Raw genomic sequence first — 113858 nt, forward strand, 5'->3', positions numbered from 1 at the left:
GCGGGAGGCCTGCTGGTACTCGACGGTGGCCATGGTGTTCCTCGTGCTCTTTCAGGGGATCGGGCGGACGCTCACAGGTTGGGGGTGATGTCCCGGTCGACGACCTTCTGCGTCTCGTCCTGCAGGTCCTGCATCACCGTGGCGACGTCCTCCTGCGCGATCGCGATCCGGTCCAGGCCCGCGCCGATGCGCTGGCCGCCGCCGGAGACGAACACGCGGGCGTAATCCTGCGGCGCCGTGTTCTCGTTCAGCTGGCGGATCGCGGTCATCGCGTTGGGGTTCTCCTCGAGGTACTTCGCCTCCTCGGGATCCTCCATCGCGGACTTCCGCACCGGCATATAGCCGGTGGCCTGGCTGAAGGTGATGGTGTTCTCGGTGTTCGTCAGGAAGTCGGCGAACTTCATGGCCGTCACCTTGCGCTCGTCGCTGATCCCGTCGGGGATCGCGATCCCGGCTCCACCGGTGCAAGCGCCGGGCGTGGGCCCGGGCAGGTAGGTGGTGTGGAAGTCGAAGTCCGCCGAGTCGTTGAGCCCGCCGAGCGAGCCGGTGGACTGCAGCAGGCCCGAGGCATTGCCGATGGCGAAGGTGTTGTTGGCATCCTGCTCGATCTGGATGTGACCGGCCGCGACCTGCTCCTGCAGGAAGGTCGCCGCATCGATCGACCCCTGGTCGGTGAACGTCGGGTTCCATTCGTCCGAGTAGGCGCCGCCGAAGGTCCAGATCATGCCCTGGAAGTACCAGTCGAGGTAGTTGGAGCCGTCGGGGACGACGAGGGCCGGGTCGCCGCCGCCCGCCTCCATGATCTTCGGAGCCCACTCGGCGAACTCGTCCCAGGTCTCCGGGCCGCGGTCGGTGGGCAGCCCGGCCTTCTTGAGAACCTCTGTGTTGAAGTACATCAGGGTCGTGGAGCGGGAGTACGGCATGCCGTAGTGCTTGCCGTCGAAGGCGTAGTCCTCGCGCAGGGTATCCACGATGTCCTCGGAATCGACACCGGCCTCCTCCCACAGGTCATCCATCGCCGTGGTCGCGCCGGTGAAGGCGAAGTTGAACCAGGTGACGTCCGAGGCCACGATCAGGTCCGGCAGGCCGCCGCCGGCCAGTGCCGCGTTGAACTTCTGCCCCAGCTCCTCGTAGTTGGCACCGCCGTCGATGAGCTTCGCCGGGGTGTCGGGATTCTCCTCGTTCCAGAGGTCGATGAGGGACTGCTCGAGATCCTTCGATTCGCCGGGGTGGTTGGACCAGAACTGGAGGGTGCCGTCACCCTCTTCACCAGCTCCACCGCCGGCGGAGGTGGAACCGCCGGCGCAGGCGCCGAGTGCTACCGCTGCCGAGCCGGCACCGGCCATACCGAGAAGTGAGCGTCGCGAGAATGCCATGTCGATCTCCAATTCGTGAGGTCCTGCGGGGAGGGGATGCGGCCGACGGGGTCGGTGCGGGATGGACGGGGAACGGGGACAGCAGGGCGGGATCGGGCGGTCAGCCCTTGACAGCCCCGGCGGTGAGGCCCTTGATCATCTGCTTCTGCAGGATCAGGAACACGATGAGCATGGGGACGGCGGTCAGGACGGTGCCGGCCATCACCGGGCCCCAGTTGGTCAGCCCCTCGTTGTCCTGCAGCTGGGTCAGGCCGATGGGCAGGGGCGCGACCTTGTCGGTGTCCGACATCAGGAACGGCCACAGGTACTGGTTCCACTCGTTGACCACGGTGATCAGCGTGAAGGCGATCAGGGTGGGCCAGGACATCGGCAGCACCACCCGGAACAGGGTCCGGAAGAAGCCCGTGCCGTCGAGCTCGGCGGCCTCCATGACCTCCTTCGGCAACGACAGGAAGTGGTTGCGCATCAGGAAGGTGCCGAAGGCGACGGCCGCCAGCGGCACGATGATGCCCTGAAAGGTGTTGCGCCAGCCCCAGCTCGCCACCAGCGCGTAGTTGGAGATCACGGTGACCTGGTTGGGCACCATCAGCGAGGCGATCACCAGCAGGAACAGCAGGTTCCGGCCCGGGAAGCGCAGGAACGAGAAGCCATAGGCGCACATCACTCCCAGGCTCACCTCGATCACGGTGAGGATCGAGGTGATGATGATCGAGTTGCGCAGGTAGCGGTCGAACCGCAGCTCGGAGAGCACGTAGGAGTAGTTCTCCGGCGCGAACGGGTTCGGGAACCAGCTGATGGGGTCGGAGTAGATGTCGCCGTGGGTCTTCAGCGATGTCATCGCGATGAAGTACAGCGGCACGAAGAACAGCAGCACGGCGGCCGCCATCCCGACATAGCCGAGCAGCTTCCCGCCCGTCCCGCCCTCGAAGGCCTGGTGCCGGGAGCCGGCTCGTCTCCTCTGCGCGGCGGTGAGCTCGGGCGCGCCCTCGGGGCTCGTCCCGGGCACGGGCGGGAGGACGGGCTTGGTGTCATCGGTCATGGTCATGGTGTCCTCCTCCCTTCTAGTCCTGTGTGTCCTGGAGCTTCACCTGGATCAGCGTGATGATCAGGATGACGAGGAACATGATCGTCGCGACCGCTGCGCCGTAGCCGGCCCGGTTGTTCACGAAGGTCTCCTGGTAGACCTGGTAGATCAGCGTCGAGGTGCCGGTGCCGAAGGGGCCGCCCTGGGTCATCACCTGGATGATGTCGAAGACCGTGAATGAGTTCAGCAGCACCGTGACGGACAGGAAGAACGTGGTGCCCTTGAGCTGCGGGAGGATGACCCGCCAGAACTTCCGCCAGGCGGAGGTGCCGTCGATCTCGGCCGCCTCATCGAGGTCCTTGCGTCGCCCCTGCAGCGCCGCCAGGTAGATCACGAAGGTGTAGCCGAGGTTCTTCCACACGTACGTGGTGGTGATCATGAACAGCGCCCAGCCGGAGTGCTGGTAGAAGTGCGGGGAGTCCACCCCGAAGAAGGCGAGCACGCCCTGGACCAGGCCGTAGCCGGGATCGAAGACGAACTGGAAGGCGACGCCGATCGCCGCACCGGCGATGACGTAGGGCGCGAACACGATGGTCCGCACCAGGCCACGACCCCGCAGGTGCTGATCCAGCAGCATCGCCAGCGCCAGCCCGATCGCCATCGAACCGAGCACGGCCACGACGGTGAAGATCGCGGTATTGCGGGCGATCTGCCAGCTGGTGTCATCGGTGAACCACTCGACGTAGTTGTCGAAGCCGATGAACGTCATGTTCGGGGAGGAGATGTTCCAGTTGAAGAACGAGATGCGGAAGTTGTCGATCAGCGGGCGGTAGGTGAACAGGCCCAGCAGGATCATGTTCGGCAGGATCAGGGCCGTGGCCAGGCCGATATGCCGCCAGTTGAGCGAGCGGGATCGCTTGACCGGGTCCTGGTCAGAGGCCGACTTCTCGAGGCCGGGAATCGCGGGGGACGTCACGAGGGTCACAGTACTGGCGGGGCGGCCGTGCCGTGCGAAGTCCGAGAGATCGGGGTCGATCTGTGACCTTCTCGGAATCCGTCCCGCGGCGGCCCCCGACGCTTGGGCATCACCCCAGGTCACAAGCGGGTGACGAGAGCGCGAGGCGCGGCCCGGGCGCTACCGGATCGGTCCTCCGTCCCCGGGCGGCCACCGGCGGGACCTCCGATGTTCACCCGCCCGCCCGGGCGGCGTCACCGAACAGCGATCCCGTCGTGACCCGCGCAGTGACCGTCGTCTCCACTGAGCGTCGCAGCCGGCCGTATGACCGGCGTCGTGGAGCGGATCAGCCGGCGGCGAGCGCGTCGACCGCGCGGACCAGCCCCAGGTGACTGAAGGCCTGCGGGAAGTTGCCCGCCATCCGCCCGGCGCCCCCATCGAACTCCTCCGCGAACAGGTCCAGATCATTGCCGCAGCCCAGCAGCTGATCCATCAGCGTCTCGGCATCCGCGCGACGGCCGGAGGCGGCGTACTGCTCGACCAGCCAGAAGCAGCACACCAGGAAGGGGTGCTCGTCGCCGGGCAGGCCGTCCTGTCCCTGCGTGCGATAGCGCAGGACGAGCCCGTCCGCGGTGCGCAGATCCTGCTCGATGCGGGCGACGGTGGCGAGCATGTGCGGGTCGTCGGCCGGCAGGAAGCCGGTGTGGGGGATCTGGAGCAGGGAGGCGTCGACCTCCGTGGAGCCGTAGGTCTGGGTGAACGCGCCGTCGGCTCCCACCCCGCGGGTCATGACCTCCTCGCGCACCTGGTCACGCAGCAGCTCCCAGCGGGAGACCTCCTCCTCGGTGGCGGACAGCCCGTGCTCGCGGACCGCCCGGACGGCGCGGTCGAAGGTCGCCCACACCATAACCCGGCCATGGGTGAAGTACGCCGGATCCCCGCGCATCTCCCAGATGCCCTGATCGGGCTGGTCGATGCGCTTCTCCGTGTAGCGCAGCAGCGCCTTCTGCAGCGGCCACGACCACTGCGTCTCCTCGACGCCGGCGTCACGCATCGCCGCCAGGGCGATCATCACCTCACCCACCACATCGGCCTGGTACTGGCCGGCCGCACCGTTCCCGACCCGCACCGGCAGTGATCCCGCATAGCCGGTCAGGTGCTCCACCTCCCGCTCGGGCAGATTCCGGTCGCCGGTGATCGAGTACATGATCTGCAACCGCTCGGGGTCCCCGGCGATCGCACGCAGCAGCCAGCGGCGCCAGGTCTGGGCGGCATCGAGGTGGCCGTGGGCGAGCAGCGCCTCGAGCGAGAGCGCGGCGTCGCGCAGCCAGCAGAAGCGATAGTCCCAGTTGCGCACCCCGCCGAAGTCCTCGGGGAGGCTGGTGGTCGGGGCGGCGACGATGCCGCCGGTGCGGCGGTGGGTGAGGGCCCGCAGCACCAGCAGCGAGCGGGTCACGGGCTCGGCGTACTCCTCATCGACCCTTACCTGCCCCAGCCAGCCGGACCATTCGGCCACGGTGGTGGCCAGCGAGACCTCGATGTCCGGCGTCGCCGGGACCGGCTGCCAGGACGGGAACCAGGTCAGTACCCAGGAGGCGCTCTCCCCGGCGGCCAGACGGTGGTGGCCGCGGTGGGCACGATCCTTCCCGCGCAGTGCGGGGCCGTGCAGAGCGACCCCGTCCCCGCCGGCGACTGCGATCAGCACCGGGTCCCCGGACTCGTCCTCGCCGCGGCGCACCCAGGGCATCGTCTGCCCGTAGTCGAAGCGGATCCTCAGCTCCTGGACCACCTCGACCTCGCCCTCGACGCACTCGACGCTGCGCACCAGGTCAGCGAGATCATCGACGTCTCCGGACAGGGATGCCGCGCTGCGGGAGCGAGCCCCGCCCGAGGCCGAGGAGATCGCGCCGCCGGTCGTGCCGGAATCCCCACCCGCTCCGCTGACCGGCATGAACTCGGTGACCGTGGCGGTCCCGGTGGGGGAGCGCCACACCGTCTCCAGCACCATCGTGCCCGGCAGATAGCGGCGGGAGAGCACCTCGCCGTCCGTGATCCGCAGCGACCAGTGACCGTTCTCCTCGGTCCCCAGCAGGGAGCAGAGCAGGGCGTCGGAATCGAAGCGGGGCAGGCACAGCCAGTCGACATCGCCCTCCCGGGTCACGAGCGCGGAGGCGCGCTGGTCCGACAGCAGGGCATGATCTTCGATGAGTGGGTTCGACATGGGGACAGTCCATCACGGACCGCCGGTGCTGGGGAGAGCGACGGGGGATCGGCGGCGCTCACGCCGCCGTGTCGGGCTCCGTCCCGGTGACGAATTCGCTGAGGTGCTGCGAGAGCGCGAGCCGGCTGGGCTCGTGGCAGTACATCATGTGCCCGGCCTCGTAGTACTCGATGCGGATCCGCTCGCTGTAGTCCTCGCGCGGGATCGCGAGCTGGGCGAGCACGTGCTCGCTGGCGTGGAACGGGGTCGCGGCGTCGTGGTAGCCGTGGGAGACCAGCACCTTGGTGTGCGGGGACTTCCGCAGCAGTCGAGCGAGGTCCGAGGCGACCTCCACCGAGCGGTTCTCGAAGTCCTTGTAGCTCCACGGGTGCACCCGGCCGGACATGATCTCGTAGACCACGTCGCTGGTGAACTCCAGCTCCCCGCGCAGGTACTGGTTGATCGTCGCCGTGTAGGCGGGGGCGAGCTGATCGATGGACGGGTCGGTCTCCATCTGCGGGGCGTTGCCATTCCCGGCCGGGGCGGTGAAGCGGCCGTCGATGCGGCCGGTCATCAGGCCCTCCTGTCGCAGCAGCTCGGCGAGGAACGCCATGTGCTCGATTCGCAGGTCGGCGCGCTCCACCCAGTCCGGATCCACCCCGATCAGGCCGCCGATGCGGGCGGCGGCCTCCTGCTTCTGCTCCGGCGCCAGCCGCAGACCGGCGGCGAGCAGCGCCGGGTACTCCTGCTCGGCGAAGGCCTCGGCCTCGTCGACCACGTCCTGCAGCATCCGGTCCTCATGCTTGCCGTGCGCGTGGGCGATCGCGGCGTAGGTGGGCAGGTAGTGCAGGTAGGGGCGGTCATTGCCGGGATGGAAGCGGATGGTGCCGAAGTCGAGCACCGGGGAGATCAGCGCGATCCCGGCGACGGCCACGTAGTAGCGGTCCATGAGGTGCGCGGCCACGGCGGAGGCCCGGGTGGTGCCATAGGACTCGCCGGCCAGGTAGAGCGGCGAGGTCCAGCGCTGGTGGCGGGTCAGCCAGTCGATGACGAAGGCGGTGATCAGATCACGATCCTCCGCCAGCCCGTGATGGCGGCTGGGCTTCTGGCCGGGGGCGGGGCGCGAGTAGCCCGTGGTCATCGCGTCCACGACCACCAGATCCGCGTCCTTGAGGATCGTCTCGTGGTTGTCCAGCAGCCGGTGCGGGGGAGCGGCCGGGGCTCCGGCATCGCCCGCGTCGACCCGGCGCGGACCCAGCAGCCCCAGATGCAGCCACACCGTCGAGGCACCAGGCCCGCCGTTGAAGGCGAACACCACCGGGCGCTCGGCCGCGTCGGTGCCCTGGGCTACGTAGGAGACGGAGAACAGCTCCGCATACGCCGCACCGCGCCCGTACTCCTCACCCTCGGGCTCCTCCTTCAGCACCACGGTGCCGGTGGTCGCCGTGTAGTCCAGCGCCCCGTCGGGCAGGGACAGGGAGTGCAGCGTGGTGACCAGGTGGTCCTCGGGCGGCGCGGGCGTCGAGGCCGCGGGCTTCTCGGCGGCCGACGGGTCGGCGGGCGCTCCTGCGGCGGTGGTGGCGGGGCGGGTCTGCTCGGTCACTCGTGCTCCTTCGGATCGGTGGCGTCGGCGTCGATGCTACGCGGACGGGGCCGTCGGACGACCGTCGCCGGTGGCGGTGGCGGTGGCGGTGGCGGTGCTGGTGGAGATGATGGCGCTCTCCGGAACCGGGTCGGGGCCGGGGCCGGGCCCTCGCCTCCGTGCGACACGCACAGGTGGACATGCGAATCCCCCGATCTGCCCCAAGGGTGGGGCAGACCGGGGGATTCGGTGACGGGCCTTCGGCGCGGCGAGCGTCAGCGGCGCGGGCGGCCGGAGCCAGGTCCCGACCGAGATCCGGGATCAGTCCAGCGCCGAGATGTCGCGGGGCTCCTCGGCACCGTCATCGTTGTCGCGGACGACCATCCGGATCGGATCCACCTTCGTCCAGACGACGAAGAGGATGCCGACCACCAGCATTCCCAGGCCCGCCCAGAGGTTGGCATTGAGCCCGTCGGTCTTCGCGGCCTCTTCGGCGCCGAAGGCGAAGATGCCTGCGCCGACCAGGATCAGGCCGAACAGGGCCAGCAGGGTGCCGATGAAGTTGCGGATGTCGAAGGCGCCGGCGGTCTGCACCGTCGCGTCCGCGGGGACGTCGGCTGCGGGATCGCTGCCGGTGCCCGGGTTCTGAGGCTTGTGTGCACTCATGAGTTTCCTCCTCGGTCCGCGCTCAGGCGAAGACGATGTTCAGGATGATGACCAGGACCAGTCCGATGCCGGCCATGGGGACGGGACGACGCCAGAACGGCATGTCCTTCTCCTCGGGATCGACCAGATCCGCCTTCGGGGTCTCCGAGTAGACCAGGCCCTTCAGCGCGTGGGCGGGCTTGGGGGTGGTGAACCGGGTGACCACGACGGACACCACGATGTCGACCACGAACGCGGTGGCGGCGCTGACGAAGGCCAGGCCCTGGCCGGGCAGGTCGAACACCCCGAAGAACGTTGAGGAGCTCCACAGCGCGACCGCGGCGAGGGTGCCGGAGACCAGACCCGTCCAGCCGGCCGCCGGAGTCATCCGCTTCCAGAACATGCCCAGGATGAAGGTCGCGAACAGCGGGGCGTTGAAGAACCCGAAGAGGGTCTGCAGGTAGTCCATCAGGTTCGAGAACTGCCCGGCGATGAGCGCGGTGAAGATCGCGATCACGCAGGCGGCCGCCGTCGCGATGCGGCCCACCTTCAGGTAGTGCCCGTCCGGGGCGTCCTTCTTCACGTACTGCTGGTACAGGTCGTAGCTGACCACGGTGTTGAAGGCGGAGATGTTCGCGGCCATGCCGGCCATGAACGCGGCCAGCAGGCCGGCGATCGCCACGCCCAGCAGACCGTTGGGCAGCACGTCGCGCATCAGCAGCAGCAGAGCGTCGTTGTAGGTGACGCCGGTGGCGGCCGCGGCGTCGGCGCTGCCGGCATGGTCGAGCTGCTTGTACTCGGCGAGCTCGCCGACCAGGACGGCAGCGATCATGCCCGGGATGATCACGATGAACGGGATGAACATCTTGGGGAACGCGCCGATGATCGGGGTCATCCGGGCGGAGGTGATGGACTTGCTGGCCATCGCGCGCTGGACCTCGACGAAGTTCGTCGTCCAGTAGCCGAAGGAGAGCACGAAGCCCAGGCCGAACACGATGCCGATCACGGACAGCACCGGGCTGTCGAAGCCGGACAGTGCCTGGCCGGGCCAGGTGTGCAGCTGCTCCGAGCCGAGCATGCCGTCGGAGGCGATGCGCTCCTTCATACCGCTCCAGCCGCCCACGCGGTGCAGGCCGATGAGGGTCAGCGGCAGCAGGGCCGCGACGATCACGAAGAACTGCAGCACCTCGTTGTAGATCGCGGCGGAGAGCCCGCCGACGGTGATGTAGAACAGCACGAACGCCGCGGCGACGATCAGGCCCACCCACTGGGGCCAGCCCAGCAGGCGGTGCACGATCATGGCCAGCAGGTACAGGTTCACACCGGCGATCAGCAGCTGGGCGACCGCGAAGCTGATCGCGTTGACCAGGTGCGCCCCGGTGCCGAAGCGCATGCGCATGAACTCCGGGACCGAGCGCACCTTCGAGCCGTAGTAGAAGGGCATCATCACCACGCCCAGGAACAGCATCGCCGGGACGGCGCCGACCCAGAAGTAGTGCATCGTGGGCATGCCGTACTCCGCGCCGGTGGCGGACATGCCCATGATCTCGACCGCGCCGAGGTTGGCGGAGATGAAGGCGAGGCCGGTGACCCAGGCGGGCAGCGAGCGGCCGGAGAGGAAGAACTCGATGGACGTGGAGACACCGCGCTTGGCGTACCAGCCCACACCGAGGACGAAGACGAAGTACAACGCGATGACCGCGTAGTCGATCCAGTGTGCGTCGAGGAGGAGGTCGACCATAGGAGACGTTCTCCTTGGGAGATGAGAAGGGCGCCTCGGAGCGCTCGCAGCGCCCACCAGGAGGCGGTGCGGCAACTGTACCGACGGTCGATCACGTTACCACCGGATGACACCGCCGGCGCGGGACCGGAGAGCCGTGCCGATGGGAGCGACCCGGGTGTGATAGAGCGTGCCGGACGCCGACCCCGTCCGGTCGTGCGGATCCGCGCCGCCGGTCATTCCGGGGCCCGGGTCTGGGCAGCGGACGGCGCATCGCGTAGCATCACGGGACGTGAACGTTCACGGCCGGATGTTGTGCCGCCGCGCAGAATCGGCGCCGGCACGCAGCACTCGACGACGAGGAAGGACGACGTACCAGCGATGAAGCCACGTCCCACCCGGCGCACCGCGTTGGCAGGAACCGGAGCAGGAATACTGGCAGGCCTCGCAGCCTGCGCACCCCCCAATCCGGGCGACGTCAATGCCGAAGCGGCCATCCCGCCCAGCGATGGGCCGGTGACACTAAGCTACTGGGCCTGGTTGAAAGACCTGCAGAAGGTCGCCGACATCTTCAACCAGAAGCAGGACCGGATCAAGGTCGAGACCACCTGGATCCCCGGCGGCAAAGACGGCGGCTACGCCAAGATCCTCTCCGCAGTCTCCGCCGGTGGCGGTCCGGACATCGCCCAGGTGGAGCTGCGGCAGGTCCCTGAGTTCGCCCTCGCCGGTGCCCTGACCGAGCTCGATCGCTACGGCTTCGACGAGCAGGTCGACGCCTTCGACCCCGGCGCCCTCAGCCAGGTGAAGGTCGGTGACTCCTACTGGGCCGTCCCCCAGGACACCGGCCCCGTGGCCACCTTCTATAACCGCGAGGTGCTCGAAGGGGAGCTCGGGCTGCAGCCCCCGGCCACGTGGGAGGAGTTCAGGGAGACTGCCGAGATCGTCTCCGAGGCCGGCAGGAACCTCATCACCCTTGACCCGTCGGACGGTTCGTACCTCATCTCCTGGATCATGCAGTCCGGCGCCGTGTGGTTCCGGACCGAGGGGGACACATGGGTGGTCGACATGACCGGTGCCGCCTCGATGCGGGTGGCCGAGTTCTGGGACGAGATCCTGGGCGCGAAGATCATCGGGACGGGATACGGCGCGTTCTCGACGCCGTGGATGGCCGCCGCCGGCGAGGGGAAAGTGCTCGCCACCATCGGTGGCTCCTGGGGTGATGCGCTCGTGAAGTCGGTGCCCGACGCGGAGGGGAAATGGGCGGCGGCCCCGATGCCCACGTGGGCCGATGGGAGCGGCTACGCCTCCGGCGCCCACGGCGGCTCGGCCGCCGCGGTGCTGTCCAACGCCCAGCACCCCGCGGAGGCGCTGGAGTTCCTCAACTGGATGTGCACGGATCCCGACGGGATCGACGCGATGATCGAGTTCTCCGGGATCGGCTGGTCGCCGTCCAAGGACTACATCGGCAAGACGCGACAGCAGCCCTCGGAGTTCTTCTCGGGACAGAACTACAACGAGGAGGTCATCCTGCCGATGGCCGAGGGGCAGAACCTCGAGTGGACCTGGGCCCCGCTCATGCAGCGTGTGCAGGCCATGATCGGCGACGGGATGAGCGCTGCGGTCACCGGTGAAGTCCCCTTGGTGGACATGTTCCCGCAGACCCAGGCGAAGATCGTCAAGATCATGCGGGACATGGGACTGAACGCGGAGGAGGCACGATGAGATCCAAGACAGCTCCCTGGGTGCTGCTGGCACCGTTCCTGGTCGTCTTCCTCGGCACCATGATCGTGCCGATCATCATGGCGATCGGGTACTCGTTCAGCTCCGTCGAGCGCCACGGCCTGCTCGGCGAGGACGGCATCACCAACAGCTTCGCCGGGTTCGAGAACTACCTCAAGGCCCTGTCGAACGCGAACTTCGTCGAGTCGATCGGACGCATGGTCCTGTTCGGCGTCGTCCAGGTGACCGTGATGATCGTGGCCGCAGTGATCCTGGCACTGCTGCTGGAGAGCGCGAGCGCCAAGTGGCCCGGGTTCTTCCGCGCCACCTACTTCCTGCCCTACGGGATCCCCGGCGTGATCGCCACGATCCTGTGGTCGTTCCTGTACATCCCCGGGCTGAGCCCGATCGTGGACGTGCTGGAGCTGGTGGGCCTGCCGATCGACTTCCTGGGCCCGAACATGGTGCTGTGGTCTATCGCGAACATCGTGACCTGGACCTACACCGGCTACAACATGCTCATCATCATCGCCCAGCTCAAGTCGATCCCCGGTGAGCTGTACGAGGCCGCGAAGATCGACGGCGCCGGCTCGATCCGGGTGGCCACCTCGATCCAGCTGCCGCTGATCCGCCCGGCCGTGATGCTCACGGTGATCTTCTCGATCATCGGCACCCTGCAGCTGTTCGCCGAGCCGCGGCTGATGCAGTCCATGAGCGCCGGGATCACCTCGGAGTACACCCCGAACATGTCCGCCTATGCCTTCGCGTTCCAGTACAACGACATCGGCATGGCGGCCGCCCAGGCCGTGATCATCGCGGTCTCCGCCTTCCTCCTCTCGGCGGTCGCGCTGGGAGTCTCCTCCTGGATGGAGAAGCGTCGATGAGCACCTCGCACCACACCCCCGACACCACCGCACCGACCGGGCGCCGCAGGGCCACGAAGCCCGCGAAGGGTTCGAAAGCCACGAAGAGCGCGGCGCACGAGAGCCGCACCGGCGCGCGAGACGCCGGCCGGAAGCCGACGACCACCATCCTGGTCACCGCGATCCTCGTGATCATCGCGCTGTACTTCCTGGTCCCCGTCTACTGGGTGCTCATCAATGCCACCAAGTCCACCGAGGACCTCTTCGGCACCAACGGCTTCTGGTTCGGCGAGAGCTTCCAGCTGTGGGAGAACCTCAAGGCCGTGCTCAGCGCCAACGGCGGGATCTTCCCGCGCTGGGGACTGAACTCCATCCTGTACGCGGGTCTGGGCTCCGTGCTCGCCACCTACTTCGCGACCGCTGCGGGGTATGCCCTGGCCAAGTACCGCTTCCCGGGCAGGCGCTTCATCTATGTGCTGGTCCTCGGCGGGGTGCTGGTGCCCGGCACCGCCGTCGCACTGCCGCTGTTCTTCCTGTTCAGCTCGATCGGGATCACCAACACCTACTGGTCCGTGCTGATCCCCTCGCTGGTGAGCCCCTTCGGGCTGTTCCTGGCCTCGATCTACGCGAGCGCCGCAGTGCCCGATGAGCTGCTCGAAGCCGGCCGGATCGACGGAGTGGGGGAGCTGGGACTGTTCCACCGCCTCGCGCTGCCGCAGCTGACCCCCGCGATCGTCACCATCCTGCTGTTCCAGTTCGTCGCGATCTGGAACAACTACATGCTCCCGCTGGTCATGCTGGCCGACGAGAAGCTCTACCCGATCACCCTGGGCCTGGACAACTGGCGGGCCCAGACCGACCGGCTGCCGGAGTTCTACCAGCTCACCACCGGCGGCGCGCTGCTGTCGGTGATCCCGCTGGCGATCCTCATCCTCGTCCTGCAGCGCTTCTGGCGCGGCGGGCTGACGGAGGGATCGGTCAAGGGGTGACCGCCCCGCGCCCGCCACAGAGCTCGAGAGGAGCATGACGATGGACGTCGACCATCCCCGCACCCCGCTGCGCCGCTCGGCGACTCCGGGACGTCGGGCGGTGCTGGCCGGCAGCGCATCCCTGCCGCTGGCGGCCCTCGGCCTCGCCGCCTGCGAAGGGACGGAGCAGGGCGGTGCCGCCCCGGACCTGTCGGCGGAGCTGCCGCGGGCGGAGCCGGGGCCCGCGACGGGTGCCGGCGCGTTCGTAGTGCCCTTCACCGCCCGGATGCTCGGTTCGCTCGAGCGGGCGGAGACCAATACCGTCTGCTCGCCGCTGTCCGCCCAGGTGGCGCTCACGATGGTCGGCATGGGCGCCGCGGGGGAGACGCTCGCCCAGATGGAGGCAGTCCTCGGAGCGCGCATGGACGAGCTGGCAGGGAGCGCGAACACGCTCTCGACAGTGCTCGCCGCCGTCGGTGCCCAGGAGCGCGAGGCGGAGGACGAGGACCGGCCCGCGCCGGCCCGCGCCTCGCTCGTGAACGGGACCTGGCTGCAGGAGGGGTTCGAGATCCAGCAGAGCTTCCTCGAGGATCTCGCCACCTGGTTCGGCAGCGGGGTCTTCGAGGCGGACTTCGCCGACCACGCCGAGCGGGAGGCGGCCCGCGAGGAGATCAACGACTGGGTCGCCGACTCCACCGACGACCTCATCGAGGAGCTGATCCCCACGGGCGCCCTGACGGCGGCCACCCGCCTGGTGCTGGTCAACGCTCTGCACCTGAAAGCCGCGTGGCAGCAGCCGCTGACCGTGGAGGGCGGGCGCTTCACCACCGCCGACGGCGAGGAGCGCAGCTGCGAGATGCTCCACGGCACCACCGCCACCTGGTACGAGGACGAGGTGTGCCGGGCGACCTCCCTGGACACCTACGGGGACGCCCTCGCCCTCGCCCTCGTCCAGCCCACCGGCGACCTCACAGAGGTGCTCGAGACCTGGTCGGCGGCGGCCGGGGAAGACGGCTCCGGTCTCGCCGCACTGCTGGACGGCCTCGAGGGCTCCGAGGTGAGCACCCAGCTGAGCGTCCCCGCCTTCGATATCAGCTGGGGGGCCTCGCTGAAGGACGTCCTGCAGGGGCTCGGCATGACCGATGCGTTCTCCGGTGCGGCCGATTTCTCCGGGATCACCGGATCGACGGACCTGGTGATCGACGAGGTGCTGCAGAAGGCGGTGATCACCGTCGACGAGAACGGGATGGAGGCCGCCGCCGCGACCGCCGTGGTGGCCGTCGAGACCTCGGCCCAGGTGCCCGAGCAGGAGCTGGTGCTGGACTCGCCGTTCCTGCTCGTCGCCTATGAGCGGACCACGCTCGCTCCGCTCGTCGTCGGCTGGATCGGCGATCCCACGCAGACCCGCTGACCGGCCGGGGAGCGGTGCCGCGCGAGACGCGGCCCGCTGGGCGCGCCCCGCGGTCGAACACCTGACACACTGTCGTAAGACGTTTTACACGAAAGGACATCCGACGATGACCGCCCTGCTCCGACCCACCCCTGACGGTTTCCTCCGCGACGGGGATCCGCACCTGGTGATCTCCGGTGCGCTCCACTACTTCCGGGTCCATCCCGAGCAGTGGCGCGACCGCCTGCGCCGCCTGGTCGCGATGGGCTGCAACACCGTGGAGACCTACGTGGCCTGGAACGTGCACCAGCCCGCGCAGGACGTCACCACCTTCGACGGCATCGCGGACCTCGGTCGCTTCCTCGACATCGCCGCCGAGGAGGGCCTCGACGCGATCGTGCGCCCGGGCCCCTACATCTGCGCCGAATGGGAGAACGGCGGCTTCCCCGGCTGGATCCTCGCCGACCGCAACCTGCGCCTGCGGAATCGCAACGCCCCATACCTGCAGCTGGTCGACGCCTGGTTCGACCAGTTGATCCCGGTGATCGCCGAGCGGCAGGCCGCCCGCGGCGGCAACGTGGTGATGGTGCAGGTCGAGAACGAGTACGGCAGCTTCGGTGATGACAAGGTCTACCTCGCCCACCTGCGCGACGGCCTGATCGCCCGCGGCATCGAGGAGCTGCTGGTGACCTCCGACGGCCCGGCACGGATGTGGCTGACCGGCGGCACCGTCGAGGGGACGCTGGGCACCGTGAACTTCGGCTCCCGCACCCTCGAGGTGCTCGCGATGGCCGAGCGGGAGCTGCCCGCCCAGCCGCAGATGTGCATGGAGTTCTGGAACGGCTGGTTCGACCACTGGGGCGAGCAGCACCACGAGCGCACCGGCGGCGATGCAGCGGGCGAGCTCGCCGACATGCTGAACAACGGCATGAGTGTGAACTTCTACATGGCCCACGGCGGCACCAACTTCGGCCTGCAGGCCGGCGCCAACCATGACGGCACGCTGCAGCCCACCACCACCAGCTACGACTACGACGCCCCGATCGCCGAGAACGGCGCGCTCACCGAGAAGTTCCGCGCCTTCCGCGAGGTCGTCGCGCAGCATCGTGACCTCCCGTCGTACGAGGAGCATCTCGCGCAGCTGGGCCTCTCCGAACTGCCGGCAACCCTCCCGGCGGGCGAGGTCGCGATCGAGAAGGTCACCTCCCTGCGCGGCACCGAGCGCTTCACCCGTCCCGCCGAGGTGCATCCGACCCCGCCCGCCTTCGAGGACCTCGGTCTCGAGCGCGGCCTGCTGCGCCTGTCCCGCGAGATCGAGATCGCTGCCGCCGAGCGCGAGGGCCGCACCGAGATCTCCCCGCTGAAGCTCTACGACCTGCATGACCGTGCCTGGGTGTACGTCGATGGGGTGTACGTCGGAGCCACCGGGCTGGACCCGGCACAGGCCGACGTCCCGCACGCGGAGCGCACCGACGCCACCGACCCGGCCGTCGTCGAGCTCACGCCCTTCGTCGACCGGCTGCTGCCGGACGGCGGTCACCGCACCGTGCGGGTGGAGATCCTGGTCGAGAACCTGGGGCGGGTGAACTTCGGCCCCCGCCTCGGAGAGCGCAAGGGCATCCTCGGCGGGGTCTGGCAGACCATCCGCTACCTCAACGACTGGGAGGCCGACGCCTGGCCGCTCGAGGAGATGGGCGAGGAACTGGCCGGACTGCTCGAGAACGCGCCCGCACTCGCCGCGGAGACCGACGCCGACACCAGCGCCGACAATGATGCGCTGCCGGTGCTGGTCGGGGCGGCCTTCGACGCGGAGGCACCGACGGACACCTTCCTCGACGTCTCCGCCGCCGGGCACGGCGTCGCCTATGTCAACGGCTTCTGCGTGGGCCGGTACTGGAACATCGGCCCCCAGCAGAGCCTGTACGTGCCGGCGCCGCTGGTCCGCCCGGGCCGCAACGAGGTGCTGCTGCTGGACCTCGAGAAGCGGCCGACCGCGCTCGCGCTGGTGACGGAGCACGTGTTCGCGACGCCGGGGGTCTGAGCCTCACCGGGTCGACCGCTCCGGCTCCGTCGCTATGACCGCAGGCCCGACGGGGAATCCGGCCGGGCCTGCGGAGATCGGAGGGAGTCAGATCACAGCGAACTGCTGGGGGTGACCGGGACATCGGCAGGCAGGACCTCGGCGTACTCCTCGAGGATCTTCAAACCGCCGCCTTCCTCCCACTCCTTGACCGCAGCGGTGAAGTCATCGAGGGTCTTGCGGCCCTGGATGACATCGTTGCGGACATCGCTGAGCCGACTGGAGAGCTGGGCCCCCTCGGACGAATTGGTGTCCGAGTACAGGCCGTTGGTGGGCCTACGCATCATCAGTTCGAGGAGCTCCTGCTCCTTGCCGTAGATGTATTCGGAGTCCGAGGGGATGGTGTTGTAGATGACGCCTTCCCCGGCGGTCATGATGTTCAGGGCACTGACCAGGCCCGGCACCTCGGCGGGAGCGTCACCGATCGGCACGTAGTTGCCGTCGCGGACCTCGTAGTCCTTGCCTTCGGTGCCGTAGTTCTTCTGCATGTACTCCACGGTCCCGAAGGGGGCGGACAGCCAGTTGATCAGGTCCAGCAGCTCGCGGATCTTCGCCTCGTCGTCGGTCTTCTTGAAGGGAGTGAAGCCCACGGTGCCGTAACCCATGTTGTACACCGGGCGGCGGCCCTCGACGGCGGAGAAGGGCACCATGATGTCTGCGAGCAGGTCGGGGTTGTACTGGCGGTATTCCGTCGCACCCCGCGGCCCGACGGAGACCAGCGCCGCGATCGAACCATTGGCGAAGTCCTGAGCGGTCTCCGCATGGTTGAGATCCGGGTAGAACGCTCCTGCCGCGAAGACCTTCTGTGCGTATTCGAGGGTCTCGAGGTACTCGTCCAACTGGTGGTTCGCCGTCAGCGTGCGGTCCTCATTCACCCGGTACTGATTGGGCACGCCGAACCACTGGCTGAACATGTGGAAGGCATTGGGCAGGAACGGCTCCAGCGCCCAGCGCTGGCCGGGGATCAGGATCTCCTTGCACTTCTCGAGGAATTCGTCGGCGCTGCTGGACTGGAAGCCGTCGACTTCCTCCCAGACGCCGGGGTTGCCCAGGTAGACCTGGCCGAAGGGGGTGGAAGGGATCGGAGCGCCCCAGATCTTCCCGTTGACCACGGCGGTGCGCCACGATCCCGGGGTCAGAGCAGCGAGATTCGGGTAGTCCAGCACTGCATCCCCGGAGAGGTATCCGGTGAGATCGGTGAACTGGGACTCCAGCATCGGTCCGACGTTCGGGATGCCCTGGTTCGGCGGAACCCACATCAGGTCGGGAAGGTCTCCGGAGGCGAGGATCGTTGCGAACTTCTCCGGGTAGGAGTCGATGGCGATGTCGAGGTTCAGGGTGCCGCCCAGCGCCTCGTTCAGTCGTCCCCACATGCCGTTGCTGTCCATCGGCGTGGGTGGCGTGGCGAAGGTCTGGGAGAGCGCGCTGATCTCGCCCGAGGTGATCGGCGCGGCATCAGTGGTCGCGAGAAGCTCCTCGGGGGCTCTGAGGAAGACATTGTGGAGCCCCTCCTCGTTCCCCGCCAGGTCCGGGGCAAGACCGTCGATCGGCTGATAGGTGGGCAGCGTGACGTCTGCGGAGGCTTCCGCGCCTCCGCTCCGTCCGCCTCCTCCTCCGCCGCAGGCAGTGGCGCTCGCTGCCACAGCGGTGGCACCCGTCAGGGCGAAGAGGTCGCGTCGTCGGATCTCGAATCGCATCAGGGATTCCTTTCTGGGGCACCGTGTGAGGTGCCCAGTGGGGGTGGGATCGGGCAGTCAGCCCTTGATGGCGCCAGTGATGACGCCCTTGGAGAAGTACTTCTGGAGGAAGGGGTAGACCAGCACGATGGGAGCGAGAGCCACCACGACGACGGCCATCTTTATCGACTGCGGGGGAGGGGCCTGCTGGACTCCGAGCTGGTCAGCGGTGAGCGAGGTGCCTTGGATGACGTAGCTGCGCAGGATCATCTGGATCGGCCACAGCGTCTGGTCGTTGATGTAGAGCATCGCGTTGAAGAACGCGTTCCAGAACCCGACTGCGTAGAACAGGCCGATGACGGCGATGACCGCTTTTGACAGCGGCAGCACCACTGTGCGCAGGATCCGGAAATCACTGGCCCCGTCGATGCGCGCGGCCTCGGTGAGTTCGGAGGGGATGCCCATGAAGAAGGAGCGCATGACGATGAAGTTGAAGCCGGCGAAAACGCCCGGCAGGATCAGTGACCAGATCGAGTTGAGCAGGCCCAACTGCTTGACCATCAGGAACATCGGGATCAGGCCGGGGCTGAAGAACAGCGTGAGGATGATGGCCATGAGCATGAACTTGCCACCGAGCACCGGTCGGCTGAGCGCGTAGGCCATGCAGATCGTCACGAACAATGCCAGCAGCGTGCCCACGACGGTGACGAAGATGCTGACCCCGAGGGAGCGGAAGACGAGCGGGCTGGCGAAGATCGTCTCGTACGCCTCGAGCGTCGGATCCGTGGGGAACAGGACGTAGCCGCCGGCTTCCGAGATCTGCTCGCCCGAGGCGAGAGAGGTGGAGACGACCACGAGCATCGGCACGATGATCGACAGGCTCACGGCGACGATGAGAAAGGTCTTCGCGATGGTCAGCGGCAGACTCGGCTTCTCCATCCACGTCGGTCGGATGCTCTCGCCGAAGGCGAAGGACCAGATTCGCTGATGGAGCGGTCGCGGCGTGCGCCGAGTGCCGGAGGGTGCGGGCACGGTGGGGGTCGGTGCGGTCACTGGGGCCTCCCGCGGTAGATGCCGTCCTCACCGAGCAGGTGGGCGACTTTGTTGGCCAGGATGATGAGGATCGTGCCGACGATGCCCTTGGCAAGCCCTGCCGCAGCGCCCATCGACCAATCGCCGCCTATCACCCCGGTGTAGTAGGAGTAGGTGTCCAGCACTTCGGCGGTGTCGGCGCCCACAGCGTCCCGCTGGAGGATGAACTGCTCGAACCCGACGGTGAGGATCGACCCGAGGTTCAGGATCAGCAGCAGCACGATGACGGGGCGCATGCCCGGCAGGGTGATGTGCCAGGTGCGACGAAGTCGGCCGGCGCCGTCGGAGGCGGCGGACTCGTACAGCGACTGGTCGATCGAGGCAAGAGCTGCGAGGAAGATGATCATGCCCCAGCCGGCGTCCTTCCAGGCCACCTCCGCGACGATCAGCAGAGCGAAGGTGTCCGAGTTGGTCATGAACGGGATGGGGTCCATGCCGGACTGCACCATTGCCTGGTTGATCAGGCCTGCGCCGCCGAGCATCTGCTGGAACAGCGCGATGACCAGCACCCAGGAGAGGAAGTGCGGCAGATACACGATGGATTGGAAGGCTTTGCGCAGGCGCTGACTCATCATCGAATCGACGACCAGTGCCAGCAGGATCGGTACCGGGAAGAACAGCGTGAGCTGGAACGCCGCGTAGATCAGAGTATTGCGGAGAGCAAGGCCGAAGCGATCGTCCTGAAGCAGTTCACCGAACTTCTCGAGGCCGACGAAGGGGGCTTCGGGGATCGTGTAATAGGGCTGATAGTCCTGGAAAGCGATGATGTTCCCGAGAATCGGGATGTAGAAGAACAGCAACAGCGCGAGGGCCCCGGGGACCATCAGCACCAGCATCTGCCAGTCCTTGCGCAACCTCGCGCGCAGCGGCTTCCTGGATCTCGCCGAGGTGGCGGTTGCTCGAGCGCCCTCTGGTCTCCTGCGGGCGCTCCGGGTTACGCCGTCGGTCTCGTCGGGGTCGTGCTGGATGCCGGCGTCCGGTCGCACGTCACCGGGTGGCGCGACGGACGGTGCGCTGCTTCGCGTCATCACGAGCTGGTCCTCTCGGTCTGCCCTGGCCGAGGAGAGCAGAGACTGCCGCTGCAGGTCTGCCTTGACAGGGTGATGAAGATCGTAAATGCTTTCACACAGTTTGTAAATCAGTTCACAGTCATTGGCCGCCGGCCCCGATCACGAAGCTGCAAGGTTGGGTCGTGTGGGCTCTGACACCACTCGAAAGCGGTCTCACTCTATGAACGACCTCAGGATCGGCGTCATCGGTTTCGGCGCCCGCCACTACCTCGCGCTCCACGCCCACCAGCCGGGAGAGGGGTCGGCGGTCACCGTCGTGGCCGATCCCGGCGAGCGCGGGAAGGCGAACGCCCGAGAGGCCTTCGGTGAGGGCATCCCGACCGTCGACACCGTCGAGGAGCTGCTGGCCCATCACGAGGTCGATGCGGTGATGATCCTGACCCCGGACTTCGCGCATGCCGCGGTCGCGCTGCAGACCCTCGAGGCCGGGATCCCCACCTTCTGCGAGAAGCCGATGGCGATCGGTGTCGAGGACACCGACGCGATGCTGGCGCTGGCGAAGGAGAAGCGGGCGCGGCTGTACATCGGTCACAACATGCGGCACATGCCGGTGGTGCGACAGATGAAGGCGATCGTCGACTCCGGCCGGATCGGCCGGGTGCGGGCGATCTGGTGCCGGCACTTCGTGGGCGCCGGCGGCGACTTCTACTTCAAGGACTGGCACGCCGAACGGGCGAAGTCGACGAGCCTGCTGCTGCAGAAGGGCGCCCACGACATCGACGTGATCCACTGGCTGGCCGGCGGCTACACCCGCCGTGTCTCCGGGATCGGCGACCTCGCCGTCTACGGAGACATCACCGACCGCCGCGACAACTCCGACCGCCAGATGCGCGACTGGTACGACGCGGACATCTGGCCGCCCACCGCGCAGAAGGAGTTGAACCCCGTCATCGACGTCGAGGACATCTCGATGATCAACATGACGCTGGACAACGGGGTGCTGGCCTCCTACCAGCAGTGCCACTTCACCCCGGACTACTTCCGCAACTACACGGTGATCGGGGACGCCGGCCGGATCGAGAACATGGGTGATGGCAGCGGGGACCAGATCCACATCTGGGAGTCCCGCCGCTCCGGCCCCGGCCGGCCCGACGACGTCGAGGTGATCGCCCGCGCCGACGGCGGACACGGCGGCGCAGACCCCAGCCTGGTCGCCGAGTTCCTGGCCTTCGTGCGCCATGGCGGCATCACCGATGTCTCTGCCGTCGCAGCCCGCGAGGCCGTGGCCACCGGGGTCTACGGCGCGGAGTCGATCCGCAACGGCGGGATGCCGTATGACGTCCCGGCCGTGCCGGAGGCAGTGCGCCGCTACTTCGACGAGGGCCAGCCGTGAACCGGTTGCCCCGTCATCGCCGGTCATAGGGTGGTCCGATGAGCCCCGCTTGCACCGACTCCTCCCCGCAGCCAGGGCGGCGCCCGAACCTTGTGCTGGTCTGTGTGGACCAGATGCGGTTCGACGCCATGGGCTGCGCGGGCAACGAGCACATCGACACCCCGTACCTCGATTCCCTGGCTCGGCGCGGCAACCGCTTCACCCGCGCCTACTCCTCGACGCCGACCTGCATCCCGGCGCGGGTGGGCATGTTCACCGGCACCGGCCCGGAGACCCACGGCCGCTACGGCTACCGGGAGGGGATCAATTTTCCCGACGCATACCCGACCACGCTGCCGGGCACCCTGCGCGAGCACGGGTACCAGACCTACGGTGTGGGCAAGATGCACGTGTTCCCCGAGCGGGCGCGCTGCGGCTTCGACGACGTGCAGCTGCACGACGGCTACCTGCACGTCAGCCGGGCTGAGCACCGCGGTGCCTCGGCCCGCGCCGACGACTACCTGCCCTGGCTGCGGGCGCAGACCGGCGACCCCGCCGCCGACTACCAGGACACCGGTCTGGGCTGCAATTCGATGGTGGCCCGGCCCTGGGAGCGACAGGAGCGGCTGCACCCCACCCGCTGGGTGGCCGATACCTCCTTCGAGTTCCTCGGCCGCCGGGATCCCACCCGTCCGTTCTTCCTGTACATGTCCTTCCACCGCCCGCACGCCCCTTCGACCCGCCTGCCTGGCTGTGGGACAAGTACTCCCGCCGCGACCAGCCGGAACGGCCGATGGGGGACTGGGTCCAGCAGTTCGACGAGTTCCGTCGCGACGGCGACGACGAGGCCGAGTTCGCCCACCGCTCCCGGTCGCGGCACGATGCCGTGAAGGCCGGGTACTACGGCAGCGTCGAGTTCATCGACTTCCAGATCAATCGCCTGATGGAGACCCTGCATGACCAGGGCGTCGCCGAGGACACCGCGATCCTGTTCGTCTCCGACCACGGTGAGATGCTCGGCGACCACGACCTGTACCGGAAGTCCGTGGCCTATGAGGGCTCCAGCCACATCCCCTTCCTGCTGCACCTGCCGCCGCGGCTGCGGAAGGACTGGGGCCCGGCAGGGGACGTCGAGGCGATCGTGGAGCTGCGCGATGTGATGCCCACGCTGCTGGATCTCGCCGGAGTGCCGATCCCCGGAACTGTCACCGGCACCAGTGTGCGCCGGCCGGTGGCGGAGGGCACCGCGGTGCGCGACCACCTGCAGGGCGAGCACCTGATCCATCAGCTCGGTCGGCACTCCATGCAGTGGATCCTCACCGAGCGCCACAAGTACGTGTGGTTCTCCGGCGACGGGCGCGAGCAGCTGTTCGACCTGCGTGAGGACCCCTATGAGTGCGTCGACCTGGTCGCGGCGGGCGGGCACACGGCCGAGCTCACCCGGCACCGGGAGCTGCTGATCGCCCATCTGAAGGACCGCGAGGAGGGCTTCGTGAGCGACGGGGCGCTGGTGCCCGGCAGGCCGCTGCGCAGCGAGGCCGAATGGGTCAGGGAGTTCGCGGCGGACTGAGAGACGGCCGCTCGGGATCGGCCGCTGCCGGTGTGCCGCGCTCGTATCGGAACCACTTGTCGGTGACGGCCAGCTCGGGGTCGATGCCCCTCTGGCGCGCGTAGACCAGGCACATGCCGAGCACATCGCCCAGCTCCTCCGCCACGACCCGTTCCTGCTCATCGGGGCTCAGGCCGCGGTGGCGGCTCTGCCCGGTGGAGGTCAGGTGCGCCTGGGCGAGCTCGCCGACCTCCTCGGTGAGCTTCAGCAGCGCCCAGCTCGCGGATCTCTCGATGCCGTAGACCTCCGCGTACTGCGCGGAGAGTGCCTCGATCCGGTCGGCGATATGGTTCAGCTCCATCCCTGCACCCTAGGGGAGCGGCGTTCCAGGGGGCTCAGGAATGTCGGGCCCCTGTCCGAGAATCCTGGAGATGGCCCGCCGACCGGAGCGGGTCCGGTGATGAAAGGGTGTGCCGGCGACCGCGGCCCCGGTGGGTGCACCTGCCTCTGCCTCAGGCCGTGGCGCGGTGGGGCGTGACGATCTTGTCCGCGTAGCGGCGGCGGAAGCGCTCCACGCGGCCGGCGGTGTCGACCACGCCGGAGCGGCCGGTCCAGAACGGGTGCGAGGCTGCGGAGACCTCCACGTCGATCACCGGATACTCGTAGCCGTCCTCCCAGGTCACCGTCCGCTCGGAGGACCGGGTCGAGTTGGTGAGGAAGGCGGTGCCGGCGCTGCGGTCACGGAAGATGACGGGCCGGTAGTCGGGATGGATGTTCTTCTGCATGAGGATCCCCTCCGTAGGTTGCTGAAAGATCAACTACAGGAGGGGTCCCAATATTCCCGCCGCGCCGGGAGGGCGTGCGGTCGGCTCAGCCGGTGACCGTGTACGCCGCCAGCGCCTCCCGCACGTCCTCGCTCGCTGTCGCGCCGGCGTGCAGCGGCCATGACGCGGCGACGAAGCCGTCGGGCCGCACCAGGTACAGGTGATCCGAGCGCAGGCGGCACCGTGGATCAGGGGAGAAGGCGAGCGGCCCCTGGATCCAGTGCGGTAGTCCGGCCGGCCGTATGGCGGCGGTCCCGTAGCCGTAACTGTGCAGCTGCCAGGTCATCGCCCGCAGCGCCTCGGCATTCTCAGCGGTCGGTGGCAGACGCAGGCCGACGGCAGGGTCCTGCGCCCAGCGCGGTGAGGGCTCGCCGTCGGCCACCGCGCGGTAGCGGATCCGGTACTGGCCGAGCAGCCCGCCGAGGTACGGCCCGAGCGCCGTGGCGAGCAGTCGCGGGGCCAGCACGGACAGGACGTCGCGGGCCCGTCGGCGAAGGAATGCCGTGCCGCGGCCCGGACGGGCGATGACGCCGAAGGCCCGGTCGGTGGCGTTGATCAGCGTCATCGCCACCGGCCGACGCTCGCGCTCGAAGCGGTCCAGAGCCGTCTCGGCCAGCCGGCCCGCGGCGACGTCGGCCAGCAGGTGCGCCAGATGGTGCCCGTCCTGCAGGCCCGTGTTCATGCCCTGCCCGCCCACGGGAGAGTGCACATGGGCGGCGTCCCCGGCGAGGAACACCGGGCCGCGGCGGAAGTGCGAGGCCACCCGGTGATGGACGCGGTAGGCGGAGTACCAGTCCACCCGCTCGTAGGTGATCCCGAGGTCCTCCCGCATCCCGGCGAGGGCCTCCCCCCGCACCGGGTCCTTCTCACCATGCAGCCACACCACCCGCACATGGCCGTCCGGGCCCATCGGGAAGGTGAGCGCGAAGCGCTGCTGTCCGAAGCGGGCCGTGAGGGAGGTCGCCGGGGCGCCGTCCACCCCGCGCAGGTCCGCCACGCAGAAGGTCGCATCATCGGTGACCCCCTCGAACGGCAGGTCCAGGGCGTGGCGCACCGGCGAGCTCGCGCCGTCGGCCCCGATCACCCAGCGGGCACGGATCCGCAGCGGACCCTCCGGCCCCTGGGCCCGCACCTCTATGGGGGAATCCGGGCCGGTGCTCGCTTCCAGCCCGGATCCCTCGGCAAGATCTGTGAAGCGGTGGCCCCAGCGCACGGGAGCCCCTTCGGCGGCAAGAGTCCGGGAGAGCAGCTCCTCGTTCCGGGACTGCTCGAAGACCTGCGCACCGGGGAACGAGGTCCAGCCCTCCTGCGCCCTCGCGAAATCGATCCCGGTCGCGGTGCTGCCCGGTCCGAACTGGATGCGCTGGGCCGGATTGGCCTCGGCCAGGACCTGCGCGGCGAGACCCAGCTGGTCATAGATCTCCATGCTGCGGGCCTGGACCACGAGCGCCCGGGACTCCCGGGTGGGTCCGCTCTTGCCATCGATCACGAGGGCGTCGATGCCGCGGCGGTGCAGGACCAGGCCGGCCATCAGCCCGGTGGGCCCGGCGCCGACCACCAGCACCTCGGTCTCCAGCAGTACAGGGGCGGTGGGCATGGCGGGCCTCTTCTCGACGCGACGACGGGTCGGTCCTGAGTCCACGGTAGACCCCCGCCGCGCCGAAGAGCATCCCCGCCGGCCGGCACGCACCGGGGGCCGGGTCATGCGGGCACAGCAGTGCCCCGCGGCATCTCCTGCGCATCGGCAGGGGAGACGCCACGGGGCATCGCTGCGCGCCGTCACGCGACGGGCGCGGTGTCAGCGGGCGAGCGCCCGCCCGGGTCAGGCCGTGGCGCCGGCCAGCTCGCGCCGACGGCGACTGCCGCTCACCCGCGCGAAGTGCGCGGCGGAGGACAGGTCCACCTCGACCACGGGGTAGACGTTGCCGTCCTCCCAGGTGGTGGTGTGCTCCGAGGTCCGCTCGGAGCGGGTGAGATAGCGCAGGCCCGCGCTCTGGTCGCGGAAGACGACGAGGGGAGCCTGAGAGGCCTGCGGACTGGAGGTTCGATGATCGGTGTACTGCAAGGTGCTTCTCCTTCAGGGCCGGCGCGGGGCCGACCGGATGTCTGGTGCCGGCAGGGTGCCGGGATGCGCTGTCTGCGCGGGAGGCGACCTGTCCGCTGGGGCGGACGATCGCCGGGCCGGACCCGCTGGGGCGGGAGGGCCCTCGGCGCGCACCAACCGCTGCTGCTCCACGGGAGGTCGCCTGGTCGGCGAGATGGAGGCGGCGCGGGGGCGCAAGCCGTGCGATCCGGGCTCTGATGCGCTGCCGTCGTGGCAATGCGCAGAACCGCGGGGTTCGCTGTGGTCGAGTGGGCGGTGTCTTCGCCCTGGTGGCGGGTCTCTCCGCCGGGGTGGCGACGAGGTCGCCTGTCCGAGTCGCGGGCTTCGACCACCCGGGACCGCGTCAGACGCTACCAGCATCAACCGCAAACCCCAAGGGTTTATTCCTGTGGCACCGCCGGGGTCACCTCGGCAGGGGTGTCCAGCGGTTCCTCGCCGTCAGGCCGTCGCGGGGACGGCGGGCAGATGGGACCGCACGAAGGCGCGATGCGTGAGGATCGTCAGGGTCAACAGTGCGGCGACGCTCACCAGCCCGATCAGCAGGTGGAGGATCCCGCTGGCGGTCGCGTCCCAGGCGGTGTGCAGCACGATCGCGCCGACGTAGGAGACGACCAGCGCCAGCACTCCGCGCCCCTTGTGCGAGGTCTCCACCAGATACCACAGCGCGGCGCAGATCGCGCCGGTCCAGGCCACGTGCCCGGCCGGCACCAGGATGCCGCGGAAGACGAGGGTCGCATCCAGAGCGCCCAGCCCGCCGTTCTTCGCCAGCAGGGCGTTGAATCCGTACCCCATCGTCTCCAGCACCGCGAAGCCCATGCCCGCGGCGATGCCGATCACGATGCCGCCACCACGGGTGCTGCGATGGGCGAGCGCCAGCACGATCAGCGGGACCACCAGCTTCGCGGTCTCCTCGATCACGCCGACCAGCAGGATCGACTCCTTGCCCAGCAGCAGTCCGGCGACAGTCTCCTCGAGACCGGCGGCGCAGATCCCGAACAGGCCTCCCAGCCCGACCGTCAGCAGCAGCGTCCCGGTGGGTACCAGCGGGCCGACGCGGCTGGACTGGGCGAACAGCAGCACCGACAGCGGGATCGTCACGGCGCCGACGAGCAGCACCGAGGGCACCATGGTGGGGTTCCTGGTCAGCAGCATGATCACGAAGGTGACCACGTAGGCGAGGATCCCGATGATCAGGGCGAGGATCCACGAGAAACGCAGGTACCAGGGGTAGTGGACGGTGGCTGCGGGCTGCTGGTTCATCGGAGGATCCTTCTAAGGGCGGGATCGTTCGAACCCGTCCACCCGAGGCGGGGCGTCGTCGATGCGGCGGCGTCTCCACAAGTATGCGCCGGGATTCCCGATTGTCGCCTGGAGGGCGGCTGAGGGGCAGCTGACCAGCAACTGGAGGGGCCAAGCCATGGAGGAGCGGTCGAGCCGCTCGACCGGTCCCTGCCCGGCCGAGTGTGACGCCGGGCTGTCAGTCCTGCCCGTCCTGCGCATGGCCGCGCCGCGCCGCAGGATCCACGATGAGCAGCACATCGACGGGGCCGCCCTCGGCACCGAAGGCATGGGGCAGCATCGTGTCGAATTCGGCGCACTGGTTCTCCGTGACCCGGTAGCGGCGCTCGCCGAGGAGCAGGGTGAGGGTGCCGGAGAGGACCACCAGCCATTCGTGCCCGGGATGGGCGCGCATCCGCTCGGGCGCCGGGGGCGGCCCGGTGACCCGGCGACGGAGGATCACGGTGTCGGGGGCGTGACGGATCCGCCAGCGCAGTGCGTCCATGCCGTGCTCGGTGATCGCGTTCGAGACGACCTCCTCGCCCTGGGTCTCCACGAGCTCGTCCAGACCTGTGTCCAGAGCGCGGGCGAGCACCACCAGCTGATCCAGGGCGAGGCGGCGCTGCCCGTTCTCGATCCGGGAGAGGGTGGAGGGGCTGAGGTGGGCGCGGGCGGCGAGATCCCCCAAAGAGAGGCCCTGGGCGAGACGCAGTGCACGCAGCCGTTGCCGGACCAGGCCATCCACACCCTCAGAAGTTTGCGCCATGCGCAAGATGCTATGCCTTGGCGGCAAGGCCTGTCTACGGTCGGAGCGTGCCTCCTGCCGGAGGCTCCCGACCGAGAGGACCACCATGACCACCATCGACCCGCAGGCCACCAGCGCCGACGCCACCACCGCGGACGCCGCCACCGCCGGCGCCGATGCGTCGCCCCTCACCTCTGATGCTCTCCCCACCGCCCTCGTCGACGCGGTCGTGATCGGCGGCGGCGCCGCCGGACTGAGCGGCGCCCTGATGCTCGCCCGGTCCCGCCGCAGCGTCGTCGTCATCGACTCCGGTGCGCCCCGCAATGCCCCCGCCGAAGGCATCCACGCCCTGCTCGGCAACGAGGGCACCCCGCCTGCGGAGTATCTCGCCCGCGGCCGCGCTGAGGTGCGGCAGTACGGCGGCCTGATCGTCGCCGGAGAGGTCGCCTCGGCCCGCGCCGCCGAGCCCTCGGCCGACGGGGACCTGCGCTTCACGCTCACCCTCGCCGACGGCCGTACCCTCACCGCCCGCCGCCTGCTGATCGCCACCGGGACCCGCGACGAGCTGCCTGAGATCCCGGGGCTGGCCGCGCACTGGGGCACCAGCCTCGTCCACTGCCCCTTCTGCCACGGCTGGGAGGTGCGCGACCAGGCCATCGGCGTGATCGCCACCCGTGCCATGTCCTTCCATCAGGTGCTCATGTTCCGCGCCCTGAGCGAGGACGTCATCGTGTTCGTGGCCGAGGGCCTCGAGGTGGACGAGGAGACCCGGGAGCGCTTCGCGGCGCTCGGGGTCACCGTCGTCGAGACCGGGATCGAAGAGGTCGTCGCGGATGCTGAGGGCGGCCTCGCCGGAGTGCGACTCGTGGGCGGGGAGCTGGTGCCCCGCACCGTGCTGACCACCGCGACCGTGATGCTTCCGCGACTGGACGGGCTCGAGGACCTCGGGCTCCGGCTCGAGGAGATGCCCGCCGGGATGGGGGCGAAGATCGCGACCGGGAACGCCGGCGCCACCGAGGTGCCCGGGGTGTGGGTCGCCGGCAACGCCGCGGACCCCGCCGCGCAGGTCGGGGCCGCAGCTGCCGGCGGTGCGCTCGCCGGCGCCCACCTCCACGGGATGCTCGTGATGGCCGATGCGGAGGCGGCCGTCGCCGCCCATCGCGTCCGCGCCGCAGCCTGAGCGGCGCCCCGAGAACGCGCGATCCCTCTCGCGCCTGGGCAACCCGCCCGCTTCCCACCCTCGGCCACCCCTGGTGCCACCAGATTCCTGTCGTTCTCACGGGTCAGAACGCGTCTGTGGGGTTCAGACCTCACCAGAGGCAGTTCTCTGGTGGCGGGACCAGGGCGCCGGGGCCAGGTTCAGAAGATGGGCCCAGGGGGCGGGGCCGGGGTCAGGAGGTGGGCCCAGACCCGCGCGCCACCGGCCCGGCTCTGCGAGGATCACCCCATGCGCATCGCACTGATCGGCGGCAAGGGCGGGGTCGGCAGCTCCCTCGTCGAGGCCTGGCGGGCCGAGCACGAGCTGACGGTCCTGGACCGCAGCACTGTCCCGCTGCCCGGCGTGCGGGAGGTGGTGGGGGAGGCGGATGACCCCGAAGCGCTGACCGCCGCTCTCGAGGGCGCCGAGGCCGTGGTGCATCTGGCCGCGCATCTCCCGCACGGCAGTGAGGCGGAGCAGCTGCCGGGCACCGCTGCCGCGATCGGGGTGAATGTCGGCTCGGTGCTGCTGGCTATGCGGCTCGCCCGGTGCCTCGGCGCGGGCTCCTTCGTGCACATCAGCTCGCTCGACGTCTTCGCCCGATATGGCGAGTCGCCGATCCCGGCCGGGGCCCTCCCGGATGCGACGGCCCTGTACGGCCTCTCGAAACGGTTGGCGGAGCAGGCGCTGCGGCTGTCCGTCGAGGGGCCCGCGCCCACGGCGGAGGAGGGACCGCTGACCATCACCTCGCTGCGCTTGGCCTTCCCCACCACCGCCGAGGCCTGGCCCCGCTGGGTCACCCCGCTGCGCGAGGAGCAGGCCGAGCCGGTGCTGCACACTCTCGAGGACGGCACCCCGATCAGCTCCCTGCACCCGGAGGACCTGGCCGCCGCGGTGCTGGCCGCTCTGCGACGGGAGCGCGGCGGGGCCTATGAGGCGATCGCCGTCACCGCCGCCGCCCACTCGATCGCCGATGACTCCGCGGCGCGGCTGCTGGACTGGCAACCCCGGAACGTGCTGGGGGAGTGAGGGTCGGCGGTGCGGACGCATCTGCGGGAGGGGCGGTCGGCCCGCGCATGTCCCGCGCGCCCGCCGCGCCAGCCCGCACCGTCAGCGTCGGCGATCGCGGGCGGTCTTCACCCAGCCGTCGATGATGTCCCAGATGCTGATCCCGACGATGCTGAGCACCAGGATGATCCCCAGGATGCGCATCGTCTCCGCGTCCACGCCGTGACTGCGGGCGGCCACCAGCAGCTCCGGATTCAGCAGCTGCTCCCGACCTAGCAGGGTCAGTGCCCAGCTCATGAAGCCCACCGCGAGCGCGGAGTTCGCCACTGCCGTCCCGATGCTCCAGCGGCCGCCCCGGAAGATCGCTACGGCGAGCGCGGCCTCCAGCAGTACCAGCACCACCAGCACCAGGATCCCGGCGGGCCAGAGGTCAGGGCTCAGGACCTCCAGCGCCTCGCCGTCCACGACCGCCAGGCCGCGCAGGTGGTCCCAGGTCACCGCGACGAGCGCCAGGGCCAGGAAGATCAGAGAGGCGAGGAGGTCCACCCAGCCGGTGCCGGTGCTCCGCTCCTTCGGCAGCTGATCCACGGTCCAGGTCAGGCCGGTCTCCGCGCCGCTGCGCTCGAGCACCGCGAACACCACGGTCACCCAGAACGCGATATGGACCGCGGTGGAGAGGCCGACGCCGATGACCTCGCCGATGACGTCGCCGATGCTGCCACCGGACAGGCCCTCGACCAGGCCGACGACGACTGCGACGACGGGCACGACGATCAGCAGCAGCAGCCGCAGCAGACGGATCCAGGTGAGGTAGTGGCGCGGCCCGATCAGCTGGAGCGGTCGATCGGCGTAGCCGGCTGCGAGCACGGCGGGATCCCCGAGCTCGGTGAGGACGGCGCGCTCCGCGACGAGGGGATCCTCGCCGCGGTGGAGGCGGGCCTCGACGGCGTCGGCGATGGAGGCGGAGAGCTCCTCGCGGACGTCCTCCTGGAGCTCGGCCGGCAGGGAGCGGGCGGTGGTGTCGATGTAGCGGGTGGTGAGTGTCGCGGGCATGTCAGTGCTCCTCGTCGGCGACGGGATCGGTGGCGGTGAGCGAGCGGATCGCGCCGGTCAGCGCGCTCCATTCGGCGGTGAGGGTGTCGGCGAGGAGCTCGCCCTCGCCGGCGGTGCGGTAGAACTTCCGGGGCCGGGCCTCGTCGGTGTTCCACTCACTGGTGAGGAACCCCTGCTTCTCCAGGCGTCGCAGGAGGGGGTACAGCGTGTTGGCATCGGTGGCGAAGCCGTGGCGGGCGAGGTCCTCGAGCAATCCGTAGCCGTACCCGGGGGAGCGCAGGAGCTGCAGGCACGCCAGCACGACGGTGCCGCGACGCAGCTCCTGCAGGTGGAGATCGAGACGGTCGCTCATGCCTCACACCATAGTGTGTGACGCACAGTGTTGTCCATCGTCCAGGGGTGGGCGGCGTCGTGCGGGGGTGCACCGACCGGTCGGGACCCTGGGGTTCCCTGCGGCCGACGAGTAGCGTCAGCGCGAGACAGCACTGTCCGATCGCACGACCCGACGATGGAGGACCCATGGCGACGAACGACACGCTCACCCAGCAGGACGTCGTGGAGAAGCTCCGCGACGCCGACCTGGTCATGCTCACCACGGCGCTCCCGGACGGGAAGCTCCTCTCGCATCCGATGACCATCCAGGGCGTCAGCGAGGACGCGGACATCTGGTTCTTCGTGGGCCTGCAGGGAGGTCAGGCCGAAGCGCTGCGCAGCGGGCCGCACGTGAACCTCGCCGTCGCCGAGGCGGGCTCCTGGCTCTCCGTGGCCGGGGACGCCGAATTCGTCGACGACCCGGCGCTCGTCGACCAGCTCTGGAACGACGAGGCGAAGGCGTACTTCCTTGGCGGCAAGGACGACCCCGACCTCGGTCTGCTGCGGGTCAGCGGTGACTCTGCCCAGTTCTGGGGGCTGCCCGGCGGCAAGGTTGCGGGCCTCGCACAGATCGTCAAGGCCAAGGCGACCGGTGACCGTGCCCCGGGCGGGACCGACACCACCGAGCTGTGAGCCCCTCGCCCCGGAAGGCCGCGCCCGGGCTGTGACGCCCGAGGCGAGCACGGCAGGATGGATCCCTGCACCCCGCGACGAAAAGGACGCCCCGTGCCCCGCACCCTCGCCCCCGGCCAGCGCTGCCGGATCCATGTGCTCGACGTCGACACCGGCGAGGATCGGATCCTCCACGAATCCTCGACCGTGCTGTACGAGGCGCCGAACTGGACGCTCGACGGGAGGACGCTGATCCTCAACGGGGACGGGCATCTGTTCGAGCTCGCCGTCGACGGCGGCCGGCCGCAGCGCCTCGATCTCGGTGCCATGGCCCCGCTGAACAACGACCATGTGCTCGATCCCGACGGCGAGCACGTGTACGTCTCGGCGGATGACGGCCAGGTCCACCGCGCCCCGCTCTCCGGCGGCACCGCCACCCGGATCACCGAGGACGACGGATACCTGCACTTCCTGCACGGGGTCAGCCCCGACGGCACGACCCTCGCCTGCACCGGGGTGCGGCGGCGTCCCGACGGGTCCTGGCTCGCGCCGGGCATCGTCACGATCCCCGCCGCCGGGGGCGAGGCGACGGCGCTGACCGACGACGAGTTCCCCGACGACGGTCCGGAGTACTCCCCGGACGGCAGCTGGCTGTACATCAACTCCGAGCGGGGCGGGACCGCGGCCGGCCACGCGCAGCTCTTCCGGATGCGCCCCGACGGCACCGGCAGGGAGCAGCTCACCCACGACGAGCGGGTGAACTGGTTCCCGCACCCCTCCCCGGACGGCGGACGGCTCGCCTACGTCAGCTTCCCACCCGGCACACAGGGGCACCCCGCCGACCGCGAGGTGCTCCTGCGGCTGTGCGCAGCCGACGGTTCCGAGGCCCGCGACCTGGTGCGGCTGCGCGGCGGGCAGGGCACGATGAATGTGAACAGCTGGGCCCCGGACTCGCGCCGCCTCGCCTACGTGGACTACCCCTGGACGGAGTGAGCGCCGGCGCCGTCGGCGCGGTGGGCGCGCGGTGAGGCCCGCCGGCCCCGGAACAGGAGCTGCGCGGTCCCGTCGGCGGCGATGCGGCGGTCCGCCGCCACCGCGTACATCTCTCCGACCAGCGCCTCCTCCAGCACCTCGGACGGCGGCCCGTCGGCGCGGACCCGTCCGCCTGCCAGCACCACCACCCGGTCGCAGTAGCGCGCGGCGAGGTTCAGATCGTGCAGCACCACGATCGTGGTCAGGCGCTGGGACCGCATCAGCTGGAGGGTGTGATGCTGGGCGCCGATGTCGAGATGGTTGGTCGGCTCGTCGAGCAGCAGCAGGCGCGGCTGCTGGGCGAGGGCCCGGGCGATCAGCACCCGCTGGCGCTCGCCGCCGGAGAGGGTGGTGAGGTCCTGGCGGGCCAGGTGCGCGGCGCCGGCCAGCTCCAGGGCCTCCGCGGCGATGCGCTCGTCCCGGCCGGTGGTGGCGCCGAAGAGGCCCCGGTGGGGCAGGCGGCCCAGCATCACCGCATCGGCCGCAGTGATCGGCAGCTCGCCCGGGCTCTCCTGCGCCATCACTGCGAGGCGGCGCGCCCGCTCACGTCCCGACAGCGACGCCAGATCCCGGCCCTCGAGCCGCACCTGCCCGGCATCGGGCACCAGATCCCGGTGCAGGATCCGCAGCGCGGTGGTCTTCCCGCTGCCGTTGGGGCCCACCAGCCCCACCACCTCGTGGCGATGGGCGACCAGGTCCACGCCGTGCAGCACCTCGAGGGCCCCGAAGCGGTGGGTGAGGCCGCGCGCCTCCAGCACCACCTCGCTCATCGCTCCTGCTCCCGCTCGCTCAGCCAGTCGCCGATCCGTTCGAGCCCGTCGACGATCAGCGGCGAGGCGGGCTCGGTGAAGTTGAACAGCAGCGGCAGCACCGCGCCGTCCCGTGCTGCGCGCAGCGAGGCGAGCCGGCCGTCGCCGAGGACCTCGCCCAGCAGCTCGTCCACCGGGACGGTGCCCTGGTGCAGCACGATGAGGAGATCGGGGTCGGAGGCGAGCAGCGGTTCGGTCCCGCTCTCGAAGACTCGTTGCGCGGTGTCGGCGAAGACGTTCTGGATCCCGAGCGCGTCCAGCTGCGCGGTCGCCATCGAGAGTGCGCCGTAGGCGTACAGCGGTCCACCGCCGACGCTCGGGTACAGCACCGCCGCGGTGCGCGCCGCAGGGGAGAGGGACGCGACCGTGTCGATGCGCTCCTGCAGCGTCCCGACCAGGACCTCTGCCCGGTCAGTGCGGTCGAACACGGCGCCGTGGGCGGTGATCTCCGCGAAGAGCATGGTGAAGGTCGCCCGCTGGTCGAGGCCGCCGCAGTACGAGCGCGGCATCAGCACCTCGGCGCCCGCCGCCCGCATCCCCTCGCGGGTGACGCCGTCGGGCAGGCCCAGCACCAGGTCCGGACGCTGCGCGATCACCACCTCCTGGCTGATCTGCAGGTGCCCGCTGGTGTCGATGTCCTCGGAGAGCACCGGGATCGCCTCGAGCCGGCCGGCGAGGTCCGCGTCGTAGTAGCCCTCGGGGAAGGAGCCGGCCCGGGCCACGACCCGGTCCAGCACCCCGAGCCCGTCGAGCGTGGTCACGGGCGCGCTGTCCAGGAGCACCACCCGCTCGGGCGCCGCCGGCAGGACCACCTCGGCGTCGCAGTCGGTGAGGGTCAGGGGGAAGCCCGCGGCGGCCTCTTCACCTCCGCCGGCCTCCGGCGCCCCGTCGTCGGACGCGGTGCACGCGGTCGCTGCGAGGCCGAGGGCCCCGACGAGGGAGACCATCATGGTGCGGCGGGTGGGGGAGGAGGTCATGGGTGGTCCCTTCGGGAGGCGGCGGACGGGAGCGGAGGGGAGCGGGCCGGGGGCGTCGGGGCGGCGGCCTGCGTGCTGCGGGCTGCGGACGACGTGCCGGGGGGAAGGGGGCGGGAGGAGGGACCGGGCTCACCCCTCCCGCGCCTGCATCCGGCGGATGAGGATCAGCAGGAACGGAGCGCCGACGGCTGCGGTGATCACCCCGATGGGCAGCTCCCGCGGCGCCATCACCAGCCGGGCGACGACGTCGGCCCACACCAGGAAACCGGCCCCCAGCAGCGCGCTCGCCGGGATCGTCACCCGGTGGCGGGAGCCCACCAGGCGCCGGGCCAGATGCGGGACCACCAGACCCACGAAACCGATCGCCCCGGCCCCGGCGACGGCCGCCGCGGTGCACAGTGAGACCACCACCAGCAGACCGATGCGCGCCCGGTCCGGGGAGATGCCCAGGCCGTGCGCGATGCCGTCCCCGGCGGCGAGGGCGTCCAGCAGCGGGGCGCGCGCGGTGAGCACCGCGGTGCCGAGCAGACCGGCTGCCAGCGCGATCAGCAGGAAGGCGTTCCACTGGCCCAGCGAGAGCGAGCCCAGCATCCAGAACATCACCGAGCGCGAGCCCTCCGCGGAGTCGGAGGAGAAGATCAGCAGACTGGTCGCCGCCGAGAGCGCGTAGCCGACCGCCACCCCGGACAGCAGCAGCCGCAGTGAGGTGACGCGCCCGTTGCTTCGCGCGATCACGAACACCAGCAGCGCCGCCGCGAGCGCCCCGACGAAGGCCAGCACCGACTGCGCGTACTCGCCCAGCGCCGCACCCACGCCGAAGAGGATCGCCGCCGCCGCGCCGGTCGAGGCGCCGCCGGAGACACCGAGGATGTACGGATCGGCCAGCAGGTTCCGCACCATCGCCTGCAGCGCCGCGCCGCTGATCGCGAGGCAGGCCCCGACCGCCGCGCCCATCAGCACCCGCGGCACCCGGACGGACCAGATGATCGCCTCGGCCGCCGGGTCGGCGGGCATGGCGACCGGCAGTCCGAGATGGTGAGCGATGACCTGCAGAGTGAGCGCGGGCGAGAGCGGCACCGGGCCGATGCCCACGCACAGCAGGAGGGTGAGGGCGAGGGCGCCGCCGAGCACGGTGAGGAGCAGATCGCTGCGGCGGGCGCGGGCGCGCAGACCGAGGGGATCGTGGGGTGCTGCGGCGGGCGGTGATATCGACGGCGCAGCAACCGACGGCGCAGCAGGCGTCGGCTCAGCAGCCGACGACTCAGCGGCCCCCGTCCCGGCAGCGGTCGACGGCGCGGAGGGGCTGTGCGTGGCGGCCACGGCCTCCTCCTCTCCGATCACTTGCACGAATGTACAAGTATCTCGGGAGTCGGGAGACGAGCGTGCCGGTGGTTGCCGGTGGCCGGCTCAGAGGGGAGCGGGTGGCGGGGCCGGCTCGTGCTCGCCCGGGTGATGGACCCCGGGCAGATGCGGGGATCCGAGATCGTGCAGCAGCTCGTGGATCGTCCCGTCGGCCAGCTCGTACCGGACTTCGCGGCCGGCTCTACGTGCCCGGATCCAGCCGGCCTCCCGCAGCAGCGCGAGGGCGTGCGAGGTGGTCGACTCGTGTGCATCGATCGCGCTGGCGAGGTCCGAGCTGCGCACCCCGGGGTGGGCGTGCAGGCAGAACAGGATCCGCAGGCGCCGCGGGTCCGAGAGCAGGGCCATGCGGTCTGCGAGCTCCTCCACCCCGTCGGCCTGCGCGAGCAGGTCCCGCAGCTCGGCCACCAGTGCCTGGTCGGTGACCTCCTCGGCGGAGGCGCGCACGTGCAGGGGCCGGTCTCGATCCATGGAATCACCGTAGCCGGGGAGCGCGGCTCATCGGCCCCCGCCGCTCATCTGTGCGGCTCTTCCCGCGCGCCGTCCCTAGACTGGCCCGCATGACATCGTCGTCTTCCTGATCCGCTATGAGGTGAGCGTGATGATCGACCTGCTCTGGGGCATCGGTGGGATGGCCGGGCTGCTGCTCATCGCCGTCGCGCTGTCCAGCGATCGCGGGGCGATCCGGCCGCGCACCGTGATCGGCGCGTTCGCGATCCAGCTCGGCCTGGGGGTGATCGTCCTGTACTGGGGACCGGGCCAGTGGGTGCTCGAGAAGGCCTCCGCCGGTTTCCAGGCCGTCATCGACACCTCGAGCGAGGGCATCTCCTTCCTGTTCGGGCCGCTGCTGCCGAAGGAGGGCGAGGGCAGCATCTTCGCGCTCCAGGTGCTGCCGGTCATCGTCTTCTTCGCCTCGCTGACCGCAGTGCTCTACCACTGGAAGATCCTGCCGAAGGTGGTCCAGTGGCTCGGCGGGGCGCTGGGCAAGGCCCTCGGCACCAGCTACGGCGAGTCCGTCAACGCCGCCGCGAACATCTTCGTGGGCCAGACCGAGGCGCCGCTGGTGATCCGCCCCTACGTCAAGGGCCTGTCCCGCTCCGGCCTGTTCGCGGTGATGGTGGGCGGCCTCTCCACCGTCGCCGGCTCCGTGCTGGTGGGCTACTCACTGCTGGGCGCACCGCTGGAGTACCTCATCGCCGCGAGCTTCATGGCGGCGCCGGGGGCGCTGCTGATGGCCAAGATCCTGGTGCCGGAGAACGACCCGGACGCCGTCGCGCGGGAGGCCGAGCTCGTCACGGCCCACAGCCGCGGACGCTCCGCGCGGTCGGCCGACGGGGCAGGGACCGGCGCCGCGACCGCCACCACCGCCGACGGGGAGAGCGCGCCGGAGAACCCCGCCCCGGACCGCGACGCCCCGGACCGCGACGCCCCGGACCGTGACACCCCGGACCGCGATGCCACGGACCGCGACACCCCGGACCGCGACGAGGAGGAGACGGACACCGGTTACGCGAACGTCATCGACGCCGCCGCCGGCGGTGCGGCCGACGGGCTCAGGCTGGCTCTGAACGTCGGCGCGATGCTGCTCGCCTTCATCTCGCTGATCGCTCTGATCAACCTGCTGATCGGGCTCGTCGGCGGCTGGTTCGGCGCCGGCGATCTGACCTTCGAGCAGATCCTGGGCTGGCTGTTCGCCCCGATCATGGCGATGATCGGGGTGCCCTGGGACGAGGCCGTCGCCGCCGGCAGCTTCGTGGGCCAGAAGGTGGTCGTCAACGAGTTCGTGGCCTTCTCCGACTTCGCCCCGCAGATCGACAGCTTCAGCCCGAAGACCGCCGCCATCACGAGCTTCGCGCTGACCGGCTTCGCGAACCTCAGCTCCCTGGGGATCCTGCTGGGCGGGCTCGGCGGCATCGCCCCGAGCGGCGTTCCGAGATCGCGCAGCTGGGGCTGAAGGCGATCCTCGCCGGCACCCTCGCGAACCTCATGAGCGCCACCATCGCCGGGATCATGATCGGCTGACCGCGGATGCCTGACCCGTCACGCAGGAAGGACTGAGGCCGCTGAGGCTGGAATCGCAGATCCGGGCGCGGCTGCTCGAGCGCGTCGGTCGCGGTAGGCAGGGTGCACGCGTACCGTCATCCCCCATGGGATCCGTCCTGCCGTCGACCCTGCCGAGCTGCTCCGTCGTCGTCCCGGTGCGGGACGACGCCCGCGAGCTCGAGGGCCTGCTGGCGGCCCTCAGGAGGCAGTCGCGGGCTCCGCTGGAGATCATCGTGGTCGACAACGGATCCCGGGACGACAGTGCGGAGGTGGCGCGGGCGGGAGGCTGCCGGGTCGTCGTGGAGGCGGAGCCCGGGATCCCGGCGGCCGCCGCGGCGGGATACGACGCCGCTCGGGGCGAGGTGATCCTGAGATGCGATGCGGACAGCCGACCCGCGCCCGGCTGGGTCGCCGCCCACCAGGACGCGCACGCCCGGCACGGCGCATCCAGTGTGATCGTCACGGGCCCGGCCCATTTCCGGATGCCCTGCCCGTTCGGGGCGGTGCTGGCGGCTCTCTATCTGGGCACGTACATGCTGACGATGAGTGCCGCCCTGGGGCATCTGCCCGCCTTCGGCACCACCATGTCCATGCGGAGGTCCTGGTGGTCCCGGGTGAGCGGGGGCGTCTCCCGCCGCTGCGACGTGCACGACGACATGGATCTGTCCTTCCAGGTCGGGCCCACCGAGCAGGTGCGGCTGTCCCTTGCGGCGCGGGTGGGGATGTCTCCGCGCGCTCTGCGGTTCCGTCGGGACGGCCGGTTGCGCTGGCAGCGGGCGATCAGCACCCTGCGGCGCAACTGGCGCCGACAGCGGCCCTGGGAGCGCTGGGCGGCGCGGCTCGCGCCGGCGACGGTCTCGCGACGGTGGCGGCGGGCGAACGGGGGCGCGGCGTGAGCGGTCCGGCGCCGCGTCGCGTCGTCCGGCTGCTCGCGCTGCTTCTGATGCGGTGGTCGGGGCTGGGCCTCGCCCTCGGGTTCGCCGCGTTCCAGATGTGGGTGGAGGTCGCGGTGGCGATGCTGGTCGCACTCGCCCAGGTGGTGGCCTGGCGCCACCGCCTGCCGATCTGCTGGGAGGCCGCGGTCTCGGCGGCCTGCATGATCGCCGCCGTGAGCTCGTTCCTCCTGCTCTTCGAGCGGTTCCCCTGGTGGGATATCCCGGTGCACGTCACCGTGACCGGGGTGCTGGCGGTCCTGGTCGCGCACGTGGTCCGCCGCGGGGTGCCCTCGCCCCGGGCCATCGTCGTGACCGGGGCCGTGCTGGCGGTGGTGTGGGAGCTGATGGAGTCCGCGGGGGCGCGCTGGGTGGACTCCTCCATCTATGTGGCACCGGCGGATACCGCGCTCGACATCGCCGCGGGCGTCACCGGCGCCGCGGCGGCGGCGCTGCTGTGGCATCGCACCGGTCGTGCCGAGCGACGACGCGCGCGGCCCGCCCGGTGAGCAGCTCCGCGCCTGCGCCCATCAGCGCATCAGCGCGATCACGATCAGCAGCTGGGTGAGCAGGAACCCCGTCACCAGGTTCAGCCACAGGAAGCGCCGCCAGCCGCGGTTCGCCTGTTCGGCCCGGTCGTCGCTGAGCGCGCGGAACGGCCAGATGCTCACGATGTAGGGCAGAGTCAGCAGCCCGGCGAGGGCGGCCGGCCACCCGGTCAGCAGCATCACCGCCCCGGCGGCGGCGTAGAGGACCAGCGACAGCCGCACCGTGCGCGCCGCACCGATCACCGTGGCGATCGAGCCGATTCCGGCGTCCCGGTCGGGCTGGACGTCCTGGACTGCGCCGAAGGCGTGCGAGGCCATCCCCCATAGGAAGAACGCCACCAGCGCCGCCGCTGCGGTCAGCCCCAGCGGGGCTCCGGCGAGGGCCAGCCCGAACGCGGCCGGGCCCATGAAGTGGGTGGAGGAGGTCACCGAGTCCAGCACCGGGCGCTCCTTGAGCCGCAGCCCCGGGGCGGAGTACCCGACCACGGCCGCGAGCACCACCAGCAGCACCAGTGCCGAGACCGCGCTGCCCATCGCCAGCAGCGCCACCGCGAAGGGCAGCGTCGTCAGCGCGGCCGACCACAGCGTGAGGCGGTGCATGCGCCGGTCCAGCACGATGCCCTCGACCCCGCCCTTGCGGGGATTGCGCAGATCGGATTCGTGGTCGAAGACGTCGTTGACCCCGTACATCAGCAGGTTGTACGGGACGAGGAAGAACAGCGTGCCCACCACCAGGGCGGCATCGACGCCGCCCCGGCCAGCAGGTAGGCGGCGGCGAAGGGATAGGCGGTGTTGACCCAGCTCAGCGGGCGCGAGGTGCCCAGCAGCTGGGCCGCCGCACGGGGTGCAGTGCTCACAGCGGTCATTCTTCCTCCTGCGGGGTCAGCAGCAGCCACAGCGAGGGCAGCAGCAGCCCGGCGGCCAGCGGCCAGGCCAGGTCCTCCAGCGGTGCCAGGCCGATCCTGATGCCCAGCAGGTCGCTCTCGGCGAAGCGGAACAGGTCCGCAGCGATCATCACCGTGTCGAACACGACGGTGAGCACCAGCAGCACCGCGATCGTCACCGCGGTGGTCAGCCACCAGCGGCGTCCGGGACGGCGCAGCACCGCGGCGAGCAGCAGCACCACGAGGGGCACCAGCAGGAACAGTCCGGCCAGGGCGGCGTAGCTCATCGTGCCTCCTCCCGGATGACGGAGCTCGTCCGGCGGCGGGCCCGCCTCAGCAGCAGGTCCACCAGCCCCCACAGCACCAGGGCGTGGTAGCTGAGGAAGGTGATGAACACCAGCTCCTCGAGGGGGAGCTCGCGGCCCAGCAGGATCCCGGTCATCCACGGGCTCGCCCCCATCCGGTAGTGGCCGGCGGCGATCGCGGCGAGGTCCCAGAGCAGGAACAGCCCGATCCCCGCCGCCAGCACGATCACCGCGCGCCGGGGCGCGCGCCACAGCACCAGGCGGAAGCGCCGATCCAGCAGGCCCATGCACACCAGCGGGATCAGCAGCGCGAGGAGGTACACCAGCGAGGTCATGCCTCCGCTCCGCTCTGGGCGGGGCGCGCCGATTCAGAGGCAGGCTCCGGCAGCGGGGAGGCGGAGTGGTCGCCGCGCAGTCGCTTGGCGACCAGCTCAGCGCTGATCAGACACATCGGCAGGCCGATCCCCGGGATCGTGCTGGAGCCCGCGTAGAGCAGGGAGTCGACCTTCCGCGAGGTGTTCCCGGCGCGCAGGAACGCGCTCTGGCGCAGGGTGTGCGCCGGGCCGAGCATGCCGCCCTTCCAGGTGCGCAGATCGGTGGCGAACTCCTCCGGGCCGACGGTGCGGCGCACCACCACTCGCTCGGCCAGGTCAGGGATCCCTGCCCAGGCGGCGATCTGTGCGAGGGCCTCGTCGGCGATCGCCTCGACCTCCGCCGATCCCGTCCCGTCGACCCCGCCGTGCCCCAGGCCGGGCTCGGCCGGCATCGGGACCAGCACGAACAGGTTCTCCTGCCCGGACGGGGCGACCGAGGGATCGGTCGCCGAGGGCCGGCACACGTAGAGCGAGGCCGGGGAGGGGACGCGCCCCTGGCGGATCGCCCCGAAGTTCTCGCCCCAGTCCCGGGTGAAGAACAGGCTGTGGTGGGCCAGCTGCGGCAGCGGCCCCTCCACCCCCAGCATGAGCAGCACGGCGCCCGGGCCGGAGGTGGCCCGCTCCCACCAGCGCTGCGGGTAGGTCTGCAGCGCCGGGGGCAGCATCGTGGTCTCCACGTGGTGGAGATCGGCGGTCGCGACGACCACGTCGGCGGGCAGCTCGTGCACGGTCCCGTCGGCCTCCTGGATCTCGACGCCGACCGCCCGGGGGCGGCGCCGGCCCGGCTGCGGGGTGGTGAGGATCCGCGTGGCGCGGGTGCCGGTGCGCAGGTGCACGCCCTCGCGCTCGGCGAGCCGGGCGATCACCTCGATCAGCCGGGCGAACCCGCCCTGGGGGTAGAGCACCCCACCGGTGAGGTCCATGGCGCTCATCAGGTGGTACATGCTCGGAGTGCGATCGGGGGAGGAGCCCAGGAACACGGCCGGGTAGCCGAGGATCTGGCGCAGCCGCGGGTCCTGGAACCGGCGGCCCACGAAGCGCTCGAGCGGCTCGAGGAGCAGCTGCAGCAGCTGCGGAGCCCGGGCGATCAGCGGCGCGGTCAGCAGCTCGCGGCGGCGGGTGAACGAGGAGTAGAGGAAGTGCTCCAGCGCCATCTCGTAGGTGTGCTGGGCGGAGTCGAGGTACTGGTCCAGGGCTCGCCCGGCGCCCGGCTCGATCGCCTCGAAGGCGGTCGCGTTCTTGGCCACGGAGGCGTGGACGTCCACCGGCTCCTGGTGGTCCTCGAAGAACACCCGGTAGCCGGGGTCCAGCCCCGCGAGGTCCAGCTGCTCGGCGGCGGAGGTGCCGAGCAGGCGGAAGAAGTGGTCGAACACCTCGGGCATCAGGTACCAGGAGGGGCCGGTGTCGAAGCGGAATCCGTCCTGCTCCCAGCTGCCGGCCCGGCCGCCGAGCTGCTCGCGCGCCTCGACCAGCTCCACCCGGCAGCCGTCGTGGGCCAGCAGCGCGGCGGTGGCGAGGCCGGAGATCCCGCCGCCGATCACCACGGCGGTCCGGACCGGGGCGCTCGAGCCCTGGGCCGTCGGGGTGGGGCGGGCGCTCATCGGCGGGCCCCGAGCACGGCACGGGCCATGATCACTGCTTTCTCGTGGTCGGGGACCCGCACCCGGGAGCGGCGGATCTGCTGGGCCGGGGTGGCGCGCAGCCGGCGCGAGAGAGCGCCGTAGAAGCCGTGGGCGGCGGCCACAGCGCGGCGGCTGGAGACGGGCAGGTGCGGTATCGCCGTCGCCGCATGGGCGAGGTCGGCATCGATGTCGTCGAGCAGGCGGTCGCGCTCGAGATCGCCGAAGTCCTCGACGTCCAGGCCCGGGAAGTAGGTGCGGCCCAGCTCGTCGTGGTCCTCGGCGAGGTCGCGCAGGAAGTTCACCTTCTGGAAGGCGGCGCCGAGGGCGCTCGCCGCCGGGGCGAGCCGCGCACAGGCGGCGTCGTCCCCGTCCAGGAAGACGCGCAGGCACATCAGCCCCACCACCTCGGCGGAGCCGTGCACGTACTCCGCCAGGCTCGCGTCGTCGTGCGCGGAGACGTCGAGGTCCGCGCGCATGGAGGCGAAGAAGGGGTCGATGAGGGCGGGGCCGATGCCGCAGCGTCGCGCGGTGAGGGCGAAGGCCTGCACCACGAGGTTGGTGGACCGGGCACCGGCGACGGCGCGCGCCGTCTCGGCGGCGAGGTCGTCCAGCAGCCGGGACCGCTCGGCGGCGGGGAACGTCGGGTCGGGGTCGTCGACCGTCTCGTCGGCGATGCGGACCAGGGCATAGATGCTGCGCACGTGGGTGCGCACCGGCTCGTCGAGCAGCCGGGTCGCCCAGCCGAAGGACGTGGAGTAGCCGGCGATCACGCAGCCGGCGCTGCGCTGGGCGACCCGGTCGTAGCGGGTGGTCGCGGCGTGTGCCGCGCTGCGCGCCGTCACCGGGCCCTCCCCGCCGTCGCCGGCGCCGTGCGCGTCGTGGCCGCGGCCCCGCGGCGGTGGGGCAGGACCCACTGCGCGGCGGCGGCGAGGGCGATCACGGCGGCGGCGACCCCGGCCGCGATCGCGACGGCAGGGGCGTGGGGCTCGTCCGTCGCGCGGCCGACGGCGATCCAGGCCAGCCCCCAGATCATCGCCAGCGGCGCGGCGACCGGGCGGCGACCGGCGACGGTCAGCGCGACACCGATCACCGCCACCACCGCGAGCACCGCTACGGCCAGCAGCGAGGGGACGCCGAAGCCCGAGAACCCGGCGCCCGTGAGTGCGGCGGCGATGTTCGCACAGGTCGCGACGCTGACCCAGCCGAGGTACAGCCCGAAGGTGCCGTCCACGACGATCCGCTCGAGCCCGCCGCCGGGCGGCACGGCCGTGAGGCGGCGGAAGAGATCCGCGAGAACCGCCAGCAGCAGCACGATCACCACCACGCTGAGCGCGACCCAGCCGGCCTGGATGGTGAGGATCCATGCGGCGTTCAGCAGCAGCGAGGCGATCGCCTGCGGGGCGATGCGGCGTGCATCGCGCCGGTCCCACCACTGCCACAGCGTGAAGGCACCGAGGCCGACATAGATGACCGACCAGATCATGAAGGCCGAACCGGCGGGGGCGAGGTGGGTGGCGTCGGCGGCGAGCAGACCACCGGCGGCCTCGTCGATCGGATCACCGCCGAAGGCGCCGACGCCGATCGCGGTGCCGACCATCGCCAGCAGGAAGCTCACGCTCACGGCGAGATGACGGACGAGGGGACGGGAGGAGCGGGTCATGCGGTCCCTCCGGGAGCATCGGGGTCGTCGGGCGAGCGGGAGACGCCGGACGTCGTGGCGGCGTCGTGGGGAGTCGGCCGGTCCCGGCCGTAGCCGGGCGCGGCGGTCTCCGCGGCGCGAGCGATGTTGCGCTGCATGCCGCCGAAGACGATCCCATGGAAGGGCCAGACGGCCCACCAGTAGAGGTCCCCGAGCAGCCCGCGGGGATGGTAGATCGCGCGCTGGTGGAGGATCGCGCGCCTGTCGTCGGTGGGTTCCACCGCCAGCTCGAGCCAGGCCTGTCCGGGCAGCCGCATCTCGGCGCGCAGGCGCAGCAGGCGACCGTCCTCGATGCGCTCGACCCGCCACCAGTCCAGCGCGTCGCCGACGACGAGCCGGTCGGGGTGGCGGCGGCCGCGCCGCAGCCCGGGCCCGCCGACGAAGCGGTCCATCAGCCCGCGCGCGATCCAGCCCAGGCGCCAGGAGTACCAGCCGCGCCGGCCGCCGATGCCCTCGATCACGTCCCACAGGGTCTCGGCGGAGGCGTCGACGCGGCGCTCGCGCTGGTCGCCGCGCACGATCCCGCCGGACCAGTCCGGATCCTCGGGCAGTGGGGCGGACGGCGCTCCGGCGGGTGTCGCGGAGTGCCAGGCGGTCGCGACGTCGAGCTCGCGGATGCGGGTCAGAGCCAGCTCGATCGCGCGATCCACCCCGGTCAGGCCTCCCTCGGGGGCGGGCACGAGATCGCGCAGATCGTGCTCTGCGGCCACGGACTCGTGGATGAGCGACTCGACCAGCGGGCGGGCGATCCCGGTGGGCACCGGGGTGACCAGACCGATCCAATGGCTGGCCAGGCGCGGGGTCAGCACCGGTACCGTCCGGATGGGCCGTCGGGGGAGGCCCGCGGCGCGGGCGTAGGCGTGCAGCAGCTCGGCGAAGGTCAGCACGTCCGGGCCGCCGACGTCGAAGGTGCGGTTCGGGGCGCCCTCGAGCCGGGCCGCCGCGACGAGATAGTGGAGCACGTCGCGCACGGCAGTCGGCTGGATCCGGTTGCGCACCCACTGCGGGGCGATCATCACCGGGAGCCGCTCGGCGAGGTGGCGCATGATCTCGAAGGAGGCGCTGCCGGAGCCGAGGATCACCGCCGCTCGCAGCACCACGGCAGGGACCGGGCCGGCCAGCATGATGTCCCCGACCTCCTTGCGGGAGGCCATGTGCGCCGAGAGCTCCACGCCCTCGGGGTGGATGCCGCCGAGGTAGACGATCCGCCGCACGTCGGCGCGCGCCGCGGCGTCGGCGAAGGACTGCGCGCCCTGCCGGTCGCGCTCGGCGAAGCTGCGGCCCCCGCCCATGGCGTGGATCAGGTAGTAGGCGACGTCGATCCCCTCGAGCGCGGCATCCAGGCTCGCCGGGTCTCCCACGTCGGCCTCGACCACCTCGACCTGGTCCCGCCAGGGACGGTCCTCGAGCCGGTCGGCGTGGCGCGCCATGGCGCGCACCCGCAGCCCGGCCTCCAGCAGGGCGGGGACCAGGCGGCCGCCGATGTAGCCGCTGGCACCGGTGACCAGGACCAGCGGGGCGTCGTCAGGGCGGGAAGCGGGACTGCTCATGCGGGGAGTCCTTGTTCTGAGCGGCGTTCTGCGCGGCGCCGGGCCGGCGCCGCGTCGGTGGGAACGGTCGTGGGCAGCGTGAGGTCCGCTGCACGGAGGATCTTCGCGGTCGCGAGGTCGAGCGAGACGGCGAGGTCCGGCGGCAGGTCGTGGCGCGCCGCCGCCTCCGCCGCGCTGGTCACGTGCCAGCGGGCGAGGTCCTCGACCCAGGCGCGCGAGCCGCCGGAGGTCAGCAGGTCCCTCGCCCGGCGGGCGTCCGCCTCGCCGAGGTCCTCGCGCCCCAGCAGCGGCTGCAGCGCGGACCAGGCATCGGTGGTCGAGGCGTGGGCGATGAGGGCGGTGCGCTTGCCCTCGCGCAGGTCGCCGAGTGCGCTCTTGCCGGTGCGGCTCTCGTCGCCGAACACGCCGAGCAGATCGTCGAACAGCTGGAAGCCGATGCCGAGCAGGCTGCCGATCTCGTCGAGGGCGGCGAGCACCTCGGGGGAGGCGTCGGCCAGGATCGCGCCGGCCCGCAGCGGCAGCTGGAAGGAGTACAGGGCGGTCTTCAGCTCGGCGACGGCGAGCGCCTCCCGCAGCACCACGGAGCCGTGCGCGGGCCCCAGCTGGAGGCGCACGTCGGCGAGCTCCCCGGCGGCTGTGGCGTGCAGGGTGCTCTCGAACAGGTCCAGCAGACGCTCGGTGACGGCGCTGGGGGCCTCGCAGCGGGCGATGGCCCGCATCGCCGCGATCAGCCCCAGGTCGCCGGCGAGGATGCCGGCCGCGTCGCCCAGCCGCTGCGCGTCGGCGGGGCCGGCGCCACGGCGTCGGGCGTCGGCGGCGATCCCTCCGGACAGGCTCGGCACACCGCGTCGGACCTGGTCGCCGTCGATCACGTCGTCCTGCACGACCAGGGCGGTGTGCAGCAGCTCGAGCGCCGCGGCCACCTGGACCGCGGCGGGCTCGCGAGTGCCTCCGAGCGCCCGGTGGGTGGACAGCAACAGGTTCGGGCGGAACCGCTTCCCGCCGTCGTTGGCCCGGGAGAAGGCCTCCCACAGATCGTGATGGTCGGGCAGGGGCAGGGCTCCGGGTCGGTGCGCACCGAGGGTCAGCAGACGCCGGATCTCGCCCTCGACGGCATGCAGGTGAGCGGCGGTCATGGAGTCCCCGCCGGGAACTGCTCGAGGACTCCGGTCAGCTGCGGGACCTGGGAGGCCGTCCATGGGCTGAGTATCCACGGTGAGAGCTCCACGAGCGAGGCCAGTTCGGCGGGGGAGACCCAGCGCAGGTCCATGACCTCCTCGGGGTTCGGCTCGGGCTCGCTCTCGGCAGCCGTGACGAAGACCGGGCAGATCTCGTTCTCGAGGATGCCGGAGGCGTCCACGGCGCGGTAGCGGAAATCGGGGAGCGCCTCCTGCGGGGCGGCCACGGCCATCCCCAGTTCGTGCCGGGCATGGCGGGTGATCGCCTCGGCGGACGTCTCGCCCTGCCGGGGGTGGCCGCAGAAGGAGTTGGTCCACACCCCGGGCCAGGTGCGCTTGGTCAGCGCGCGTCGGGTGAGCAGCACGCGACCGTCCTCACGCACCGCGTAGCAGGAGAAGGCCAGGTGGAGCGGGGTGTGTGGTGAGTGGACGGTGGAGCGCGGAGCCAGCCCGCGGGGGGACCCGTCGGCGTCCATGAGGATGACGTGGTCCTCCACGGCAGGCTGGGAAGGACGGGTGTCGGTCATGAGCACTCCTGGATGATCGTTAGCCTGTCTATGCAAATGGACTGTAGCATCCCGGCATGACCCAGCACACACGGCGTGAGGACGAGACCGAGGCGCAGCCGTACTGGTACGGCGATGCCGATTGCGCCGTCGAACTGCTCGCCGCGACCCGCCGCTTCCGCAGCGCGGACCACGAGATGCGCCGACGCATGAGCGCCGGCATGGACATGAACACGACGGACCTCGCGGCGCTGAGATGCGTCATCGCCCATGAGCTGGCCGACGACCCCATCACCCCGCTGCGGCTCGCTCAGCAGCTGGAGATCTCCGGCGCCTCCACGTCGAAGCTGCTCGACCGGCTCACGGCCTCCGGGCACCTCGAGCGAGCACCCCATCCCCATGACGGGCGCTCCCGGATCGTGGTGGCCACCGACCATGCGCACTCCCAGGTCAGGGAGCGGCTCAGCGGTATGCACGAGCAGATGCTCGAGATCGCCCGGGCTGTGCCCGCATCGGCCCGGCAAGCGGCGATCGACTTCCTGCTCGCGATGGCCGACCACCTCGAGACCGAGGCGCCGCCCCGGCAGCTCACCCCGCCCGAGGAATGAGGAGGGGCCCGCGGGAGCTGGGATACTGGAGCCCGCGGGCGAGAGCGTCCCGTCGTGAGCGGAGACCTCGGCGAGTGACCCCATCGCGACCCGAGGCGATCGTCGGGAAGAGACCCTGGAGGAGAACTCGATGGCGTTGATCCGCTGGGCCGAGCGCGGCACCGAGCACATCGCACGCTGGCACTCGGAGAACGGCGCCCCGCCGCCGACTCGGCTGGAGGCTGTGGGTGACGATCTCACCGCGGATACGGCACTGCGCCGTTTGCGCTCCGGGACCACGCTCCTGTGGCGGGGCGACTACCCAGGCGCCCGCCAGCTGCTGGCCGCCATCGGGCGCCGGATCGACCGACGCAGCCCGCCTCCCAGCAACGACATCGCGCAGCTCTTCAGGGACCATCGAGCGCAGCGGGCACAACGGGCCAGGCTGCTGGGCGGCGTCGTGGTGCTCCTCGACCCCGGTCACCACCTCGCCCTGCGCCGCGCTCCCGACGTCGCCGAGGCCTGCCGGGAGGCCTACGGGGACAGCCAGGAGCCGATGCTCGTCTCGCTCCCCGAGCTGCTCGGCGTGCTCAGCGCCCACCAGTGGCAGCTGAAGGGGGTGCCGATCCCTGCGCTCGGTGAACGCATCCATGCCCGATACGGGGTGTTCTCGCCGGTGCGCTCGGAATACGTGGACCTCGTCGCCGAGGCCCCGTTGCCGGAGGTGGACGGGGGTGCGGAGGTTTTCGATCTTGGCACCGGTACCGGCGTACTGGCCGCGGTCCTCGCCCGCCGCGGAGCGGCGCACGTGGCCGCCACGGACCTGAACCCCCGCGCCGTGGCGTGCGCGAGGGAGAACCTCCAGCGCCTGGGCCTGCAGGACCGGGTCACCGTCAACGAGGCCGACCTCTTCCCGCCCGGACGCGCCGACCTGGTGGTCTGCAACCCGCCCTGGCTGCCGGGCACGGCCACCTCGGCCCTGGAGCTGGGCGTCTACGACGAGTCCTCGAGCATGCTGCGCGGCCTCCTCGAAGGACTCGGAGACCATCTGCGCCCCGGTGGAGAGTGCTGGCTGATCCTCTCCGACCTCGCCGAGCATCTGCAGCTGCGCAGCCGGGACGAGCTGCGGCGCATGATCCGGGACGCCGGCCTCGAGGTCATCGACACCCTGTCCACAGCGCCCCGCCACCCCCGCGCGAAGGACCCTGCCGACCTCCTTCATGCCGCTCGGTCCCAGGAGGCGACCATGCTCTGGCGCCTGCGCCCGGCGGGCAGCCGGCCCTCCGCACGACGCTCCGGCGCCAGCGCGGCGACTACCGCCGAGTAGCCGTTGGCTGACCTCGACAGACGCCCGAAAAACACGGTGTGGTCGAGGCCACTCGCGAAAGGGGCGTTCTGGCTTGACGGGGGTGTGCGGGGCCCGTAATGTTTCTCCTCGTGCCCCGGACAACGGGAACGAGGAACGGCCAGCGAGCCGGACCGAGTTTCCTTCACTGGCCAGGCATGACTGGTCTTCCGAGAGGGGATCGCGGCGCGGATCACACCGCACGGATTTGACTCGGAGAACTGAGCCGCAGTAGGTTAGCGGAGTTGCCTCGGAGCGGATGGCCCGGAAGGGTCCGATGCACTGAGTGCGCGTGTTGCTTGATATCTCAATAGCGTGTCTGTTTATTGATGCCATTTAGTTTGAATGGCAATATTATACGGATGATACAGCAGTTTAATTTGCTGGTTGTTTGTTTATTTTGTCAGGATATTGTTTTTCATGTTTTTTCATGGAGAGTTTGATCCTGGCTCAGGACGAACGCTGGCGGCGTGCTTAACACATGCAAGTCGAACGATGATGACGGGGCTTGCCCTGTCTGATTAGTGGCGAACGGGTGAGTAACACGTGAGTAACCTGCCCTTCACTTCGGGATAACCTCGGGAAATCGTGGCTAATACCGGATATGAACTCTTGCCGCATGGTGGGGGTTGGAAAGATTTATCGGTGAAGGATGGACTCGCGGCCTATCAGTTTGTTGGTGAGGTAATGGCTCACCAAGGCGATGACGGGTAGCCGGCCTGAGAGGGCGACCGGCCACACTGGGACTGAGACACGGCCCAGACTCCTACGGGAGGCAGCAGTGGGGAATATTGCACAATGGGCGAAAGCCTGATGCAGCGACGCCGCGTGGGGGATGACGGCCTTCGGGTTGTAAACCCCTTTCAGTAGGGAAGAAGCGAAAGTGACGGTACCTGCAGAAGAAGCGCCGGCTAACTACGTGCCAGCAGCCGCGGTAATACGTAGGGCGCAAGCGTTGTCCGGAATTATTGGGCGTAAAGAGCTCGTAGGTGGCTTGTCGCGTCTGCCGTGAAACTCCGAGGCTCAACCTCGGGCGTGCGGTGGGTACGGGCAGGCTAGAGTGTGGTAGGGGAGACTGGAACTCCTGGTGTAGCGGTGAAATGCGCAGATATCAGGAAGAACACCGATGGCGAAGGCAGGTCTCTGGGCCATTACTGACACTGAGGAGCGAAAGCATGGGTAGCGAACAGGATTAGATACCCTGGTAGTCCATGCCGTAAACGTTGGGCACTAGATGTGGGGGACATTCCACGTTCTCCGCGTCGTAGCTAACGCATTAAGTGCCCCGCCTGGGGAGTACGGCCGCAAGGCTAAAACTCAAAGGAATTGACGGGGGCCCGCACAAGCGGCGGAGCATGCTGATTAATTCGATGCAACGCGAAGAACCTTACCAAGGCTTGACATGCACCGGACGATCCCAGAGATGGGGTTTTCTTCGGACTGGTGCACAGGTGGTGCATGGTTGTCGTCAGCTCGTGTCGTGAGATGTTGGGTTAAGTCCCGCAACGAGCGCAACCCTTGTTCTATGTTGCCAGCACGTGATGGTGGGGACTCATAGGAGACTGCCGGGGTCAACTCGGAGGAAGGTGGGGACGACGTCAAATCATCATGCCCCTTATGTCTTGGGCTTCAAGCATGCTACAATGGTCGGTACAATGGGTTGCGAAACTGTGAGGTGGAGCGAATCCCAAAAAGCCGGCCTCAGTTCGGATTGGGGTCTGCAACTCGACCCCATGAAGTCGGAGTCGCTAGTAATCGCAGATCAGCAACGCTGCGGTGAATACGTTCCCGGGCCTTGTACACACCGCCCGTCAAGTCACGAAAGTCGGTAACACCCGAAGCCAGTGGCCCATCCTTGTGAGGGAGCTGTCGAAGGTGGGATCGGTGATTGGGACTAAGTCGTAACAAGGTAGCCGTACCGGAAGGTGCGGCTGGATCACCTCCTTTCTAAGGAGCATCACCAATTATGGTGGCCATTTTCTCACCCGAGTGTGGTGGGGGTGGTTGCTCAAGGGTGGAACATCAATGAATGGGCACTTCGCTTGCCAGCGTTGTCTTCTAGTACGGCTCACTTCTGTGGGTGTGGAACGGGGATTGCTGGTGGGTTTGAGGTGGAGACACGCTATTGGGTTGTGAGGCTGCACGCAGCTCCCTTATCCTGGTCGCTTCTGGTGGCTGGGGTTTTGTGGGGTGTGTGGCTGGTCCTCCCTTGCATTGCTTCCTGTTTTTGGGGTGGTGTGGGTGTGGGGTTGTTTCTTGAGAACTGCATAGTGGACGCGAGCATCTTGTAAGCAATTTTTAATGCGCAAAGAGTCTTTGTGTTGCCGTAAGTTTTAAAGGGCGCACGGTGGATGCCTTGGCAAGAGGAGCCGACGAAGGACGTGGGAGTCTGCGTTAAGCCTCGGGGAGTTGACAACCAAACTGTGATCCGAGGATGTCCGAATGGGGAAACCCACCACGAGTCATGTCGTGGTACCCGCTGCTGAATGTATAGGCAGTGTGGAGGGAACGCGGGGAAGTGAAACATCTCAGTACCCGCAGGAAGAGAAAACAATAGTGATTCCGTAAGTAGTGGCGAGCGAAAGCGGAGGAGGCTAAACCTGGTCTGTGTGATACCCGGCAGGGGTTGCAGGTTGGGGGTTGTGGGACGTATCTGGATCGTCTGCCGGCGGTCCGACGTGTACGTGCAGTGGTAGTCGAAGTCGTGTTGAGTGCGACGGCGTAGAGGGTGTGACCCCCGTAGACGAAACTTCTGCATGGCGTGATGCTGTTCCCGAGTAGCACCGGGCCCGTGAAATCCGGTGTGAATCTGCCAGGACCACCTGGTAAGCCTGAATACTACCTCTTGACCGATAGCGGACAAGTACCGTGAGGGAAAGGTGAAAAGCACCCCGGGAGGGGAGTGAAATAGTACCTGAAACCGTGCGCTTACAATCCGTCGGAGCCTTTAGGGGTGACGGCGTGCCTTTTGAAGAATGAGCCTGCGAGTTAGTGGTCGGTGGCGAGGTTAACCCGTGTGGGGTAGCCGTAGCGAAAGCGAGTCTGAACGGGGCGTTCAGTCGCCGGCTCTAGACCCGAAGCGAAGTGATCTATCCATGGGCAGTGTGAAGCGCGGGTAAGACCGCGTGGAGGCGCGAACCCACTTCAGTTGAAAATGGAGGGGATGACCTGTGGATAGGGGTGAAAGGCCAATCAAACTTCGTGATAGCTGGTTCTCCCCGAAATGCATTTAGGTGCAGCGTTGCGTGTTTCGTACCGGAGGTAGAGCACTGGATAGGCGATGGGCCCCACCGGGTTACTGACCTTAGCCAAACTCCGAATGCCGGTACGTGAGAGCGCAGCAGTGAGACTGTGGGGGATAAGCTTCATAGTCGAGAGGGAAACAGCCCAGAACATCAGCTAAGGCCCCTAAGCGTGTGCTAAGTGGAAAAGGATGTGGAGTTGCTGAGACAACCAGGAGGTTGGCTTAGAAGCAGCCACCCTTGAAAGAGTGCGTAATAGCTCACTGGTCAAGTGATTCTGCGCCGACAATTTAGCGGGGCTCAAGCACACCGCCGAAGCTGTGTCACTCAGACCTTGTGTCTGGGTGGGTAGGGGAGCGTCGTACAGCCAGCGAAGCCGCGGGGGAACCCAGTGGTGGAGGCTGTACGAGTGAGAATGCAGGCATGAGTAGCGAAAGACGGGTGAGAAACCCGTCCGCCGATTGATCAAGGGTTCCAGGGCCAGGTTTATCCGCCCTGGGTTAGTCGGGACCTAAGGCGAGGCCGACAGGCGTAGTCGATGGACATCGGGTTGATATTCCCGAACCGATCGTAGGAGGACCCATACCGAGGCAGTCGATGCTAACCACCCGAGCTGTTCCCATACCCTTCGGGGTGTGGAGAGTGGTGAGGCTGGGAACCAAGGTTGTAGTAGGTCAGCGCGAGGGATGACGCAGAGAGGTAGCTTCCGCGGACTTAATGGAATAGTCCGTCTAAGCGTGCAGCCCGGCCCCGGGTAATGCTGGGGCCATGAGGGTGAGACGTGATGGGGATCCCGTATGGGCGTAGGTGAGTGATCCTGTACTGCCAAGAAAAGTTCCGGCGTGACGAATACGGTCGCCCGTACCCTAAACCGACTCAGGTGATCAGGTAGAGAATACCGAGGCGTTCGAGAGAATCGTGGTTAAGGAACTCGGCAAAATGCCCCCGTAACTTCGGGAGAAGGGGGGCCCGAACCGTGAGAGCGGTGAGGGCCGCAGAGACCAGGGAGAAGCGACTGTTTACTAAAAACACAGGTCCGTGCGAAGTCGTAAGACGCTGTATACGGACTGACGCCTGCCCGGTGCTGGAAGGTTAAGAGGACCGGTTAGAGCTCTTCGGAGTTCGAAGCTGAGAATTTAAGCCCCAGTAAACGGCGGTGGTAACTATAACCATCCTAAGGTAGCGAAATTCCTTGTCGGGTAAGTTCCGACCTGCACGAATGGCGTAACGACTTCTCCACTGTCTCAACCGCGAACTCGGCGAAATTGCATTACGAGTAAAGATGCTCGTTACGCGCAGCAGGACGGAAAGACCCCGGGACCTTTACTATAGTTTGATATTGGTGTTCGGGACGGCTTGTGTAGGATAGGTGGGAGACTGGGAAGCATTCACGCTAGTGGGTGTGGAGTCATTGTTGAAATACCACTCTGGTCGTTCTGGATTCCTAACCTCGGTCCGTGATCCGGATCAGGGACAGTGTCTGATGGGTAGTTTAACTGGGGCGGTTGCCTCCTAAAGAGTAACGGAGGCGCTCAAAGGTTCCCTCAGCCTGGTTGGCAATCAGGTGTTGAGTGTAAGTGCACAAGGGAGCTTGACTGCGAGACAGACATGTCGGGCAGGTGCGAAAGCAGGAACTAGTGATCCGGCACTCCATTGTGGAATGGGTGTCGCTCAACGGATAAAAGGTACCCCGGGGATAACAGGCTGATCTTGCCCAAGAGCTCATATCGACGGCATGGTTTGGCACCTCGATGTCGGCTCGTCGCATCCTGGGGCTGGAGTTGGTCCCAAGGGTTAGGCTGTTCGCCTATTAAAGCGGTACGCGAGCTGGGTTTAGAACGTCGTGAGACAGTTCGGTCCCTATCCGCTGCGCGCGTTGGATATTTGAGAAGTCCTGTCCCTAGTACGAGAGGACCGGGATGGACTGACCTCTGGTGTGCCAGTTGTTCTGCCAAGGGCATGGCTGGTTGGCTACGTCGGGAAGGGATAACCGCTGAAAGCATCTAAGCGGGAAGCCTGCTTCGAGATGAGATATCCATACACCCTTTGGGTGTGAGAGGCCCCCAGTAGATGACTGGGTTGATAGGCCAGGTGTGGAAGCACAGCAATGTGTGGAGCTGACTGGTACTAATGGCTGATGACTTACAACAACATTTCTTTGTGTTGGTTGTTTGCTGTGTGTGTTTGCGTCCACTGTGCGGTTCTCGGGGAACAACCCTGACAGTCCGGGCTTTGTTGCTCGGGGTGTGGGGTCTGGTTGTCTCATTGTGTTACGGCGGTCATAGCGTCGAGGAAACGCCCGGTTCCATTCCGAACCCGGAAGCTAAGCTCGATTGCGCCGATGGTACTGCACTCGGGAGGGTGTGGGAGAGTAGGTCGCCGCCGGACATCTTCATTGGGAGTGGAGGAGTGCTGGAACCCCTGTTTTGGGTGTTCGCCTCCTCCACTCCCTTTTTTCATGCCCGAAATCAGTCACGCCGGCCCGCCGGCGTCGCCGGCCTGCGGCGGTGTCGCAGCGGTCAGCCGGCTGCGGGTGAGCGCTATCGCCGGTGAGTCGCGTTCAGGCCTGCGCCACCCATTCCAGGAAGTCCTCCGCGGCGATCACGGGCTTGCCCCACTTGACCGCGTTCTTCGTCTTGTTCGACTGGGTGCCGCGTTCAGCCACGACCAGCACGTCGGTCTTCGTCTTGGTGACCGTGGCGACGGCTCGGAGCCCGTGCTCCTGGGCGAGGGTCTCCATGCGCTCCCGGCCCACGGCGCCGTGTGTCGGCGAGACCACCTCACCGGTGAAGCACACCCGCGCCCCGGGCACCAGCACCTCATCGAGGGTGCTCTGCTGCTCGAGCACGAAGTCTGTGGGGAGCACACTGATCCCGAAATGATGCTCCACCGCCCGCAGGCGGTCCACCACGGTCTTGTCCGGGTGCAGCACCCGCTGCCACGCCGTCTCCAGCTCTGCAGCGAGTGCCTGGGCAGCATCATCCTCAGCGGTGAGGTTCCCGCCGACCACGAAGCCGTCCGGGCTGTCGGTACCGGCGTCCCCGGTGCTCCGTGCCAGCAGGTAGCCACGCCCGCGCAGCAGCTGGGGGAACGCCGTCCCGGCGCTGTCGGGCATCATCTCCTGTGATCGCAGGTGCTGAACGGCCGTGGCCACGGTGCGGGCGCGCTCGAGCGCGCTCGCAGCGCGCAGGCCGGTGCGCTCGGCGGGGGAGAGGGTAGTGGTGGGCAGCTCGATCCCGAGCGGCATCTGCTCCACGATCCCGTTGCGCTTGAGCTCGAAGTCGATCCACGCCAGCTGCTGGTCGATCCGTACGCCGATCGGGACCCGCCCAGCCAGCAGCGGGGACAGTGCTCGCCAGGCCTCGGCCAGCAGCGGCGCCAGCTGCACGTCCCGGGTGGTGATCCCGAAGTCGGTGCGTGCGGTGAACAGGTCACTGGTGGGGTTGATGACGGTGGTCGCCTCATCCCCCTCATCGGTGACCACCGCGATCTCGACCGGTCGGGCGCGGTAGCGGTCCCCGTCATTGCCGACGGTGAGGGCGGCCAGGTACACCTCGCCGAGCTCGCCGGCCGGCGCGGCGTGAGCGGCGAGGAAGCGGCGCACTCGCGTATCGGATTTCAGATCCCGCGGCAGAACATCCCGCTTCAGCACCAGCCCCTCCAGGCTCGTGCAGCGCGACAGGGCCACGTACAGCTGACCGTTGGCGAAGGTGCCACCGGTGAGGTCCACGACCACCCGGTCCAGGGTCTGCCCCTGGGACTTGTGGATGGTGATCGCCCAGGCCAGCTTCATCGGCAGCTGGGTGAAGGTGCCGACCACCTCATGCACCAGGGAGCCGCCCTGCACCGCGGGACGGGTGATGTCCCAGGTGTGCTCCGGCACCTCGACCGTGCGGCCATCGCGCAGCTGGATCGTGACCAGCGGGCCGTCGGCCTTCGCGGTGTCCTCGGTGAGAGCGGTGATCCGCCCCAGGGTGCCGTTGACCCAACGGTCCGCGGGGTCGTTGGTCAGCAGCATGACCTGGGCGCCGACCGCCAGGCGCAGCGAGTCGTCGGTGGGGTGCTCGAAACCGTCGGTCTGCCCGCGGATCGTGGCGGTGAAGGACCGGGCAGGATCCGGCAGGCGCTCGAGCTGCTGCCGGTTGCGGGCACCGACGATCCGGTTCGTGGTCGCCAGCGTCAGCCAGAACTCCTCCAGCGGGGGGTCGAATTCCGGGTCCGTGCGCCGGTTCAGCTCATAGCGGGCATCCTCGAGCAGGGCGCCCTCCCGCACGGCGTTCAGCAGATCCACCAGACGGTCATCCCCCTGCTGGCGGAACACCGTGCTGAGCTCGACCACGGGGAAGGTGTCACGGTCGAAGGAACGGGCGGAGAAGAAGAACGGGGTGCCGAAGCGCTCCTCGATGAACCCGGCCTCCGCATCCGTGACCACCGGCGGCAGCTGGTAGAGGTCCCCGACCAGCACCAGCTGCACCCCGCCGAAGGGCGTGCCGGGCTTCGGGCCGAAGCGCTCCAGCGCCGCGGTCAGCGCATCGAAGAGATCCGCCCGCACCATCGAGGCCTCGTCGACGATCAGGGTGTCAAGCTCTGCGAGCGCTGTGGCGAAACGACCCGGGTAGTAGCCGCCCCCGCGCACCAGCTCCTCGCTGACCCCGAGCGGGAAGGAGAACAGGCGGTGGATCGTGTACCCGTCCACGTTCAGCGCTGCGATCCCGGTGGGGGCGACCGTGATCGCGGAACGCTCGGTGGTCTCCAAGAAGTGGCGGATCAGCGTGGACTTGCCGGTCCCCGCCCGGCCGGTGAGGAAGAGGTGGTCCCCGGCGTGCAGGTGGTCCAGGGCGTCCTGGAACTCGTCGGTGAGGGTCAGGGTGGGGGCCATGACGCCATTGTCCCGGATCGGCACCGGGCGAGAAGCCTGCGAGCCCGGTCTCCGGGATCCGAGGCGCACCGCCGGTCTGCGTCCTCACCCCGCCCGCACCCAGCCCATCGAATACACCCACGCCAGCACGCGCCGCAACGGCGAGCGCAGCAGCCCTCGCACCGCCAGGCTGCGCAGCATCGACGCTCTCGGCCCGGCTGGCCGGCCGAGCACGGTGTTCGCCCCGGCGACCGCCCCGGCGAGCCGGGCCCGGCGCCGGATCCGTCGCTCCGCCCGGCGCCAGGCGGGATCCGCGGACAGCGCACCGGTCCCCTCCCCGGTGGTGCCCCGCGCCAGCAGCGGGGCGAGGTCGAGGGCATCCAGCCAGGCCAGCGTGATGCCCTGCCCGCCGATCGGGCTGACCTCGTGTGCGGCATCGCCCAGCAGCACGCAGTGCCGGGACAGCAGGCGCCGCGCCGTGCGCCGGCGCACCGTGAAGGCGCTGAGCATGGTGATCGTCGCCGGGTCCAGGACGGTGCCGGTGCGTTCGCGGACCAGGGCGACCAGCCGGGCCGGCGAGGGATCGGCGCCGGTCCTCCCCGTGTGCACGACCCAGCGCCGCTGGTCGCCGGGCAGCGGGAAGGACTCCACGACCCCGCCAGGCTCGAGATGCACGACCGCCGCGCGCCCGCCGCCCGCCCCGGCGGGATCGGAGAGGTCGCCCATCAGGTAGGTATCGGGATAGTCCCGCCCGGCGGTGGTGATCCCGAGCAGTGCGCGCACCCGGGAGCGGGAGCCGTCGGCGCCGACGACCAGGCCCGCCCGCAGTTGGAGGGTGTCGCTGCCTCCGCCGCTGTCTCGCGCGGTCAGCGCGACCGTGCGCGCGGATTCCTGCAGGTCCGTCAGCTGCCAGCCCCGGCGCAGCGCCGAGGGGGCGAGCGCCGCGAGTCGCCGGGCCAGCAGATCCTCGGTGAGGGTCTGGGGCAGGGCGAGCACGTAGGGATGGCGCGGATCGGCCCGGGCGAAGTCCACCGAGCCCAGCTCCCGGTCCCGGCACCGCGCCCGGCCGACGCGGATCCGCTCGCCGAGGGCGACCGCCTCTCGCTCCAGGCCGATCTCGGCGAGGGCGCGCAGCGCCGGCGGGTGCAGGCCGATCGCGCGTGAGCTGACCGGGGCCTCGGTGCGTCGCTCCAGCACGCGCACCTCCACTCCGCGCCGGGCGAGCAGGCAGGCCAGCAGCAGACCCGTCGGCCCGGCCCCGACGATCAGCACGGCGCACTCGTCCTGCTCGACGGGGACCGTCATCGCCGCGCCGGGGCGAGTGCGTCGTGCAGGAGCAGCAGTCGGAAGCGTCCCGGCGTGCTCACCGTCCAGTCGGACGGGACCCGGGCGCGCAGCTCGGGTGCGATATAGCTGCGGCGGATCGAGGTGAGGCCGTCCTCGCGGATGAAGGTGCCGGGGAACAGCGGCCAGGTGGCCACGGAGAACAGGGCGTAGGCGAGCCGGCCGCGCCGGATGTCGCTGTGCACCACGGCTCGGTGGGCGAGGCGGGCGGAGTCCTCGAGCAGGCCGTCCAGCTGTTCCTGGCTGAGGTGATGGAGCAGATGGTTGGAGACCACCAGGTCGAACTGCTCGCCGCCGGTCACCAGCTCGCTGGACAGGGCCCGACGGAACTGCACCCCGGCGACGGGAGGCCGGCGCCGAGCCCAGTCATGGGCCCGCGGATCGGGATCGATGCCGGTCACGCGCAGGTCGTAGCCGTCCCGGCGCGCCCAGCGGGCCAGGGCCCGGGCCACGTCCCCACCGCCGCAGCCGACGTCCAGCAACGTCGTCGGCCCGTCGGCGCGCAGGTGTGGCCTCAGGTGACGGCGATAGGCGAGGCGCCAGCCGGCAACAGCCGCGTTGACCAGGCGGAAGGACGCGTAGGTGCGGGCGAGTCGGCGCGGATCGCAGTGTGGATCGTCCATCCGCTCCCGCGCGTGCTCGTCCCGCACCAGGAGGGAGGGCAGGGTCACGGCTCGGGTGTGCCGACGGCGGTCAGCAGCGCTGTCTCCACCGTCAGCCCCGGCCCGAAGGCCATCGCGCACACGCGCTCCCGTCGGCCCGCGGTCGCCGAGCGCAGGATCCGCTGGAGCACGAACATCACGGTCGCACTGGACATGTTGCCGAAGTCGCGCAGGGTCTCCCGGGCGGGGACGAGCTGGGACTCGGTGAGGTCGAGCTTGGCCTCGACCTTGTCCAGGATGCTGCGTCCGCCGGGATGGATCGCCCAGTGCTCGATGTCGCGGTGGGGCAGCTCCGTGAGCTCGGGCTCATGCGCGAACAGGGGAACGAGAGCACCGGTGATGTGCTCGTCGATGATGTGGGGGACGTAGGTGCCCAGCACCATCTCGAAGCCGTGGTCGCCGATGCGCCAAGCCATCGATTCCTCGCCCACGGGAGTCAGCACCGTCTCGAAATGGTCCAGCTCCAGCACCGGGGTGCTCGCGGGCAGGTCCTTCCCGGTGATGATCGCGGCGGCGCCGCCATCGGCGAACAGGGAGGAGCCGACGATGGTGTCGGGATCGTTCGAGGGGCGCACGTGCAGGGTGCAGAGCTCGACGGTGGCCATCAGCACCACGGCGTCCGGATCAGCACGACAGATCGTCTGGGCCTGGCGAAGGGCCGGCAGCGCCGCATAGCAGCCCATGAACCCCAGGTGGTACCGCTGCACGGAAGAGTTCAGCCCGAGGGCGCGGACGATCCGGTAGTCGGGACCGGGGGCGAAGAAACCCGTGCAGGAGACGGTGATGACGTGGGTGACGTCCGCGGCGGAGATCCCCTCGGCGGCCTCGAGCGCCGCGGCCGCGACCCGGGTGTACAGCGCGGTGGCCTCCCGCTCGTAGACCTGGTTGCGGGCACCGGTGGGCGGGTGCAGGAACCGTCCGGTCCCGGCCTCGAAGAACACGGGCTCCTCGCCGTCGGCCACCCCGTGCCATTCGGACAGAGCGCTGAAGCGGCGCTCGATGCCGGAGACGTTGAAGGACGTGCTGATCAGGCGCTTCCCGAGGCGGGTGAGGTCCGGCTGCGCGGCGAGCGCGTCACGCACCTCGGACTGGCGGAGCTCGGTGGCGGGGACAGCGGTCTCGAGCGATCGCATGGTGACGCTCATGGGTCCTCCTTCGCGTCGGCACGGTGCCGTGTTTCACAACGTACGCGGGCGGGGACCTCCCAGCAATGCGACGACCGGTCGGCCGCCCGCCCGTCCACGGGGTCCGGTGAGGCGGTGCGTCCCGCGGCGGGTTCAGTCCCGCACGCGGGCCACCAGGTCGATCTCCACCAGGATGCCGGCCAGCTGTGAGCCGACGGTGGTGCGCGCCGGGAACGGTGCGGAGAAGAACTCGCGGTAGGCCTCGTTGAACTCCTGGAAATCGGTGAGGTCGGCGAGATGCACGGTGGTCTTCAGCGCATCGTCGAGGGTGGCGCCGTGCTCGGCGAGCACCGCCTGGAGGTTCCGCAGCACCTGGCGGGTCTGTTCGGCCACGCTCGCGGGGATCTCACCGGTGGCCGGATCCTGCGGCCCGAAACCGGCGGTGAACAGCAGGTCGCCGCTCACGATCGCCTGGCTGTAGGGGCCAGCGGGCTGCGGGGCGCGGTCGGTGCGGAGGGCTTCCTTGGGGGTCATGGGTCTCCCTGATGTGGTGAGCGGTTCTGCAGGGCAGCAGGGTCGGGACCCTGCGGGGCCGACGGGGCGGAGCTGGCGCCGCCGTCGGGGTCTGGGACGGAGCCGGGATCCGGGGCGGCGGCGGGATCTGGGGCGGCGCCCTGGCCGGAGGGGGTCCAGGTACCGCCGCGAGTCGGGGCGGCGCGCAGACCACGGCCGGGCAGCTCGCCGGTGAGTCGGCCCCCTTCCAGCACGGGCCGACCGGCGACGAGCACGTCGTCGATGCCGACCGCGAGCGCCAACGGGTCCGCATAGGTGGCGCGGTCCCGCACGGCGTCGGGATCCACGAGCAGGAGATCGGCGATCCAGCCGGGGGCGACCCGGCCCCGCTCGCCGAGGTGGAAGCGTTCGGCCGCGCCGGCGGAGAGGTGCTGCGCTGCCCGGGCCCAGTCGAGGAAGCCGTGCTCGCGCACATAGGTGCCGAGATAGGAGGCGAAGGTACCGCGGGCCCGGGGATGCGGGTGGGCGCCGATGAAGATCCCGTCGGACCCTCCGAGATGGTGCGGGTGGGCGAGCAGACGGCCCAGGTCCTCCACCGGGCGCTGGTCGCGCACCGCCATCACCACGTTCACCTCGAGCGCGCAGGCGGCCAGCAGATCCAGCGCGGCCTCGATCGGATCGGTCCCGCGGCGCACGGCGACCTCGGCGAGGGTGAGGCCATGCGCCCAGGCCAGATCCGCGGCGGCGAGGTGGGCGAGGGTGATCAGCTCCGGCCACTCGGGGCCGAGGCTCGGGTGCTCATCCACCCCGGGGAACCAATCGCGGCGCAGCCGTTCACGCTGGTCGGGATCCTGCAGCAGGGCGACGGCCGCCGCCGGAGCCATCGCACTGAACGCCGGCGGCAGCAGCGTCATGCCCAGCAGCGAGCAGCCCCGCGTGTACGGGTAGGCGTCGAAGCTCGCGTCCACCTCCATCTCCGCGAGCCGGGTCATCAGCCGCTCGGCCTCCGCAGCGGGGGTATGGAAGTGGGAGATGTGGATCGGCACCCCGGCGGCGAGACCGATCCGGGCCGCCTCCTCGATCCCCACCTGTGAGTTGTCCTCGTAGCCGCCGCGCATATGCGTCACGTACGGCAAAGAGGTGGCGGCGAGCGGTTGGCACAGGGCCGCGATCTCGTCGGGGCCCGCGAACAGGCCCGGGGTGTAGTCCAGCCCGGTCGAGAGCCCCACCGCCCCGTCGGCCACCGCCTGTGCGACCAGCGCCGTCATCTCTTCCTGCTCGGCGGGGCCGGCCGCCCCGTCGGCGCCGCCCATCACCTGGTGGCGCACGGTGCCGGCCGGCACCAGGTAGGCGATGTTCACCGGCACTGCACCGTCATAGGTGGCCAGCAGATCCGCCACCGAGCCGCCGCGGAAGCGGGGATGGGGGCCGTTGATCGCCGCGAAGTACTCGCTCGCCCAGGCGCCGTCGCCGGGGGCGTAGGAGACCCCGTCCTGCCCACCGATCACGCTGGTCACGCCCTGGCGCAGGAGCGCCAGCTGCACCTCGGGCGCGAACACTGCACCCTCGGCGTGGGAGTGGGCGTCGATGAATCCGGGCATGACCAGGCGGCCCTCGGCCTCCAGCACCCGGGCGCCCCGGGCGCGGGAGGGATCGATCCGGCCGACGCCGGTGATCCGCTCATCCTCGATGAGCACGTCAGCGGGCTCGACGCCGCTGGATGCGACGACCCGGCCGCCGCGGATCAGCACTGTGCTCGTCGGCTGTGCGCTGCCCGGCTGTGCGCTCATCGGTGGGACCTCGCTCGCGCGCTCAGAAGAACGTCTCCACGGCCTCGCGCACCGTGCCGGTCGCGGGGTCGACCACCGGGATCAGCCGCCACTTGTCGAAGGCGGTGCATGGATGGGACAGCCCGAGCGTGACCACGTCCCCGATCACGAGCTCTGTCGCACCGGTGAAGTGGAGGAAGGCGTGCTGATCGTTCAGGGCCGTGATCTCCCCGTCCAGTGGGCGCTCGGGCCCGCCGAGAACGGTGGCGACGCCGAGCGGGATGGGCAGGCCCTCGTCGTAGGGCACATCCCGCTTGCCGGCGTCCAGCAGGGCGAGACCGGGCTCGGGCAGCGAGACCACCCGGGCGTGGGCGCGCATCCCCGGCAGCAGCGCCTCCTCCTCGGCGACGCCGCGGGCGGTGTCCAGTGGAGAGATTCCGCGGTAGAAGCCGGAGTCGTGGACGATGTACGCACCCGAGCGGAGGATCCTGCGAATGCCCACCAGCGGTGCGAAGGCCGCGGCCACCAGGTCGAAGTAGGCGCTGCCGCCCGCGCTCACCCAGGGGGTCCCCGCGATCAGCGGGCGCAGCGTCTCCGCGAGGGCGGCGAGGCGCTCGCAATAAGCGGAGACCGCGGTCAGGGACGCGGGGGAGCGGTCATGGGCCAGCGCCCCCTCATACCCGGCCGCGCCCACCAGGTGCAGCACCGTCGAGGCGGCGACGCGCTCGCCGATCTCGCGGGCCGTCGCCTCATCGCGCGCCCCGGTGCGGGCCCCATCGGCCCCGAGCTCCACCAGCACCCCGAGGGACGAACCGGCCGGCAGCTCCCGCTCGAGCAGCTCGACCGTGGCGAGGCTGTCCACCCAGCACACCAGCACCTGCTCGGGATGTGCGGCCAGGTGCGCGGCGAGCCGGCGCAGCAGCGCGGGATCGGTGCAGGTGTTGGCCAGCTGCACCGTCGCCACGCCCGCGCGCAGCGCGATATCCGCCTGCCACCCGGTGGCGACCGTGATCCCGGTGCAGCCCGCCGCCAGCTGCCGGGCCCACAGCGCCGGCGCCATGGTGGTCTTCCCATGCGGCATCAGCTCGAGACCCCGGTCCCGCGTCCAGCGTTCCATGACTCGCAGATTGTGCGCGATCGCCGACTCGTCGAGCACCAGCAGCGGGGTGGAGAAGGTGCTGAGCAGTGCCTCCAGCGCGGTGATCGGAGCACCGACCAGCTCGGCCGGGAAGGACTTGTCGTGCAGCTGGACGGTGCGCCCGACCGTGCGCTCGACGGCGGGCGGGACGTGCTCGGGCATCGATGGCCTCGCTCGGCTCGGGGAAGAGACGGCTGTCAGTCTCTGTGGCCTGGTGGAGAAGTTCAAGCCGCGTGCACATCGGGAGACGGGGAGGCCGCCTCTGGGGCGACCCGTCCCGGCGCCGGCCGGAGACGACTACCGGTCGGGGAGCGGCTCTGCGAACTCAGCGATGAGTTCAGTGACCTGGGCGGTCATCTCCCGGTCGCCGATGCGGGCGGTGCCGCCGCCGTTCTGCTCCCCGTAGTCGCCGAAGCTCGCGTGCGCGGCACCCTGGATCTCGACCAGCCGGGCGTCCTCCGGGAGCAGGTCACGGGCCTCGTCGATCTTCTCCGGGGTGGACAGGCCGTCCTCGCTGCCCGCGAGGCTGAGCACCGGGAGCTGTGTGGAGGAGAGATCGTTCGCGCAGTAGGAGGCGAACAGCACCAGAGCGTCGGCGTCCTCGGCGAGCTGGCAGGCTCGCACCCCGCCCAGGGAGTGCCCGCCCACCATCCACACCTGCACCTCGCCGGCGAGGGAGGTGAAGGTGTCCAGGTCGCGCCGGTCCAACAGCGCCAGATTCAGGTGCGGCTTCACGATCACCGCGGTGATCTCGTGCTCGGCGGTGAGGTCAGCCAGTCGGGCGACGTAGGCGGCCGGCTCGACCTTCGCGCCCGGATAGAACACGAGCCCCGTCCCTGAGGCCTCCGGGTTCTCGGGGCTCACCACGATCGCAGTCGCGTCCTCCTCCACCGTGACCCCGGGACGGGCTTGCACGGCGTCCAGCGGTGCCTGCTCCGCCGCCATCACCCCGATCTTCGCCCAGGCGACCACCCCGATCACGGCCACGAGCACGAGCGCCAGCATCACGAGCAGCAGGCGCATGCCCCAGTGGGAGACGGAGCGGGCGGAGATCATGCCGAGACCTTAGTCGGCGCAGGCGGCGTTCATCGGACTCATCGACCTGGTGGCGGATCTCGTCACCGCCGTCCCACCGCAGGACTGGGAGGTGGTGCGGGAGAAGGCACGGGCACGCAATGCCAGGCGGTTCCCACAAAGCGCCGTGTCCTGAGCCCAGCCCCGCAGCTCACCGCCCGCCGAAGTCCGGTGCCCGCTTCTCGAGGAACGCCGCAGTGCCCTCCGCCTTGTCCTCGGTCGTGAACAGCAGCGTCTGCGCCAGCTGCTCCAGCAGCAGCCCGGTGCGCTGGTCGGTGTCGTGGCCCGGGGCGATGACCATCTTGGCGAGCCGTATTGCGAGCGGGCCCTTGGCGAGGATGGTCGTCATGATCTCCGAGGCGGTGGGCAGCAGCTCCGCAGCAGACACCACCGAGGTGACCAGGCCGTACCTCTCGGCCTGCTCAGCACTCAGTGCTCTGCCGGTCAGGATCATCTCGAGCGCCCGGCCGGTGCCCACCAGGCGGGAGAGCCGCTGAGTGCCGCCGGCGCTGGGCAGCACTCCGAGCCCTACCTCGGGCAGGCCCATCGTCGCCTCGGCAGCGGCGATGCGGATGTCGCAGCTCATCGCCAGCTCGAGCCCGCCACCCATGGCGATGCCGTTCAGCGCGGCCAGGGTGGGCTTGGGGAAATCCTGGAGCCGGTCGTGCAGGCGCTGCATGGTGGAGGCGAGCCCCTCGGTCAGGCCCCAGGCCGCGACCTCGGCGATGTCGGCCCCGGCTGCGAAGGCCTTCTCACCGCTGCCGGTGATCACGATCCCCTGCACGGAATCGTCGGCCTCCCAGGCATCCAGCACGGCGGAGAGCTCCGCCAGCAGGGCCGCGTTCAGGGCGTTGCGCTGCTCCGGGCGATGCAGCGTGATCGTGCCGATCCGGTCGGTCACCTCGGTGCGGAGCGTGGTGAGTTGCGGGGGCTGCTGGTCCGTCATGGTCTGCTGCTCTCTGTTCGGGGACGAGCTCGGGGAGGGACTGTGCTCAGGCCATGGTGAGCCCGCCGGAGACGGACAGGGTCTGTCCGGTGATGTAGTGCGAGGCGGGGGAGGCGAGGAAGGCGACCGCATGGGCCAGATCCTCCGGCTGGGCGAGGCGGCGCAGCGGGATCGCGCGCTCGAGCGAGGCACGCAGCTTGGGGTTCTCCTCGGAGATGGTGGCGAACAGGGGGGTGTCGGCCGGACCGGGACAGACGGCGTTGGCGGTGATGCCGGCCCGGGCGCTCTCGCGGGCGAGCGTCTTGGTGAAGGCGACGATCCCGCCCTTGCACGCGGAGTACACCGCCTCCCCGCTGGATCCCACCCGGGCCGCGTCCGAGGCGATGTTCACGACGGTGCCGTGGCCCTGCTCCGTCATCACCCGCACCACCGACTGGCAGCAGTGCAGGGTGCCGTAGAGGTTGATCCCGATGATGCGGTCCCAGATCGCTGGATCCTGCTCCAGGAACGGGCCCACCTTGTCCCAGCCGGCGTTGTTGACCAGCACATCGATCCGGCCGAAGTGGTCTGTGACCTGTGCGGTCATCGCATCGACGCTCTCCCGGTCCGCGATGTCCACGTGTACGGCGAGGCTGTGGCCGCCGAGCTCTGCGGCGGTGCTGCGTGCCGCCTCCTCGTCGAGGTCGGCGACCACCACGGTGGCGCCCTCGGCGGTGAGCTTGGTGGCGATGCCCCGGCCGATGCCGCTGGCGGCGCCGGTGACCAGGCAGATGCGGCCGGTGAGGTCGTGGTCGTTGGTAGCGGGGATCGGGGTCTCGGCCATGGCGGTGCTCCTCGGGTCGGTTCTCGGTGCGGTCGTCGCGTCGTTTCCGGGATCGGGTGATGCGGTCACGGGGCAAGCTCGCGGTCCACGGTGTGGCGGGCGATGACGAGCTTCATGATCTGGGCGGTGCCGTCGCCGATCTGCAGCCCCAGCACGTCGCGCAGGCGCTGCTCGATCGGCCGGTCGGTGAGATAGCCGTACTGGCCGTGGCTGAGCAGGCACTGGTGGATGACGTCGTACGCCGTCTTCGGCGCCCACCACTTGCACATCGCGGCCTCCCTGGTGTGCGCCAGCCCGGAGTCCTTCAGCCAGAGGGTCTTCTGGCAGAGCAGCCGGGCGGCCGACAGCAGCGTCTCCGCCTCGGCCAGCGGGAAGGCGACACCCTGGAAGGAGCTCAGCGGCTGGTCGAAGGCGGTGCGGGTACCGGTGTACTGCCAGGTCTCGTCGAGGGTGACCTGGGCGGCGCCGATCACCTGCAGGCCGATCAGCGCGCGGGAGAAGTCGAACCCCTGCATCACCTGGGTGAACCCGGTGCCGAGGTCGCCCAGCAGGTTCTCCTCGGGGATCCAGGTATCGGTGAAGTCCACCATCCCGCGGCCGACGGCCCGGGTGCCCATATCCGGTGCCGCACGACGCTCGATCCCGTCGCGGTCCAGCTCGACCAGGAAGGCGCTGATGCCCTTGCCGCGGCGCCCCTGCTCGGTGCGGGCGAAGACGACGGCGGCGCTCGCGTGCATCGCGAACGACATGGATTTGGTGCCCTCGAGCACCCAGCCGTCGTGCTGGGGACGGGCCGTCATCGAGGGGCTGCCGGCGTCGGAGCCGGCACCGGGCTCCGAGAGCCCGATCGCCACCAGGTCCGCGCCGCTGGTGATCCGCGGGATCCAGCGCGAGGCCACCTCGGGGCGTGCGCTGCGGGCGAGGATCTGGCCCACCAGTGAGCCGATCACCTGCACATAGGCGACGGTGAGATCGCCGCGGGCGATCTGCTCGGCGATCATGCCGGAGGTCAGCGCCCGTTCGTCACGGCCGCCGAGCGCCGCCGGGAGCTCCGGGGCGATGAGACCCAGCCCGCCCATCTGCCGGCGCAGCTCCGGGTCGATCACCCGGTCCTGCTCCCGCTGCCGGGTCCCGGGCGCGATCTGGGCGGCGACCTCGACGGCCGCGTCGATGAAACCCTGCATCGCGTCGTCGATGACGAAATCCATGTGGCCTCCTGCATCAGTGGGTGGTGGCAGCGGTGGGTGTCGGATCTACGCGAGATCGCCGAGCAGATCGGGGTAGCGGCTGCGGTGCTCGGGGAGGATCGCGGTGGACAGCAACAGCGCGGTCTGGGAGTGCAGGAACTCCTGAAAGCTCATCCGCGGCGCGAAGTACCAGTGCTTCAGTGCCCAGGAATGGGCCACCGTCAGCAGGTCGTAGGCGAACAGCTCGGCATGGATCGGGCGCAGCAGACCCTGCTCCACAGCGGCGTCGACGGCGCTGCGCAAGGGTTCGACGGTGCGGATCTCGAGGTCCTTGACCACGCTGCGTCCCGCCTCGTCCAGCGTGTTGGACTCGCGATAGGTGAGCATCACGGCCTGGCGGTTGTCCCTGATCACGGTGCAGTAGGCGGTGAAGGCGCCGGCGATCTGGCGAACGGGATCCTCCTCCGGCTCCAGCGCCTCGGCCAGCAGTCGGGCCATATCGTCGAGCACGCCCTCGGTCACGGCCTGCACGAGCTCCTGCTTGCTCGCGAAGTACCGGTAGATCAGGCCGACGGAGACCTCGGCCTCGTCGGCGATCGCCTGCATGGACACCGCCGGGGAGCCGCTGCGCTCCATCAGCGGCACGGCCGCGCTCAGGATCTGTCGGCGCCGCGCATCGGAGCGCGCCGCACGGGCGGCCTCCTGCGGGGCGATCGCTGCATCGTCGCGGAGCATGCGCCCTCCTCCCGGTGCGTGAGCACCGCTGAGCCAGCAGTCATGAGAAGCCTGTTCAGCGGAACTGAATGACAATTCACAGCACAGTGTGGCGCGGGTCACCGTTCACGTCAAGGTTCACGTCGGTGGTGCGTCGTCGGCACTGTGCAGGTGGTCCCGGCCCGTCCGCCGGGCCCGCAGTCCGGTCCGCTGTGCGGTCGCTGGCGCGGCTCCATGGCCGGGCGGCATGGACGACCGTTCCTCCCCACCGGTCGTCCGTCCACCGCGGACGCGGGGTGCGTGGCGTCCGGCCCGGCCGCTCCGGCACGCTCTCGACATGACTATCCACGACGCGGCCAGCTCGAATCTCTTCCCCGTCGGCGAGGACCGGCCCGGCCTCACCCACCATCCCTTCGAGGAGCCCGCACGGTGCAGGCCCTGGTTCCTCGGCGACGCCCCGGCGCCGACCGACGAGCCTCCCGGCCCGGCCGGCCGGGCGCTGATGGCGGAGGAGCTCTCGCAGATCGCGTTCCTGCGCTGGGCCCACTGCCTGCTGGACTTCATCGGCGCGGGGTGTCGCCTGACGAAGCAGGGAGCGATGTTCGCGGTGGATCGCCGGGCGCTCGAGCAGCAGTGCACCGAGGCGTCCGAGGGATTCTTCAGGTCTCCCTACGGCACCAGCACGCGCTTCGACCTCGCCTGGGCGGTGCTCACCGAGCACGGCTGGCTCGTGCGGGAGGAGGGCTGGGTGCGACCGGCGGGCAGGACCCTGGTGAGGACGGCGAACGAGGTCCGCACCGAGGCGGATCTCGACGATGTCCGAGGACTGCTCGCCGCTGCCCTCGACGCCACCGGCAGGACCCGCGGGAACATCCTGTGGCAGGGGAGCGCCGACGAGGATGTCCTGGAGGCCCTGCTGGTGGCGTGTGGTCCGGACGGGCTGGTCCTGCCCGATCATCCAGTGGACGGTGTGCTGATCCACTGCGATGAGTCCACCCGCTTCCTGGCGGAGCTGGTCCAGCATCCGCACATCCGGGAGGTGCCGCGGGACCGGCGCAGCGGCCATGTCGCCGGCAGCGCCGTCGCGCAGCTGGCCCGGATCTCGCGCACCGTCGATCACCTGGTGGACTGCGGGCTGCTCCGCGTCGAGCACGGAGAGCGGGCGGAGTTCGATGCTCTCGATCTCTTCGACGATGACCTGCGGGGTCGGGGGCGGGTGCTGCGGGGTCCCCTGCTCCTGCGCGGCGCGGTCGCCCTCGTGCGCACGGCCCACGAGGCCGGGCCCGGCCATGCCTCCCTGCGCTGGTGATCCCCGTCCCGGCGCGCGGCAGGAGTCAGCAGGGCACCGACACCTCGGGCTCGACGCCCGTCCCGACCACGTCCCGGCGGAGCTGCCTGCGGTGGACGGTGAACGACCAGCCGGCGATCCCCAGCCCGAGCACGGCGAGCACCACTCCGGTCCAGGCCGGGGCGAGCAGTCCCCAGCCGGCAGCGAGCACGGCGGCTCCGAGCGCGGCGCCGAGCGAGTTGCCGATGTTCAGCGCCGAGTGGTGCAGGGCGGCGGCCAGCGACGGGGCGTCGGGGGAGGCATCCAGCAGGAACAGCTGCAGCGAGGGGCCCATCAGCTGGGAGGTGATCGCGATCGCCAGCAGCAGCACCATCCCGGCGATCGCCTGATGGGCGACCAGACCGAAGACGGCAAGACTGAGAGCCATGCCGATCAGGCCCAGGAAGATGGTGCCGTAGACGCTGCGATCCGCGAGGCGCCCGGCGATCAGGTTGCCAAGCGTCATGCCGAGGCCGAACACGAACAGCGCCAGCGGCACGGCCCGCTCGCCGAGGCCCATCACACCGGGCACGATCTCGCCGATGTAGCTGTACACGGCGAACATGCCGCCGAAGCCGATGGCACCGATCCCGAGCGCGAACCACACCTGCCCGCGCCGCAGGGCGCCGAGCTCCCCACGGATCGACCCGGTGGCGCCGGTGCCCTCGGGCTCGGGCACCAGGCGCCAGATCGCCAGCGTGGTCGCCGCGGCGATCACCACCACGATCACGTAGGCCGAGCGCCACCCCACGCTCTGACCGAGCGCGGTGGAGGCCGGGACCCCGATCATGGTGGCGATCGTCAGGCCCAGCATCACCAGCGACACCGAGCGGGCACGGCGCCCGGGCGGGGAGAGACGAGCGGCGACCAGCGACGCGACCCCGAAGTAGGCGCCATGGGGGAGCCCGGCGATGAAGCGGGCGCTGGCCAGCGTGGCGAAGTCCGGCGCGATCGCGGAGAGCAGGTTCCCGAGCCCGATCAGGCCGATCAGCAGCACCAGCAGCCGCGCACGCGGGATCCGCACCGCCGCGATGGTCACCAGCGGCGCACCGATCACCACGCCGAGCGCGTACAGGGTGATGAGCATTCCGGCCTGCGGGATGGACACCTCGAGGTCACGGGCGATCTGGGGCAACAGGCCCATGCTCGCGAACTCGGTGGTCCCGATCGCGAAGGCGCCCAGCGACATCGCGACGATGACCAGTCGCAGACGGCCGGGGGACAGCGGTGCGGACGGCGTCGGCGTATGCGACATCGGGGAGCCTCCAGCGCGGTTCGGGATGGACACGCTGCCGACGCTGGAAGCGGTGAGTTCCTCCCGATCCTAGGCCCGACGCCCCTTCTGCGGCCAGGCGTCGTGACCTTTTCCGTGCCCTTGCAGCCGGCTCATGAGTCTGCGCACCGGCGGGGAGCGTCGGCGAGGACCATCGCGCAGCGGTGCCGGCGGTGAACGGAGAGGCCGCTCACTCAGTCCCGTCCGGCCCCACTGCTGTGCCCTCCTCGGGGCGGCGTGCCCGCGACCACTCGCTGAGCTCCTGCTCGTGCGCTCGGTTGTAAGGCAGGAGGAGCAGCGGGACCAGACCCACCAGGGCGAAGAGGATCGGCACCCCGGCGGTGGCGAGCCGGATCGCCTCCTGGGTCTGCGGGGTCTGCACCTCGGCGGTGATGTCGTAGCCGCCGGCGGTGAGGATCGCCATGTACAGCACCATCTGCACCCCGGCGATCGGCGCGGTCAGCAGCGCCCGGACCGAGGCGATCGAGCCCGCCTTGCGCACCCCGGTGAGGCGCTCGTTGTCGTCGATCAGCGCAGCATCCAGTGCGGTGGTGGCGGTGGAGACCGTGTACCTGCCGCTCATGATCAGCAGATAGCACAGCAGCACGTTCCACCAGGTGTCGGCCCAGAGCAGCAGGAGCGTGAAACCGCCGAGATAGGGCAGCGCGGCGACCCACAACGCGGTGCGCGAGCCCAGGCGCTTGATGCCGCGCGCGATCAGTGGCAGCAGCACCAGCACGGCGAGCATCGAGCCGGTGTCCGCGAGGGTGGCCTGGGTGCCGGTGGAGCGCACGACATGATCCATGAAGTACAGGAACGCGGTGAAGTAGATCCCCATCGGTGCCATGAACAGCATGCCGTGGAAGAACAGCGCCCAGAACGCCCGCATCCGCACCACGGAGCGCAGGTCCCCCAGCAGGCGGGAGGCGGTCACCGGCGCGGCGCCGCCATCACCCTGCTCGTAGAGCTCCGGCGGGTCGCGCAGGGCCCAGGCCGCGAACGCGTAGACGGCGCCGTTGACCAGCACCACGCCCATCAGCATCACGTTCAGCGTGATCCGTTCGGTGATGGCATCACCCACCAGCATCTGGGTGGCGACCACGGTCGCGACCGCGGAGATGACGTTCCCGATCCAGGCCCGGGCGACCTCGACGTCGATCCGGTCCTCGCGGGTGGGGGCGGCGAGGTAGACGTAGCTGGTCGCAGAGATCAGGTACAGCGTCGAGGCGACATCGAACAGGAACAGCTCGACCAGGAACACGGTGAAGATCGCCGCCTGCGACCAGGACGACGGCGTCCACGCCATCAGCACCAGGCCCAGCAGGAGGAAGGGGATCGTCACCCGCATCACCAGCAGGAACTTGCCCTTGCCGGGGCGGTATCGCATCTTGTCCAGCAGTACGCCGAACACCGGATCGTTCAGCACGTTCCAGACGTTGAAGATCAGGTACACCCAGCCCACGTACCGCGGATCCATCCCCACCACATCGGTGTAGAACTTCACGTAGACGTTGTGGATGATCACCGAGGACATCCACGCCGCGGGCAGGGGCGTGGCCAGCAGCAGCCGCCGCTTCAGCGGCATCGCCATCTCAGGAACCCCCGGCTCGTCCCGCACTCGCGATCGGGCGGGCGGTCGAGGCGGTCACCTCAGCTCACCCGCAGCCGGTGCTCGCCGGCCCCGGGGGCCAGCAGCACCGTGGTGTGCTCCCGTCGCAGCTCCTGGCGACGGCCGTCGACGAGGTGCTCGACCTCCCGCTCCGGTGGGATCCAGAACTCGCTCGGCGCGTCGCAGTCCATGCCGGTCCAGGCGGCGCGCCAGCCCCCGCCCGCGGAGCTGCCCGCGCGCAGACCGCGGCCGGCCACGGCGCGGGGCCGTGGCCGACGCAGCCGCGTCGCTGCCTCGGTGGCCGCGAACCCGGGCTCCCAGCACCAGTAGAACCAGCTCCAGGCACGGGCATCGAACATCTCCAGCTGCGCGTCGGCGTGAGCCGTGATGCCCTCGTGCGCCCTGAACGCTCCCCATTCGCCGACGATCACCGGTACGTCCAGGCCCTCGCCGGTCTCCGCGGCGCGCTCGAAGATCGTGGTGACCCGGGTGTCGCTGGCCTGCGGCATCGCCGCGGTGTCCACCACCAGGTCGTAGCCGTGCGGGGAGTACACCCAGGCCCCGTCCTGCAGCGGGGGGATCGTGGCGGGGATGCCGATGTTGCCGAAGTAGTCGTGCTCGCGCAGGATCAGTCCGCGCGGATCCGCCTCCCGGATCGCCCGCACCACCTCGGCGTACAGCGCATGAACGGGGCCCTGCTCGAACTCGGCCAGCATCGGCGCGAGCTGGTCCCCGAGGGCGCGGTGCAGGGAGGTGTCCTCCAGATGGGCGAGCTGGGTGAGCTTGGCGGCGGGGTCGGTGAAATCGGCCATCACCTGCTCCGGGTCCTGGCCGGTGAGCTCGGCGAAGACGTGGATGATCGCCCCGAACAGCTGCGGTGCGGCGGATCCCGGGGTCGGTTCGTTCAGCACGTCGTACCCGATCACCGCCGGATGGCTGCCTAACCGCTCGGCGAGCATTCCCCACATCGCGGCGAAGCGGGTGCGGATCCCGACGCCGTCCGCGGCGGGGGCGTCGGCCCAGAACGCGTCAAAGGACTCGTGCACGGCGGGGGAGGAGAGGTAGGCGTCCGACCACAGCTCGGTGGCCTCGAAGCGCTGTGTCGTCAGGGTCGCCCAGGCCGGTGCGCCGTTGCCGAAGGACTGCGAGAACAGGTCCTGGTGCCCGTCGAGGATCACCGCGAACCCGGCGGCGTGCAGCAGGTCCAGCTGCTGGGCGAGCCAGTCCAGGTGCTCTGGGGAGTAGTCGCCGGGCCGGGGCTCGGTCGCCGACCAGTTCACTCCCAGGCGCACGCTGTCCAGTCCGATGTCCTGCAGCTGGGCGAGGTCCTCGCTGGTCCAGCTGCCCCGGAACGCGGAGGGATCGGTCACGCCGGGACTGCCCTTGGCGACCAGGTTGATGCCGTGCAGGAGGCGTTGGCGGCCGTGCTCGTCGACGAGCGTCGACCCCTCTGTGGAAAGCGACATGGTCCTGTCCCCTCGGCTCGATGAGCTCCGTCCATACTGTGCAGCGCTGCGCAGTGACCCCACGGTAGCCGCTCCCAGGAGGGGGCACGCGGGGATTCGGGGAATGGGTGCGGGCCCGCTCTGGAGAGTGCTCACCAGGCCTTTCGTGGCGAGCGAGGAGACGGGCAACCCGGAGGCCGGTGCCCGGGCTCCTCGAGGCCGTCGGCCCCGCCCCTGCGCGGCGTCTCTCCGAGCCCGTCCTCCGGGGCGGCGCCGCTCAGGGCAGCGGCGGAGGGGCGACGCTGCCGCGCAGGACGACGGCGGTGTGGTCGGCGAGGACGTTCTCCGGGCGCTGTCCGGCGATGACGGAGAGCAAGGTGGTCAGTGCCAGCTCCCCCGCTGCTGGTCGGCGGTGGCGACGGTGGTGAGGCCGGGGGAGAGGTGGGCGGAGAGCGCGTTGTCGTCGTAGCCGGTGAGTGAGAGCTCCTGCGGGACACGGATCCCGTGGCTGCTAGCGAGGGAGAGGCCCGCGATCGCCATCAGGTCGTTCGCGTACAGGATGCCGGTGGGCGGGTGGGGCAGGTCCAGCAGCTGCGCGGTGGCATCACGGCCGGATTCCGCGGTGAAGTCGCCCTCGATCACGAGCGAATCGTCCAGACCCCGCGCACGCATCGCCGCGCTGAAGGCCTCGCGGCGCACCCGGGCGTGGATGAATCGCGGAGGCCCGGCGACGTGCGCGATCCGGGTGTGACCCGCCTCGGCGAAGAGCTCGACGAGCTCTTCGACGGCGGGGGAGTCATCGGAGTAGATCGTGGGCAGCCCTGAGGTCTCCTCGAGGCCTGGGGCGCGAGCGCTGAGCACCACGGCGGGCAGGTCGAGCTCGGCGATCAGGGCGAAGCGGGGATCGCCCACCCGCACGTCCAGCAGGATCACGCCATCGGCCCGGCCCGCTGCCAGTTGCTCGTAGGCGGCGCGCTCCGTCTCCTCGCTGGAGGCGACATGCAGGAGCAGCCCCATGCCGTGCGCGGCGAGCACCCGCTCGCAGCCGGCGATGAACGCCGCGAAGAAGGCGTCGCCGGCGAGGATCTCGGGATCTCGGGCCACCACCAGGCCGATGGCGCCGGCGCGCGGGGACTGCGGCGACCGGGCGTCGCAGCGCGGAGTGGTCTGCGGCATCTCGGCGGCGGTGGCGTTCTGCGGCCGGGTGCTCTCGGCGGCGGCATCCTCAAGGCGGGCGGCGTCGCCGTCGAGGGCCTTGCGGGTGGCGCTCATGCGGGGTCTCCTCGAAGGTGAGGTCATCAGTGGGTCTGCGCTTCCAGGCGCCGTCACGGGTCGGCGCAGGCCACCCTCTCCTGAACCGGTTCGCTGAGTGGTAATGGAACCGGGTCGGCCAGCGGGTGTCAATTCTCGACGGGACGCTCCTGGGGAGCGGACCGGCGTGACGTGTCAGCGGGAGGCGTCGGCAGCGTCCCTGGACCGGGGGACCCGGCGGTGAGATGCTGGCCTCAGCAGCGCGAGCGCGTGCTCGCGCGCCCCGAACAGGAGGGGCTTCGATGGCGGCGGTACCCGACACCATGCAGGCCATGCGGCTGATGGGCCACGGCGGCCTAAACCAGCTCGTCCACACCCGGGAGGCGCGCACTCCCGCCCCGGCACCGGGGGAGGTGCTGATCGACGTCCACGCCTGCGGGATGAACAACACCGACATCTGGGTGCGCGAGGGCGCCTACGGGTCCGAGACCGACCCCTCGGAGGTCTCCAGCTGGCGGCGCGGCCGCTCCACCCTGGAGTTCCCCCGCATCCAGGGAGCGGACATCGTCGGCCGCATCGCCGAGGTCGGAGGCGGGGTGAGCCGGGACCGGATCGGTCAGCGAGTGATGGTCGACTTCAGCCTCTACCACCGCCCCGAGGGCGATGACTCCCTGGCGGACATCGACTACATCGGCCACGGCCGCGACGGCGGCTTCGCCGACTTCGTCACGGTGCCGGCCGCCAACGCCCATCAGATCGCCGCCGAGATCCCCGACGCGGGCCTGGCGACCTTCTGCTGCGCCTATCTCACCGCCGAGCAGATGCTGGACCGCGCCCGCCTCGCCGAGGGGGAGAACATCCTGATCACCGGTGCTTCGGGCGGGGTGGGATCGGCGCTGATCCAGCTCGCGCGGGTGCGCGGCGCGATCCCGTACGCGGTCACCAGCGCCGGCAAGGAGCAGGCGCTGCGGGACATCGGCGCCGAGGACGTCGTGCTGCGCGGCGGCGGCGATCTGGTCGCCGAGGTCGCCCGCACCGCCGACGGGCCGATCGACGTGGTCGCGGACCTCGTGGGCGGAGAGATGTTCAACGATCTGCTGCGGATCCTGCGGCCGGAGGGCCGGTACACGACCGCCGGCGCGATCGGCGGTCCGGTGGTCCAGCTGGACCTGCGCACCATCTACCTCAAGCACCTCGAGCTGCACGGCTCCTCCCAGGGCACCCGCACCGCGTTCCGCCGCCTGGTCGGCTATATCGAGACCGGGCAGATCCGGCCCCTGCTGGAGCGCACCTTCCGCCTCTCGGAGCTGCACGAGGCGCAGCGCACCTTCATGGGGAAGGCTTTTATCGGCAAGCTGGTGGTGGTCCCGGACCGCCACTGGGAGAGCATCGGAGCTCCCCATGCGCCGTGAACGCAGCATCACCCTGATCGATGCCCAGTCCGGCGGGGACGTGAGCCGCGTGGTCACCGCCGGCATCCGGGAACTGCCCGGCGCGAGCGTGCTCGAGCAGGCCCGCTGGCTGCAGCGCGAGGGGGACGGGCTGCGACGCCTGCTGCTCTCGGAGCCCTACGGCGACCCGGCGATGTCGGTGGACCTGATCGTCCCGCCCAGCCATCCCCAGGCCCAGGCCGGCTACATCATCATGGAGGCGATGGGCTACCCCCTGTACTCCGGCTCCAACACGCTCTGCGTCGCCACCGCCCTGCTGGAGAGCGGGATCATCGAGATGAGCGGCGGTGAGCAGCGGATCGTGCTGGAGTCCCCGGCGGGGCTGGCCCGCATCACCGCGACCACGGCCGACGGGCGGGTCGAGCAGGTCACCACCCAGGGCGAGCCGGCCTACGTCGCCGAGCGCGGCCTGCGGGTCGAGGTGCCCGAGCACGGACCGGTGCTGTTCGACCTGGTGTGGAGCGGTGCGTACTACGCGATGATCCGCGCGGCGGAGCACGGCTTCGAGCTCACGGCCGACGAGCAGATCGCGCTGGCCGCCTTCGGGGACGCCTTCGTGCGCACGGCCCGGCCCGGGCTGCGGCAGGAGCATCCCTCGCTGGGGGACGTGGGCCCGCTGCCGTTCGTCCACTTCATGGGAGGCCTGCGCCCCCGGGAGGACGGCAGCATCGAATCCCGCTCGGCGACCTATGTGCATCCGGGCGTGATCTGCCGCAGCCCGACGGGCACCGGCACCTCTGCCCGGCTGGCGCTGCTGGCCGGTGACGGCGAGCTGGGGCCCGGCGACACCCTGGAGACGATCTCGCCGCGCGGCAACCGCTTCGTCGGCACCGTGCTCGGGCCGAGCACTGTGGGCGACTACCCGGCCTGGGACTCGACCATCACCGGCACCGCCCGGCTGATGGCCCGCTCGAAGCTCACCGTGGACCTGGACGACCCACTGGTGGACGCCTCCGACCTCGAAGGGGTGCTGAGCGGCTGACGGCCACTGAGATGGGCCGAGGGCACACGGGACTGCAACTCGCCGCGCTCGTCCGTCCGACCCCAACACTAGAGTCGTTGCCGTTCCGCGATGAAGATGTCGGCCGAGAACGAGAGAGGGAAACCATGGGGACGAGGCGCCATGAAGGAGCAGCGACAGCGTGGGGCAGGACGATCCCTGGCAGGAGGGCCACGAGATACGGGATCATCAGACTTCCGTGGTGGACAGGGCCGACATATCTGCCGGAGCACGGTGCCGATCGCTGTCTCCCCGATATCCCTTCGTCGATGACGGCACGAGAACTCGTGAAGGCTGGATACGTGGAGTGCGTGTTCGAGGGCTGTGGACCGTACAACCACGTCCGCGGCGGAGCGAACCAGCATGCCACCTTCGTCCATGACGAGGGGAAGAGCTTCCAGGGGCACGCGGAGCGTCCTGAGACGGCTGATCATCTGCACTCCAAGGCCGCTCTGTTGGCCTGGGCACGGTCGGCCTATCCTGATGATGTGGTCCATTTCGATCTGGACACGGCGAACATCGCGATGCTCGCCGAAGGCGGAAAGCCGAGAGAGCAGCGACCGGACGCGTGGATCGCGCTCTCGTCCGGCGCCCAGATCGCCATCGAGTTCCAGCACTCGGTCGGCGATTTCGAGCGCGTCCGCGAGAAGACAAGACGGTACGAGCAGCAAGGCATCACCGTGTGGTGGGTCTTCTCCGGGAGATCCCCAGCCACGTGCAGGAATGTGCAGCACGCCAAGTTCTCGACCAAGTATGGCGAGCTGACTGCTGATCTGTCGCCCGCTCAGGTCACATTGGTCGGCCAAGCAGCACGGTTCTTCTGGTTCGACGTCGAACGCCGCCGCATCGCGACACCCATGGTGCCCACGAGGAGATCGTTCCGGCGCCTACCCGAAGAAGAATGGTCACAGGAGACGCAGGAGCCGATCACGACCAGGACCTACTGGGGCCCGCCGCTCAAGGGCTACTCGAGGTGGGCACGGATGTACGAGCACGACCTCGAGCAATGCCGGGTGGATCTCAAGACCGGCCGACTTGTCACGCCGGGGACGCAAGTATGGGATCGCGATCTCGAACGTGCCGAGGACGAGATCGCCACCCTACGACAGGCGGCGCATCAGCGGTATCTCGACTCTTGCGTGGAGAGCGAGGCCGAGGAGCTGTCGGTCTCCAGCGGGTGGATGAACGGTGGCCCGTCGGCGATCTCTTCGCAGTCCGAGAGTGCCGTGCGGGATGATGATCTGTCTGCGCCCGCCGCGCCATCTCCGTCGCCCGACAGCTCGGCACCGGTGCCTACGGGACCGGGCGAGGAGGCGACTGATCCGATCGCGGGAAACGCTCGAGCCCACGATGCCGAGCAGGGGGCCGAGTGGGGAGACCCGCCCGCGAGCCGCCGGGCCGTCTCGGGAGATCCTGTCCCACCACCCCATGATGATAGGCCGAGCTGGTGGCGCCGCGCCTGGCAATGGCTCGTCTCCTGACTGCCCGCTCGAGCTGAGGGCGATTACGGATCGAAGGGGAGGTCGAGTTGACTGATCTGCGGGCAACAGCCCGGTGATCGAGCAGTACCCGTCAGGGGGCGGTGCTATGATCGAACCATCACGATCAGCCCGTTGCCACATGGCGCGGGCTGATTTTCTGTGTGAAGGAGTCTCATGGTGGAGTACACGAAGGCGTGGCTTCCTCTGGAGAAGCAGGTCGAGCGGCTCGTTGCACGGGGGCTCGAGATCGATGATGAGGGTCGTGCTGTCGATCTCCTCCGATCTGTCGGGTACTACCGACTCACCGGCTACCTGTACCCGTTTCTTCGCTCGGAGGAGCGGGTCGAGGACGGCCGCACACGGAGGCGTGTGCTCAGCAGCTACCTGCCAGGAACCGCGCTCCACCACGCGGAGTGCATCATCGATTTCGACCGACGATTGCGCATGCTGGTCATGGAAGGAGCTGAACGCCTCGAAGTCGCTCTACGGATGAGGACCGGATACGTCCTCGGGGAGGCGTCGGCCTTCGCCCACGAGGACCCTGCGTGCTTCACCGAGGCGTTCACGGCCCCGCGTACGGACAGCCGAGATCCCCGTGCCAGTCCGCATGTGCTGTGGTTGCAGCGCGTCAAGGAGGTGCGGGACAAATCTGATGAACTGTTCGTAGAGCACTTCCGGGAGAAGTATGACGGGCGAATGCCGATCTGGGCGCTCACCGAGCTGCTTGAGATGGGCCAGCTCTCCCGCGTGTACCGAGGGATGCTCCAACCGGATGCGGAGAAGATCGCTTCTGCGTTCGGCGCGCCGACGAAGAAGATCATGACCAGTTGGCTGGCCAGTCTGAACTACGTGCGGAACGTGGCTGCTCATCACGCCAGACTCTTCAACCGGAAACTCCAGAACGCACCGTCACGCCCGGCCGTGGGGAAGGTTCCGCTCCTCGATCATCTCAGCGCCCCCGATTCGCCCAAGAGAGACTTCGGCACCTACAACGCTCTGGCCGTGATCGCCTACCTGCTGATGCACGTCGACACCGATTCTTCGTGGGCGCATAGTCTGGTGGAGTTGCTGCACGACTTCCCGACTTCACATGCGCTTTCGGTCAGATCGATCGGAGCGCCCGACGGATGGGAAGGGCTGCCGCTCTGGCAGATGTGAGTGGCCCCAGCTCCGCATCCGCTGTAACCCCAGCGACTACGTCTTGCGACGACTGGACACCCGGTTCGCCGCTCGACAGAAAGACGCGTGGGCTCACCGAGAAGCTCCTCGGGTTCGGGCCCTGCAGTCGAGCGGGACCACCGCTGAGCGGACCGTGGTGCCGGGGCGCCGGAGCCCGGCCCGCTCACCCTTTCGTCGCGCCGGCGGTGAGCCCGGAGACGATGTACTTCTGGCCGATCACGGCGATCACCACGATCGGGAGGGTCATCACGACGGTCGCCGCCATGATCGCGCCCCAGTCGATGCTCGCGTAGGAAACGAAGTCGAAAACGGCCACCGGCAGCGTCTTGGTGTTCGCGCCGGAGAGCACCAGGGCGAACATGAAGTTGTTCCAGGAGAAGATGAACGACAGGATTCCCGCCGTTGCGATCCCCGGGACCGACAGCGGCAGCAGGATGCGCAGGAACGCCCCGATCGGGGTGAGCCCGTCCACCAGTGCGGCCTCCTCCAGCTCGAGCGGCATCGAGTCGAAGAACGACATCATGATGTACACGCTGATCGGGATGAGGACGAACATGTGCGACAGGATCAGCACCCCGTAGCCGCCTACCAGGCCCAGGTTCGCGAACACGTAGTACCAGGGCACGAGCAGGCTGATGCCGGGGATGATGCGGGCCAGCAGCACCGTCAGGGCGGACTTCTGCATGTTGAAGCGGCTCATCGCGAATGCCGCTGGAACGCCGAGCAGCAGGGACAGCCCCGTGGCCCACAGCGCCACCCAGAAGCTGTTGAACACGAACTGTCCGTAGTTCGCGTTGCCGAAGACGTTCGTGTAGTTCGACAGCACCGGGTCGAAGATGAAGCTCTTGGAGGTGTCGTTGATGTCGACGTTCGTCTTGAACGAGGCCATCACCATCCAGGCCAGCGGCAGCACGAAGACCAGGATGACCAGGACGATCAGGATGCCGCGCACGACGGGGTAGACCTTGGTGCGCGCCGGCTTCTTCCGCGGCGCCAGCGGGGCGCGAGACCGGGTGGGCAGGGTGGTGGTCATAGCTTCGCCCCTCTCCGACGGAACGTCAGGAACCACATGATCACCAGGATCAGCAGGAAGAAGATGATCAGCGCTGCGGAGGCGAGTCCGTAGTCGTTGTATTTGAAGGTGCGGTCGTAGACGAAGATGTTCAACGTCTCGGCCTCGTGGAAGGAACCGCCGCCCTGCCCCTTGGTCACGTACAGCAGGTCGAAGGTCTTCAGAGCGTCGATCGCTCGCAGCAGCACCGCCACCAGCACGACGGGCTTCAGCAGGGGCAGGGTGATCGACCAGAAGCGCTGCCAGGCGTTCGCCCCATCGATCCGGGCGGCCTCCTCGACATCCTCCGAGATGGTGGTCAGCCCGGCCAGCAGGATCAGGGCGACCATCGGTGTGAATTCCCAGACGTCGACGAGGACCAGCGTGGGCAGGGTCGTGGTCGGATCCGAGAGCCAGGGCTGGGCAGGGATCCCGAACCAGCTCAGGAATCGATTGGCGAAGCCGATGTTCGGCTCGAAGATCAGCCGCCACATCATGGCGACAGCGACCGGCGTGGCGACGAAGGGCAGCAGGATGGCCGTCCGCGCCCATCGCTGGCCGCGGAACGGTCGCCACAGCAGCAGCGCGATCATCATGCCGAGGGCGAGCTCGAGCGCGAGCGCCCCGGCGGTGAAGGCCCCGGTGCGCAGCACCGCCGGCCAGAACCGGTTGAGATCACTGAGGATGCTGAGATAGTTCTCGATCCCGACGAAGCCCTTGGGACTGCGGACGGACCCCTTGGCGTCGGTGAGGCTCAGATAGAGGGTCCAACCGATCGGGAAGGCGATCAGCAGTGCGGTGAAGATCATCGCCGGAGCGGCGAAGAGCCATTTCCGGTGGGCGTTGAGCCATTGGGAGAAGCGCTCCCGTGTGCCGGGAGCGCCCTGGACAGTTGTGGCCATGCTGTGCCTCACCCGCTTGACGTGCACTGGCAGGTGCGGAAGCGTCCCAGGAGGGGGCGCCTCCGCACCTGCGACGGACGTATGTTGGTTCCTTCGTCGAGCCCGATTACTTCTCGCCGTCCAGGAGCTCCTGGAACTGCGCGTTCGCGTCGTCGGCGGCGGCATCGGAGTCCCCGCCGCTGATCCCCGCGACGATGGGGCCGCCCACGATCTCGCGGGCCTGGGCCACCCCGTTCACGCGCGGTCGGTCGTAGCCCACTCCGTTCTCGGCGTTCTTCGCGATAGCTTCAGCGAGCTCCTCGGGGTAGCTCTCGGTGCCGGCGGGGTCGTCCCAGACGGAGGTGCGGGCGCTGGGCACACCCTCCTTCTGGATCTCGAGCGTCATCTCGGGGCTGGTGGCCCACTGGATGAACTTCCAGGCGTTGTCCTGGTTGGGGGACTCGCCGTTGATGGCCAGAGCCCAGGCGGCGACGTTGTAGGGCTTGGAGCCGTCGGGACCGGCAGGGAAGGGGGTGAAGCCGACCTGATCGGCGATCTTGGACTTCTCCGGGTCGTAGACGTTCTGGTACAGGCTCGAGGCGTCGATCCAGAAACCGGCGTTGCCCTGGGCGAAGATCGCCGAGGCCTCGGGCCAGCTCATGTCGGTGCTCATCTGATCGGGCCCGTAGCTGTGCAGGAGGTTGCCGTAGAAGGCGTAGGCCTCCTTGGCCTCGGCACTGGCGATGGCGGAGTTGCCGCTGTCATCGATCCAGGTGCCGCCGAAGCTGTAGAGGAAGCCCGAGAACTGGGTGACCGCGGCGGAGGCCTGGCTGCGCATCACGATGCCTGCCGTGCCGGAGTTGTCCTCCTTGATCGTCTTGGCCGCGTTCTCCAGCTCCTCCATCGTGGTGGGCACGTCGAGACCGGAGGCCTTCAGGAGGTCCTTGCGGAAGTAGACCATCTCGCTCTCGGTGATGATCGGGACGCCGACGGTCTGGTCCTCATAGGTGGTCAGCTCGACGGGGCCCTTCTGGAAGTCGTCCCAGTTCCAGTCCCCGGCATCGCCGACCTTGTCGGAGATGTCCAGCAGATACCCGCTCTGCCCGAACAGCTTGCCGACCTGCAGGGGCCGGTACATCATCACGTCGATGTCTTTGGATCCCGCGTTGAGCTTGACCTTGTAGTTGTCGACCAGCTGATCCTCGCTCAGCTGGGTCACCGTCACGGTGATGCCCGTATCGTCCTCGAACTCCGAGATCTTCTTCGTGATGAGGTCGGTCCAGACATGGTTCGCCAGGGTGACGTTCAGCGTGGTCGAGTCGCCGCCGCCACCACCGCCGCCCCCGCAGGCGCTCAGAGCGCCCGCGCCCGCCACTGCGGCACTCGCCGCAATGAACGACCTTCGTGTGCCCGTCCACTTCGCCTGCGTCATCGGGGGCTCCTCTTCGTGCGACCGAACCTGCTCTGGTGATGGCTGCTCTCACGGTATACCCGATGTGACATATCCCTCTCTTTGGTGATGGGATCGTGATGCCGGCCTTGCCCGCGGCACTGCCGAGCCCGATCGCGGGGCCGTCATGGCCGCCGGCGTCCCATCGCGAGCCGCGCGAGGTCCGCGGTCGCCGAAGGTGCCTCGGGAGCGTCGGAATGGTCAGCCGATCCTGTATGGTCAGTGCATGCTGACCAGTGCCTCACGTCTCGACGTCATGAACCGGCTGGGCCGCGCGATGGCGGATCCCACCCGCTCCCGCATCCTGCTGTCCCTGCTCGAGAAGCCCGGCTACCCGGCCGTGCTCGCCACTGAGCTGGAGCTGACCCGCACGAACGTCTCGAACCATCTGGCGTGCCTGCGCGGCTGCGGGATCGTCGTCACCGTCCCGGAGGGTCGGCGCACCCGCTACGAGATTGCCGACGCGCACCTCACCACGGCACTCGGCGCCCTGGTGCAGACGGTGCTGGCGGTGGATGACGGGCTCCCCTGCACCGATGAGCACTGCACGGTCCCGCTGTGCTGCACCGCTCCGGCCGACATCGCGGAGGCAGTCCGATGAGCGACGAGTGCTGCGGCCCGGTGAAGACGGCCCCGCCGCCCGTCCCGGAGCCCACGGATTCCTGCTGCGACGCCGCTGCCCCTGCCGCCCCCGGCGAGGCGCTCGAGCTCGAGGACCGCACGCCCTGGTGGCGGGACCGCTCCCTGGCGCTGCCCCTCGCCGCCGGTGCGCTGTGGGTGGCCGGCCTGCTGCTGGCCTGGGCCGGCCTGGACCTCGCCGGGCTCGTCGTGCACGCCCTGGCGCTCGCCGCCGGTGCCTGGACCTTCGTGCCCGGCACCCTGACCCGCCTGGTGCAGGGCCGTGGCCTCACCCGGCTCGGTGTCGGGCTGCTGATGACCCTCGCAGCGCTGGGCGCGGTGCTGCTGGGTCACGTCGGGGAGGCGGCGGCCCTCGCCTTCCTGTTCTCCCTCGCCGAAGCGCTCGAGGACCGTTCGATGGACCGCGCGAAACAGGGGCTGCGCTCCCTGCTCGCGCTGATCCCCGAGACCGCCCGCATCTCCCGTCCCACCGGCCCCGAGATCGTCCCCGCCGCCGAGCTCCGCACCGGGGATCTGCTGCTGATCGGCGCCGGCGATCAGGTCGCCACCGACGGCGTGATCGTCGAAGGCCGCTCCTGGCTCGACACCTCGGCGATTACCGGCGAGTCGATCCCGGTCGAGGTGGGGCCGGGCGACGAGGTGCACGCCGGCTCCCTGAACGGCGCCGGCTCGCTGTCCCTGCGCGCCACCGCCGACGGCCGCGTTAACTCTCTGACCCAGATCGTGCGCCTGGTCGACCAGGCGCACGCCGCCAAGGGGGAGCGGGCGCGGCTCGCCGACCGGATCGCCCGGCCGCTGGTGCCCGTCGTGCTGGTGGTCTCGGCGCTGGTCGCGCTCGTCGGCCTGGTCACCGGTGAGCCCGCCACCTGGATCGAGCGGGCGCTGGTGGTGCTGGTCGCCGCCTCGCCCTGCGCGATGGCGATCGCAGTGCCGGTCACGGTGATCTCCTCGATCGGCGCGGCCAGCAGATACGGGGTGGTGATCAAGTCCGGGGCCGCCTTCGAGCAGCTCGGCACGATCCGGACCGTCGCCCTGGACAAGACCGGCACCCTCACCCGCAACGAGCCGCAGGTGGTGGAGGTCGCGACCGCCGAGGGCCGTCGCCGCGAGGAGATCCTCGCGCTCGCCGCCGCCCTGGAATCCAGCAGCTCCCACCCGCTGGCCGGTGCCGTCCTCGTCGCGGCCGACGCCACCGGGGAGGGTGCTGCGCAGGCCGCGGAGGTCCAGGAATCCCCGGGCCGCGGCGTCACCGGCCAGGTCGCCGGACGCGCGATCCGGGTGGGCAGTCCGCGCTGGATCGACCCGGGCGCGCTCACCACCCGCACCGAGGAGATGGCCGCCCGCGGGATGAGCCTCGTCGTCGTCGAGGAGGACGGCCGCGTGATCGGCGCGCTCGGGGTGCGCGATGAGCTGCGCCCCGAAGCGGCCGAGACGGTCGCCGCCCTGCATGCCCAGGGGATCCGCACCGTGATGCTCACCGGCGACCACGCCCTCACCGCCCGCGCGATCGCCGAGGAGGCAGGGATCGACGAGGTCCACGCCGAGCAGCTGCCGGCCGACAAGGCCGCCCACGTCCGCCGGCTCGCCGCCCAGGCGCCGACGGCGATGGTCGGCGACGGGATCAACGACGCCCCGGCCCTCGCCTCGGCGACCGTGGGGATCGCGATCGGTGTCACCGGCACGGCCGCCGCCGTGGAATCGGCCGATGTCGTCTTCACCGGCACCGAGCTGCAGCAGCTCCCCGGTGCGCTCGCCCACGCCCGCCGCGGCCGCCGGATCATGACCGGGAACATCGCCCTCGCGCTTGCGATCATCGTGGTGCTCTTCCCCCTGGCACTCCTCGGGGTGCTGGGCCTGGCCGCCGTGGTGCTGCTCCACGAGGCGGCCGAGGTGGTCGTCATCGCCAACGGCATGCGTGCGGCACGGGCCGGGGGCGGGGAGCGTGGCCGGCGTGAGGCCGGCGCCCGATCCGGGGACGCACAGCGGAGCGAGGTGCCCGTCGGGTAAGAGCTCGTGTGCTCACGGCATCGCGCGACCCATCGTCCCGTCCTCCGACGTCTTCGTGATCTCGGTGGTATTGCCGGTACTGTGCTGACCAGCCGGCCGCAGCAGCCCGGCACCCACGCGCTGCACTCCCGATCACGCGCGGGGGTTCTCGACCTGAGGAACGCACCATGGACCAGATCACCGTCGCCGGCCACCCCGACCCGATTCCCACCTCCCCCGTCGCCGCCGCGCTCCTTCGGCAGCGGCTCGAGGCCGCGCGCGAGACCCGCGGCGCCGCAGCCGCCGACAACCTGGAGCACCTGGTCGGCGTCCGGATCGGTGAGCTTCTCGAGGAGGGCATGCACAGCATCGATCTGGCGACCATGCGCTCCCTCGTCGATTTCGTGGAGACCCCGGCGGAGGAGGAGGACACCTCCAACCTCGGCCGCATGGTGCAGGGGATCCGCGACAAGGCCGCCCAGCGCGGCAAGCGCATGATGAGCTGAGCCCGCCCGGCGCCTCCTGGTCGAACAGATCCGAATACGCCACTGCCTCCGAGGCGCGGGGTCCGCCTCAGCATGCGGGCCGCCCCCACCTGGTGTCTCAGCTGCCGATGTCCTCCGGTCTCAGGATGCGGATCTCCTCGGTCGTCGCCTCCGGCAGCTCGACGACCCGCAGCGCCTGACGGCTCAGCGCAGCCTCGAAGGCGTTCCGTACGGCCCGACCGTTGCCGAAGCCGTTCGGGCGAGGGGTCGGCATGAGGGCCCGCACGGCGTCCTCGGTGCCCTCGGCGAGCTCGAGGCCTGCGCCGATGGCGATGCTGCGGAAGATCTCCACGAGCTGGTCGTCGTCATAGTCCGGGAAATCGAGGGTCGTGGGGAATCGGGAGGCGAGGCCGGGATTGGAATCGAGGAACTCCGCCATCAGGTGGCTGTAGCCGGCCACGATCACCACGAGATCCTGGCGATGATCTTCCATCAGCTTCAGCAGGGTATCGATCGCCTCCTTGCCGAAATCGGCCCCTCCTGAGGAGCCTTGGGCCAGCGTGTACGCCTCGTCGATGAACAGCACACCGCCGAGAGCCTCATGAACCTTGTCCATGGTCCTCGGGGCGGTGTGGCCCACGTACTGACCCACGAGATCCGCGCGGGAGACCTCCACCAGGTGACCGTGGTCCAGGATGCCGGCGCTCTGGTAGATGCGGGCAAGGATTCGCGCCACCGTCGTCTTCGCCGTGCCCGGGTTGCCGACGAACACCAGGTGCCGGGAGGGCTCCTGCACCTGCAGTCCCGCCCGACGGCGCAGCTCGCCGGCCTTGAGCTCGGCGGAGAGCATCCGCACCCGATGCTTGACGGGCTCGAGACCGGTGAGCTCCTCGAGCTCGGCGACGGGGTCACGGTCGCCCTGCTGGTGCTCGGCCGGCCCGCGCCGCTGTTTGCGGGGGAGGTCCTCGGCGATGAGGGTGCGGATCTCCTCATCGCTCGCGGTCTCGGGGTTGATGCGCACCGCCTGATGCCCGAGGGACGCCTCCAGCAGGTTGCGGACCCACCGCCCGTTGCCGAATCCCTCTGGTCGGGGCGAAGGGATCATCTCTGCGAATCGAGCGACGAAGTCCTCGGAGACGACCATGCCCATGTCGTCAGCGGATGCAGCAAGGATCTGCAGCAGCTCGGAATCCGAGTAGTCCGGGAAGTCGATGGTGAGCGGGAACCGGGAGGCCAGGCCGCTGTTCGCCCGCAGGAAGTCGTTCATCTCCTTGCGATACCCGGCAGCGATCACGACGAAGCGATCACGGTGGTCCTCCATGAGCTTCAGGAGGGTCGCGACCGCTTCCTTGCCGAAATCGTTGCCGGAGTCCTTCGGCGTCAGGGAGTACGCCTCGTCGATGAACAGCACGCCTCCGAAGGCCTCCTCGACCTTCGCCTTCACGAGTTGGGCGGTGCCGCCGATGTGCTCGGCCACCAGGTCATCGCGGGAGACCTCCACCAGATGGCCGGACTCGAGCACTCCGAGGTCGCGATAGATGCGGGAGATCAGGCGCGCGACAGTCGTCTTGGCGGTGCCGGGGCCTCCGAGGAACAGGGCGTGGCGGGTGGGGCTGCCCACGCGCACACCGGCGGCGCGCCGCCGCTCGGTCCAGCGGAGCTCGGCGACCAGTGCCTCGACCTGCTGCTTCACAGAGGAGAGGCCGATCAGTCGGGCGAGCTCGTCGTGGGGATCGCCGGTCTCCGGGCGCGCGTCGGCCGCATCGCCGTACGTTCCTCCGGCCAGGGCGGATCGCACCTGATCGAGGTCGGGGACCATCGGGAAGCTGCCTTCGGGCGCCCCCAGGGCACGTACCTGCCACCGGAAGGACGCCCCGACCCACCGGCGCAGCTCACCGGTCCGGCCGTCGGCGAGCAGGGAATCCACGAAACGCGTGACCCGATCACGGACCTCCTCCGCATCGGCGGGCGCCTCGTCGGCCTGCAGCCGGGCCTGCACGGTCTCTCCGACGAGGTCGATCACCTCGGCGGTGAGCGCGGACTGCTCATCGTCGGTGTTGAAGAAGGCGGCCAGCATCAGCAGGTCTTCCGGATCCGGTGCGTCCGGGGCGAGCTCTCCGAGGCGCTGGAGCTCGGCGTGCGCGCTGCGCAGAACCGTTTCGGGCCCCTGAAGATCGGGGAAAGCGATGGCCTCATCGGCGGTGACCGCATCACGCAGCACGCGATCGAGATCATCGGTGTCCTCCGCGGCGTCGAGGGCCTCGCGCAGGGTGTCATCGGTGTGGACTCGGCGCAGCACCGCGATCGTCGCGGAGAGCCGTCTCTGCAGCGGGGCGATGAAGGGCACCTGCTCCAGAGCGTCGGCGAGTGCCCGGGCGCGCAACGATGCCGAGGAGAGACCGTCGGAGCAGGTGATCGCGGATGTGAGCGGGGAGTGCTCCGTGGGCCACGTCGCCGAGTAGACCCCCTCGATGACTCCGTCGTCGTCCGGGGAGCGGAACGGTGCGAGCCAGTGCTGCGAGAAGTTCTCGGCGTCGACGATCGTCAGCCCACCGAGCTTGTGCAGCAGCAACACGGTGCTCTGGATGAAGGGGACCACGTCCTCGCGCAGAGTCACGTTGCGGAGGAAGGCGAATGCCGCAGGATGCCGGGCGAGGCCCCACATGCGGCGCTGGTACTCCTCGAGCCATCCCTCCGGGACCTCCCAGGGGTCGGAGACCCCGAAGAAGTCGACCCGCGGCCCGGGACCGGTTTCTCTACGTGCCTGCTGTCTCGCTTGCTGAGGGGTCATCGGTAGCTCCAGCCGCTCGCCAGCACTGAGCAGCGCGAGTCGAAGTCGGCGCTGTCCACACGCAGCGAAGGTCTGTCGGGTTCGTCGAACAGCGCGAGGCGCACCTGCTCGATGTCATCGCCGAGGGCGTCGAGGCCTGATCGGACGGAACCGGCGGGGAAGGTCCCCTGACGTGGCTCGCCCGCCGTGTCGACCTTCAGCATCCCGATCATGCCGGTGGCTGACCGGATCAGCACCCGGCCGGGGACGAAAGCGATGGTGACGTCCTCGGCGGGCGGGACCTCGGCGATCAGTGCGGTGAGCTCGCTCGTAGGGAGCATGCACCTGACCAGGTTGGGTCCCTCGATGAGCCGGAAGGGTGGTGAGCCGATCGGGTCACGCAGGAGCCGCAGGCGGTGACGGCCCGTGCTGTCGGCGAGGGAGAGCGTCGCCGTCCACTCCTCGTCGGCGCCGAGCGAGAGCTGCATGCTCCCGGCCGCGCCGGACAAGGCCTCGAGCTGATCGGTGCTGCTCAGCGCGTTCAGCGCGGGGCCGTCACCGATCGGGGACCATGCCACGGAGCGAGAGACGGCGATCCCGTGGACCTTCCCGCTGACCAGGAGGTGCTGCGTGCCGTTCCGAGCCGCGGCAACAAGGTGCAGGGGGAGCGCCGGCGCCTCCTGGTCCTCGCCGGAATGTTCGAGAAGATGCGCGGCGTGCAGTGCGTTCCCGACCTCGTGCAGCGCGGCACGGAGGTGGCCGGCGTCGACGGCTCCGAAGGGGACGATGTCATCGGCGGGCAGGGCGAGGTCCTTGACGACGATGTCGCTCCACCCCTCGGCCGTGTGCAGGCGATGACTCTCGCCATCGACGTCGACATACCAGTTCAGGCTCACGCGCGACCGCACTCCCAGCAGAAGGTCCACTCCGAGCCGAACGATGCGCCGCATTCCTCGCAGGTACGGGCCGGCGCGGCAGCGACAGCGGTCGCATGCTCCGGTGAGGTGCTCTGCGCGGTGGCCTGCGGTGCCGGTGCCACCGCATCTGCAGATGGGGCTGCGGGTGCCATGGAGGGGGCTGCGGCGGGAACACCGTTCCCGGGGCGGGGACGGCGCATCCCGGGGGCGTTCTTCCATGCCTCTCCGAGGCGCGGGGCAGAACCTGTCTCGTCCTTCACCAGCCAGCGGAAGACGCGCACGATGTGCTCGCTGTCGGCCGCGGTCGGTTCGAAGGCCGGCTCGGCAGAGAGCTCGGCGAGGGTCTCGTCGAGGTTCTCCGCCCGGATCTCTCCCGGCCAGCTCACCTCGGAATCGATGGTGCCGATCCCGTTGTCCGTCGGCATGAAGACGACCCGCGCCTTGACCTGGTGGCCCACTCCGAGTGCGCGGAACTTCTTCTGGACGCGATCGGCAGCGAGCTCCATGTTCCGGCTCATCGAACGGGCCTTCCCGATGTATCCCCCGGTGGGGTTGTCGATCAGGCGCAGGGAGTCGTCCTCCTGGATCCAGGTGACGTCGCCCTGCGTGTAGTTCTTCATGTCCAGCAGGAAGATCGAGCTGCCGGTGACGACGACGCAGTCGATGTCGGAGCTGTACGTGGTGCTCGCCCCGACGGTCTCGTCGGGCATGTGGACGGACCAGAATGTCGCGAAGCGGCTGAGCTGGTCGGTGTGCTGCAGTGCGCGTGCGAAGTTCAGCTCACCATCCTGCCCCTTCGTGATCTGGTCGGCACCGAATCCGGAACCGCTGAGACCGGCCCCGGGGGTCCCGAACAGATCGGGAAGCGTGGGGACCTCGACGGCGGCGAGCGCCGAGGGCTCCAGGCCCGTGAGGCGACCGGGGGCGGTGGGCTGCAGCTGACTGTTGGTCTCTCGCCGCATCTTGCGGTCGTACTCGATCTCCTGCAGACGGGCCTTCTCGATGGAGTCCTGCTCCGCCCGGCGGGCCTCCTCGCGGCGGAGCTCCTCCCTATGGTGGTGCAGCCTCTCCGAATCACGCCGAGCAGCTCCCGGGACGAGCTTGCGCAGGGTGAACCGTGCAGTGATCCCCACCGCCATGACCAAGGGCCACAGGGCATGCATGACCCACCAGGGGACGTAGAGGAACCACCGTTCGACGCCGCCGGAGCTCAGCAGCATCGAGCCGGCCACCCAGAGGACAGCCAAGATGGCGCCGAAGCCGATGACACGTCCCATCCGGGAAGCATGCGTCGCGCCCTTCCCGACCATCTTCCAGGTCAGCAGTACGAAGACCAGGGCCGGGAGGAGGCAGATCAGCCACACCGGAGGCAGGTCGCCCTTCGGCATCACCCACAGCACGGCGATCAGCAGCGTGTACAGGAACAGTCCAGTCCCGATGCGAGCACGGGCCTTCGCCAGACCGGGTGCCCGAACAGCTGTCGGATGAGTGCTGGTCATGGTTGAGAACCCCTTCGTCGTGCGCTGGGACGACCTGCACGACCGTTCCAGACCCCCTGCGCGCCTCCTGACGCCTCTGCGACCACCATCATGCCTTCTTACGAGGACAGGCGGCGACCCGAGCTGCGTTCCGAACTGTGTGGCACGGCAGATGTTCGCCCTCACGAAGGCACGGGCCGAAGTGCCCACTTGCAGTGCTCCCATGAGAGCCCTCACCACTCCCGCCGACCGCACCGCCGGCGTTCCGATTGACTCCCCGCAGGGCCTGGACGCTATCGCGCACGGCTCCCTCGAGCGGCTGCGGGAAGGGGCGAGCGACGTCGGCACCCAGACCCGCCAAGTGCTCGGAGCGCTGCGGGAGCTGCGTGCGGCGACCGTGGGCTGAGTTCTCGGCGGTGTGTGCCACCAGGTCTCTGTCACTGACGAGGTCGTCTCGGCCGCATGGGGGTCGCGAGCTCGCTGACGACCGCTCTCTGGTGGCGACGATGCGGACAGGTGCGGAAGTTCATCCGACGACACAGGGGTATTGCTTATGTCCCCCATAAGTTAACGTTCCGGGCATGATACTCACCGGATTGTTCCTCGGCGCCGTGCTCGGCTATGTCCTGCAGCGCTCCCGGTTCTGCGTCACCGGCGCGTTCCGGGATCTGTACATGGCCCGCTCGGCGCGCTACTTCGTCCCTTTCCTCCTCGCCATCGCGATCCAGGCCATCGGCGTCGCGGCGCTGACCGGCATGGGCGTGATCGCCCCGGAGCCGGCCAGTTTCGCGCCGTTGGCCGTGATCGGCGGCGGGCTGCTCTTCGGCGTCGGCATCATCATGGCCGGTGGCTGCGCGACCGGCACCTACTATCGCGCCGGTGAGGGGCTGATCGGCTCATGGGTGGCGCTGGTCTTCTACGCCCTGTTCGCCGCGGTCATGAAGTACGGCCCGCTGGGCGTTTTCACCGAGGCCGCTCGCGCCCGCACCACTGCCGACGCGACCCTCCAGGAGACCCTCGGCGTGAGCGTCTGGGTACCCACGATCCTCTTCTCCGCACTTGTCGCCGTGCTCGTGGTGCGCCAGGTGCGCAGGAGCGCCGCCCGACAGGCCGGCCGCAAGAGCGTGCGCCTGCCCGCCCGGCGCACCGGTCTCGGCCACTACCTCGCCGACATCCCCTGGAACCCCTGGGTGGGCGGCGTACTGCTGGGGATCCTCGCGATTGCCGCCTGGGTGCTCTCCACCGCCGCCGGCCGCAATGGCGGCCTGGGCATCACCACGCCCTCGGCCAAGATCGTCACCTTCCTCACCACCGGGGATGTGACCCTCGTGGACTGGTCCGTGATGCTCGTGCTCGGCATCCTGGTCGGCTCCTTCATCGCCGCGAAGCTCACCGGTGAGTTCCGCTGGCGGGTGCCGGATGTCAACACCATCCTGCGCAGCGCCGGAGGCGGCGTCGCCATGGGTGTGGGTGCCGCGCTCGCCGGCGGCTGCACCATCGGCAACTCCCTGGTGGAGACCAGTCTGTTCAGCTACCAGGGCTGGGTCTCCTTCGTCGCGATCATGCTCGGCACCTGGGGAGCCGCCTGGTTCTTCCTGGTGCGCCCGCAGAAGGCCGCCGCTGACAGCCGGCAGTCCCCCGTGCTCACCCCCGCCGCCTGATCTCACCGCCTGACCGGGCCTCCTGGCCCGTCCCTCCCGATCGACGACCTGCCCCACCGAAAGGACCCTCGTGCCTGCCTTCACCCTCCAGACCAACGGCGCCGTCTGCCCCTTCCCGCTGATCGACGCGAAGAACGCCATGCAGCAGCTGAACTCGGGTGATGACCTCATCATCGGCTTCGACTGCACCCAGGCCACCGATTCCCTGCCCCAGTGGGCGGCGGAGGACGGCCACGAAGTGGTCGCCTTCGACCGGGTGGGCGAAGCGGGGTGGACGATCACGGTGCGCAAGGGCGCATGAGCGCCGACCTCCTGAGCGGCTCCCGGCCCGGACCCCCACACGGGTCCGGGCCGTCGTGCGTCCGATTGTCAGGTTCTGATCCAGTTCCGTCCCCGGTCTGGATCGGAACCTGACGATCGGCGTCGGCGCCGCGGGCCCAGCCGTCGTCCCCAGCGGCTGAAACTTGCGACATGCGCGAAATGGCGTTCGGTATGACTTGCGATGATCGCAAGATCGGCGTACTGTCCGACAGCGGACCACGATGCGACGATCTGAACGAGAAGGAGTGGGGCACTCTTGAGACCACTGACCCAAGCAGGCGGAACGCCTGATCACAGGCGGCTGCCGGGCTCGGTGGGGCGCTCTGCGAACGTCACGGCGGGTACCGCGACTCGCCGTGGAGTCCTCGGGGGAGGGCTCGGGCTGGGACTGAGTGCCGTTCTCGCTGCATGCGGTGGGGCCGCAGCTCCCGCCCAGCAGTTCGATCTCGAGGGGCTGCCGGTCAAGGGTGGCTCGCTGCGGGTCGGCTTCGTCGGCGGCGGCGCCTCGGACACTCTGGACGGCGCGAATGCCACCAACCTCGGCGACATCGCCCGGGCCGTGAGCATGTACAACACGCTGCTGTACTTCGATGACGACTACGTGCTGCAGCCCATGCTCGCCACCTCCGTCACCCCGAACGACGACGCCACCGTCTGGACCGCCGAGCTGCGCGACGACATCACCTTCAGCGACGGGCGGCCGATCACGGTCGAGGACGTCATCTCCAGCTTCGAGCGGATCGTCGACCCCGAGGATCCGAAGTCCGGAGCCGCCTCGCTCAGCCATCTCCGGGACATGGTGAAGCTCGACGAGCGCACGCTCGAGTTCCGGCTCGACACCTCCGACACCGCACTGGACGAGACCTTCGGCCTCTACACCTCGATCATCGTCCCCACCGACTTCGACGTCGCGGCACCGGTGGGCTCCGGCCCCTTCATGCTCGAGAGCTTCACCGCCGCGCAGTCCACCGTGCTGCGCCGCAACCCGCACTACTGGGGCGAGGAGGGTCCCTACCTCGACGAGGTCAGCCTGCTGAACTTCAACGACACCGATGCGCTGATCAACTCGCTGCTGTCCAATCAGGTCGACGCCATCGCGCAGATCCCGCCGGCGCTCACCGAGGTCATCGCCTCGGACCAGCGGATCAAGATCCTCAACTCCGAGACCGGCATGTACCTGCCCTTCACCATGCGCGTGGACAAGGCGCCGTTCGACGACGAGCGCGTGCGCCAGGCCTTCCGCCTGGCCGCGCACCGCGAGGGGATGATCGAGCAGGTCCTCTCCGGCAAGGGCACCATCGCCAATGACATGTTCGCCGCCTTCGACCCGGCCTACCCCGGGGAGCTGCCCCAGCGCACCCAGGACATCGCCGAGGCGAAGCGGCTGCTGGCGGAGGCCGGACACCCCGACGGCCTCGAGGTGGAGCTGGTCACCGCCCCCATCCAGGCCGGCGTCGTCGAAGCCGCCCAGGTGTTCGCCGAGCAGGCGGCCGAGGCCGGCATCACCGTGACGATCAACCGCATGGACCTCACCGCCTACTGGACCGACTACCTCAACTACGACTTCTCGCAGTCGTTCTGGTACACCCGCAACTTCCTCGCGCAGTCGAACGCCGCGGTGATGCCGGGCGCCCCGTTCAACGAGACGCACTGGGAGGACGAGGAGTTCACCGCGCTGGTCGAGCAGGCCCGCGCCGAGGTCGACGACGCGGCCCGCGGTGAGCTCGTCGCCCAGGCCCAGGAGATCCTGTACGACCGCGGCGGCTACCTCATCTGGGGCTTCGCGAACCAGATCGACGCCTATCAGGGATATGTCGGCGGCTTCGTCGAGAACCGCACCGGGATCCCGCTGTCCGGGTTCCGGCTGGACCGCGTATGGATCGGAGAAGCCGCATGATCGCCAAGCTCATCATCCGTCGGCTGGCCATCAGCCTCGTCATCCTGCTGGCAGTCTCCCTGCTGGTCTTCGGTGCGACCCTGCTCCTGCCGGGCGACCCGGCCCGAGCGATCCTGGGCCAGCAGGCGACCCCCGAGCGGATCGCCGCCCTGCACCAGCAGATGCATCTCGATCAGCCCGCCTGGCAGCGCTACCTGTCCTGGCTCGGTGGCCTGTTCACCGGTGATCTGGGCACCTCGGCGGCCTCCGGCCAGCCGGTCATCGACCTGCTGGCCGACCGTGCCCGCGCCTCGGTGTTCCTCATGGTCGCCGCCGCGCTGATCAGCATCCCGGCCGGTCTCGCGCTGGGCATCTGGTCCGCACTGCGCCGCGGCCGGGCCGCGGACAGCGCCATCACGGGCATCTCGCTGGTGCTCGCGGCCCTGCCCGAGTTCGTGATCGGCATCGCCCTGGTGGCACTGTTCGCCACCACCGTGATGAGCATCCTGCCCGCGGTGACCATGTCCCCGCCGGGATCGCAGGTCTGGGACTTCCCGGCCCAGCTGATCCTGCCCACCGCGGTGCTGGTGCTGGTGGTGACCCCGTACATCGCCCGGATGATGCGCGCGACCATGCTCGAGGTGCTCGACTCCGGCTATGTGGAGATGGCCCGGCTCAAGGGCGTCCCCGAGCGCCGCGTGATCCTGCGCCACGCCCTGCCCCACGCGATCGGACCGGTCGCCCAGGTGGTCGCGATCCAGCTGGCGTGGATGGCCGGCGGCGTGGTCGTGGTCGAGTTCCTGTTCCGCTATCCCGGGCTCGGCCAGGCCCTCATCGAAGCGGTCGACTACCGCGATGTGCAGGTGGTGCAGGCGGTGACCATGATCGTCGCGGTCATCTACATCGTCGTGAACCTGCTGGCGGACGTCGTCGGCATCCTGGCCAACCCGAAGCTGCGCACCGGAGGTGGCAAGTGATGTCCCAGGCCATGAATGCAGGCTCCCCCGGAGCGGGGGCCGAGGACCCGACGGTCGCGAATCCCACCGCCACGGAACCCGCTCCCAGCGGGCCCGACGCCCCCACCACCGGGAGCACGCGCCGCAACTCGGTGCTCACCCGCTTCTGGGCGCAGCGTCAGGCGAAGGTCGGCGTGGCGCTGACGGCCCTGGTCGTCCTCGCCGCGTTCCTGGGACCGCTGCTGCTGCCGTGGGCGACCGGCTACTCCGCCACCGAGTTCGCCGACCGTCCCTTCCAGGAATCGGGGCCGTTCGGCACCGACAATCTCGGCCGTGACGTGCTCAGCCGGTTCCTGGCCGGCGGCACTTCGCTGATCCTCTACTCCGTGCTGGCCACGGCGCTGGGACTGTTCCTGGGCCTGCTGTTCGGGATGATCGCCGCCTATGCCGGCGGCCGGCTCGACTCGCTGCTCATGCGCGCCAACGACGTGCTGCTGGCGATCCCGCAGCTGGTGTTCGCGCTGCTGGCCATCACCGTGCTGGGCCCGGAGCCCTGGGTGCTGGTGGCTGTCATCGCCATCACCCATGCCCCCGCATCGCGCGGGTCACGAGGTCGGCCACGCTGGACGTCATCAACGAGGACTACATCCGGGCCGCCGAGATGTACGCGATGCCGCGGATGCGGATCCTGTTCCGCGAGATCCTGCCCAACATCACCGGTCCGCTGGCCGTCGAGGCCGGGCTGCGCCTGACCTATTCGATCGCGGCGATCGCCTCACTGTCCTTCCTCGGCCTGGGCATGCAGCCGCCGGCCGCGGACTGGGGCCTGATGATCAACGAGAACCGCATCGCACTGTCCCTGCAGCCCTGGGGCGTGATGCTGCCGGTCCTCGCGATCGCCGTCCTGACCATCGGGACCAACCTGATCGCCGATTCGATCGCGCGGGCCTCCGCGAGCACGAACGTAGGGGAGAAGTGATGTCGAGAGCACGCAGGGTCCAGGAGACCCTCACACCCACCGGCGCGCCCATGGTCGAGGGCTCGGCCTGGCACAGCACCGTCGAGAGCGGCGGCGACGTCCTCGAGATCGAGGACCTGAGGATCGTGACCACCTCGGGTGGCCGCCCGATCATCCAGGGAGTCGATCTGCGCCTGCGCCAGGGCGAGCTGCTCGCGCTGGTCGGGGAGTCCGGTTCCGGCAAGACCACGGTGGGACTGGCCGTGCTCGGCCGCTTCCGTCGCGGGCTGACCCATGTGGGCGGCACGGTCACGGTCCACCCCTCCAACGGCACCTCCGCTGCGGTGATGACCGACCTGGGCGAGGAGGCGCTGCGTCGCCTGCGAGGCTCACGCGTCTCCTACATCCCGCAGGATCCGGCACTGTCGCTGAATCCGGCCATGCGCGTCGGTGAGCAGATCAGCGAAGTGCTCAAGATCCACGAGTTCGGAGCCGACGACGCCGAGCGGACCGAGCGCGTGCGCGGCGTGCTGCGCGAGGTCGGGCTGCCGGATGACGACGCCTACCGGCGCCGCTGGCCCCATGAGCTCTCCGGCGGTCAGCAGCAGCGCATCGGCATCGCGATGGCCTTCGCGATGTACCCCGACGTGCTGGTGCTCGACGAGCCGACGACCGGGTTGGACGTGTCCACCCAGGCCGTGGTGCTCGAGACCATCCGCGAGATGACGGTCAAGAACAGCGTGGCCGGTCTCTACATCACCCACGACCTCGCGGTGGTCGCCGAGATCGCCGACCGCGTGGCGGTCATGCTCCAGGGCGAGCTGGTGGAGGAAGGTCCCACGGCCGACGTGCTCGGTGCCCCGCAGCACCGCTACACCCGCACCCTGCTCGCCGCAGTCCCCGACCTCGCCGGGAAGAACAACATCGGCGAGTTCGAGGCGCGCCGCAAGGCCGTCCAGGCCGCAGAGGCGGGAGAGGCCGAGCGGCCCGCGACCACCAGCACTCCTCGCGAGGCCGGCACGGCGGCGGCCCCGGCCACCGAGCCGGCCCCCGGTGATCCGCTGCTCGAGGTGCGCGACGTATCGCTGTCCTACGGCACGAAGCAGGTGCTCACCAGCGTCGACCTCACTCTGCGCACCGGCGAGTGCACCTTGCTGCTGGGGGAGTCCGGCTCGGGCAAGACCACCCTCTCGCGGTCGATCGCCGGTCTGCTGGACCACTGGTCCGGATCGGTCAGGTACCAGGAGAAGGAGCTGCCGCGGTCCACCCGCCGGCGCAGCCTCGCCCAGCGGCAGGACATCCAGTACGTCTTCCAGTCCCCGTTCTCCTCGCTGAACCCGCGCCGCACGCTGGGCCAGTCCCTCGCCGTGCCGCTGGAGATGTCCGGCGAGCTCAGCGCGCCCCAGCGCAGGGAACGGGTCCGCGAGGCGCTGGACTCGGTGCGGCTGGGGAGGTCCTTCTTCGACCGTCGGCCGGGAGACCTCTCCGGCGGTGAGCGTCAGCGCGCGGCCATCGCCCGGGCGCTGGTGAACATGCCGCGGGTGCTGGTGTGCGACGAGATCACCTCGGCGCTGGACGTCTCGGTGCAGGCCAGCATCATCGATCTGCTCAGCCATCTGCGGCAGGAGCGGGGGCTGTCGATGCTCTTCGTGACCCACAACATCGCCCTGGCCCGCCACGTGGCCGAGCGCGTCGCCGTGCTGGATCACGGCGTGATCGTCGACGATGGACCGACGGACCAGGTGCTCACCGCGCCGGACCACCGTTACACCGAGGAGCTGCTGCAGAACATCCCGACCCTCTGAGGGCGGGACGGGGAGGCCACGGCCCGCCCCAGCAGCCGACGACGCAGTGGGAGACGCCTTGTCGACATCACATCATCCGACGACCGACCCAGGAGACGACATGGCCGACGCCGTTTCCGTCCCGGCGACCACGCCGGCCGGAGCCGTGCCCTCGACCGGAGAGGCGGCGAGCTCCTCCGCGGAGGCCGTCCGCGGGCGGGTCCGTTCCTGCATCGAGGAGTCCGGTCTGGCCCAGCGCGAGTTCGCGCGCCGTATCGAGCTCGAGGAGACCAAGCTGTCCAAAGCGCTGAAGGGCACCCGCCGCTTCAGCCCGGCCGAGCTGGTACGGATCGCGACCGTCGGTGGCGTCACCGTGAACTGGCTGGTCTCCGGCTCGGACTCGGCCTCCGGACCGGCTGCGGTCCCCACTGCGGCGAGCCTGCCCCTTCGGGGGCGGGAGGCCCCGGAGCAGGGGCGCAGGCGGCAGACGATCGTCGAGACCGCCTGGGCGCTGTTCGCCTCCCGCGGCCTGCACGCGGTGAAGATCTCCGAGATCGCCGCCGAGGCCGGGGTCAGCACCGCTGCGGTCTACCACTACTTCTCCGGCAAGCGCGAGCTGTTCGAGGAGACGCTGCGCTACTCGGTCAAGCTCGCCTTCGACCGGCAGGTCGCCTCCCTGCACCTGATCTCCGGCCCGCGCGAGCGGCTCGAGCACCTCATCGGCCTGCAGCTGCCCGCAGGTGGCGCCCGTGCGCAGGAGTTCGCGATCTGGTTGCAGGCCTGGTCCGAGGTCGCCGTCGGCGCCGGCTCCCAGCAGAATCATGCCTTCGCCTACCAGCGGTGGTACCGCACGGTGCACGACGTGCTCCGTGAGGGACAGGAGTCGGGGGTGTTCACCGCCGAGCCGCTCGAGGACCTCACCACCCAGCTGACCAGCCTGATCGACGGGCTCGGCATCAAGGTGCTGGTCGGCACGATCAGCGTCGAGCAGATGGCCTCCCAGATCCATCGCTTCCTCGAACGCCTCGTCGTCGCCCGTCCCTGACCGCCCCGAGACCCAGCCCCAGACCCACCCGAGACCCGGACCCACCCCACGAAAGGGATCCACCATGAGCCGCAAGGTCATCCTCACCTGCGCCGTCACCGGCGCCGGCGACACCGCCGCCAAGAGCGAGCACGTACCCGTCACCCCCGAGCAGATCGCCGCCGACGCGATCGCCGCCGCCCGCGCCGGTGCCTCCGTCGTGCACATTCACGTGCGCGATATCGAGACCACGCAGGGCTCGCGCGACGTGGAGCTGTACAGCGAGGTGGTGCGCCTGATCGGCGAGAGCGACGTCGATCCCGTCATCAACCTCACCGCCGGCATGGGGGGTGACCTCACGGTCGACCCCAGCGATCCCACCCGGGAGCTGGGCAAGCTCAAGGGGACCGACCTGGTCAGCGGCCTGGACCGGCTGCCGCATGTCGAGAAGCTGCGCCCGGAGATCTGCACCCTGGACTGCGGTTCGCTGAACTTCGGCGAGGGCAGCCAGCTCTACGTCAGCACCCCGGACATGCTCCGCGAGGGCGCTGCCCGCATCAAGGAGCTCGGGGTCAAGCCGGAGATGGAGATCTTCGATACCGGGCAGCTGTGGTTCGCGAACGTCATGGTGGCCGAGGGCCTCATCGCCCCGCCGCCGATGTACCAGCTGTGCATGGGCATCCCCTACGGCGCCCCCGTCGACACCGGCCTGCTGGACGCCATGGTGCACATGCTGCCCGAGGGGGCGCAGTGGACATCCTTCGCCATCGGCCGCGACCAGCTGCGCTGGGTGGCGCAGTCGGTGCTGCTGGGCGGGCACGCCCGGGTGGGCCTGGAGGACAACCTCTACCTGCGCAAGGGCGTCAAGGCCACCAATGCTCAGCTCGTCGAGGAGGCCGGGAAGATCATCGACTCCCTCGGCGACCAGATCGCCACGCCCGACGAGGCCCGCGACATCCTCCAGCTCGACCGGAAGGCTCTCTCCGCATGACCACTGCATCCGCTGCTCCCACCCCCGACCCGCAGCCGCCCGAGGTCGCGGAGGTCACCACGATCGCCTGCGTCGGCATCGGCACCATCGGCGGCGGCTGGGCCGCCTACTTCCTCTCCCGCGGCTACCGGGTCCAGGCCTGGGACCCCTCGCCCGAGGCCGGGGACCGGGTCCGCGCGCTCATCGACGCTGCCTGGCCCGCACTGACCCAGCTGGGGTTGGCCGAGGGCGCCGATCCGCACGCCATCTCCATCCACACCGATCTGGCCGAGGCGCTCGACGGCGCCCAGTTCGTGCAGGAGAGCGCCCCCGAGGTTCTGGAGATGAAGCAGCAGCTGCTGGCGGACATCGATGCGCACGCCGCCCCGGGCGTCATCATCGCCTCCTCCACCTCCGGCTACTCGATGACGGAGATGGCGGTGGACGCGGCCACTCCCGAGCGGCTGGTCGTCGGCCACCCCTTCAATCCGCCCTACCTGATCCCGCTGGTCGAGGTGGTCGGTGGCGAGCAGACCTCGCCCGCGGCCGTCGACTGGGTCTCTGCCTGGTACGAGCACCTGGGCAAGTCCGTGATCACGATGGACCACGAGGTGCCCGGCTTCATCGCCAACCGGCTGCAGGAGGCGCTGTGGCGGGAGGCGCTGCACATGGTGGACAACGGCGAGGCGACGGTCGAGCAGATCGACCGCTCCATCACCGACGGTCCCGGCCTGCGCTGGCCCCTGCAGGGCCCCATGCTCACCTTCCACCTGGCCGGCGGGCCCGGCGGGATGGCCCACATGCTCGACCACTTCGGGCCCTCGCTGAAGTCCCCCTGGACTCGGCTGGAGGCCCCGGAGCTGACCGAGGAGCTGCGCGGCGCCGTGGTGGCAGGCTGCGATGACGAGGCCGACGGGCGCACCGTGCCCGAGCTCGTCGCCCAGCGCGACCAGGCCATCATCGCGGTGCGCCAGGTCATCGAGCAGCTGCGCCGAGGCTCCGCGGCATGAGTGCGCTGCCCGCCTTCCGCACCCCGGTGCGCCAGGAGTGGATCGACTACAACGGCCATCTCTCCGAGGCGTACTACGTGCTCGTGTTCGGCTTCGCCACCGACGCGGTGATGGAGCAGATCGGGCTGGGCGCCGCCGAGCGCGAGCAGGCCGGCTCCTCGCTGTACACCGTCGAGGCGCATGTGCGGTACCTGCAGGAGGTGCCCCGCGGTGCGGAGCTGGTGGTGACCACCGCGATCGCCGGTGCCGCGGCCAAGAAGCTGCACCTGGCGCACGAGATGCGGGTGGATGGGGAGCTGGTCGCGACCGAGGAGATCCTGGCGCTGCACGTGGCCGGGGACCCGGCCCGGTCCGCGCCCTTCCCCGAGCCGGTCGCGACCCGGATCGCCGGCATCGCGGCCGCGGGGCCTGCCGGGGCCGAGGGGATCCCAGCGGCCGACGGGGCCGCCGAGAGCCTCGGCGCCTCCGTCACCCCGCCCGACTGGGTGGGGCGCGCGATCCGTCTCTGAACCGCCTACACCCCACCGACCGAAGCCCCCAGGAGGAGTTCCCCGATGTCCACATCCACCGTTCCCTCAGGTGATCCGTCCGCGGTCACCGTCCGCGCCTGCGAGGGACTGCCCGGCGACATCGCTGAGCGTCTCGTCGAGATCTTCGGTCGCCACCTCGCCGCCTCCGAGGGTGGGATGGCGTTCTCCGTCCACCGCGCCGGGCAGCCGCTGCTGCAGCTGCACGGCGGGCAGGCAGCACCCGGCCGGCCATGGACCGCGGACACTATGGCGGTGCTGTTCTCCGGCACGAAGGGGCTCACGGCCACCCTCGCCGCGCTCCTCATCGGCCGCGGGCAGCTGGATCCCGAGGCCCCGGTCGCGCAGTACTGGCCGGAGTTCGCGGCAGCCGGGAAGGGGCAGGTGCGGATCCACCACCTGCTGGACCACACCGTCGGCCTGCCCTACGTCGACCCCGATCCGGCCACGGATGCCGAGAGGCTCGACAACCATCTGATGGCCGAGCGCCTCGCCGCCCAGCCCACGCTGTGGGAGCCGGGCACGAAGATCGCCTACCACGCCCTGACCTACGGCTACCTGCTGGCGGAGGTGCTGCGCCGGGTCAGCGGGCGCAGTGTCGGAGAGCTGCTGCGCACCGAGCTGGCAGAGCCCTTCGGACTCGATGTCCACCTGGGACTGCCGGAGTCGGAGGAGGCGCGGGTCGCTCCGGTGTTCCGTGCCGCGGGCTACCGGATCTCCACCTACCTGCAGGACGATCCGGAGCGGCGCGCGATCGTGGACCGGATGTACGGCAGCAGCCTGACCGCCGAGAACCCCCCGTTCAACACCCGCGCCCACCACGCCGCAGAGCTCGCCGCCGGCGGCGGGATCGGCACGGCCGACGCGATGGCGAGGATGTACTCCCTGCTCATCGCCGCCGACGCACCGCTGCTCCCGGCCGACACCCTGGCCCGCGCCACTCGCACCTGGTCCCAGGGCACGGACACGATCAACGACCGGCCGGTGCGCTTCGGCCTCGGCTATGAGCTCGATGACCCCATCGGCACCTACGGCCCGGTGCGCCCCGCCTTCGGCCACACCGGCGCCGGCGGCGGGCTGCACGGTGCCTGGCCCGAGCAGGACCTCGCCTTCTCCTTCCTGCCCAACGAGATGCAGAGCGAGGACGTGGACCGGCGGGTCAAGGACCTGCTGGAGGTGCTGGCGGAGGCCGCGTAGGGCGAAGCAATCCTGCCCCGGCGCAGCAGTGGAGGGGCCCCAGGAGCGGTCTCCCCGTGTGCCGGAGCCCCCGGTGCAGCGATACTGCGACGGGCCCGGCTCACCGCCCCCGCGCCGCGAGCCGTGCCATCAGCCCCGTCGGCGCGAGCCGCGCCGCGGTATAGATCGCCTTGTACCGCTTGCTCGGCACGGAGACGGACTTCCCGCGGGCCGCGTCCCGCAGCGATTCCTCGACCACCCGCGACGCCTCGAGCCACAGCCAATCGGGGATGCCCTCCTCGCCCTTCGCCAGGCCCAGGCGGGCGTGGAAATCGGTGTGGGTGTATCCGGGGCACACCGCGGTGACGGTCACGCCGCGGGAGCGGTACTGGCTGCCCGCCCAGCGGGAGAACATCACCTGCCAGGACTTCACCGCCGCGTAGGTGGAGCGCGGCATGACGGCCGAGGCCGAGGCGATGTTGAGGATCGTGCCGGAGCGGCGCTCCAGCATGCCGGGCAGCACGGCGTGCATCAGCCGCATCGGCACCTCGACGTGGAGGCGGAGGTGACGCGCCTCGTCCTCGATGTCGTTGTTCTCGAAGGCGAGGGGGAGCCCGAAACCGGCGCTGTTGATCAGGGTGTGGACCGGGGGCGCGGGATCGCGGAGGCGGCCGACGACGGCGGCGATGCCGCCGGGGGAGGAGAGGTCCGCACCCAGGATCTCGACCCCGCCCGCGCCTGATCGCTCCAGCTCGGAGGCGAGCTCCTCGAGCCGGGCGGTATCGCGGGCGACCAGCACGAGGCGGTCGCCGCGGCGGGCGAGCTGGCGGGCGTACTCGGCGCCGAGGCCGGAGCTGGCACCGGTGATCAGGGACGTCATCGTCATGGTGGCGAGCCTAGCGGCCCCGGGGCAGGTCTCTGCCGCTGTGTACGATCGTCCCCGTACGGCGGTGCAGCGTCGCGATCGCCTTTCCACACCTCGTGAAAGTCGTTCCTCCACGCCGTGTACTCGCTCCTGCTCGCGATCATCTATGTCGCCTTCGTCAGCCTCGGCCTGCCGGACTCCCTGGTCGGCTCGGGCTGGCCGGTCATGCACCAGGACCTCGGCGTCCCGGTGGCGTTCGCCGGCATCATCACCATGATCATCGCGCTGGGGACGATCGTCTCCAGCCTCGCCTCCGAGCGGGTCACCCTCCGCTTCGGCACCGGTGCGGTCACGGCGATCAGCGTCGGCATGACCGCTGCCGCGCTGGTGGGGTTCTCCACCTCGGACCAGTTCTGGATGCTGTGCCTGTGGGCGATCCCGTACGGGCTCGGCGCCGGCGCGGTCGATGCGGCGCTGAACAACTACGTGGCCCTGCACTACGCGGCCCGGCACATGAACTGGCTGCACAGCTTCTGGGGAGTGGGCGCCTCGATCAGCCCGTTCGTGATGGGGTTCGCGATCTCCTCGGGGCAGGGATGGTCCACCGCCTACCTGGTGATCGGCCTGGTCCAGGCCGCGCTCACGCTCGCGCTGCTGGTCAGCATCCCGCTGTGGGGCAGGGTCGACAGCGCACGCTCTCGGGCGAGGACCGTCCAGACCCATGACCTCGCCGAGGACGCCCCTGCGCCGCAGGACCGCGCCCCCGTCCCGCTCACCACCGCGCTGCGCATCCCCGGGGTGATGCTCATCCTGCTCACCTTCGCGGCCTACTGCGCGGTCGAGAGCACGGCGCTGCTGTGGTCCTCCACCTATCTCGTCGCCGAGCGCGGGGCGCTCCCCGCGGCGGCGGCCACCTTCGGCGCACTCTTCGTGCTCGGCCTGACCGCCGGGCGCTTCCTGGCCGGCTTCTTCGCCGAGCGCCTCGGGGACCGGGCCCTGATCCGGGGAGGCTTCGTGATGATCGGAGTCGGCGCGCTGATGCTCGCCCTCCCGCTGCCGACGGAGATGATCGGGCTCGCCGGCCTGGTCGTGGTGGGCCTGGGCTCCGCGCCGATCTACCCCGCGATCATCCACTCCACCCCGGTCAACTTCGGCCGGCGCAACTCCCAGGCCATCATCGGGGTCCAGATGGCCGCCGCCTACACCGGCTCCACCCTCGCACCGCCGGCCTTCGGCGCACTCTCGGCCTGGACGGGGATGTGGATCCTCCCGCTGTTCATCGCCGTGCTGGTGGTGGCGGGCCTGGTGCTGTCGGAGCGGCTGAACCGGATGGTGGCGGCTCCGGCGCCGGCCTGAGGCCATCGCGCGACGAGGTGAGCACCGCTCGACTCGCTGTGCCACCCGCGGGGTGATCCCCCGGACCGACGTCCGCCCGGCCCGCAACGGACGGCCACCGCCCGTTGCGCGCGCTCAGGCGCGCGCGCCGAGCCCGACCACATGCTCGGGAAGGCGCTCGTTGCTGCCGTACATGAAGTGGTTCGCCATGTTCTCGGAGAAGCGGCTGGCCAGCGGGGTGCGGCCCACGGCCTCGGCGACCTCACGGATGTGGATCGGAGCGGCGCCGCAGCACACGCCCAGGTAGTTCACGCCCAGCGCAAAGGCCTCCTCGGCGAAGGACCGGATCTCGTAGCGGTTGGTGAACAGAGGATCCAGCGCGGTGGGGAAGGTGCGCCCGTGCGGGGAGGGGACGGTCGCCGCCTCATCGGAGAGGTTGAAGAACGTCGGCTCCTCCTCGGTGGTCCGGTACGGGATGGGCAGCGCGCCCACGTGGCAGGAGACCGCCTCGCGGATCTGCCGCAGCCAGGGCAGCAGGGTCTCCGGACCGCGGAAGCAGTTCAGCCCGACGACGTCGGCCCCGCCCTGCTCCAGGCGCTGGGCGGTCTCGACGATCCCCGCACCGTCGGCCATCTCCTGGAACGCCATCGGGGCCAGGGTGAGCACCACCGGCAGCCCGGAGGACTTCGCGACCTCGAGCGCGGCCAGCGCCTCGCCGGCGTAGTAGAAGGTCTCGCCGATGATGATGTCCGCGCCCTCCTCGACGGCCCAGCCCACCATCTCCTCGAACATGCCGCGCACCTCAGCCTGCCGGGCGGTGTTCGTCGGATCCCAGATGTTCGAGTTCGAGATGTTGCCGGCCATGAGGTTCCCGGGCACCGCGTCGGCGACCTCGCGGGCGATGCGCAGCGCGGAGCGGTTCAGCGGCTCCAGCAGGTCCTCCTTGCCGATCACCCGCATCTTCTCTCGGTGACCGTTGTAGGTGAACGCCTCGACGATGTCGGAGCCGGCGCGCTGGAAGTCCACGTGCAGACTCCGCAGGGCTTCCGGGTGCTCGAGGGCGACCTCGGGCACGAACTCGCCGGCCGTGAGGTAGCCGCGGCGCTCGAGCTCGAACAGGAAGCCCTCCGCACAGATGACGGGACCTGCGTCGAGGCGGTCGCTGAGGATGTTCTGGGACATGATCGATCTCCGTGGTCTGGCGGGCGGGGCGGTACCGGCCGAGACTAGTCCGGCGCCGCGGCGGCGCCACCGTGGATGGCGGAGTGTGAACGAGAGAGGCTCACCGGCCTGCCACCGCCCTCCTACGTGACCAACGCCCCGTCGGCCGACGGGGCGGGTCGCCATAGACTCGATCGGTGCCCGGAACCTTCGCCCCCGCCCCGTCCGTGTCATCTGTCGAGGGCCGCGAGGGCCCCGACCTGACCGCCGAGGACATCGCCACCGCATTGCGGGTGCTGCGGCATGCCCCGACCCTCGCCGAGGACAGCACGGAGCTGCTCGCGATCAAGCGCGCCTCCCGGAACTTCGAGAAGAAGCTCGCGAAGACTCGGCGCGGTGAGAAGACCTGGGCGCAGCGTAAGGCGGATCGCGCCGTGATCGCCGCGACCGCCACCGGGTCCCCGCTGCGCATCGACGACGAGACCAAGGGGATCCCGCTGGTCTCCAGCGCGCAGGGCGCCTTCGCGGGCGAGCTGCACAAGGCCCGCGGCTGCTACATCTGCAAGCACGACTTCACCCTGGTCGATGCCTTCTACCACTGGCTGTGCCCGGACTGCGCCGCGATGTCCCACGCCAAGCGCGACCAGCGCACCGACCTCACCGGCAAGCGGGCCCTGCTCACCGGGGGCCGCTCCAAGATCGGCATGTACATCGCGCTGCGCCTGCTGCGCGACGGCGCGCACACCACCATCACCACCCGCTTCCCCAAGGACGCGGCCCGGCGCTTCGCCCAGCTGGACGACGCCGCGGAATGGATCGACCGACTGAGCATCGTCGGGATCGACCTGCGCGACCCCACCCAGGTGATCGCGCTCGCCGACGACGTCGCCGCCGCCGGCCCGCTGGACATCCTCATCAACAACGCTGCGCAGACGGTGCGCCGCTCGCCGAGCGCCTACTCGGCCCTGGTCGAGCAGGAGGCCGCCCCGCTGCCCACCGATCTCGCCCTGCCGGAGATGACGGCGTTCGACCGCATCTCCCAGGCGCATCCCGCCGCGCTCGCCGGCGTGCTGCAGAACCGGTCCGTCCCGCAGCACGACGGGGAATCGCTCGAGCACGCCCGGGCCGCGCAGACCGCGGCCTCGATGACGGCGCTCGCGCTGCGGGCCGGCAAGGCCAGCCTGCAGGAGCACCTCGCCGGCACCGCGGTCGACGCGGGCGGCCTGCTTCCGGACCTGCAGACGAACAACTCCTGGACCCAGACGGTGGACCAGGTGGACGCCCTGGAGATGCTCGAGGTGCAGCTGTGCAACGAGACCGCTCCCTTCCTGCTGATCAGCAGGCTGCGGCCCGCGATGCGCGCGGCCGTGCAGGCCGGGGCGCGCCGCGCCTACATCGTCAACGTCTCGGCGATGGAGGGCCAGTTCTCCCGCCGCTACAAGGGCGCCGGACACCCCCACACGAACATGGCCAAGGCTGCGCTGAACATGCTCACCCGCACCAGCGCGGGTGAGGCGTTCGAGACCGACCGGATCCTGATGACCGCCGTGGACACCGGCTGGATCACCGACGAACGCCCCCACCAGGACAAGCTGCGCATCGCCGCCGAGGGCTGGCACGCCCCGCTGGACCTGGTGGACGGCGCCGCCCGCGTCTACGACCCGATCGTGCGCGGCGAGGCCGGCGAGGACCTCTACGGCTGCTTCGTGAAGGACTTCAAGCCCAGCCCGTGGTGAGGCGCGGGTGCGGCTGCCGCGCGGGATCGCGGCCGCGATCGACTCGGACTCAGCGGGCTGATCGAGGTGTCCAGCTCCCGCAGGGAACAGTCCAGAGCGGATCTGATGCCCAGTTCTCCGGAGCGCCCAGCGCTGCGGGGCTCGGATTCTGCATTGTGTCGAGTCCAACTTCGAGGAGTTCCCTCATCTTCAAGTTCCAGGTCGATCCCGGCGCGAGATGTCCTAGGAAATAGGCGATGACTGCGATCGATCCGTAGACACGCTCGCTCTGACCGAATGCGAGGGTGGTGAGGCGCGGGATCGTGCGAAGTGCCGCAGTGGGGGCCGGGATCAGCGAACGGTTCCAGACCCTCGCGTGGTGCGCGCAAGCGTTGCGGAGGATCGACAGCTGCTCCAGCCAGCGTGCCAGTGGGTGCTCCCGTGAAGCTTTCCGCCTCTGGTTTCCAGAAAGCGCAGACACGTCGAGCTTCAGGCCGAGGCTTTCCGCGACAGCCCACTGGTCTCGGGCGAACATCCCCTCGTACAGTCTGGAGATATCGGCGAAGTCCAAGACATCGGTGAGGACCCAGATCGGCACCGAGCCGCTGTAGGCCTTGCGATGATGCCGGATCGGTGCGCTGTAGCTGCGCGCAGCGCGGTCGACGCGCCGCTCGGCCACAGTCAGCCAGCGCTCGTGATCAAAGCCGGTGCGGAACAGCTGCGGATCTTCGTGAGCCAAAGGCCCATGCTGGCCGATGTGATAGCTCAGGTGGCTGCGTACTCCGACTTCGACGCGCTCCACTGCGTCGTGGATCAGAGTTCGCAGCTTGCGGTCGAACTCGTAGAGCGCAGCGACCATCGAGAAGTCGGTGCCTGGCAGAAAGCGGTCGATGGGGTTGCCATCCGAGTCCCTGACCCGATAGTCGTACCAGTATCCGCTGAGGCGGTAGTAGCCGACGTTCCGCAACCATTGCGATGCTTCGTCTGGATCCAGGAGCATCCCGCGGCTCTGCAGCAGCGTGATCTGCTGGCCGATGGTCGTGTACGGCTTCGGCGACGGCATTGTTCCCCCGATAGAGATCCAGCCCGCACCAGGAGGACCTGGGCGGGCTGAACGGTTGCACTCAGTATAGCTGTCAGGTTGATGCGCTGGCGGTGATCTGTGCGATGCGTGCTGTAGACGCGGTCGGAATCTGTATGAGAACCGAAGGCCTCGTGAGGATTGAACAGCTCAGCGTCACGACCCCTTCCCGTGTGACACGCTGACGCGATGTCCCGCCCCATGCACATCCGCGACAGCATCGAGATCGCCGCCGACCCGATGACCATCTATCGCGAGATCGCCGACCCCTCGCAGATGGGGCGCTGGAGCCCGGAGAACCAGGGCATGGCCGAGCCGGGCCGCGGACCCCTGACGGTCGGGGACGAGTTCGTGGGCCGCAACCGCCGGGGCCCCGGCCGCTGGTCCACCGCCTGCACGGTGATCGCCGCGGAGCCCGGGGAGAAGTTCGCCTTCCGGGTCCACCGGATCGGCCTGCGACGGCCCCTGCTGCGCGGATCCATCGCGACCTGGACCTATACCTTCGAAGCGCTCGATGCGGGGCGCACCCGCGTCACCGAGACCTGGCAGGACGACCGCACCGGCTGGTCGGATGCCTGGGCGGCCCGCTTTGACAAGCTGGTCACGCGCGGCAGCACCTTCGACCGCTTCCAGGCGGGCAACATCCGCCGCACCCTGGCCCGCCTGAAGGCAGACCTCGAACGCTGACCACGCACGCGGAAGGACCGAAATGCAGATGAGCGGCAACGCAGACACCCTGACGAAGATCCTGGCGTCGATCGACGGCCGCGGATACGGCTCGTACAAGCAGCTCACAGGCAGCTATGACCTGGGGCGGTGCCGTCTCGTGGTGGACCGGGTGCAGGTCGATCCCTTCGCCCCACCCTCCCTGATGCGCGTGATCGTCGGCCGTTCCGCCGCCGCTCTGCCGGAGGATCTCCTGTCCGACCAGCGAGGGCGGGTCGCGGCCACCGACTTCCTGACCCGGGCCGCCTCGGCTGCGGCGGCCGCGATCGGGGAGGGGATCAGCATCGGGACCCCGGGCCAGGAGGTGCTCGAACGCACCAGCGTCGCCCTCACCGACGAGGGGGTCGAGGCGAGGCTGGCCGTCCAGCTGCCGGCGGCCGGGCGCCGGATCCGCGGCCGCGCGGCGACCCGGCTGCTCACCGAGGACGTGCCGAGGATCGCCGCGGCCGCGCTGCTGCATGCGAGCCTCGATGCCGCAGCGCTGCGAGCGCATGTGACCCTCCACCGTGATCAGGAAGCGCTGCGGGACCAGTTGCCCGGGAGGGGATTGGTGGCTTTCGTCGGCAACGATGCGATCCTCCCGCGCCGCTCCGGGGACTCCGATCTGCCGCTGACGGAGGGCGCGGTCCCGTTCTGCAGCCCGGAGTCGATGCAGGTCTCCTTCCAGCTGCCCAGCGGCCGCACGGTGAGCGGGATGGGTGTTACCGAGGGGATCACCGTCATCGTCGGCGGTGGTTACCACGGCAAGTCGACCCTGCTGCGGGCGATCGAGCGGGGCGTCTATGCGCACCGGGTGGGCGATGGCCGCGAATGGGTGCTCACCCGCGGGGACGTCGCCTCCGTGCGCGCCGAGGACGGCCGCTCCGTGGCGGGGGTCGATATCTCGCCGTTCATCTCCGGCCTGCCCTCCGGCACGGACACCCGGAGCTTCTCGACCACCAACGCCTCGGGATCGACCTCGCAGGCCGCGTCTCTCGTGGAGGCGGTGGACGCCGGTGCCTCCGCGCTGCTGATCGACGAGGACACCTCAGCCTCGAACTTCATGATCCGCGATGACCGGATGCGCCGCCTGATCCCGGCCGAGCACGAGCCCATCACCCCGTTCGTGCAGCGCATCCGCCCGCTGTACGAGGAGCGCGGGGTCTCCACCGTGCTGGTCGCCGGAGGGTCCGGGGCGTTCTTCGACGTCGCCGACCACGTGATCGCGCTGCAGGAGTACGTGCCCCGCGACGTCACCGCCCAGGCGCGCGAGCTCGCCGAGACCACCCCGCAGCCGGGCTCCTCGGTCTTCGGCCCGACGCGGGCCCGGATCCCCGCCGCCGGGGCGCTGCGGCCGACGGGGAAGACCAAGCCGGCCTCGGCGCGCGGTCGCGACACGATCCGGTTCGGGCGTGAGCACATCGACCTGGCAGCCGTCTCGCAGCTGGTCGATGCCGCACAGACGACGGCTATCGCCCACGCCCTGGATCGCCTGGCCGAG

Annotated in this window: 97 protein-coding genes, 3 rRNA genes and 2 pseudogenes (2 of these 102 only partly in view); 45 read left to right on the forward strand and 57 right to left on the reverse strand. The window is 69.7% G+C overall.

Annotation, left to right across the window (positions count from 1 at the left end):
• The 8 genes from CFK39_RS10000 to CFK39_RS10035 all read right to left on the reverse strand — a co-directional run.
• Window positions 1-33, reverse strand: the 5' end (the start) of a protein-coding gene (locus tag CFK39_RS10000; protein WP_089065335.1) for an ABC transporter ATP-binding protein. 1107 nt of this gene lie to the left of the window's left edge; only the first 33 of its 1140 coding nucleotides appear in the window; the start codon lies at window positions 31-33; the stop codon falls past the left edge of the window.
• Between the two features lie 38 nt (window positions 34-71).
• Window positions 72-1376, reverse strand: a complete 1305-nt coding sequence (locus tag CFK39_RS10005; RefSeq protein WP_089066382.1) for an ABC transporter substrate-binding protein — start codon at window positions 1374-1376, stop codon at window positions 72-74.
• Between the two features lie 100 nt (window positions 1377-1476).
• Window positions 1477-2421 (reverse strand): carbohydrate ABC transporter permease, encoded by a 945-nt coding sequence (locus CFK39_RS10010; protein WP_245822461.1) that lies wholly within the window; start codon window positions 2419-2421, stop codon window positions 1477-1479.
• 16 nt (window positions 2422-2437) lie between these two features.
• Window positions 2438-3376 (reverse strand): carbohydrate ABC transporter permease, encoded by a 939-nt coding sequence (locus CFK39_RS10015; protein ID WP_245822463.1) that lies wholly within the window; start codon window positions 3374-3376, stop codon window positions 2438-2440.
• A 325-nt stretch (window positions 3377-3701) separates the two neighbouring features.
• Window positions 3702-5576, reverse strand: coding sequence for a glycoside hydrolase family 15 protein (locus CFK39_RS10020; protein ID WP_089065336.1), 1875 nt, complete (start codon window positions 5574-5576; stop codon window positions 3702-3704).
• A 58-nt stretch (window positions 5577-5634) separates the two neighbouring features.
• Window positions 5635-7158: a S10 family peptidase gene (locus CFK39_RS10025; protein ID WP_089065337.1), complete on the reverse strand. Its 1524-nt coding sequence runs from the start codon at window positions 7156-7158 to the stop codon at window positions 5635-5637.
• Window positions 7159-7458: 300 nt separating this feature from the next.
• Complete coding sequence (locus CFK39_RS10030) at window positions 7459-7803, reverse strand: tetraspanin family protein (RefSeq protein ID WP_089065338.1); 345 nt, start codon at window positions 7801-7803, stop codon at window positions 7459-7461.
• A 22-nt stretch (window positions 7804-7825) separates the two neighbouring features.
• Window positions 7826-9523: a sodium:solute symporter family protein gene (locus CFK39_RS10035; RefSeq protein ID WP_089065339.1), complete on the reverse strand. Its 1698-nt coding sequence runs from the start codon at window positions 9521-9523 to the stop codon at window positions 7826-7828.
• Between the two features lie 519 nt (window positions 9524-10042).
• Here CFK39_RS10035 and CFK39_RS10040 point away from each other — a divergent pair.
• The 5 genes from CFK39_RS10040 (at window position 10043) to CFK39_RS10060 (ending at window position 16483) form a co-directional block, all read left to right on the forward strand.
• Entirely contained in the window at window positions 10043-11224 is a 1182-nt protein-coding gene (locus CFK39_RS10040) for an ABC transporter substrate-binding protein (RefSeq protein ID WP_245822465.1), read from the forward strand.
• Window positions 11221-12105 carry a carbohydrate ABC transporter permease gene (locus CFK39_RS10045; protein ID WP_089065341.1) on the forward strand — a complete coding sequence of 295 codons (885 nt, stop codon included), beginning with the start codon at window positions 11221-11223 and terminating at the stop codon, window positions 12103-12105. The genes CFK39_RS10040 and CFK39_RS10045 overlap by 4 nt, the downstream gene beginning before the upstream one ends.
• A complete protein-coding gene (locus CFK39_RS10050) occupies window positions 12102-13073 on the forward strand; it encodes a carbohydrate ABC transporter permease (RefSeq protein WP_089065342.1) in 972 nt (323 codons plus the stop codon). The genes CFK39_RS10045 and CFK39_RS10050 overlap by 4 nt, the downstream gene beginning before the upstream one ends.
• 34 nt (window positions 13074-13107) lie before the next feature.
• Window positions 13108-14463 (forward strand): serpin family protein, encoded by a 1356-nt coding sequence (locus CFK39_RS10055; RefSeq protein ID WP_245822467.1) that lies wholly within the window; start codon window positions 13108-13110, stop codon window positions 14461-14463.
• Window positions 14464-14569: 106 nt separating this feature from the next.
• The gene (locus tag CFK39_RS10060) at window positions 14570-16483 is read left to right on the forward strand and encodes a glycoside hydrolase family 35 protein (protein ID WP_089065343.1); all 1914 of its coding nucleotides are present in this window, start codon (window positions 14570-14572) and stop codon (window positions 16481-16483) included.
• A 92-nt stretch (window positions 16484-16575) separates the two neighbouring features.
• Here CFK39_RS10060 and CFK39_RS10065 read toward each other — a convergent pair whose 3' ends face one another.
• The 3 genes from CFK39_RS10065 to CFK39_RS10075 form a co-directional block, all read right to left on the reverse strand.
• Window positions 16576-18219 carry an extracellular solute-binding protein gene (locus CFK39_RS10065; RefSeq protein ID WP_089065344.1) on the reverse strand — a complete coding sequence of 548 codons (1644 nt, stop codon included), beginning with the start codon at window positions 18217-18219 and terminating at the stop codon, window positions 16576-16578.
• Window positions 18220-18276: 57 nt separating this feature from the next.
• A complete protein-coding gene (locus CFK39_RS10070; RefSeq protein WP_157697130.1) occupies window positions 18277-19137 on the reverse strand; it encodes a carbohydrate ABC transporter permease in 861 nt (286 codons plus the stop codon).
• 110 nt (window positions 19138-19247) lie between these two features.
• The gene (locus tag CFK39_RS10075; RefSeq protein ID WP_245822469.1) at window positions 19248-20126 is read right to left on the reverse strand and encodes an ABC transporter permease; all 879 of its coding nucleotides are present in this window, start codon (window positions 20124-20126) and stop codon (window positions 19248-19250) included.
• A gap of 394 nt (window positions 20127-20520) precedes the next feature.
• Here CFK39_RS10075 and CFK39_RS10080 point away from each other — a divergent pair, with 394 nt between their 5' ends.
• Genes CFK39_RS10080 through CFK39_RS17185 form a run of 3 tightly spaced genes read left to right on the forward strand, consistent with a single transcriptional unit; the run spans window position 20521 to window position 23242 of the window.
• The gene (locus CFK39_RS10080) at window positions 20521-21693 is read left to right on the forward strand and encodes a Gfo/Idh/MocA family protein (protein ID WP_089065346.1); all 1173 of its coding nucleotides are present in this window, start codon (window positions 20521-20523) and stop codon (window positions 21691-21693) included.
• Between the two features lie 38 nt (window positions 21694-21731).
• Window positions 21732-22562, forward strand: a complete 831-nt coding sequence (locus CFK39_RS17180; protein WP_275094097.1) for a sulfatase-like hydrolase/transferase — start codon at window positions 21732-21734, stop codon at window positions 22560-22562.
• Complete coding sequence (locus CFK39_RS17185) at window positions 22466-23242, forward strand: sulfatase-like hydrolase/transferase (RefSeq protein WP_275094098.1); 777 nt, start codon at window positions 22466-22468, stop codon at window positions 23240-23242. The genes CFK39_RS17180 and CFK39_RS17185 overlap by 97 nt, the downstream gene beginning before the upstream one ends.
• On the opposite strand, the gene CFK39_RS10090 is transcribed toward CFK39_RS17185, so the two are convergent.
• From CFK39_RS10090 to CFK39_RS10115, 6 genes are all read right to left on the reverse strand, one after another.
• Complete coding sequence (locus tag CFK39_RS10090) at window positions 23220-23582, reverse strand: MazG nucleotide pyrophosphohydrolase domain-containing protein (RefSeq protein WP_089065347.1); 363 nt, start codon at window positions 23580-23582, stop codon at window positions 23220-23222. The two genes, CFK39_RS17185 and CFK39_RS10090, sit on opposite strands and share 23 nt — an antisense overlap.
• Before the next feature lie 151 nt (window positions 23583-23733).
• Window positions 23734-24006 (reverse strand): type B 50S ribosomal protein L31, encoded by a 273-nt coding sequence (locus CFK39_RS10095; protein WP_089065348.1) that lies wholly within the window; start codon window positions 24004-24006, stop codon window positions 23734-23736.
• 85 nt (window positions 24007-24091) lie between these two features.
• Window positions 24092-25642: an FAD-dependent monooxygenase gene (locus CFK39_RS10100; protein WP_089065349.1), complete on the reverse strand. Its 1551-nt coding sequence runs from the start codon at window positions 25640-25642 to the stop codon at window positions 24092-24094.
• A gap of 225 nt (window positions 25643-25867) precedes the next feature.
• Complete coding sequence (locus CFK39_RS10105) at window positions 25868-26110, reverse strand: hypothetical protein (protein ID WP_089065350.1); 243 nt, start codon at window positions 26108-26110, stop codon at window positions 25868-25870.
• 477 nt (window positions 26111-26587) lie between these two features.
• Window positions 26588-27409 carry a PrsW family intramembrane metalloprotease gene (locus tag CFK39_RS10110; RefSeq protein WP_089065351.1) on the reverse strand — a complete coding sequence of 274 codons (822 nt, stop codon included), beginning with the start codon at window positions 27407-27409 and terminating at the stop codon, window positions 26588-26590.
• A gap of 217 nt (window positions 27410-27626) precedes the next feature.
• Window positions 27627-28193 carry a helix-turn-helix domain-containing protein gene (locus CFK39_RS10115; RefSeq protein ID WP_089065352.1) on the reverse strand — a complete coding sequence of 189 codons (567 nt, stop codon included), beginning with the start codon at window positions 28191-28193 and terminating at the stop codon, window positions 27627-27629.
• Between the two features lie 85 nt (window positions 28194-28278).
• Between CFK39_RS10115 and CFK39_RS10120 the strand changes: the two genes are divergently transcribed.
• A complete protein-coding gene (locus CFK39_RS10120; protein WP_089065353.1) occupies window positions 28279-29352 on the forward strand; it encodes an NAD(P)/FAD-dependent oxidoreductase in 1074 nt (357 codons plus the stop codon).
• 267 nt (window positions 29353-29619) lie between these two features.
• Window positions 29620-30399: an NAD-dependent epimerase/dehydratase family protein gene (locus CFK39_RS10125; RefSeq protein ID WP_157697131.1), complete on the forward strand. Its 780-nt coding sequence runs from the start codon at window positions 29620-29622 to the stop codon at window positions 30397-30399.
• An 81-nt stretch (window positions 30400-30480) separates the two neighbouring features.
• Here CFK39_RS10125 and CFK39_RS10130 read toward each other — a convergent pair whose 3' ends face one another.
• Both CFK39_RS10130 and CFK39_RS10135 read right to left on the reverse strand, forming a co-directional pair.
• Complete coding sequence (locus tag CFK39_RS10130) at window positions 30481-31431, reverse strand: permease prefix domain 1-containing protein (protein ID WP_089065355.1); 951 nt, start codon at window positions 31429-31431, stop codon at window positions 30481-30483.
• Window position 31432: 1 nt separating this feature from the next.
• Window positions 31433-31783, reverse strand: coding sequence for a PadR family transcriptional regulator (locus CFK39_RS10135; RefSeq protein WP_089065356.1), 351 nt, complete (start codon window positions 31781-31783; stop codon window positions 31433-31435).
• A 167-nt stretch (window positions 31784-31950) separates the two neighbouring features.
• Between CFK39_RS10135 and CFK39_RS10140 the strand changes: the two genes are divergently transcribed.
• Together CFK39_RS10140 and CFK39_RS10145 are read left to right on the forward strand one after the other, a co-directional pair.
• A complete protein-coding gene (locus tag CFK39_RS10140; protein WP_089065357.1) occupies window positions 31951-32436 on the forward strand; it encodes a pyridoxamine 5'-phosphate oxidase family protein in 486 nt (161 codons plus the stop codon).
• Between the two features lie 93 nt (window positions 32437-32529).
• Window positions 32530-33408: a TolB family protein gene (locus CFK39_RS10145; RefSeq protein ID WP_218192253.1), complete on the forward strand. Its 879-nt coding sequence runs from the start codon at window positions 32530-32532 to the stop codon at window positions 33406-33408.
• Here CFK39_RS10145 and CFK39_RS10150 read toward each other — a convergent pair.
• The 4 genes from CFK39_RS10150 to CFK39_RS10165 form a co-directional block, all read right to left on the reverse strand.
• Window positions 33390-34217, reverse strand: a complete 828-nt coding sequence (locus CFK39_RS10150) for an ABC transporter ATP-binding protein (protein WP_089065359.1) — start codon at window positions 34215-34217, stop codon at window positions 33390-33392. The two genes, CFK39_RS10145 and CFK39_RS10150, sit on opposite strands and share 19 nt — an antisense overlap.
• Window positions 34214-35233 carry an ABC transporter substrate-binding protein gene (locus tag CFK39_RS10155; protein WP_089065360.1) on the reverse strand — a complete coding sequence of 340 codons (1020 nt, stop codon included), beginning with the start codon at window positions 35231-35233 and terminating at the stop codon, window positions 34214-34216. Before CFK39_RS10155 ends, CFK39_RS10150 begins: the two co-directional genes overlap by 4 nt.
• A 129-nt stretch (window positions 35234-35362) precedes the next feature.
• On the reverse strand, window positions 35363-36553 hold the full coding sequence (locus CFK39_RS10160) for a FecCD family ABC transporter permease (protein ID WP_420836203.1): 1191 nt from the start codon (window positions 36551-36553) through the stop codon (window positions 35363-35365).
• 87 nt (window positions 36554-36640) lie between these two features.
• Window positions 36641-37063 (reverse strand): ArsR/SmtB family transcription factor, encoded by a 423-nt coding sequence (locus CFK39_RS10165; RefSeq protein WP_089065361.1) that lies wholly within the window; start codon window positions 37061-37063, stop codon window positions 36641-36643.
• 130 nt (window positions 37064-37193) lie between these two features.
• On the opposite strand from CFK39_RS10165, the pseudogene CFK39_RS10170 reads away from it, so the two are divergent.
• The 3 genes and pseudogenes from CFK39_RS10170 (at window position 37194) to CFK39_RS10180 (ending at window position 40076) form a co-directional block, all read left to right on the forward strand.
• Window positions 37194-38614, forward strand: a pseudogene (locus CFK39_RS10170) (NupC/NupG family nucleoside CNT transporter).
• A gap of 125 nt (window positions 38615-38739) precedes the next feature.
• Window positions 38740-39531: a glycosyltransferase family 2 protein gene (locus CFK39_RS10175; RefSeq protein WP_089065362.1), complete on the forward strand. Its 792-nt coding sequence runs from the start codon at window positions 38740-38742 to the stop codon at window positions 39529-39531.
• Window positions 39528-40076, forward strand: a complete 549-nt coding sequence (locus CFK39_RS10180; protein WP_157697132.1) for a hypothetical protein — start codon at window positions 39528-39530, stop codon at window positions 40074-40076. Before CFK39_RS10175 ends, CFK39_RS10180 begins: the two co-directional genes overlap by 4 nt.
• Window positions 40077-40097: 21 nt before the next feature.
• Here CFK39_RS10180 and CFK39_RS10185 read toward each other — a convergent pair.
• The 9 genes and pseudogenes from CFK39_RS10185 to idi form a co-directional block, all read right to left on the reverse strand.
• A pseudogene (locus tag CFK39_RS10185) lies at window positions 40098-40981 on the reverse strand (prenyltransferase).
• Window positions 40978-41286, reverse strand: coding sequence for a lycopene cyclase domain-containing protein (locus tag CFK39_RS10190; protein WP_089066390.1), 309 nt, complete (start codon window positions 41284-41286; stop codon window positions 40978-40980). The pseudogene CFK39_RS10185 and the gene CFK39_RS10190 overlap by 4 nt, the downstream one beginning before the upstream one ends.
• Window positions 41283-41639: a lycopene cyclase domain-containing protein gene (locus CFK39_RS10195; protein ID WP_157697133.1), complete on the reverse strand. Its 357-nt coding sequence runs from the start codon at window positions 41637-41639 to the stop codon at window positions 41283-41285. The genes CFK39_RS10190 and CFK39_RS10195 overlap by 4 nt, the downstream gene beginning before the upstream one ends.
• Window positions 41636-43279, reverse strand: coding sequence for a phytoene desaturase family protein (crtI, locus tag CFK39_RS10200; RefSeq protein ID WP_089065363.1), 1644 nt, complete (start codon window positions 43277-43279; stop codon window positions 41636-41638). The genes CFK39_RS10195 and crtI overlap by 4 nt, the downstream gene beginning before the upstream one ends.
• Window positions 43276-44142, reverse strand: coding sequence for a phytoene/squalene synthase family protein (locus CFK39_RS10205; protein WP_089066391.1), 867 nt, complete (start codon window positions 44140-44142; stop codon window positions 43276-43278). Before CFK39_RS10205 ends, crtI begins: the two co-directional genes overlap by 4 nt.
• A complete protein-coding gene (locus CFK39_RS10210) occupies window positions 44139-44960 on the reverse strand; it encodes a tryptophan-rich sensory protein (RefSeq protein ID WP_245822473.1) in 822 nt (273 codons plus the stop codon). Before CFK39_RS10210 ends, CFK39_RS10205 begins: the two co-directional genes overlap by 4 nt.
• Window positions 44957-46549, reverse strand: a complete 1593-nt coding sequence (locus CFK39_RS10215; protein WP_089065364.1) for an SDR family oxidoreductase — start codon at window positions 46547-46549, stop codon at window positions 44957-44959. The genes CFK39_RS10210 and CFK39_RS10215 overlap by 4 nt, the downstream gene beginning before the upstream one ends.
• Entirely contained in the window at window positions 46546-47685 is a 1140-nt protein-coding gene (locus CFK39_RS10220) for a polyprenyl synthetase family protein (protein WP_089065365.1), read from the reverse strand. Before CFK39_RS10220 ends, CFK39_RS10215 begins: the two co-directional genes overlap by 4 nt.
• Window positions 47682-48254 (reverse strand): isopentenyl-diphosphate Delta-isomerase, encoded by a 573-nt coding sequence (gene idi, locus CFK39_RS10225; protein ID WP_089065366.1) that lies wholly within the window; start codon window positions 48252-48254, stop codon window positions 47682-47684. The genes CFK39_RS10220 and idi overlap by 4 nt, the downstream gene beginning before the upstream one ends.
• A 56-nt stretch (window positions 48255-48310) precedes the next feature.
• Here idi and CFK39_RS10230 point away from each other — a divergent pair, with 56 nt between their 5' ends.
• The 5 genes from CFK39_RS10230 to rrf all read left to right on the forward strand — a co-directional run bounded on the left by CFK39_RS10230 (window position 48311) and on the right by rrf (window position 55795).
• Window positions 48311-48841, forward strand: a complete 531-nt coding sequence (locus CFK39_RS10230) for a MarR family winged helix-turn-helix transcriptional regulator (protein WP_089065367.1) — start codon at window positions 48311-48313, stop codon at window positions 48839-48841.
• A gap of 130 nt (window positions 48842-48971) precedes the next feature.
• Window positions 48972-50147: a N5-glutamine methyltransferase family protein gene (locus tag CFK39_RS10235; protein WP_089065368.1), complete on the forward strand. Its 1176-nt coding sequence runs from the start codon at window positions 48972-48974 to the stop codon at window positions 50145-50147.
• A 445-nt stretch (window positions 50148-50592) separates the two neighbouring features.
• A 16S ribosomal RNA gene (locus CFK39_RS10240) occupies window positions 50593-52112 on the forward strand.
• Between the two features lie 377 nt (window positions 52113-52489).
• A 23S ribosomal RNA gene (locus tag CFK39_RS10245) occupies window positions 52490-55557 on the forward strand.
• Between the two features lie 121 nt (window positions 55558-55678).
• Window positions 55679-55795, forward strand: a 5S ribosomal RNA gene (rrf, locus tag CFK39_RS10250).
• Together the 16S, 23S and 5S rRNA genes form the textbook arrangement of a ribosomal RNA operon.
• Window positions 55796-55967: 172 nt before the next feature.
• On the opposite strand, the gene CFK39_RS10255 is transcribed toward rrf, so the two are convergent.
• From CFK39_RS10255 to CFK39_RS10310, 12 genes are all read right to left on the reverse strand, one after another.
• On the reverse strand, window positions 55968-58286 hold the full coding sequence (locus tag CFK39_RS10255) for an AAA family ATPase (protein ID WP_089065369.1): 2319 nt from the start codon (window positions 58284-58286) through the stop codon (window positions 55968-55970).
• 84 nt (window positions 58287-58370) lie between these two features.
• Window positions 58371-59570 carry an FAD-dependent oxidoreductase gene (locus CFK39_RS10260; RefSeq protein WP_089065370.1) on the reverse strand — a complete coding sequence of 400 codons (1200 nt, stop codon included), beginning with the start codon at window positions 59568-59570 and terminating at the stop codon, window positions 58371-58373.
• Window positions 59567-60280 carry a class I SAM-dependent methyltransferase gene (locus CFK39_RS10265; RefSeq protein WP_089065371.1) on the reverse strand — a complete coding sequence of 238 codons (714 nt, stop codon included), beginning with the start codon at window positions 60278-60280 and terminating at the stop codon, window positions 59567-59569. The genes CFK39_RS10260 and CFK39_RS10265 overlap by 4 nt, the downstream gene beginning before the upstream one ends.
• Window positions 60277-61416, reverse strand: a complete 1140-nt coding sequence (locus tag CFK39_RS10270) for a type III polyketide synthase (RefSeq protein WP_089065372.1) — start codon at window positions 61414-61416, stop codon at window positions 60277-60279. The genes CFK39_RS10265 and CFK39_RS10270 overlap by 4 nt, the downstream gene beginning before the upstream one ends.
• 132 nt (window positions 61417-61548) lie before the next feature.
• Window positions 61549-61929, reverse strand: a complete 381-nt coding sequence (locus tag CFK39_RS10275) for a RidA family protein (RefSeq protein ID WP_089065373.1) — start codon at window positions 61927-61929, stop codon at window positions 61549-61551.
• The gene (locus CFK39_RS10280) at window positions 61926-63698 is read right to left on the reverse strand and encodes an N-acyl-D-amino-acid deacylase family protein (RefSeq protein ID WP_089065374.1); all 1773 of its coding nucleotides are present in this window, start codon (window positions 63696-63698) and stop codon (window positions 61926-61928) included. Before CFK39_RS10280 ends, CFK39_RS10275 begins: the two co-directional genes overlap by 4 nt.
• A 22-nt stretch (window positions 63699-63720) precedes the next feature.
• On the reverse strand, window positions 63721-64977 hold the full coding sequence (locus CFK39_RS10285) for an alanine racemase (RefSeq protein ID WP_089065375.1): 1257 nt from the start codon (window positions 64975-64977) through the stop codon (window positions 63721-63723).
• A 135-nt stretch (window positions 64978-65112) separates the two neighbouring features.
• Window positions 65113-65871 carry an alpha/beta hydrolase gene (locus CFK39_RS10290; RefSeq protein WP_089065376.1) on the reverse strand — a complete coding sequence of 253 codons (759 nt, stop codon included), beginning with the start codon at window positions 65869-65871 and terminating at the stop codon, window positions 65113-65115.
• 169 nt (window positions 65872-66040) lie between these two features.
• Entirely contained in the window at window positions 66041-66835 is a 795-nt protein-coding gene (locus CFK39_RS10295) for an enoyl-CoA hydratase/isomerase family protein (RefSeq protein ID WP_089065377.1), read from the reverse strand.
• Window positions 66836-66881: 46 nt separating this feature from the next.
• Window positions 66882-67658: an SDR family NAD(P)-dependent oxidoreductase gene (locus CFK39_RS10300; protein ID WP_089065378.1), complete on the reverse strand. Its 777-nt coding sequence runs from the start codon at window positions 67656-67658 to the stop codon at window positions 66882-66884.
• Window positions 67659-67723: 65 nt separating this feature from the next.
• Window positions 67724-68866 carry an acyl-CoA dehydrogenase family protein gene (locus CFK39_RS10305; RefSeq protein WP_089065379.1) on the reverse strand — a complete coding sequence of 381 codons (1143 nt, stop codon included), beginning with the start codon at window positions 68864-68866 and terminating at the stop codon, window positions 67724-67726.
• A gap of 45 nt (window positions 68867-68911) precedes the next feature.
• Window positions 68912-69580: a TetR/AcrR family transcriptional regulator gene (locus CFK39_RS10310; RefSeq protein WP_089065380.1), complete on the reverse strand. Its 669-nt coding sequence runs from the start codon at window positions 69578-69580 to the stop codon at window positions 68912-68914.
• Between the two features lie 316 nt (window positions 69581-69896).
• Here CFK39_RS10310 and CFK39_RS10315 point away from each other — a divergent pair, with 316 nt between their 5' ends.
• Entirely contained in the window at window positions 69897-70868 is a 972-nt protein-coding gene (locus tag CFK39_RS10315; RefSeq protein WP_089065381.1) for a hypothetical protein, read from the forward strand.
• A 25-nt stretch (window positions 70869-70893) separates the two neighbouring features.
• On the opposite strand, the gene CFK39_RS10320 is transcribed toward CFK39_RS10315, so the two are convergent.
• The 4 genes from CFK39_RS10320 to CFK39_RS10335 form a co-directional block, all read right to left on the reverse strand.
• On the reverse strand, window positions 70894-72141 hold the full coding sequence (locus CFK39_RS10320; RefSeq protein WP_089065382.1) for an MFS transporter: 1248 nt from the start codon (window positions 72139-72141) through the stop codon (window positions 70894-70896).
• A 208-nt stretch (window positions 72142-72349) separates the two neighbouring features.
• A complete protein-coding gene (locus CFK39_RS10325; protein WP_089065383.1) occupies window positions 72350-73750 on the reverse strand; it encodes an MFS transporter in 1401 nt (466 codons plus the stop codon).
• 59 nt (window positions 73751-73809) lie between these two features.
• Complete coding sequence (locus tag CFK39_RS10330) at window positions 73810-75234, reverse strand: glycoside hydrolase family 5 protein (protein WP_089065384.1); 1425 nt, start codon at window positions 75232-75234, stop codon at window positions 73810-73812.
• 360 nt (window positions 75235-75594) lie between these two features.
• Entirely contained in the window at window positions 75595-76485 is an 891-nt protein-coding gene (locus CFK39_RS10335; RefSeq protein ID WP_157697134.1) for a LacI family DNA-binding transcriptional regulator, read from the reverse strand.
• Between the two features lie 281 nt (window positions 76486-76766).
• On the opposite strand from CFK39_RS10335, the gene CFK39_RS10340 reads away from it, so the two are divergent.
• The 4 genes from CFK39_RS10340 (at window position 76767) to CFK39_RS10355 (ending at window position 81554) form a co-directional block, all read left to right on the forward strand.
• Window positions 76767-77876, forward strand: coding sequence for an alcohol dehydrogenase family protein (locus tag CFK39_RS10340; RefSeq protein WP_157697135.1), 1110 nt, complete (start codon window positions 76767-76769; stop codon window positions 77874-77876).
• Window positions 77866-78897, forward strand: coding sequence for a proline racemase family protein (locus CFK39_RS10345; protein WP_089065386.1), 1032 nt, complete (start codon window positions 77866-77868; stop codon window positions 78895-78897). The genes CFK39_RS10340 and CFK39_RS10345 overlap by 11 nt, the downstream gene beginning before the upstream one ends.
• Before the next feature lie 473 nt (window positions 78898-79370).
• Window positions 79371-80396, forward strand: a complete 1026-nt coding sequence (locus CFK39_RS10350) for a competence protein CoiA family protein (RefSeq protein ID WP_476727190.1) — start codon at window positions 79371-79373, stop codon at window positions 80394-80396.
• 174 nt (window positions 80397-80570) lie between these two features.
• Window positions 80571-81554: an Abi family protein gene (locus CFK39_RS10355; protein WP_172805659.1), complete on the forward strand. Its 984-nt coding sequence runs from the start codon at window positions 80571-80573 to the stop codon at window positions 81552-81554.
• 184 nt (window positions 81555-81738) lie between these two features.
• On the opposite strand, the gene CFK39_RS10360 is transcribed toward CFK39_RS10355, so the two are convergent.
• The 3 genes from CFK39_RS10360 to CFK39_RS10370 form a co-directional block, all read right to left on the reverse strand.
• Complete coding sequence (locus CFK39_RS10360; RefSeq protein ID WP_089065388.1) at window positions 81739-82608, reverse strand: carbohydrate ABC transporter permease; 870 nt, start codon at window positions 82606-82608, stop codon at window positions 81739-81741.
• A complete protein-coding gene (locus CFK39_RS10365) occupies window positions 82605-83528 on the reverse strand; it encodes a carbohydrate ABC transporter permease (RefSeq protein WP_245822475.1) in 924 nt (307 codons plus the stop codon). Before CFK39_RS10365 ends, CFK39_RS10360 begins: the two co-directional genes overlap by 4 nt.
• A gap of 106 nt (window positions 83529-83634) precedes the next feature.
• Complete coding sequence (locus CFK39_RS10370; RefSeq protein WP_089065389.1) at window positions 83635-84939, reverse strand: ABC transporter substrate-binding protein; 1305 nt, start codon at window positions 84937-84939, stop codon at window positions 83635-83637.
• 244 nt (window positions 84940-85183) lie between these two features.
• On the opposite strand from CFK39_RS10370, the gene cmtR reads away from it, so the two are divergent.
• The 3 genes from cmtR to CFK39_RS10385 all read left to right on the forward strand — a co-directional run bounded on the left by cmtR (window position 85184) and on the right by CFK39_RS10385 (window position 88088).
• Complete coding sequence (cmtR, locus tag CFK39_RS10375) at window positions 85184-85558, forward strand: Cd(II)/Pb(II)-sensing metalloregulatory transcriptional regulator CmtR (RefSeq protein WP_089065390.1); 375 nt, start codon at window positions 85184-85186, stop codon at window positions 85556-85558.
• Entirely contained in the window at window positions 85555-87603 is a 2049-nt protein-coding gene (locus CFK39_RS10380) for a heavy metal translocating P-type ATPase (RefSeq protein ID WP_089065391.1), read from the forward strand. The genes cmtR and CFK39_RS10380 overlap by 4 nt, the downstream gene beginning before the upstream one ends.
• Window positions 87604-87770: 167 nt before the next feature.
• Complete coding sequence (locus CFK39_RS10385) at window positions 87771-88088, forward strand: hypothetical protein (RefSeq protein ID WP_089065392.1); 318 nt, start codon at window positions 87771-87773, stop codon at window positions 88086-88088.
• Between the two features lie 97 nt (window positions 88089-88185).
• On the opposite strand, the gene CFK39_RS10390 is transcribed toward CFK39_RS10385, so the two are convergent.
• From CFK39_RS10390 to CFK39_RS16480, 3 genes are read right to left on the reverse strand one after another with little or no spacing between them, the layout of a single operon-like run.
• On the reverse strand, window positions 88186-90858 hold the full coding sequence (locus CFK39_RS10390) for an AAA family ATPase (RefSeq protein WP_089065393.1): 2673 nt from the start codon (window positions 90856-90858) through the stop codon (window positions 88186-88188).
• Complete coding sequence (locus CFK39_RS10395; RefSeq protein ID WP_157697137.1) at window positions 90855-91733, reverse strand: hypothetical protein; 879 nt, start codon at window positions 91731-91733, stop codon at window positions 90855-90857. Before CFK39_RS10395 ends, CFK39_RS10390 begins: the two co-directional genes overlap by 4 nt.
• On the reverse strand, window positions 91730-93253 hold the full coding sequence (locus tag CFK39_RS16480) for a nuclease-related domain-containing protein (RefSeq protein ID WP_177348999.1): 1524 nt from the start codon (window positions 93251-93253) through the stop codon (window positions 91730-91732). The genes CFK39_RS10395 and CFK39_RS16480 overlap by 4 nt, the downstream gene beginning before the upstream one ends.
• A 202-nt stretch (window positions 93254-93455) precedes the next feature.
• Between CFK39_RS16480 and CFK39_RS16485 the strand changes: the two genes are divergently transcribed.
• The 13 genes from CFK39_RS16485 (at window position 93456) to CFK39_RS10455 (ending at window position 105516) form a co-directional block, all read left to right on the forward strand.
• Entirely contained in the window at window positions 93456-93638 is a 183-nt protein-coding gene (locus CFK39_RS16485) for a hypothetical protein (RefSeq protein ID WP_177349001.1), read from the forward strand.
• A gap of 175 nt (window positions 93639-93813) precedes the next feature.
• Window positions 93814-94893, forward strand: a complete 1080-nt coding sequence (locus CFK39_RS10405; RefSeq protein ID WP_089065396.1) for a YeeE/YedE family protein — start codon at window positions 93814-93816, stop codon at window positions 94891-94893.
• Between the two features lie 70 nt (window positions 94894-94963).
• The gene (locus CFK39_RS10410; RefSeq protein WP_089065397.1) at window positions 94964-95194 is read left to right on the forward strand and encodes a sulfurtransferase TusA family protein; all 231 of its coding nucleotides are present in this window, start codon (window positions 94964-94966) and stop codon (window positions 95192-95194) included.
• Between the two features lie 333 nt (window positions 95195-95527).
• Window positions 95528-97111 carry an ABC transporter substrate-binding protein gene (locus CFK39_RS10415; RefSeq protein WP_172805660.1) on the forward strand — a complete coding sequence of 528 codons (1584 nt, stop codon included), beginning with the start codon at window positions 95528-95530 and terminating at the stop codon, window positions 97109-97111.
• Complete coding sequence (locus CFK39_RS10420) at window positions 97108-98067, forward strand: ABC transporter permease (RefSeq protein ID WP_218192254.1); 960 nt, start codon at window positions 97108-97110, stop codon at window positions 98065-98067. Before CFK39_RS10415 ends, CFK39_RS10420 begins: the two co-directional genes overlap by 4 nt.
• Window positions 98067-98798 (forward strand): ABC transporter permease, encoded by a 732-nt coding sequence (locus CFK39_RS10425; RefSeq protein ID WP_476727191.1) that lies wholly within the window; start codon window positions 98067-98069, stop codon window positions 98796-98798. The genes CFK39_RS10420 and CFK39_RS10425 overlap by 1 nt, the downstream gene beginning before the upstream one ends.
• The gene (locus CFK39_RS17575; protein WP_476727193.1) at window positions 98693-99025 is read left to right on the forward strand and encodes an ABC transporter permease subunit; all 333 of its coding nucleotides are present in this window, start codon (window positions 98693-98695) and stop codon (window positions 99023-99025) included. The genes CFK39_RS10425 and CFK39_RS17575 overlap by 106 nt, the downstream gene beginning before the upstream one ends.
• Entirely contained in the window at window positions 99025-100809 is a 1785-nt protein-coding gene (locus tag CFK39_RS10430) for an ABC transporter ATP-binding protein (protein WP_245822477.1), read from the forward strand. Before CFK39_RS17575 ends, CFK39_RS10430 begins: the two co-directional genes overlap by 1 nt.
• Before the next feature lie 100 nt (window positions 100810-100909).
• Window positions 100910-101833 (forward strand): TetR family transcriptional regulator C-terminal domain-containing protein, encoded by a 924-nt coding sequence (locus CFK39_RS10435; RefSeq protein WP_089065399.1) that lies wholly within the window; start codon window positions 100910-100912, stop codon window positions 101831-101833.
• A gap of 64 nt (window positions 101834-101897) precedes the next feature.
• Window positions 101898-102803, forward strand: coding sequence for a beta-keto acid cleavage family enzyme (locus CFK39_RS10440; RefSeq protein WP_089065400.1), 906 nt, complete (start codon window positions 101898-101900; stop codon window positions 102801-102803).
• On the forward strand, window positions 102800-103792 hold the full coding sequence (locus tag CFK39_RS10445) for a 3-hydroxyacyl-CoA dehydrogenase NAD-binding domain-containing protein (RefSeq protein WP_089065401.1): 993 nt from the start codon (window positions 102800-102802) through the stop codon (window positions 103790-103792). Before CFK39_RS10440 ends, CFK39_RS10445 begins: the two co-directional genes overlap by 4 nt.
• On the forward strand, window positions 103789-104301 hold the full coding sequence (locus CFK39_RS10450; protein ID WP_089065402.1) for a thioesterase family protein: 513 nt from the start codon (window positions 103789-103791) through the stop codon (window positions 104299-104301). The genes CFK39_RS10445 and CFK39_RS10450 overlap by 4 nt, the downstream gene beginning before the upstream one ends.
• A gap of 45 nt (window positions 104302-104346) precedes the next feature.
• The gene (locus tag CFK39_RS10455; protein ID WP_089065403.1) at window positions 104347-105516 is read left to right on the forward strand and encodes a serine hydrolase domain-containing protein; all 1170 of its coding nucleotides are present in this window, start codon (window positions 104347-104349) and stop codon (window positions 105514-105516) included.
• A gap of 100 nt (window positions 105517-105616) precedes the next feature.
• On the opposite strand, the gene CFK39_RS10460 is transcribed toward CFK39_RS10455, so the two are convergent.
• Window positions 105617-106381, reverse strand: a complete 765-nt coding sequence (locus CFK39_RS10460; RefSeq protein ID WP_089065404.1) for an SDR family NAD(P)-dependent oxidoreductase — start codon at window positions 106379-106381, stop codon at window positions 105617-105619.
• A 117-nt stretch (window positions 106382-106498) separates the two neighbouring features.
• Between CFK39_RS10460 and CFK39_RS10465 the strand changes: the two genes are divergently transcribed.
• Window positions 106499-107716, forward strand: coding sequence for an MFS transporter (locus CFK39_RS10465; RefSeq protein ID WP_089065405.1), 1218 nt, complete (start codon window positions 106499-106501; stop codon window positions 107714-107716).
• 114 nt (window positions 107717-107830) lie between these two features.
• Here the strand turns inward: CFK39_RS10465 and CFK39_RS10470 are convergent, their stop codons facing one another.
• Window positions 107831-108877: a homocysteine S-methyltransferase family protein gene (locus tag CFK39_RS10470; RefSeq protein ID WP_089065406.1), complete on the reverse strand. Its 1047-nt coding sequence runs from the start codon at window positions 108875-108877 to the stop codon at window positions 107831-107833.
• A 176-nt stretch (window positions 108878-109053) separates the two neighbouring features.
• Between CFK39_RS10470 and CFK39_RS10475 the strand changes: the two genes are divergently transcribed.
• Window positions 109054-110592 carry an SDR family NAD(P)-dependent oxidoreductase gene (locus tag CFK39_RS10475; protein WP_420836204.1) on the forward strand — a complete coding sequence of 513 codons (1539 nt, stop codon included), beginning with the start codon at window positions 109054-109056 and terminating at the stop codon, window positions 110590-110592.
• Between the two features lie 49 nt (window positions 110593-110641).
• Here the strand turns inward: CFK39_RS10475 and CFK39_RS10480 are convergent, their stop codons facing one another.
• On the reverse strand, window positions 110642-111634 hold the full coding sequence (locus CFK39_RS10480) for an Abi family protein (protein ID WP_089065407.1): 993 nt from the start codon (window positions 111632-111634) through the stop codon (window positions 110642-110644).
• Between the two features lie 207 nt (window positions 111635-111841).
• On the opposite strand from CFK39_RS10480, the gene CFK39_RS10485 reads away from it, so the two are divergent.
• The gene (locus CFK39_RS10485; RefSeq protein ID WP_089065408.1) at window positions 111842-112339 is read left to right on the forward strand and encodes an SRPBCC family protein; all 498 of its coding nucleotides are present in this window, start codon (window positions 111842-111844) and stop codon (window positions 112337-112339) included.
• 28 nt (window positions 112340-112367) lie between these two features.
• Window positions 112368-113858: the 5' portion of an ABC-ATPase domain-containing protein gene (locus tag CFK39_RS10490; RefSeq protein WP_089066398.1), read on the forward strand. It continues 219 nt past the right edge of the window; only the first 1491 of its 1710 coding nucleotides appear in the window; it begins with the start codon at window positions 112368-112370; the stop codon falls past the right edge of the window.

Origin of the sequence: Brachybacterium avium (assembly GCF_002216795.1) — a bacterium.
GTDB classification, from domain to species: domain Bacteria; phylum Actinomycetota; class Actinomycetes; order Actinomycetales; family Dermabacteraceae; genus Brachybacterium; species Brachybacterium avium.

What these genes read in the sequence shown, in the direction of transcription:
- CFK39_RS10330 (WP_089065384.1), bottom strand. Translation starts at nt 75,234, where the DNA reads ATGTCGCTTTCCACAGAGGGGTCGACGCTCGTCGACGAGCACGGCCGC.
- CFK39_RS10230 (WP_089065367.1), top strand. Translation starts at nt 48,311, where the DNA reads ATGACCCAGCACACACGGCGTGAGGACGAGACCGAGGCGCAGCCGTAC.
- CFK39_RS10445 (WP_089065401.1), top strand. Translation starts at nt 102,800, where the DNA reads ATGACCACTGCATCCGCTGCTCCCACCCCCGACCCGCAGCCGCCCGAG.
- CFK39_RS16485 (WP_177349001.1), top strand. Translation starts at nt 93,456, where the DNA reads ATGAGAGCCCTCACCACTCCCGCCGACCGCACCGCCGGCGTTCCGATT.
- CFK39_RS10030 (WP_089065338.1), bottom strand. Translation starts at nt 7,803, where the DNA reads ATGAGTGCACACAAGCCTCAGAACCCGGGCACCGGCAGCGATCCCGCA.
- CFK39_RS10055 (WP_245822467.1), top strand. Translation starts at nt 13,108, where the DNA reads ATGACGATGGACGTCGACCATCCCCGCACCCCGCTGCGCCGCTCGGCG.
- CFK39_RS10220 (WP_089065365.1), bottom strand. Translation starts at nt 47,685, where the DNA reads ATGACCGCCGCTCACCTGCATGCCGTCGAGGGCGAGATCCGGCGTCTG.
- CFK39_RS10360 (WP_089065388.1), bottom strand. Translation starts at nt 82,608, where the DNA reads ATGACCACCACCCTGCCCACCCGGTCTCGCGCCCCGCTGGCGCCGCGG.
- CFK39_RS10165 (WP_089065361.1), bottom strand. Translation starts at nt 37,063, where the DNA reads ATGGATCGAGACCGGCCCCTGCACGTGCGCGCCTCCGCCGAGGAGGTC.
- CFK39_RS10120 (WP_089065353.1), top strand. Translation starts at nt 28,279, where the DNA reads ATGACCACCATCGACCCGCAGGCCACCAGCGCCGACGCCACCACCGCG.
- CFK39_RS10355 (WP_172805659.1), top strand. Translation starts at nt 80,571, where the DNA reads ATGGTGGAGTACACGAAGGCGTGGCTTCCTCTGGAGAAGCAGGTCGAG.
- CFK39_RS10235 (WP_089065368.1), top strand. Translation starts at nt 48,972, where the DNA reads ATGGCGTTGATCCGCTGGGCCGAGCGCGGCACCGAGCACATCGCACGC.
- CFK39_RS10270 (WP_089065372.1), bottom strand. Translation starts at nt 61,416, where the DNA reads ATGAGCGTCACCATGCGATCGCTCGAGACCGCTGTCCCCGCCACCGAG.
- CFK39_RS10070 (WP_157697130.1), bottom strand. Translation starts at nt 19,137, where the DNA reads ATGGAGAAGCCGAGTCTGCCGCTGACCATCGCGAAGACCTTTCTCATC.
- CFK39_RS10420 (WP_218192254.1), top strand. Translation starts at nt 97,108, where the DNA reads ATGATCGCCAAGCTCATCATCCGTCGGCTGGCCATCAGCCTCGTCATC.
- CFK39_RS10080 (WP_089065346.1), top strand. Translation starts at nt 20,521, where the DNA reads ATGAACGACCTCAGGATCGGCGTCATCGGTTTCGGCGCCCGCCACTAC.
- CFK39_RS10210 (WP_245822473.1), bottom strand. Translation starts at nt 44,960, where the DNA reads ATGACCCGCTCCTCCCGTCCCCTCGTCCGTCATCTCGCCGTGAGCGTG.
- CFK39_RS10110 (WP_089065351.1), bottom strand. Translation starts at nt 27,409, where the DNA reads ATGAACCAGCAGCCCGCAGCCACCGTCCACTACCCCTGGTACCTGCGT.
- CFK39_RS10150 (WP_089065359.1), bottom strand. Translation starts at nt 34,217, where the DNA reads ATGAGCGAGGTGGTGCTGGAGGCGCGCGGCCTCACCCACCGCTTCGGG.
- CFK39_RS17185 (WP_275094098.1), top strand. Translation starts at nt 22,466, where the DNA reads ATGGGGGACTGGGTCCAGCAGTTCGACGAGTTCCGTCGCGACGGCGAC.
- CFK39_RS10370 (WP_089065389.1), bottom strand. Translation starts at nt 84,939, where the DNA reads ATGACGCAGGCGAAGTGGACGGGCACACGAAGGTCGTTCATTGCGGCG.
- CFK39_RS10095 (WP_089065348.1), bottom strand. Translation starts at nt 24,006, where the DNA reads ATGCAGAAGAACATCCATCCCGACTACCGGCCCGTCATCTTCCGTGAC.
- CFK39_RS10390 (WP_089065393.1), bottom strand. Translation starts at nt 90,858, where the DNA reads ATGACCCCTCAGCAAGCGAGACAGCAGGCACGTAGAGAAACCGGTCCC.
- CFK39_RS10065 (WP_089065344.1), bottom strand. Translation starts at nt 18,219, where the DNA reads ATGCGATTCGAGATCCGACGACGCGACCTCTTCGCCCTGACGGGTGCC.
- CFK39_RS10340 (WP_157697135.1), top strand. Translation starts at nt 76,767, where the DNA reads ATGGCGGCGGTACCCGACACCATGCAGGCCATGCGGCTGATGGGCCAC.
- CFK39_RS10480 (WP_089065407.1), bottom strand. Translation starts at nt 111,634, where the DNA reads ATGCCGTCGCCGAAGCCGTACACGACCATCGGCCAGCAGATCACGCTG.
- CFK39_RS10295 (WP_089065377.1), bottom strand. Translation starts at nt 66,835, where the DNA reads ATGACGGACCAGCAGCCCCCGCAACTCACCACGCTCCGCACCGAGGTG.
- CFK39_RS10100 (WP_089065349.1), bottom strand. Translation starts at nt 25,642, where the DNA reads ATGCCCACCGCCCCTGTACTGCTGGAGACCGAGGTGCTGGTGGTCGGC.
- CFK39_RS10050 (WP_089065342.1), top strand. Translation starts at nt 12,102, where the DNA reads ATGAGCACCTCGCACCACACCCCCGACACCACCGCACCGACCGGGCGC.
- CFK39_RS10380 (WP_089065391.1), top strand. Translation starts at nt 85,555, where the DNA reads ATGAGCGACGAGTGCTGCGGCCCGGTGAAGACGGCCCCGCCGCCCGTC.
- CFK39_RS17180 (WP_275094097.1), top strand. Translation starts at nt 21,732, where the DNA reads ATGAGCCCCGCTTGCACCGACTCCTCCCCGCAGCCAGGGCGGCGCCCG.
- crtI (WP_089065363.1), bottom strand. Translation starts at nt 43,279, where the DNA reads ATGAGCGCCCGCCCCACCCCGACGGCCCAGGGCTCGAGCGCCCCGGTC.
- cmtR (WP_089065390.1), top strand. Translation starts at nt 85,184, where the DNA reads ATGCTGACCAGTGCCTCACGTCTCGACGTCATGAACCGGCTGGGCCGC.
- CFK39_RS10275 (WP_089065373.1), bottom strand. Translation starts at nt 61,929, where the DNA reads ATGACCCCCAAGGAAGCCCTCCGCACCGACCGCGCCCCGCAGCCCGCT.
- CFK39_RS10440 (WP_089065400.1), top strand. Translation starts at nt 101,898, where the DNA reads ATGAGCCGCAAGGTCATCCTCACCTGCGCCGTCACCGGCGCCGGCGAC.
- CFK39_RS10315 (WP_089065381.1), top strand. Translation starts at nt 69,897, where the DNA reads ATGACTATCCACGACGCGGCCAGCTCGAATCTCTTCCCCGTCGGCGAG.
- CFK39_RS10335 (WP_157697134.1), bottom strand. Translation starts at nt 76,485, where the DNA reads ATGAGCGCCACCCGCAAGGCCCTCGACGGCGACGCCGCCCGCCTTGAG.
- CFK39_RS10020 (WP_089065336.1), bottom strand. Translation starts at nt 5,576, where the DNA reads ATGTCGAACCCACTCATCGAAGATCATGCCCTGCTGTCGGACCAGCGC.
- CFK39_RS10255 (WP_089065369.1), bottom strand. Translation starts at nt 58,286, where the DNA reads ATGGCCCCCACCCTGACCCTCACCGACGAGTTCCAGGACGCCCTGGAC.
- CFK39_RS10090 (WP_089065347.1), bottom strand. Translation starts at nt 23,582, where the DNA reads ATGGAGCTGAACCATATCGCCGACCGGATCGAGGCACTCTCCGCGCAG.
- CFK39_RS10320 (WP_089065382.1), bottom strand. Translation starts at nt 72,141, where the DNA reads ATGTCGCATACGCCGACGCCGTCCGCACCGCTGTCCCCCGGCCGTCTG.
- CFK39_RS10385 (WP_089065392.1), top strand. Translation starts at nt 87,771, where the DNA reads ATGGACCAGATCACCGTCGCCGGCCACCCCGACCCGATTCCCACCTCC.
- CFK39_RS10460 (WP_089065404.1), bottom strand. Translation starts at nt 106,381, where the DNA reads ATGACGATGACGTCCCTGATCACCGGTGCCAGCTCCGGCCTCGGCGCC.
- CFK39_RS10075 (WP_245822469.1), bottom strand. Translation starts at nt 20,126, where the DNA reads ATGCTGGTGCTGATGGTCCCCGGGGCCCTCGCGCTGTTGCTGTTCTTC.
- CFK39_RS10425 (WP_476727191.1), top strand. Translation starts at nt 98,067, where the DNA reads ATGTCCCAGGCCATGAATGCAGGCTCCCCCGGAGCGGGGGCCGAGGAC.
- CFK39_RS10435 (WP_089065399.1), top strand. Translation starts at nt 100,910, where the DNA reads ATGGCCGACGCCGTTTCCGTCCCGGCGACCACGCCGGCCGGAGCCGTG.
- CFK39_RS10135 (WP_089065356.1), bottom strand. Translation starts at nt 31,783, where the DNA reads ATGAGCGACCGTCTCGATCTCCACCTGCAGGAGCTGCGTCGCGGCACC.
- CFK39_RS10305 (WP_089065379.1), bottom strand. Translation starts at nt 68,866, where the DNA reads ATGGATTTCGTCATCGACGACGCGATGCAGGGTTTCATCGACGCGGCC.
- CFK39_RS10280 (WP_089065374.1), bottom strand. Translation starts at nt 63,698, where the DNA reads ATGAGCGCACAGCCGGGCAGCGCACAGCCGACGAGCACAGTGCTGATC.
- CFK39_RS10190 (WP_089066390.1), bottom strand. Translation starts at nt 41,286, where the DNA reads ATGAGCTACGCCGCCCTGGCCGGACTGTTCCTGCTGGTGCCCCTCGTG.
- CFK39_RS10010 (WP_245822461.1), bottom strand. Translation starts at nt 2,421, where the DNA reads ATGACCATGACCGATGACACCAAGCCCGTCCTCCCGCCCGTGCCCGGG.
- CFK39_RS10485 (WP_089065408.1), top strand. Translation starts at nt 111,842, where the DNA reads ATGTCCCGCCCCATGCACATCCGCGACAGCATCGAGATCGCCGCCGAC.
- CFK39_RS10365 (WP_245822475.1), bottom strand. Translation starts at nt 83,528, where the DNA reads ATGGCCACAACTGTCCAGGGCGCTCCCGGCACACGGGAGCGCTTCTCC.
- CFK39_RS10325 (WP_089065383.1), bottom strand. Translation starts at nt 73,750, where the DNA reads ATGGCGATGCCGCTGAAGCGGCGGCTGCTGCTGGCCACGCCCCTGCCC.
- CFK39_RS10290 (WP_089065376.1), bottom strand. Translation starts at nt 65,871, where the DNA reads ATGATCTCCGCCCGCTCCGTCTCCCACTGGGGCATGCGCCTGCTGCTC.
- CFK39_RS10195 (WP_157697133.1), bottom strand. Translation starts at nt 41,639, where the DNA reads ATGACCTCGCTGGTGTACCTCCTCGCGCTGCTGATCCCGCTGGTGTGC.
- idi (WP_089065366.1), bottom strand. Translation starts at nt 48,254, where the DNA reads ATGACCGACACCCGTCCTTCCCAGCCTGCCGTGGAGGACCACGTCATC.
- CFK39_RS10430 (WP_245822477.1), top strand. Translation starts at nt 99,025, where the DNA reads ATGTCGAGAGCACGCAGGGTCCAGGAGACCCTCACACCCACCGGCGCG.
- CFK39_RS10455 (WP_089065403.1), top strand. Translation starts at nt 104,347, where the DNA reads ATGTCCACATCCACCGTTCCCTCAGGTGATCCGTCCGCGGTCACCGTC.
- CFK39_RS10155 (WP_089065360.1), bottom strand. Translation starts at nt 35,233, where the DNA reads ATGACCTCCTCCCCCACCCGCCGCACCATGATGGTCTCCCTCGTCGGG.
- CFK39_RS10215 (WP_089065364.1), bottom strand. Translation starts at nt 46,549, where the DNA reads ATGAGCAGTCCCGCTTCCCGCCCTGACGACGCCCCGCTGGTCCTGGTC.
- CFK39_RS10405 (WP_089065396.1), top strand. Translation starts at nt 93,814, where the DNA reads ATGATACTCACCGGATTGTTCCTCGGCGCCGTGCTCGGCTATGTCCTG.
- CFK39_RS10045 (WP_089065341.1), top strand. Translation starts at nt 11,221, where the DNA reads ATGAGATCCAAGACAGCTCCCTGGGTGCTGCTGGCACCGTTCCTGGTC.
- CFK39_RS10450 (WP_089065402.1), top strand. Translation starts at nt 103,789, where the DNA reads ATGAGTGCGCTGCCCGCCTTCCGCACCCCGGTGCGCCAGGAGTGGATC.
- CFK39_RS10130 (WP_089065355.1), bottom strand. Translation starts at nt 31,431, where the DNA reads ATGCCCGCGACACTCACCACCCGCTACATCGACACCACCGCCCGCTCC.
- CFK39_RS10260 (WP_089065370.1), bottom strand. Translation starts at nt 59,570, where the DNA reads ATGACGGTCCCCGTCGAGCAGGACGAGTGCGCCGTGCTGATCGTCGGG.
- CFK39_RS10060 (WP_089065343.1), top strand. Translation starts at nt 14,570, where the DNA reads ATGACCGCCCTGCTCCGACCCACCCCTGACGGTTTCCTCCGCGACGGG.
- CFK39_RS10285 (WP_089065375.1), bottom strand. Translation starts at nt 64,977, where the DNA reads ATGCCCGAGCACGTCCCGCCCGCCGTCGAGCGCACGGTCGGGCGCACC.
- CFK39_RS10345 (WP_089065386.1), top strand. Translation starts at nt 77,866, where the DNA reads ATGCGCCGTGAACGCAGCATCACCCTGATCGATGCCCAGTCCGGCGGG.
- CFK39_RS10005 (WP_089066382.1), bottom strand. Translation starts at nt 1,376, where the DNA reads ATGGCATTCTCGCGACGCTCACTTCTCGGTATGGCCGGTGCCGGCTCG.
- CFK39_RS10310 (WP_089065380.1), bottom strand. Translation starts at nt 69,580, where the DNA reads ATGCTCCGCGACGATGCAGCGATCGCCCCGCAGGAGGCCGCCCGTGCG.
- CFK39_RS10300 (WP_089065378.1), bottom strand. Translation starts at nt 67,658, where the DNA reads ATGGCCGAGACCCCGATCCCCGCTACCAACGACCACGACCTCACCGGC.
- CFK39_RS10140 (WP_089065357.1), top strand. Translation starts at nt 31,951, where the DNA reads ATGGCGACGAACGACACGCTCACCCAGCAGGACGTCGTGGAGAAGCTC.
- CFK39_RS10115 (WP_089065352.1), bottom strand. Translation starts at nt 28,193, where the DNA reads ATGGCGCAAACTTCTGAGGGTGTGGATGGCCTGGTCCGGCAACGGCTG.
- CFK39_RS16480 (WP_177348999.1), bottom strand. Translation starts at nt 93,253, where the DNA reads ATGACCAGCACTCATCCGACAGCTGTTCGGGCACCCGGTCTGGCGAAG.
- CFK39_RS10035 (WP_089065339.1), bottom strand. Translation starts at nt 9,523, where the DNA reads ATGGTCGACCTCCTCCTCGACGCACACTGGATCGACTACGCGGTCATC.
- CFK39_RS10175 (WP_089065362.1), top strand. Translation starts at nt 38,740, where the DNA reads ATGGGATCCGTCCTGCCGTCGACCCTGCCGAGCTGCTCCGTCGTCGTC.
- CFK39_RS10125 (WP_157697131.1), top strand. Translation starts at nt 29,620, where the DNA reads ATGCGCATCGCACTGATCGGCGGCAAGGGCGGGGTCGGCAGCTCCCTC.
- CFK39_RS10470 (WP_089065406.1), bottom strand. Translation starts at nt 108,877, where the DNA reads ATGTCCCAGAACATCCTCAGCGACCGCCTCGACGCAGGTCCCGTCATC.